Origin of the sequence: Helicobacter pylori NCTC 11637 = CCUG 17874 = ATCC 43504 = JCM 12093, from assembly GCF_900478295.1 — a bacterium.
Lineage (GTDB): Bacteria > Campylobacterota > Campylobacteria > Campylobacterales > Helicobacteraceae > Helicobacter > Helicobacter pylori.
The window spans coordinates 115,343-230,685 of the sequence record NZ_LS483488.1; the positions used below are offsets into that span (position 1 = coordinate 115,343).

Consider the following 115,343-nt stretch of genomic DNA (forward strand, 5'->3'; position numbering starts at 1 on the left):
ATACAAAGACGATGAAGAACAAACCATTCAGAAGTCTTTTGAACAAGATTTAGATGATTTACAAAATGATAAGCTTAACTTGGAGATAAAAGAGTTTATCAACAAACAAGACGATAAAAATTATCAAAATAAAGAACAATTAAACGCAGAAACAAAGGAAAACATTAGGGAAAATTCTAAAAACTCTCATTTGATACCTATAACAAATTTAAAAAATTTTTTACATAACAGAAGAGAAAATTTTAAGGTTACACAACAAGATTTACCTAGTGAAAAACAAAAAAAATACTCTGATAAATTATTCAAAAAAGAGCTTTTAGAATACGCTAAACATAATATGAGCGCCAAAGAATTGCAAGTTTTAGCCATGCTGGTTAATAAAAAACCAAGCGCTATGAAGACAAAGCACAAAGAATTTTTAAATGAAGTTTTAATGACAGCTCTAATCAATAATAAAAATTTAAAAGAAAATGACCCTATAAAACTTGCCCTAACTTACAATATTCAAAATTCAAAAGCTAATCAAACTCCTTATGGCATTTTTAACAATCAAAAAGAAAATCATATTCCCCCACTCAATGAAGAGCAACATAAAATCTTACAAAACGCTATTGCCAATAACGAAGTGGATAAAAGAGTTTTGGGTGTTTAGAAGTTTAACAGCGAAAATCAAAATAATTTAACTCAAAATAATGCTGATGTTAATGAGATGTTTAAAAATACTACTAATGATAATCTAATTAAAGACAATAATATTAAACAAAATAACATTATTGACAATAATAATGTAAAAAATAACAATGATTTGTCTTTTTTAGATGATGAACCTATTGATTTCACTCAGGGTAATCATTCTGTTGATTTTAATAGTAAAAAATCTGTAAAAAATAACACTGAGAAAAAGCCATTAAGTCCTAAACTACAAGCTTTTGAAAATAAATCAAAGCAAGACATACAAAACGCATTAACAAAGTCTAAAGAATTAAAGAATAATCAAAGCTTAGCAAATGATGGCGTATCTATACCTATGGATATGAGTTATTGAAATAAAGGAGCAAAAACAAATGAAAACTTATCCATATAACCATTTTCTATTTTTCTGCTTTATTCTGGGAGCGTTTTTATTAGGTTTGCTTAGTCCAGCTTATGCTTTGAGTGTTATCACCACTAAAGAAATTGACGCTAATTTGCCTAATGGAGCGATAGAAAGCAGGGTGGTGTTAGGCAAGAGGGTGTTTAAAGTAGAAGCTCATGGGTTTTATTTTAGAAACAATGCAACTAACAGCATAGATATAGAAGTCACCAGTCTTTTAAGAGACAATCAATCGTTTCTTTTGACTAGCTCCGCTAAAACCAGTTTAAAAATACCTCCTAACGCCAAGATTAAAAAATCCACTCTTCTTGTTTTAAAAGGCGAGAATGCTGAAGAAGTGGCTAAGATTTTAGGCGTTAGCAAAGAAGAATACCAAAAGCTAGAAAACACCGCTCAAACTAACGCTACCAATGACCCTATGTATGCTAACACGCCTTTTAATAACAACCCTAACAGCCCCAATGATAACGCTATCAATGGCAAAGATGGCGCAAATGGGAGTAATGGCTATGGGATAAATGGCAACGATGGGATAAATGGGAGCAGTGGGAGTAATGGAAATAATTCAAATCATAATGCCGTGGGCAGTGGTATTGATACAGATGGCGTGTTAGGTGTGGATGGAGTGAATGGATCTAACTCTTCAAGCGGTGGCTCTGTAGGGGGTTATGAGAATAATTTCACTAATCATGGCTCTACTAACAATAACACAGGAGGGTATGACAATTTTAATAACAATAGCTCAAGTGGTGGGGGGTTAGGGAATGGGGGGTTTTTCCCTATTCCTTTTGGTAATGGAGACACAAACAATTCCAATAATCCCACTAACACCACTAGCCCAACTAATGGCAGCAGTTCTAATAGCGCCACTAATCCTAACTCGCAAGAAAACAATTACTCCAGCCAGTATTGTAAAGTGCCCAAATTAAGCCCTAACAACACGATGAAACTAGATGTTATCGCTAAAGATGGTTCTTGTATTTCTATGAACGCTTTAAACCACCCAAGCAGAAATCCCAAATATCTTTAGTGTTTGGGATGAATGCTTTAGTTCCGCTAGGAACTATAAAAACCTTAAGTAAAACTAACCTTGATTTTCTATATACGCCTTGATCGTTTCAGGGTTAGCCTCACCGATAGAGCAAGCAAAAAATCCATCAGTCCAAAAAGTTTTTTCTTTCCAAAAGTGTTTTTGCAATAAGGGGATAAATCTTTTATCGCGCCAAACTCTATAAGTAGTGATTTGTTTGATTTTAGCAATAATGGAACTAATAGACATTCTAGGGATATATTGAACCATTAAGTGCAAATGATCTATATCGCTTTCCATCGCAATGATAATGAGATTGCTTTGGGTGGCTATCTCATCTATAACAGACTTAATAAAGTTATTCAAATCCCCTTGCAATAACTTTTTTCTGTATTTACACACTAAAATCAAATGGGCTTTTAGATTATGCTTACTTCTGTTGGTTGGAATATACCCCCTTAATGGATAATGGTTTTTCCTCATTCCTCTATCCTTATTCATTATTTATAAAAACATTGTATAATAATACAAGATAAAGATAAGGAGTTATTTTTGCTTAACGCTATCAAGTTTAGAATTTATCCTAACGCCCAACAAAAAGAATTGATTTCTAAACATTTTGGCTGTTCTAGAGTCGTGTATAACTACTTTTTAGATTACCGGCAAAAGCAATACGCAAAAGGCATTAAAGAAACTTACTTCACCATGCAAAAAGTCTTAACCCAAATCAAGCGGCAAGAAAAATACCATTATCTCAATGAATGCAATTCTCAAAGCTTGCAAATGGCGTTAAGACAGCTGGTGAGCGCTTATGATAATTTCTTCAGTAAAAGAGCGAGATACCCTAAATTCAAATCCAAGAAAAACGCTAAACAATCTTTTGCAATCCCTCAAAACATAGAAATCAAAACAGAAACTCAAACCATCGCTCTCCCTAAATTCAAAGAGGGCATTAAGGCTAAATTACACAGAGACTTGCCTAAAGATAGCGTTATCAAACAGGCTTTTATTTCTTGCATAGCGGATCAATATTTTTGTTCTCTATCCTATGAAACTAAAGAGCCTATCCCTAACCCCACCATTATCAAAAAAGCGGTAGGTTTAGACATGGGCTTAAGAACGCTCATTGTTACAAGCGATAAAATAGAATACCCACACATTCGCTTTTATCAAAAATTAGAAAAGAAACTCACTAAAGCGCAAAGGAGGTTGAGTAAAAAAGTAAAAGGTTCCAACAACAGGAAAAAACAAGCTAAAAAGGTATCCAGATTGCATTTAGCTTGTTCAAACACTAGAGATGACTACTTGCATAAAATCAGTAATGAGATAACCAATCAATACGATTTGATAGGAGTAGAAACTTTGAATATTAAAGCTCTTATGAAAACCTATCATTCTAAAAGCCTTGCTAATGCGAGTTGGGGGAAATTCCTTACTATGTTGGAATACAAAGCCCAAAGAAAAGGCAAAACCCTATTAGGCATAGACAGATTTTTCCCTAGCTCTCAATTATGTTCTTATTGTGGGGTCAATACAGGCAAAAAACATGAAAGAATCACTAAATTCACTTGTCCTCATTGTAAAACCACACACCACAGAGATTATAATGCGAGCGTCAATATCAGAAACTACGCTTTAGGCATGCTAGATGATAGGCATAAAGTAAAGACAGATAAAGCTAGGGTAGGGATTATCCGAAGCGATTACACTCATCACACTAATGAGTGTGTCAAAGCTTGTGGAGCTTCCTCTAACGGGGTTAGTTCTAAATATGGAAACATATTGGATCTAGCTAGTTATGGAGCTATGAAGCAAGAAAAAGCCCAATCGCTTTAGCGGTTGGGTAATTCACATGAGAGAAAAATTCAAAACATTAAGAGATAAATTTAAGGATAAAACCAGCAATTTATTCCATAAGCTTAATAGCATTCAAAAAGATTATTACACTAAAACTCTCCCTAAGGCTTGCAAAGATGTCTTTACGCTAGGTTCTTCTAAAAGTTACCCTATGACCTTAAATTTTAACAAAGGTTTTTGTGTGGGGCTGTATAAAGGTTTAAATTCGCTTAAGCCTACTTATTATGATGCTCCGCTTTCTACTTTAATTATCGCTCCTCCTGGAAGTGGTAAAACCGCAGCTGTGGCTGTTCCTAATCTTTTAAATGTGCCTAGCTCTTGTGTGGTGTTAGATATTAAAGGGGAGCTGTTTGATTTAACGGCTGGTTACAGACAACAAGTTCTAAAAAATAAAATTTTTGTATTTGATCCCTTAGGAAACGATAACACGCTTAAATTCAATCCGTTTGATAAACGCATTGTAGAAAAATTAGATTTTAACAGAAAGCGAAGGCTTGTAGATGAAGTGGGTAATACTATTTTTGCTGAAGATGGGGCAAATAAAGACCCTCATTGGACACAGCAAGCTAAAAATTTATTTGTCTTTTACGCTCTTTATGATTTGTGTGTGCATAACACTAGCACCTTTTTTGAAATTGCAAGCGCTCCTATAAAAAATTATGTCCCCTTAATCAATCCACAAAGCCGATTTTATACTGAATTATATGAATGTCAAAGTAGCGATAATGGTTTTATTAAAGAGAATGGGCGTTATATGGCTAAAGTAGAAAATGGCGTTAAAAAAATGAAACCTAATGTCAATGTGGAATTGCTATGGTATAAACAAGTAGCCGAACAAGTCCATACTGACCCAGAAAATCCTAAAAATTATGATGGATCTGTGAATCATTTAGAAAAAGACGATCAAGGCAATATTATAATGAAAGAGGGTATGTTAGATCCTATTATTAGAAACGAAGCGAACAAATGGGCTAAGGCGAATGATAAAGAGTTTGCGAGCATTAAATCAGTTTATAGCCGTTTTATGCAAGTCTTTACAAGCTATCAAGTTAAAAGCGCTACAGATAGCATGAGTTTTGAATACGAGGATTTAAGGGCTGACAATATTTCACTCTATAGTGAAGTGCCCAACCGCTAAAGACGATTGGGCTTCCTAGGCTGATGTTGCTCGTAGGGAGAGTTTGGTTCTCACTCTGTGTCCCTATAGTAGGGATTTTACAGAGTTTGAGCTCCAACGCATTCCCTACAGGTCTCACACATCATATCTCCAAAGGCGTAACTTTGCACACTTCCTGCGCTAGATACGAATGTATGGGGATATTATACCATGAACTGGTAGCATTCATCCCAACCGCTAAAGACGATTGGGATTTCTGCTAAGGAGTATTAAAATCGCTCAAACAGATATTGAAACACTCGCACCGCTTATCCGTATCCTTTTGGAAAGTATTGCTAAAAATCTTTTATTGAAAGAGAGTAAGAAATTTGAAGAAAGGGTTTATCTGTTTTTAGATGAATTTGTGCGTTTTGGTAAATTGCCTTTTTTATTAGAAATGCCCGCATTGAGCAGGAGCTATGGTGTGGTTTTAATTTTTATCACGCAATCCAACGCTCTTATTGAAAAATATTATGGCAGAGAAGATGCAAGAATTGTTAATAGCACCGTGGCTTACAAAATAATTTTCAAAATGGATGATTTAGAATATGCTAAACAGGTGAGCGAAGAAGTCGGTAAGATGACTAGAAAAACACGAAGCCACTCTACAGAAAAAGGACAACTCATTACCGGAGGGACTTCTAGTATAGGTAAAGAGGCGTGGGACTTATTGAGCGCGCAAGATATTATGAATATTGATAAAGATGAAGTGATCGTTTTAGTAAGCGGTCATAAGGCTAAACCCTTAAAATTAAAAGCGAATTATTATTTCAAAAACAAAGAATTACTCTCTCGTATTAACTGGGAAGTCAAGCCCAATGAAGAAGTGTTTTGATGGATTAAAAAAGTTTGCATGAGTGTTTTTTAATTGCTTTTTAAAAATCGCTTTCTGCAACTTCTTATCCTTGTTGCTAAAAAAGAATGCATCAATTTCTAACACGGATTTGCGTTAGATGATTAGTAAGATTTAAGATAAAGATTAACATTTTTGTAGCGTGGCTTAGCGCAACTTATTTTTAGAAATTAGCATATTCTATTTTAAAGTTAGCGCAACTTAAATTAAAAATTAGCACGGATGGTTGTGTGGATAAATTTTTTTAGCGTTTGATCACTTTTTAAATAGCTCGCTATGAGTGTCTAGACGCAATAAAACAAGTTCGTTTTCTTGTTTTTTGATTTCATAAATCAATAACAAGTTCGGCTTGACATGACACTCTCTCAGCCCTTTAAGATTGCCACTCAAGGCATGGTCGCAATATTTTTGTTGGAGCGGTTTTTGCTCTTTGAGGCAATCAACAATGCTTGTAACATCGCTTTCTGTAATACGCCCAGACAAGATATGTTTATTAAAGTCTTTAAGAAAATCTTTCTTAGTTCTGACTTTAAGCATTATGCCTTTCTCTTTCTTGTTTTGCTATTTGTAAAAAATCATTGAAGTCTCCAAACGAAACATCGTATTCTGGGTCATCTTTTGAGGCGATCGTATTCAACAAACTTGGTGTGGGTTCTTTTTCTTGAGAATGTTTTTGGGCTAAAACTTGTCTGATCATTTGTTCTTGCAATTCACACTCTTGGATTTTTTTTATCGCCTTATTTTTATCCCCTTCTGCCTTAAGCAATTGTTTTTCAATGGAGTTTAAAAAATGTTGCAGTTGCTTTTCATTGTATTGTGAGTAATCTGTAATAATATTTGACATATTGAACTCCTTTTTAATAAAAGATAGTTAGCGTAACTTGTTTTCATTTTAGCATAACTTGTCATAACCTTTAGCACTACTTGCAGTGAATTGAAAGTTTTAAAATAAGTTTTTTTTGATTAAGTTTGATTTAAGAATATCTTAAAAGTGCGTGTTTTAGCCACCTGTAAGGTCAAATTGACTTCAATTTTTACGGAATTGAAGTGTTATCCTGCACTTTAAAAAGGGGGATAATAATGTTAGAATAAGGGCTAAGAAAGTTAAAACAAGCGAAAGTTTTTGGGAGAATAAAATTACAATAAAATGGCGTTAGAAAAAAGTTATAATAAAGACTTTGAAAGCGATGAGCTTTTTGATTATGAGATCATCAAGCCCAAAAAGACGCTTAAGATACAATACACTTATGCTAAACGCTACTATAAAGAAGTAGAAAAGTTTGCTAAAAATTTAACCCAACTGACACAAGAAGAATTCATGCGTTCAAGAGAGCCACAAAAACAAGTGGTCATCAAAAACATAGGCAACATGACACGCCTGCATTCAAAAAGGGCGATGGATTATACCGCTAAACATGGTGAGCTAGTGAGAGATGAATTTTTTAATGAAGTTAATTATAATAATATAGCAGAGCAATGGAATGAGCAATTTGAAAAATTATTAGAAAATAAGAGCCGTGTTAAAAATTGCGCTTTACATCTAGTGTTTAGCATTGATGAAAATTGTAATGAAAAAAATTTAAAAGCTTTGGAATTAAGCGTGTATCAAACACTCACTAACACGCTAGGTTATGATTATCCTTTTATAATGAAACTCCATACACACCAAAACAATCCGCATGCACATGTGATTATCAACAAGACTAACAAAATTACCAATAAGCAATTACGCTTTAATTCTAAAGACAGCTGTAAAGAGTTTTACCACACACTAAGAGAAACATTTAAAGATTATTTATTTGCTAACTCAAAAGGCGAATTGCAATATTCTAACACGCCTAATATTTATAGGGCGATTAAAGACATAGAAACAGAGTTAGATACGCTAGAAAAACAGGCTAGAAACAATAAGAGTTTTAGGCATGAAAACTATTTCTATAAAGTTTTGGGCAGTGCAACTTCTCAAATAGAAAGCTTGAAAAAAAGAGAAAATGCCCTATCTGATCATTTAGATAGTCTAAAAAGTTTATTAGAAAAAACACATTGGGAAAAAGAAAAATTCACGCCCCCAACAAATGAAAAAGAACTTAACCAACAACTTAAAGAAATAAAATGGGTGAATAAAGAATCTTTAACCCCTAAAAACACTTATAAAAAAACTCAAAAATTGGTTGTCTGTAAAAGCCCTTTAATAAAAGATTATCTTTATACCACCAAAAAACTTTTTGCCACACAGAAAAAGATTATAGCTTTAGAGAAAGATTATAAAGATTTAAAAGTCTTAAAGGAAGAATTTAGCAAAGATTTAGAAGCTGATTTATCCCATTCAAAAAAACGCTTTGAGCTTTACACTAGACTAAAGAGCATGAGTAAAGTTTTCACAAGTAAAAACATTGTTAAAAATTTAGAAAAAATTGCTTTAGATTTTAAAAGCGATAGACATAGTATTTCGCAAAGAGCTTTTGAATTTTTTAGGTATATGAATTATCAAAATTTAAGCTTAACTGATAAAGGTAATATGTTTTTAGTGGCTAAGTTCTTTAAAGATAGCGCTTTACTTGTTAATATTGCTAGGTTTGAAATGAAAAAGATAGATGATAGTGTTAAAAATTCTAACCCACAGGACAATTTATTAGACAAACAAGCTTGGCTCAATCTTTTAGAACATTTAAAAAGACTTGAAGAGGAAAATTATTGTTTTGCCAAGAAGCGGAAAGAATTCTTAGAAACTAGAGCTATGGAGCTATCAAAAGATTTGAAATTTTTAACACAGGCTAATGAAAATGATTTGCCTATTTATGAAAGAGGGCAAAGGGATAAAATCATTAAACGCTGTGAAAAATCGCTTAATTTTTTGCAGAAAGAATTACAATGCTTTAAAACCTTATCAAAAAGCGCAAGCATAGCTTTAGAAAACTTGCAAAATAACCATCAAATCACAGCCATTACACAAGACACGCAAGAAAACACAAACGCGCTCAAAAAAATACCACTCAAAGATTTTAACAAAACTACCAATGAACCCACAAACCCTAACAATAACTATGGAATGGATTTTTAGAACCATCCATAAAATTAAATAACTTTACTTAGCGTATTTTTTAACCAATTCTTCTAAAGTGAAACCCAAGTCTTTGTTATCGTCTCTCAATTGCTCTTTTTGGCATTGTGAAAAATTTTGCTCCATTTCTTCTTTAGTGTTAGAAGTGTCTAAAAGGCAAGTTTTTAAGTCTTTTTGGTAATCTTGTATGAATTTATCAAAGCGCTCTTTGTTGTTATAGATTTTGGCTTGCGATTGGGCGCAGCTCTCTTTAAGGCTGATAAACTCTCCTTTCTTATGTTCGTTACGCTCCATGCAAATATCTGTAGCAAAAGCGATCAAGACACCTTTATTCTTTCTCAATAACCCCGCAGATTGCATAGCCAACTTGTTTGCATCAATAAAAGGGCTTTGCTTTTCTAATTTAGGGTTCATATCCAAAGCGATTTCTTTCAAGCTCTTGTTTTCCAAATGCGTTCTTTGGCAATGGGTGGATTTTTTATAAGGGTTTATAAAAACGCCATTCATCAGAGCGGCTTTTTCTAATTTAGCATCAACTTTTTTAATGCAAAAAGAAATAGCTGATTTAACGCTCAATTCCTTAGAGCTAGAATAAGGGTCGCTAAATTTTTCATGCACTTCTTTTTGGCATAGTCTTTCCTTGTTAGCTAAATGGGGCGAATTTTTAACGCATTCTTTGGTGAAGTAAGGGATAATGTATGATTGATATTGTGCGTATTCTTTTTCAAACGCTTCTAATTGCGCGAGATTGATTAGCCTTTTTTGTTGGTCTTTTTGTTTTTCATAAGCGTTAGTTTTATCCATGCATTGTTCTTTTAGTTCTGGGTTATGGAAGTCAGAGCAACTAAAACGACGCTCTTGTTTTTGAATGATGGGCGTTAAAAGAGTGTTTAAGTAGGCATCGTTTCTTTTGAAACACTTATCTTTTAAGCTTTCATTAGTGAAATCATCGCATTGATACTGATCAATCTTTTTAGTGATGATTGGTTCAATAAGTTCTTCTTGAGCCTTTAAACACTGATTTACCCCATCGTATTTTTTAGGGAAAGACCACATTTCTTTTTGGCAATCATATTTTGGGTTATTTTTAGCCTTAGTCAAGTGGTCGTTTAAAATTTGCTTATCTACAAACGCGCACCCACTCACGCCTAATCCCATTAAACATGCCAAACTCAACGCTCTCAACTTTAAAAGTCTTGTTTTCTTCATTTAAGCTCCTCGGTATAAAAACACCATAAAATCACAACTTGCTCGCCTTATCTAAAAGCATTTGCTTCATTTCTTTTTTCTTGTGTTCTAAATAAAAAACAATAGCGTCTTGAACAAACACGCTTTTATTTTCTCTGAACGCTCCAAATTCATTCAAATACTCTTCTACGCTATTCATCACTTTCTCTGAAATATAGAGCGTGTGGGCTTTTTTCCTGTCTTCTTTTTCATGTTTGTTTGTTTCATGCTTGTTGGCATTCTCAAAGCGATTTTCTAAATCGCTCAGCCTGTCTTTTTTAGTGTTTTTAAATTCCATATTTATCCTTTAAAGTAGATTGTTTTTAATATCATAACACAATTAAGCATTATTTAGAATTAAACTATAAATTATACTATTTCATTTTTTGCCCCTTAAATACTCGCTCAATTCATCATAGAATTGAGACCATTCGTTTTTAGCCTTATTGTCATTGTATTCCATCACACCCATACCTTCACTCACTGAACGCTTATAAGCTATCCTTTCGCTTAATAGATTATCCATTAAAAACACGCTTTCATTAGCGTTATTTTGGCTGACAAAATCAATGAGAGCTTTTTTCTCTTTAAGAGTGGGGATAGTAGGGATGCGGTTCATCACAATACAAGCTTTCAAGTTTTCATTCAACGCTTGAATGTCTCTAATCCTTTCTAGCATGTCTAATAGCACCGCTGTGTCTAGTTGGCTTGGCGTGGTGGGTATTAGCACCCAATCGCTCAACAACATAGCCCTTTGGCTTTCTTTAGAATGTTCGCCTTTAGTATCAATAAGGATGTATTCGTATTTGTCCATCATCTGTTTTAAGGTGTCTGTGATATTGCCTGTGCGATTAAAGAGCGTGAAATTGGGCAAACTCGTTTCACTTCTAATATTGTTAAACACTTCCAAACTCTTTTGGCTATCAGTGTCTAATGCGGCAATATCTTTCTTGTCTAGCAATAATTGAACGCACAAGTTCAAGCACAAAGTGGATTTACCGCTCCCTCCTTTTTCATTGGCTATGGTGATTATCATCGCTTATTCCTTTATCATTTTGTTAAATATATTTTAAAGATAAATAGCTTAAAAGTATATAAAATAGAAAAACTTAATACTATGTTATTGTAAATAGTTATGTTATCTATTAGTTCTTTTTGAAATGGTTAGTATAATTTTATTAGTGGTGGTTTTTTAGGGTGTTTTTAAAAAGGGAAAAGTTTAGAGAAAAAGAATATTAAAAGGCATTACGCCAAATTCAATAACATTATTTAAAAACATGTTATTGAAAGTATTAATGGAACTCACATCCCCATGTCATAATCATCATTAGCCACTTTTTTCATTGGTCTATGCGCTTCTTGGTTGGCTTGCTCTTTACTCTCATCCACTAAACTCGCTCTTTTTTCAGCGTTCATTTTCTCTAAGACTTCTTTAGATTTAGGGTTGAACACAGGCTTATAATCTCTGTCTTTGCTCATTTTAGCTAAATCATCTATTAAAGTTTTATGATCCCATTTTAACGCTTGCAAGTATTCTAGTCGTGGGTAAGAAGGTTTTTGCTCCACTAATCTTGTGTATTTAGCGATATTTTCTTGAGTGGTTTCAATGGAGTTTTCTAATTCCTTGATTTTTTCAGGGAGTTTAGTGATAGCGTTATCCAATCTCTTTAAAAACCCATCAAATTTGATCTCAGCGCAGAAATTATAAGAGCTAAACAGTTGGTTAGTATCGTTTTTATAAACCATATTGCTAGGGCTATAGGCAATATTGGGATTGTCTTTAGGGCTTAAACTAAATTCCACTTGATACTTAGTTTTATAAGCGTTCACCACAAAGCCCTTGTATTCTAAAAGCTTACAATCTCTTTCCTCATTGAAAAACAAGTCGTTCAAATTGCTTGCAAATTGCTTTTTAATAGCGTCTAGCTTTTCTTTATTTTGTTCGGCTATTTGCTTGTTTTGTTCTTTGAGTTTTTTGTGCGTTAATTCTTCACTCATAGAGGCATTTTCTTTTAAAGGCTCTACTTCTTTAACTTTGATAAGCTCATAATCCTTACTCTCTTCATTTTTCAAATCATAGAGCTTGATCTCTGTATGAGTGGGGATTATTATGGAGCTTTGAAGCGTTTCTAAATCTTTCAATTCCTGTTTGAGATAATCTAATTTAGAAGAGTTGTTTTTCAAATTCTCTTCATTGAAATAATTTTCTTTATGGAAAGCTTTGTATTTAGCCTCTTCGCTTTTAATCTCCGCTCTTAATTTGACTTCTTCAATAATTAAGGGATTGCCTGTCGCTTCTGCTTTCATCTCACTCGCATTAGAACTCCCCATATTAAAGTCTTCTAATTCATTCAAGCCTAATTTGTGCGCGTTTCTAAATTGCTCTATGCCTTTAGATTTAGTCTCTATGATTTGCCACATACGGCTATCATAAGTTTTTTCAGTGGCGTAGCGATAGATTTTCATTCTAAAATTTTCAGGATCGTTTTGGTGCAAAATATTGCCTTGTCTTATCCCACGCCCTTCCATTTGCAACAATTCATCAGGTCTCCATGGGCAATCTAATTCATGCATAGCGACTAATCTTTCTTGCATATTAGTGCCTACTCCCATTTTAGCGGGACTGCCCAATAATACCCTGACTCCGCCACGATTGAGCTTTTTAAACAAATCCTGCTTTTGCTCTTCGGTTTTAGCGTCATGGATGAAAGCGATTTCATTTTGTGGGATACCCATTTGGACTAAATGCCTCAAAACATCGCTATAAACATCAAACGAACAGCCTTTAGCTATCTCTTCATCTAAATTGACGCTTTTAGCCCCTTTCTCTTTGAGTTCGTTCTCTAATTCTTTCTTGCTAGGAGCGATAAGATTGCCATTTTCATCATAACTAGACAAGCTCTCTAAAAGTTCTTGAGTTTCATCTAGGGGATTTTTGTTTTCGGTTTCGTGAGCGTTATCTAGCGCTTCTAAACTCACTTTTTGGCTATGGGTTTTGGGTGTGGATAGCCCTATGAAACCAAGTTGTGTGCCTTTAGTGGCATGAGTTTCTAAATAATTCTCATAGATATTTTTTGCCATAGCATAGCTTTTAGAAAATTCTTTTTCTACTTTAGCGTTAGGGTCAATCAAGCGGTAATCCAAAGCCACTTTTCTAGCGTCTGTGGTGCAAGAAAGGATATTGTCTTGCCCTTTTTGGCTTTTCTTGCCCTCGCATTTTTGCATCCTATCAATGATAGAGCCTTCATTATATTTGCCATTTTCATCAGCCACGCCAATAAATTGAGCCACTTCTTCGCTTCTTTTCACCACCACATTGATAGGTTTATCCCCATACACTTTAGGCACAAAGTGGGGGTTATGCTTTAAAATATCATCATTAGAGACAATGTCCGCAAAAGCTCTATACATGGCACTTAAGCCTTGCACATCGCTAAATTTAGAAAAGCGATTGACCATTTTATAACTTTGAGCGGAAGTGTCTAATTCAAAATCATTCACCACTTCCCCATAAGTCTTAGCCCAATCATCAAAGAATTCTAACCCTCTTTCTTTTAACACATCAGGGGTTAGGTAGCGTTGCAAGTGATACATTTCACTCAAGGAATTAGCTATAGGCGTGCCGGTTAAAAACATGATTTTCTTATCGTTTTGATGCAAGTAGCGCGTTTTAATAAACAAATCTCTAGTGCGATTAGAGCCTTGTTGGTTACCAAGCCCTGCAATTTTTTCCATAGAAGTTTCAAAGGCTAGATTTTTGAATAAGTGGGCTTCATCCACAATCAAATTGTCAATCCCCATTTGACTAATATCAATATGAGAGCCTTGTTTTTCTAAAATCGCATCGTATTTAGCGCGGATTTTATCCAGTTTGTTTTTAAAGGCTCTTTCATTGGGTTTTTTAGTTTCTCTAGGGTTATTTTTATAAGCCAGTTCTTGCCTTTCAAAGTTTTTTTCGGCATTCACTAGCTCTTCTTCTTTCAATTCTTCTATGATTCCTCTAGGGTTAGACAACAATTCCAAATGGGTGTGCGCGATAATCACAGCGTCATAATTGTTGTTAGCGATTTGATTGAATAAAAGTTCTCTTTCTTTTTCAGTGGTGTCCTTGCTATCAACAACTAACACGTTAGCGTTAGGGTAGGCCTTATAAAATTCATCGCCCCATTGCTTGGTCAAATGGTTAGGCACGGCAATGAGCGTTTTATTCACTAATCCCATGCGTTTTTGTTCCATGCAACTGGCTATAGTGCACAAAGTCTTGCCTGCTCCAACCTGATGGTCTAAACACACCGCCCTGTCTTGGATGGTTCTAAAAATAGCGTTCTTTTGGTGGGGGCGCAAGCTGATATACTGGTTAAAGCCCTCTAGTTCTAATTGCGAGCCATCATAGGTTTTTAAAACAGAGTTATTGAAAGTGTCATTATAGATTTGCTCTAAATGGGTTCTTCTTGTATAATCTTTATAAATCCAGTCTTTAAAAGCTTCTTTCAATTCTTCTGCTTTTTGTCTGGCGAGATTGCTTTGCTCTTCATCAGTGATAAAGATTTCTTTTTTAGGGTCATTAGGATCAACTTGGGCGTATTTAACGCTCAAATCCTTGTTGTTTAAGACTTTATTTAAAAGGCTTTCAAAAGGCGCTTTATAAGAATGCGCTTTGTCTTTATGCCTGATGCCATAAAGCTCGTTTAGTTCATTACTTCTAATAGAAACTTCATAAGCGCCGCTTAGGTGTTCTACTTTGATGTCTTCTTTGAGATTGCCTAGTTGGTAATCTGTCATTTTATCGCCGTATTGCTTTTCATAATGGTTAGCGCTCAATTCTATTAAAAACTCTTCTAAATACTGAGTGGGTATCCAAGGACTGTTGATATTAGCCATGATTTCAGTGGCTTTCAAATCTTTAGGGATAATCAGCTCTAAATCTTTCACATTAGCCTCTAATCTCTCCACGCCTTGATTGATGGCTTCTTTAACTTCTTTGAGTTTTCTTTTCACATTACTTGTGGCGCTAAAGGTTATCTTTTTTTTGAACTTGTTTTTCTTGTCTTTTTTAGAGCTTGTGTTTGAATGAGTTTCATTGGAGCTATTTTCATTCTCTTGTTTATCTTCTTTAGAGCTTTCTTCTAACTCTTCATTAATTGAAGTAGTCATTTCCAATTTCTTTTTTTCAAAGAAAGACTTGACATTAGAAGTGATAGTTTTAAACACTAAAAAATACTCTGTTTTATAGATTTCCTTGCTTTCAAACTGTGTGATAATAGCTTTGGCATAAATATTGTCAATATTTGGACTTTGATTGATAAATTCCTTACGCCTTTTAGCCACAATTCTTAATTGAATGTCTTTACTAATGGTGTTGAGAACATTTTGTCTAGTATCAAAATAGCCCTCTAAGTCTTTTTGCATTAAATTAGAATAGCTTAGTCCTTGTAAGGATATAATGCCTACTAGATTTTCTTGTTTGGTAATAATGAAAGTATCATCATACAAGCCTAAAATATTGCACTCCTGTGCCATAGAATAGGTTTTGGCACAAACCCTGCTAAAAGGTCTATGGCTTTTTCCTTGCAATATTTAAGGGCGCTTTCTAACATTAAGAAGACTTTCTTTTTCTTTTAGGGGTGTTTTTATTGCTTTGATTAGCTAAAACAACTTCTTTATGCAACTCATCTACAATATTTCTAATATTAGTAACAAGAATATAGGCATCTAAATGAGCTTCTTTTTTCATTAACGCATTCACACTTGATTTTAAGCTAGAGATAGCTTGTTCTAAGTTGTAAGAAATGGTTAATGGATTAGGTTTTTCTACTAAGACTTCTTTTTGCATATTTTTTCCTTTTAAGCGTAAAATGAATTAGCTTTGGTTTTAATTTTGGAATGAGCGATTAAAATGTCACTTATATCTTCATCAAAGAACTCCGCTATGCTAAAAATTAAGAGAAAGCACACATAAAGCACAAAAGAGTTCAGTATATCTAGCCAAGGTATCATAATAAAAGGCACAAATCCTGAGAGTAAAAAACTCTTAGCATTGAGCCAAAGAAATTTTTCTTTGGAGCTGATTTCTTTGAGATTAGAAACTGAAATACCAACTAATTGCATGGGGACTTCTTTTAAAAAATACCCATAAACCAGTTAGCTAAGGCTGGGGCTTTAAAAAAGATTGCAGCACCAATTGCAATAGCAAGCACGGTCATTAAAATTTCTTTCCATCTATCTAAGTTTTTCCATATAAAAATAGCAAGTCCTAAAAAAATAACCATTAAAATGCCTTTAGCCGTAGGGCTAGTGAGCTGTTGTTCAATGGAATTAAAAAAGGTAGTCATATCCGCTTGTAATAAAAGAGGTGAAAAACCTAAAAAGGCGATAAGTTTTCTAAAATGCCTTAATTTTTTCATACAATGTTCCTTTCTTTTTTAATCACGCAAAATTTCGCTAACACTTTGTAAGTATTTTGATTGAGCTTAAAATCTAAGTGATAAATAACAAGTTCTTCATCAAACTCTAAATTTTCTTCATTGACAACTTGCGTTAAATGAATGATTTGATTTTTTAAGGCTTGTGTCATTTCATAGGTAATAACCTTTAAAACACCGATTTGTTTGATTTGAGCTAAATTCAAAGGCTCTTTGTCTTTTAGTAGGGCAAACTCACTCTCAAAAGTAAAATGCCCTAAGCTATTTTCTAAATGCTTTTCTAGCAATGAAAAATCTTTATCCCATAAATAACTGCAAGTAAGCTCTGTTTGGCCCTCTAAAGTTTTTGCGATTGTCTCTTGTTCTTTGTTTGAATAAAACTTTTCTAAATGCTCTTTTACATTCAGCAATGTTTCATCAATTTGTATGGACTTCTTGTGTAAGATTAGTTCAATCATTGTTTTCCTTTAGTAAATTTGAAAACTCTTCTCTTGTTAATTCATTCTTAGTTTCAGTTGTTGTTATCCAATAAGCTTGTAGATTTTTTTGTAAAGCTTTTTCAAACAAATCCGCTAAAAACTTTTCTTGTGTTTCGGTATCCATTTGTAAAATCAGTTTGCTGTTTTTCTTATTGAAACAAATATTTAAAGTTGTGCTTGGTGTCATTCTTAAGCACTCTCTTGAAAGTAGTTTGAAACTTTGGGTGAGTTGTTAATAGGTTCGCCTACACATTCTTTGTCTTTTAAAGCCTTTAAGAGATTTTTCTTCACAATGGCTGTTTGATAGAAACAAAGATTAGAAGGAATGTCTTTGTTTGTTAAATCCTTGTAGGATAAAGTGTAAGTGGTATTAAGATTAGAAATAGGCGTGAATTTTAAAACAACATTATTAACTCTTTGCATAAGCTCTTGACTAGGAATATGCATAACACATTCTTTGTTGTTAATTTTTACTTTCTCAATTTCTTTGGCAAACTTTTCTAAGAAACGCATAATCTGTAAGAAAAAAGGCGATGGGATATTGTTCTTTTGATTAGCTCCTACGGAGTTATAGCCCTCTAATTCTCTGTAATCTTTAAGATACACATACAAGTATCTTTGTTTTCCTTTAATGACTTCAATAAAACCTTGCTCTTCTAATATATTGACATTCTTTCTTAGAGTTCTTGCTTGAACTTGCAAAAACATTTTGGCGTAATGTCTATCTAGGGCAATCTTATTAGACTTAGCATTAAATGCGAGCTTGTAGAGTATGTCTAATAATCTTTTAGCTCCTTGTCCGCCTACAAAGCTTATAGAACCTTGCTCATGCATAATGCTAGGATTAAAGAGTTTATAGTCTAAATCTTTTTTAAATTTGAAATAATGCTCATGCGTGTTTTTAGTATAAGCAAGATTTGCCTTATAAAGTGTGTTTAACTCATCTTTATCTAAATTAGGTTTTAATGTCTTTGCCATAGTTTTCAAGTCCCTTTCTATGAGACTTAGAGACAGAAACTAACATTCTAGTAAGAATGAGAGCGTCTAAAGTGTAAAGATAGTGATCCAAACCGCTTAAAATGTTAGCGATAGCGATTTGTTCGTTTAGGGGGGGTAGTGGGATTAGTAAATTTTTAATTACATTTTTTGTTATCGTTTTTGTTGCCGAACCATTAGCAAAAGTTTTTAAAACCCTTTCGTAATTTGCTATTTGCTTAAAAATAAAAAAATTGTTATAGTTTGGTTTTATTCGTAATAAAAATAAATTCATGCCTAAAGAAACAGGTTGATTTAATTTAGGCATAAAATACGCTGTTCCAGCATTGGCAATTTTATTAACTAAAATATCTCCAGCAAAAACTTTTGATTTTGATAAAAACTCATAGGCTTTTTTATTGATATAGATTAAATCATTTTTAAAATCATTATTTTCAAAATTAGTAGTTCGTATCATAATAGCAAAATCTACATGTTTCAATAATGTTACATTATTTTTAAGTAGTTCGTAAGAGCCATTTGCATGATAGTCAGTTAGAAGTTCTAGTATATCCCCAAGTCTCACTCTTTGCCAATTTAAGTGTGTTGTTAATGCGTCCATGCGTTCTTTTGAATGGTCTTAATAAGAATAGTGCGCTCTAATTTTAGGGTGTTATCAAAAGCACTTTTAGGGTTAAAATCCAGCCTTAATAGTAAGATTTCAATGTTTTTAACTAGCGAACTTGTTTTAATTTTAGAAGGGTTGTTGTGGAATAAGTCATTCCTAGCTTTTCGTATCAAGCTGAAAGTCTTTAAAAAATGCTCCCAAGTGCCATAGGTTGGCAAAACATACTCGTTGTATGTTTTGTAATCTGCAAATAAGGGTTTAGAATCGCTCCAATATATTTTAATAATGGTTTCTAAATCGCCAAGAGTGAATAAATTTAAGATTTGAAAGCCATTGTATCCTTTTAAACTCTCTAAATGGTGGGTGTTTTTTAAGCGTTCAATCTTATGGCTAAGCTTTTTAGATAAAAACCAATCGTCAATATCCTTGCTGCTGTGTTTTTGAGCCAAAATAACCGCCATTTTAGAACGCAAAGCCGTTTCAAAAAAATGTATCCATAAAAAAAGCATGTGGTGCGTTTTAGTCCGTTTGTTATAAAAATGCATTAAAAAATCAAAAAGGTTATTGATTTCATTTTCTTTATTAGGGTATTTTTGTAACACGATACCCAATTCCTTACTATCACCTATGAGATAGTCATAGTGTAACACGCTAATAGATTTTTTTAATTGATCTAAACCCTTATTTTTGAAAGCAAGGGGGTTTTTTAGGGCTAGATGCTTTAAAATACGATTAAAAACTTCATTTTCAAGTTCCATTAAATTTCCTGTGCTATAATCTCTTCTAGTTTGGAGGTCTCATAGCGAGGATACGCTAGTCAAAAGGCACTCCAAACTTTTTAATATCAAACGACAATCCCCAAATCCTTCAAATGCTCTAAAACTTTTGATTCGCTCTCTTTGACTTCTTTGTCTAGTTCTAACAAGCTGTTAGAGTAAGTTTGAATGATTCCATTAAGGGCACTAATAAAAGCGTTGATGCGTTTTAAAATTTTGTTTTCTAGGGCATTTTTTAGGCTCTTAAGCCATTTGTCTTTGATGATGAGATCCTTAATTTCGTCTAATTTCAGGTTTTTATACTGGTGGAACGCTTTTAATTCCAGCTTCTCATGGGCTTTATTTTTCATTTTTAGCGCCTTGTTTTTAGCTTCTAGCAATTCTAAAGCGGTTTTTAGGATTTTTTTATCTTCTGAATCGGTGGCGTTTTTTAGCTCTTTTTTCAAAACGCTTTCATTGATTTTCAATTCATAAAAAAGCCCTTCTTCACTAGAATGCTCTTCTATAAATTCTTCAAAATGGGTCTCTTTTTCATTAAGGGCGTTTTCTAATTCTTCTAATTCTTTCGCTTCTTTTTCAAAAAAGCGTTGTTTGATCAGGTTTTTAGGGATCAGATCGCTTTTATAGTGGGTTTTTTGAATGACAAAATCCGGCTCCTCTAAATAATTGGCTTTTTTGTTTTTGTCTTTTAGGGGGGTTAATTCCCTTAATTCTTTAGCGCTCAAAAAATCATTGAATGAAAGAAGAAACCAGTCGTCTTGCAAGACTTCGTTGTAGTAATCTTTAAAGAGCTGATACACGCCGTATTTGTCTAAAATTTCCACTTTTTCAAATTCTTTTAAAACCCTTGAACAAACGCTTTCTATGAGGGTTTTTGGGTTAAAACCTGGCTCTAAATCATTAAAAGTTTCAAATAAATCCAATCGGTCAAAAGCGTCTAAAACAGAAGCGTGGAAGGTTTGGTATTCTAAACTTTGAGTGATTAATTCTTTAATGTTTTCGCATTCTGTTTTTAAAGCGTAATAACCCTCTTTATCGCTCTTTTTAAAAAGCGTGTTTTTAAGCTCTTTAAACACTCTAAAATAAGGGGCGTAGGCTTTTATTTCGTTTTTGGGCAAATAACTGGCCTTGTGGCTGTTGATTAAAGCGAACAAGTCTTTTTCCAATTCTTGCTTGGCGGCAATGTAGCGTGCGATATTCAAGTTATAGTCGTTAGCGCTGATTTCTTCTAGGCTCACCATTTTGGAATAATAAGGGATTTCTTTTAAAGCGTTAAAAGTGTCTATCATTTTTTGGACATCTTGCTCTCTTAAGCGGTTTTTATTGCCGTCTTTTTTAAAATCCTTGCTCGCATCTATCATAAAAACGCCTTTTCTGGCGCGCGCGTTTTCTTTGTCTAAAACAATCACGCATGCAGGAATGGAAGTGCCATAAAAAAGGTTAGGGGCTAGGCCTATCACGCCTTTAATATAGCCTTTTATTAAGAGATTTTTTCTAATTGCACCCTCAGCGTTCCCTCTAAATAGCACCCCATGGGGTAAAATCACTGCCCCTTTGCCTGTGTTTTTTAAGGATTTGATGATATGGAGCAAAAAAGCAAAATCGCCATTTTTTTCAGGGGGCGTGCCGTCTTCAAAACGATTGAAATGATCATTAATGACTTGCTTGCTTTTTGGGTCTATGCTTAGCCCGTCAGTCCAGTTTTTCAAGCTAAAGGGAGGGTTAGCCACAACATAGTCAAAGGTTTTTAGCATGCCATTTTCAGTAGTAAAAAGGGGGTTAGAAAGGGTGCTAGAACCCCCTTTAGCAATATCAGCATCAGCGCTATTGTGTAAGATCATATTCATTTTACAAAGGGCTGTGGTGGAAATGTCTTTTTCTTGACCATAGATAGTTAAGCCTTTTTTGCCGGCCAAGCTAGAAGCTTTTAATAGTAACGAACCGCTCCCGCAAGTGGGATCATAGATGCTTTTATCCTGTCTGGTGTTTTCATCAATGCCAAGCAAAAGGGATAACAAAAGCGAAACTTCGCTAGGGGTGTAAAACTGCCCTTTGGATTTACCGGATTCGCTGGCAAAATGGCGCATTAAATATTCGTATGCATCGCCCAGTAAATCATCGTCTAAAGCCCCATGCGCGCCCAAACTCAAATCCGCAAAGATTTTAACCAGATTAGAAAGGGTGTCCGTCATCGCTTTACCCTCTCCTAGCTTAGTGTTATCGTTAAAATCCACGCTGTCAATCACGCCTTCTAATTCGTTTCGCTCTGCGATCTTGGCGATGATTTTATTGAGCTTGTCGCCTATTTCCTTATCGCCCTCTAAAGCGAGAATGTCTTCATAAAAACACCCTTCTGGCACTTCTATTTCGCTATCAGTATTGTTTTTGGCGTCATTTCTGGCTTTATCGCTGATGTATTTTAAAAAAAGCAAGTTCAAAACATAGTTTTTATACTCGCTCGCATCCATTCCGCCCCTCAAACTATCCGCTCCAGCCCATAAAGAGCTATACAATTCGCTTTTTTTGATCGCCATTTTAACCGCCCTATTTTGTTTTTAGGATTATAATATAAAGCGATAAAAAGCGTTCTTAGGGGGTTTATGATGAAAACAGAAAAAGAAGTTCAAAAGCAAGTCATAGAAACTTTTAAAAGCATGGGCTATGCGTATTTAGGGGATTTAACAAAGAGCGATAATGAAAACATTAATAAAGAAAGCTTGAAAGCATGGTTAATTAAAAATCAAAAAATTGAGCCTGAAAGGTGGCATAAAATTGAGCATAAAATCCATACAGCTTTAAAAAACGATTTATACGAAGCGAATCAAACATTTTACGAGCTTTTGATTTATGGCGTGAAAACTAAAATAAGCCAGAATGAAAACACTCAAACGACTTATTTCATTGATTGGAAAGATGTTTCTAAGAATGAATTTAGCGTGGCTGAAGAAGTGAGCGTTAAAGGGCCAAACACGAAACGGCCGGATGTGGTGCTTTATGTTAATGGGATCGCTTTAGGGGTGCTAGAATTAAAAAATTCCAGCGTGAGCGTAGAAAGCGGTATCCGGCAAAATTTAGACAACCAGAAGAAAGAATTTATTAGAGATTTTTTTAAAACGATCCAATTGGTTATGGCGGGCAATGAAAGTCAAGGGCTAAAATATGGCGTCATAGAAACTGAAGAAAAATACTACCTTTCTTGGAAAGAAGAGGGCGTTTTAAAAAATTTGTTTGAGACGATTGAATGCTTTTTAAAAAAAGAAAGGTTTTTAGAATTTATCCATGATTTTTTGATTTTTGATAAGGGGCAAAAGAAATGCGCCAGGTTCCATCAGTATTTTGCAATTAAAAAAACGCAAGAATTTATCCAAAGAAAAGAAGGGGGGATTATCTGGCACACGCAAGGCAGCGGTAAGAGCTTGACTATGGTGTGGCTTACTAAATGGCTGAGAAGAAATAGAAAACAAGCGAGGATTTTAATCGTTACGGACAGGAGGGAATTAGACGCTCAAATTCAAGGCGTGTTTAGTGGGATAGGCGAGGCTATTTATCGTGCAGACAGCAAGAAGGATTTGTTGAGCGTGCTGTTTGAAAATAAGGAATTTTTGGTTGGATCGCTTGTGCATAAATTTGATGACAACGACTTAGAAGATTTAAAAAAACAACCTGTTTTAAAGGAATGGGTTGTTTTAGTGGATGAATGCCACAGAACCCAAAGCGCTAAATTGCACAAAGCCATGAAAAGCCTGCTCCCTAATGCGATTTTTATAGCCTTTAGCGGCACGCCTTTATTGAAACAAGATAAAAAGACAAGCCAGGAAGTGTTTGGGGATTATATCCATTGCTATAAATTTAATGAAGCCGTTAGCGATAAAGTGGTGTTAGATTTAAATTATGAAGCTAGGAGCGTGGAACAATATGTCAGTAGCCCTGAAAAGCTGGACGAATATTTTGAATTAAAAACCCAAAACTTGAATGAGACGGCTAAAACAGAGCTTAAAAAGAAATGGGTTAATTTGCAAAAAGTTTTTTCCACTAAAGACAGATTGGAACATATTGTGCAAGATATTGTATTGGATATGGCAAAACTCCCACGATTAAGGAATGGAAAGGGGAATGCCATGCTGGTGGCTGAAAGCGTGTATAACGCATGCCGGTATTTTGAACTCTTTTTAGAAACAGAATTAAAGGATAAGGTGGCTGTGATCACAAGCTATGAACCCAATATCGCTGATCTGAAAGATTGTGGGAGCGATGAGAGCGAAGAGAGTTACAAATACCGCACTTATTGCACAATGCTGCAAAACTTTTTTGATGAAAAAGATGAGAAAAAAGCCCTCAATAAAATTAAAGAGTTTGAAGAAAAAGTTAAAGAGCGTTTTATTAATGAGCCTAATAGAATGAAGCTGTTGATCGTGGTGGATAAGCTATTGACCGGTTTTGATGCGCCAAGCCTCACTTATTTATACATGGATAAGAAAATGCAAGATCATGGGCTTTTTCAAGCGGTGTGCAGGGTGAATAGATTGGATAGCGAAGATAAGGATTTTGGCTGTATCATAGACTATAAGGATTTGTTTGATAGCTTGCAAGAAGCGCACAGCGATTACACCAATAAAGCGTTTGAAAACTATGAAAGAGAAGACATTCAAGGGCTTATCTCTGACAAATCCCAAAAGATTAAGAAAAAATTAGAAGAGGTTAGAGATCAGTTAAAATCGCTTTGCGAAGGCGTGAAAGAGCCAAAAGATGAAATGGATTATATCGCTTATTTTTGTGGGAGCGATTTAGAAAAAAACGCTCAAAAAAGGCGGTTGTTTTACCAGCTTGTTGGCGCGTTTTTAAGAATGTTTGTGGAATTGAATAATTTAGAAAAGCCCATTTATTCTAAAGAAGAAATGCAACAAATCAAACAAGAAGCGCAATTTTATAGGCATTTACAAAAAGCGGTTGGCTTGAGTAGTGGGGATAGCGTGGATTTAAAAAGCTATAGCGAAGACATGCGTAGGATCTTAGACGCTTACATTAAAGCCACAGATAGCAAGACGCTAATCAAAATAGAAGATCAAGGGCTGTGCGAAGTTTTAGCCCAAATGAATGTTAATGATTTTAATAAGGCGTTATCTCAAGTATTCAAAAGTGAAAGCTCTATGGCAGAAAGCATCGCTAACAACACTAAAAAACGCATTATAGAAAAAGAAGCGAGCGATCCTAAGTATTACGAAAAATTATCTTCGCTTTTAAACGATTTGATCAACCAGTTTAGAGAAAAGAAATTAACCTATTTAGAATACTTGCAACAAATCCAACATTTAGCCAAACAAGTTATTGATAAAGAAGATAAAAATTACCCTAAAAAGATCAACACTAACGCTTTAAAAACCCTCTATGATAATTTAGATCAAAATGAAGCCTTAGCCCTAGATATAGACGCATGCATAAGGGATAACAAAAAAGATGGTTGGGTGGGGCATAACCAAAAAGAAAAAAACCTTAAAATCGCTTTAAGAAAAATCATAGACGATGAGGGTTTGTTAGAAAATGTCTTTAATTTAGCCAAACACATAGAGGAGTATCACTAATGAACGCTTATTGTTTGACTTTAAATAATACCAACATCGCCATAGAAAAAAAGGATATTAAGCATTTACAAATTAGCGTTTGCCCGCCTGATGGCTCTGTGCATGTGTCTTGCCCCCTAGCTTTAAACGATGAGAGCCTTAGGCTTTCTTTGATTAAAAGACTCCCTTGGATAAAAGAACAGCAACAAAATTTTTTAAACCAAAACAGACAGAGCCAAAGAGGAATGCTAGAGAGAGAAAGCCATTATCTTTTTGGGAAACGCTATTTGTTAAAGATTGAACACACTATAAAAAAACACTTCGTTCTCCAAAGCCCTAAATATTTAATCTTGCATGTCCAGAAAAAAACAAGCTTAGAAAACCGCTTAAAAGTGTTAGAAAACTACTACAGACAAGTTTTAAGAGAAAAAATACAAACCTGCATCAACCAGTATGAAAAGATTTTAAACGAAAGCATACAAAGCTTTAGAATCCAAAAAATGAAACGGATATGGGGGAGTTGCAATATTGCTAAACGCACCCTACTTTTCAATTTGGAATTGGCTAAAGCGCCTAGTGAAGGCATTGAATATGTGGTTGTGCATGAATTATTGCATTTCAAAGTGCACCACCATAACGAATATTTTAGGGATTTGCTGAGTTTGTATTTGCCTGATTGGCAAAGGGCTAAGGCCAGCCTCAAAGAAACTTATTTGGAGCGTTCTTAAATGAATGCTCCACAATATTAGTGAAATTAGTGAAATCGCTAAGCGGCTAATTTTAGCGGCTCATCATCGTGCAACAATCCCCCTCCTTTTTAAAGCCTTTAGAAAGTGTAGTTCAAATACGCTGTAACCGATCTTCCAGGAGCAGGTTGCAAGCCTGCAGGACTAGAGCCAATCCCTGTAAAATAATACTTCATGTTAAAGATATTATTGATTTGCAAACTTCCTGTAACTCTGTGTCTCCCGTTTTCCCAGAAAATTTGGCTCACTTGGATATTCCACACCCAATACCAAGGCAAGAGCCCTTCATGTTGGGTCATACACCAAGCTTCGCATTGATAACCGCTATTGAGAACGCTTTCATAGTTGTTCCCCCCACTATAATATTGCATCCCATAATAGCCTCCTGCTGCGCTGTTGCTAATCCCGCTATAAGCGCGACTATAAAAATAGCTAGAAATACCAATGGTGGTTTTACGCCAATTGTAACGAGCGTCAAAAATGAACTGGAAAGGGCTTACAAAAGGGAAATGCTTGTTATAGCTAGTCCCTTTTAGCACATCCCCGTTCAAGTCGGTTAAAGGGCCATGGCTGGTTACACGAGTGTCAATGTAGTTGAAAGCGGCATGGAATTGAAGCCCTCTAATAGGCCTGTAATACAATTCCAACTCCACGCCTTGAGAATAGCCATTAATGGGGCGCACATTACCTTTCATGGGACCGCTTGTATAGACTGAATACTGCCCGGTGGCAAAATCGCGCGCCCAAATCCTGAAGTAGTCCGCATTAAAGCTGAATTTATCTTTATAGGTGTAGCGCGCTCCTGCTTCCACCGTGTCAAAGTGTTGGGTAAAATACTCCGCTCCTCCATAGCTCAAAACGTCTAATTGAGGCGGGACGAAAGAGCGTTGGTAGTTGAAGTAGGTAAGCACATTGTGATCGCCTTGCACAGGGATAAAGCCAATGTTGGTTGAGGGCATCCAATTGTTCATGTGCTTGATTTTTCTTAAATCCTTCTCAGGGATTTGTGCCCAATTAGCCGCATTTTCGTTGTTGTATTGCACAAAAGCGTAGCGCAAACCAGGCACGATGAAAAAGCGCCCGTCCCAAGCTTCAATGCGATCGCTCAAATAAACTGCTGTGTAATTGTTACGCCAGTTATTCCAGTTTCTATAAACGCCATGCTTGATGTGGGGTTTCCAACCGCTCATCACATTAGCGCCCTCACACAAGAATCCTGCCCCCTCACCGCTCGTTTTGGTGGCGCATTCATTGGTGTTTAAGTATTGGCGTTGTAAAAAAGTGGTGGTCATGAAACGCAAGCCCATGATAAAGGTTTGCTTGACTTTCCCGGTATTGACGATCAGATTCACTTTAGGCTCAAAAGCGTTGTTAATGGAGCGCACAGGGTTTTCTACTTCTGCCCAACCATTGTAGTTAGTGGCATAATAAGGCACAGCCAAGTTATACCCTGCCGGAAGTCCCGCCGCCCTGCATGCCGCTTCGCTAAAACAAGTAACCGTGTTAGCGCTATTGTAGCTAGAGCTCACTTGAAAGTCCCTAGTCATCAACTGCCCATAGTAAGTGAAGCTAAAAGTCCCGCCCACTCTGTCTAAATCCCCAAAGCGGTTTTCATACACAGCCCCAAAGCGTTGTGAGCGCCCGCCTTTTTGGTTTAAGGGGCGCAAATTAGCGAAGCGGTTTATTTTGTAATCTTGCTCGCTGAGTGATCCCGGTTGAGCGATAGCAAAATCGTAGTATTGGTAATAGGCTTTAATCCCATTGTTTTCATTGATGTCATAGATCCCATCTAGCCAATAGTTTGAAATATTAGAGGGGCTATTGTCCCTAAAGCCTTGTCCTCTAACCCAGTTAGCTTGCGCTTGGATACCCACATGCTTATTGATCATCCCTCCGCTCCTCACATAAGTGTTCATAGAGGAGGTTGTTGCCTAAGGACTTGATGAAAGAAGGATCGCCGGTTTTATCAGGGGGAGCGGCAAACCCGGCGTTTCTAGCCTTAGCCCAATAAGTGATCCTTTCAGCCGCTTGGTTTTCCCATTGAGTAGGGATAGGCTTAGTGATGATATTGACAATACCCCCATAAGTGTTAGGCCCATACTGCACGCTACCTCCACCCTTGATCACATCAATGCGATCAATGGCTTGGAAGGTAACGGGGAAAATGTCTAGCTCAATGTGAGCGTAGGGGGCCATATAAACAGGAATACCATTAACTAACATCAGCGTCGCATCGCTATGCCTTGAACCCCCAGCCCCAAAGCCACGGATTTGGATAGTAGGCATAGCCCCTACACCTGTCGCATTCCTAATTTGCAGACCGGGGACATTCTGTAAAGCTTCTTCAATGCTTTGGTTAGCTTGTTGGGTGAGCGCTTTATTAGAGATCACCGTGCGGCTTCCTGTGTATTTTTTCACTTCTTCATCTTGCCAACTCTTAGGCGCGGTAATCCCGCTATAACCCAAATTGACCTGCCCAGAATAATCGGATCTATCCTTTTTACCGGCAGTAGAAACCTTGCCCAAAGTGTAGTCTTTTTCCTTAGCGAACAAAGACTCTTGGCAAATCAAACTGGCAGTTAAAGCCAACAGAACTTTTTTATGCAACACAAACTCCTTATGTTTTGAGAGATTAAAAAATGATTTAAATTTTTCAAGTAAAATCACACTGATAACGAACGCCTATTAAGTAATAAAAACAAAAAAAACTTAATAATACACGGAATTCTATCATAAAAATTCTTAAAATTTTATTAATCCTACGAAAATCTTTTTTTTTTTTTTTGATTTGGCTGATTTTACTCAATCTCTAGTGAAAAATCCCCATTTTTGACACGCAACGAGCTTGCATGCGTTTTCAAAACACACAAGACATTCTTTGACGCTAAAAGCGGTTTAACTTTTCATCTAAACACCGCCCCTTTTTTAACTTTTTATCGTTTTGTTTGAAAGCGATCAGTAACTCCTTGCAAAAGATTGCTTCCTATCTTTAATTTTACAGCTATTGATGATGAGATCCAAGATCTCTAAAACCTGCTTTTCTTCTTCGTTGGTGTGTTTTACGCTCACCGTGGGGTTGTATTCGGTTACCTCAACAGCTTTTAATCTGTCTTTAAAACTTTCTAAAAGCAAGCCCAGTAATTGCTTGAGCTCATCAAAACTCAGCCCGTTATTTTCACGCACGCCGGTAGAAGTGAAAAGCTTGCCATCCATAATGTCTAAATCCAAGCTAAGGTAAATAATACCCACCGCTTTTAATAACTCTTTGGTTTTTTGAACCACTTCTTGCATGTTTTCTCTTATCGCGTCCACGCTAAATAAAGGGATTTCTAATTCCTTAATCACATCTCTTTCGCTTTTTTCTGTGCTTCTTACCCCAAAATACACCAAACATTTAGGATCAATTTCTAACCCTCCCTTTTCTAACCCCAAAGAGCAAAGCTTTTGCCATGCCTTTTCTTCGCTCTCGCTCATGCGATTAACCCCGCTATGGACACGATTTAAAACCATACCCAAAGGCATGCCGTGGATATGCTTTGTATCGCTGTCATAAGCCGTGTGAATATCCGCATGCGCGTCTAAATACAAAATCCCTATTTTTTTGTCCTTATGAACGCTCCTAAAGGCTTGGAAAATCCCAAACATGTTCGCATGCTCTGAGCTTAAAATTAAAGGGAATTCTTTTTTTTCAAACACTTCTTTCATGCAAGGGATCAAATTTTCTTTACAAAAAAGGTAGTAATCTTCAAAATTCTTAGCGTATCTAAACTCCTTATAAAGCACGCACCGCTCTTGAGTGATCGTTTGCATGCCTTTAATCACATCGCCATGCGTTTTACTCAAAGCTTCTCTCAAACGCCTAACCCCCTTATCGGTGCCTCTTTTTGACGCTCCTAATTCCGCTTCTAATCCTACTAAAATCATTTTATAACTCCTTTAAATCCCCACTCATATTTTTATTCTAAACCAAAATTAACAACCAATTACTAATAAGCAAATGGATAATAAATAGAGTAATTTCATTGTGTAAAAGAGTAAAACCATTCAAGTTTTTGACAGAAAAACGCTCAAATATCTTATTGAGCGAATATAATCATAACTGACACTACTATTTAAAGGATTAACATGACTATTGGGCTAGTTAAAGAAAGCATGGATTTGGAATCACGAGTGGCTTTGGTGCCTGATGATGTGGCGCTAATCGTTCAAAAGGGCGTGGAGGTTTTGGTGGAAAATCATGCCGGTGCTAATAGCGGTTATAGCAACGAAGTGTATGAAAGCGTGGGGGCTAAAATCGTGGATTCTAAAACGGCGTGGGGGCAGGATTTGGTGGTCAAATGCAAAGAGCCTTTAGAGCATGAATACCCTTTATTGAAAGAAAAAGCCACGCTGTTTAGTTATTTGGATCTAGCGTATCAAAAAAGCTTGTGTGAAATGTTTATAGATAAAAAAATCACTTCTATTTGCACTGAAACCATTGCTGGGCCTAAAAACGACTACCCTATTTTAGCGCCTATGAGCGTGGTGGCTGGGAGATTGGCTGCGCATTTAGTCCAGCATTATTTACTGGCTTTAGAGCATGTTAAAGGGTTTATGGGTAAGGGGGTCATGCTAGGGGGGTTATCGGGCGCGCAAAGGGCTAAAATCGTTGTGGTTGGGGGCGGTGTGGTTGGCATGGAGAGCGCGAAAGTCTTAAGCCAAATGGGGGCTAAAGTAACGATTTTAGAATTAGACTACGCTAAATTGCAAAACCACCCCTATTATCATTTGTATGATTTAGAAGTTTTAAGCGTGAATGAAGCCAATATCATTCACGCCTTAAACGGAGCAGTAGGGCTAGTGGGAGCGGTGCTGGTTACAGCGAGCCAAACCCCTAAAGTGATCTTAAGAAGGCATTTAAAGTGTATGCAAAAACAAGGGGTAGTGATAGATGTGGCTTGCGATTTAGGGGGGTGCATAGAAACCATACACCAAACAAGCCATTCTAACCCGGTGTATGTGGAAGAGGATTTGTTGCATTATGGCGTGCCGAACATGCCAGGGATTGTCGCTAAAACGAGTTCTACGGCTTACAGCCATGCGAGCGCACCGTATTTGTTGTATTATTTAGAGCATGGCTTGAAAGGTTTTTTAACAGCCAACACTAAAATCGTGGCAAACACCCTTGGAGGCTTGAGCGCTTATAACGGCTATATCACCCAAGAAGGCATCGCTAAAGCTTTCAATCTAGCGTTCAAATCGCCTTCAGAGATTTTAAAGGAGCTTTAAAAATAAGCTGTAAAAAATGGCATGGCGATAAACCATGCATCTTCATGCGTAGAAATATTTCAAAAAAAAAAAAAAACACTTTTTAATGTTATAATCTACCCTAAATCATACAAGGGGTTTTTATGGCAAAAATTGATAGCTATGAGTGGTATCTAAAAAATACTTTAAAAGAAGAATTCTATTACCAAATCCCTATCTACCAACGCCCTTATCAATGGACAGAAGAAAACTGCGAAAAGCTTTTAGACGATTTGTTTGAAGACTATGAAGAGGATAGAGAAAGCGATTATTTTTGCGGCTCATTAGTCTTAATTCTAATCAACGAAGATCCTAAAAAAGCCAAAACCTATGACATTGTAGATGGCCAGCAACGCTTAAGCACTTTCATTCTGCTGGCAAAAGTTTTATCCGCTCTCTATTCTGAGCGTTTAGACCCTGAAAACCAAGAATTTTTACAAGCGAGTTGGAAAGATAGGCATACAGAAAGAAAACGACTGAGTTTTAACACTATAGGGTCTAACGCTGAATATGATTTTCAAGATGCATTAGAACATTTCAACGACTCTCAAGCAAGCAAGAATAAAAATAATAAGAACAATTACCTAAAAAATGCGATCTGTTTAAAAGACTATCTCATGAAAAAAGAGATTAAAAACATTAACGATTTCATTGAGTGGCTGTATTCTAATGTTAAATTTATCACCATTATTTGCCCAAGTATAGACAAGGCGTTAGGGATTTTTAATGTTTTAAACGCTAGGGGTTTGCCTTTGAATGCGACGGATATTTTTAAGGGAGAGCTGTTAAAAGAACTCGCTAAAGAAGAGGATCAAAAAAGCTTGTGTCTCGTTGGAATGCCTTAAGCCAAAAATGTTCAGACAATGATTTAACAATGGAGACATTATTCAGTTGGTATTTAGAGTATCTCGAATCGAAAACTTCTAGAGAAAAAATGAAAAAAAGACTCGTTACTTGGTTTAACGAGCTTAACAAAACCCCATTAGAATACCTTAAGGGCGTAGAAGATTTTTATAATACTTATTGCGAAATATTAGAAATGCAAGATCGACATGCCCATTTGCTCTCGTATAAAGACGATGATTATTTGTATGTTATTTTGTGCACCAGCATATTACACCATTATAGCGATCAAGACATAGAGGCTTTAAAGGAATTGTTAGTCAAGTTTTACTACCAAAATTGGGTTGCAACGCGAGAAGAACCTAAAAAACAAACTAATTGCAACATTATTAAAGCCTTAAAAGAAAAGAAAAGCGTGGAGAGCATCGCTTCTATTGTAAAAGAATATTTAGATTATCATAAGATAACACAAGACTTTAAGAAAAACCTACAAGACAGCAAATTGTATGAACAACACAAAAAGAGTTCAAAAAATTCATGGCTAAGACCCATTCTCATTTTAGTGGAATATTCCATGAGCGATGATCCTAAACCTAAACGCATTGAAAAGAACGATTTTCATGTTGAACACATCTTGCCCCAAAACCCTGATCCTTCAAGCCAATGGGTTAAAGACTTTAGCGAAGAAGAAAGAGGATTATACACGCATTCTTTAGCCAATCTCACGCTTTTAGGAGGCACGAAAAACACTCAAGCTTCAAATTTGGATTTCAAAGATAAAAAGAAAATCTACATGGGGGAAATCAAGTTAAACAAAAAGAAAATTCCTAGGGTGATGACTTGCTATAAGATGACCATAGATGTTGCACAATACACAGAATGGACGCCCAAAAGCTTAGAAAAAAGAAAAGAAGATCTGATTAAAATCATTGAGAGCGTGCTTGAGCTCTAGGGAAGCACCCCTAGAAAGTGAACACATAATTCACATACCATGAATACACGCGCCTAAACCCTATATCCAAATTTTTTGCAGTGATATAGGGGTTTTTCTTTAACATGGGGAATTTCACTCCCGCTTCAATGCTAGAATGTTTTAAGATCCTTAAGCGAGCCCCCACATTGAATAAAAATTGGAAAGAAGTGGCTTTTTTGCTCACCAAAGCTTGCTCCACTAAAATGCCCTCAAAACTCGGTGTCGCCATAAGCCATGAATTGCCGGCTAATTGCACCCCACCAAAAGCCCCCAAACTCATGATACCGTTATTAATGACATTAACCATCACATCCATAGCCCCCCCATAAGTGAGCATGTTTGGCTCAAAGGTTTTGGGATCAGCGAGGCTCGTTAAACGATCGATTTCTTGTTTCCCAAGAATTTGACCCGCCAATTGCGCCACTTCGCTGTTATAATTAGGGTTTTTAAGCCTAATAGAATTGGCATGGGCGTAGTCAAAAAACCCATAAAGGCGCAAGCCAAAGTATTTCCCAAAGAAAAACTGATACCCTAAAAGCGCATCAAAGCCCTTGATCGTAGCGTTAGTGGCTTGTTTTTGAGAATTAATATCCGCATGCATTTGCGCTTGTCCTTGCAAATAACCCGCCCCTATAAACACGCCATTACCATCCATGGCTAATAGCGCGTTCATAGAAACAATCAAAGCTAATAAAGGTTTAGAAAAAAATTTTTTCATGTATGATTCCTTAACATAATGCTTACATTCTTAAAAAGAATACCCAAAAAATAATTAAAAACGATTAAATAATGAAACATTAATAAAAATAAAAACTTTTCATGAATTTTACATAAGATGATAAAAAAGCGGCTAAAACCCCCTTTTTTAAAATTTTGTTTCAAGCTTTAAGCTACAATATACGCATGAAAGATTCACATCAAACTATCGGCGTGTTTGTGCGGCCCACCCATTATCAAAACCCTCTTTTTGAAAAGCTAGAGCAGGCTAAAGAATGGGTTTTAAAGCTTTTAGAAGATGAGGGGTTTGAAAGCTTTATGATTGATAGCCTTGATGGGGCAAAAGATGCGCGATTGATAGAAAAAGCTGATGCGTTTTTATGTTTAGGGGGCGATGGCACGATTTTAGGGGCTTTAAGAATGACGCATTCTTACAATAAGCCATGTTTTGGGGTTAGAATAGGGAATTTAGGGTTTTTGAGCGCGGTTGAATTGAATGGCTTGAAAGATTTCTTACAAGATCTCAAGCAAGATAGAATCAAATTAGAAGAGCATTTGGCTTTAGAGGGCCGTATTGGAAACACCTCTTTTTATGCGATCAATGAAATTGTGATCGCTAAAAAAAAAGCTTTAGGGGTTTTAGACATCAAAGCTTATGCAGGCCATACGCCCTTTAACACCTATAAAGGCGATGGGCTTATCATTGCCACGCCCCTAGGCTCGACCGCTTATAATTTGAGCGCTCATGGGCCGATTGTGCATGCTTTAAGCCAGAGCTATATTTTAACGCCCTTGTGCGATTTTTCTTTAACGCAACGCCCTTTAGTGTTAGGAGCGGAATTTTGCTTGAACTTTTGCGCTCATGAAGACGCTCTTGTGGTCATTGATGGGCAAGCCACCTATGATTTAAAAGCCAACCAACCCCTATACATTCAAAAAAGCCCCACGACCACCAAGCTCTTGCAAAAAAATTCAAGGGATTATTTTAAAGTGCTTAAAGAAAAGCTCTTATGGGGGGAAAGCCCTAGCAAAAAAAGATAAAAAGGGTGAAAAACATGCGAGATTTTAATAACGCTCAAATCACACGCTTAAAAGTGCGTCAAAACGCTGTTTTTGAAAAGCTGGATCTAGAGTTTAAAGACGGCTTGAGCGCGATTAGTGGGGCTAGCGGGGTGGGAAAAAGCGTTCTTATTGCGAGCCTTTTAGGGGCGTTTGGGCTTAAAGAGAGCAACGCTTCAAACATTGAAGTGGAATTGATTGCGCCTTTTTTAGACACGGAAGAATACGGCATTTTTAGAGAAGATGAACATGAGCCCTTAGTCATCAGCGTGATTAAAAAAGAAAAAACGCGCTATTTTTTAAACCAAACAAGCCTGTCTAAAAACACGCTCAAAGCGTTATTAAAAGGTTTGATCAAACGCTTGTCTAACGACAGATTCAGCCAGAATGAACTCAACGATATTTTAATGCTCTCCTTATTAGATGGCTATATTAAAAACGAAAACCAGGCGTTTAGCCCCCTTTTAGGCGTGCTTGAAGAAAAATTCACCCGCTTAGAAAAGCTAGAAAAAGAAAGGCGATTATTAGAGGATAAAAAGCGTTTCCAAAAGGATTTAGAAGAGCGATTGAATTTTGAAAAAATGAAATTAGAGAGGCTGGATTTAAAAGAAGACGAATACGAACGCCTTTTAGAGCAGAAAAAATTGCTCTCTAGTAAGGAAAAATTGAACGATAAGATCGCTCTGGCGTTAGAGGTGCTAGAAAATACCCACAAAATCACGCATGCTTTAGAGAGCGTGGGCCATAGCGCTGAATTTTTAAAAAGCGCTTTATTAGAAGCGAGCGCTCTATTGGAAAAAGAGCAGGCTAAATTAGAAGAGTGCGAGCGTTTGGATATTGAAAAAGTGCTAGAAAGGCTTGGCATGCTAAGCGGGATCATTAAGGATTACGGGAGTATTATGCATGCTAAAGAACGATTGGGGCATGTTAAAAACGAGTTGCATAACCTAAAAGAAATTGACCATTATTGCGAAACTTACCACAAAGAAATAGAGCAATTAAAAACCGAATGCTTGAAATTATGCGGAGAAATAGGCGGCTTTAGAAAAGAATATTTAGCTGGTTTTAACGCTCTTTTAAGCACTAAAGCGAAAGATTTGCTCCTAAAAAGCCCTAGTTTGGTTTTAGAAGAAGCCCCCATGAGCGAAAAAGGTGCTCAAAAACTCGTTTTGAATTTACAAAATTCCCAATTAGAGACTTTAAGCTCTGGAGAATACAGCCGTTTGAGGTTGGCGTTCATGCTTTTAGAAATGGAGTTTTTAAAGGATTTTAAAGGCGTGTTGGTGTTAGACGAAATGGATTCCAACTTGAGCGGCGAAGAGAGTTTAGCGGTCTCTAAAGCCCTTGAAACCTTGAGCAACCATTCGCAAATCTTTGCCATTTCGCACCAAGTCCATATCCCAGCGCTCGCTAAAAACCATATTTTAGTTTTCAAAGAAAACCACAAAAGCCTTGCAAAAACCCTTAATAACGAAGAAAGGGTTTTAGAAATCGCGCGCATGATAGGGGGGAGCGAGAATATAGAGAGCGCGATTTCTTTCGCTAAGGAAAAATTAAAGGCGCAAGAATGAAATTTTTTCTTTTAAAGAAATTCAGTGAATTTTTAAACGCTCAAACGCATTTTAGCCTCAAACGCTTGAGTGCGTCTAGTTTTCTATTAGAAACTTTTTCTAAAGAAAAACACGCCTTTGTTGTGGATTTGAGCGTGCCTTATATCGGTTTGTCCAAAAAACCCCCAGAGAGCGTTTTAAAAAACACTTTAGCGTTAGATTTTTGTTTGAACAAATTCACTAAAAACGCCAAAATTTTACAAGCAAACGTCATTGATAACGATCGGATTTTAGAAATCAAGAGCGCTAAAGATTTGGCTTATAAGAGTGAAAATTTTATTTTGCGTTTAGAAATGATCCCTAAAAAAGCCAACCTCATGATTTTAGATCAAGAAAAATGCGTGATAGAGGCCTTTCGTTTTAATGACAGGGTCGCTAAAAACGATATTTTAGGGGCATTGCCTCCTAATATTTACGAGCATCAAGAAGAGGATTTGGATTTTAAGGGGTTGTTAGACATTTTAGAAAAAGATTTTTTATCCTATCAGCATAACGAATTAGAACACAAAAAAAATCAAATCATCAAGCGATTGAATACCCAAAAAGAACGCTTGAAAGAAAAATTAGAAAAACTAGAAGATCCTAAAAATTTACAGCTGGAAGCGAAAGAATTGCAAACTCAAGCCTCATTGTTGCTCACTTACCAGCATTTAATCCATAAGCATGAAAGCCGCGTGGTTTTAAAGGATTTTGAAGATAAGGAGTGTGCGATTGAAATTGATAAGAGCATGCCCTTAAACGCTTTCATCAATAAAAAATTCACTCTCAGCAAAAAAAAGAAACAAAAATCGCAATTCTTGTATTTAGAGGAAGAGAATTTGAAAGAAAAAATCGCTTTTAAAGAAAGTCAAATCAACTATGTTAAAGGAGCGCAAGAAGAAAGCGTTTTAGAAATGTTTATGCCGGTAAAAAATTCTAAAATCAAACGCCCTATGAATGGGTATGAAGTGCTGTATTATAAGGATTTTAAAATCGGTTTAGGGAAAAACCAAAAAGAGAATATCAAACTCTTACAAGACGCAAGGGCGAATGATTTATGGATGCATGTGCGAGATATTCCTGGATCGCATTTGATCGTTTTTTGCCAAAAGAACACGCCCAAAGATGAGGTCATTATGGAATTAGCCAAAATGTTGATTAAAATGCAAAAAGATGCGTTTAATAGTTACGAAATTGACTACACGCAACGAAAATTTGTCAAAATCATCAAAGGAGCTAATGTCATTTACTCAAAATACCGAACTATTAGTCTAAAGGACACTTAAACACTTAAGGAGGTTAGCATGGGTGTTTCAGCTTTAGGCAATGTAACTTATATCAACCAAAACGCTCCTTTAAATTCTGCTATCCAACAGGGTGCAAGAAGTGATATGCTGGATTTAGCGCAAAGCTTTCAAAGTAAGCTTGAATTAGCCCAAGAAACAAGGGCGTTAGAAAACATGCAAGCTATTAGCGATAAAGACCCTAAAGAAGGCTCTAAAAACCGCTATCAAAACAGCCAAAGGGCTAAGGCGTTTGGCTTGGAAGAAGAAGAAATTGAATTGTGGCATGAAGAGCATTTGTTGGATATTGTGGGGTAGGGTGTCGCGAATAACCCCTATCCTTTCATGAGTTTAAAATAAAATAATCAAGTCCCCGTTTTTTAAACATTAAAAGATTTTAGCTATCAATATCAATCACAATAGAATCTTATATTTTTAACAAAAGGGAATGCGTCATGTTAAGGGGTGTCAAAAAAGCGGTTTTTAGGGTTTTGTGTTTGGGGGCGTTGTGTTTAGGGGGGTTAATGGCAGAGCAAGACTCTAAAGAGCTTATATTTTCAGGTATCACTATTTACACGGATAAAGATTTCACTAGGGCTAAGGAATACTTTGAAAAAGCTTGTAGATTAAACGATGCTGATGGTTGCACGATCTTAAGAGAGGCTTATTCTAAAGTCATCCTAAAAGGAAGTGCAAGAGAAAACATTGAAAAAGCTCTTGAACACACGGCTACTGCTAAAGCTTGCAAATCAAACGATGCTGAAAAATGCAAGGACTTAGCAGAGTTTTATTTTAATGCAAACGATCTTAAAAACGCTTTAGAATATTACTCTAAATCTTGTAAGTTAAATAATGTTGAAGGGTGTATGCTGTCAGCAACTTTTTATAACGATATGATAAAGGGTTTGAAAAAAGATAAAAAAGATCTAGAATATTATTCTAAAGCTTGCGAGTTAAACTATGGCGATGGCTGTGCAATTTTAGGGGATATTTATCATAATGGTGAAGGCGTAACGCAAAATTTTAAAAAAGCTTTCAAATATTACTCTAAAGCTTGCGAGTTGAATAATGGTGAAGGGTGTTCTAAATTAGGAGGGGATTATTTTCTTGGTGAAAGCGTAACGCAAGATCTTAAAAAAGCTTTTGGATATTACTCTAAAGCTTGCGAATTAAACGAAGCTCTAACATGCACGCTTGTAGGAGAGTTTTATCGTGATGGTGAAGGCGTAACAAAGGATCTTAAAAAAGCTTTTGAATATTCTGCTAAAGCTTGTGAATTGAACGATGCTAAAGGGTGTTACGCTCTAGCAGCGTTTTATAATGAGGGTAAGGGCGTAGCAAAGGATGAAAAACAAACGACAGAAAACCTTGAAAAGAGTTGCAAGCTAGGATTAAAAGAAGCATGCGATATTCTCAAAGAACAAAAACAATAAAATCCTAGCCCTATTAAGCCCCATTAAACAGCTTTCGTTTAACTGGTTGCTTTTATGATATTGAACAAACCCTTTGTCCTCTCAAAAAGAGAAAATGGCGGTGGAGTCTCTTGGTATCTGGCCTTTGGGGGTCTTTTGATCAAGGTGTTAGCGCATTTGGAAAAATCAATCAAATCCATTGTGGTTTTGATGTAGCTAGGCAAGTTTAACAAGCATATTTCAAAGAGTTTATAGCTCGCTAAAGCGTCTGCATAGGCTCTGTGGCTGACTTCTATGCCAAACCCTAAAAGCTCTTTTAAAAAGCTCAAAGAATAACGCATGGATAAAATGGCGCGTTTGGATAAATCCAGAGTGCAAAGCTTTAAATTCAATAAGGGGCAATGCAATTTTTCTACAAAATAACGCCCTAAAAAGTTGTAATCAAAATTAGCGTTATGGGCTACAAACACGCTATTGCCTAAAAAAAGCCGCAATTCTTGCAAAGCTTCATGCACGCTTGGGGCGTTTAGGGTGTCTTCATAAGTGATGCCTGTAAGATCAGCGATATAATCAGGAACGCTTTTGACTTTCACAAGGGTTTCAAAACGATTGATAATTTCCCCCCCTTTCACTTGCACGGCCCCGATTTCTAAAATCTCATGTTTTATTGGGCAAGAGCCGGTGGTCTCTAAATCAATAAAGGAAAAAACCTCATCTTTAAGGGGGGTTTTAAGGTTTTTGAGCGTGATTAAATTTTCGCTCGTTTCTACGAAATTAAGCCCGCACGCTTTTAAATACTCCAAATTGATTTCATCATAAATAAGGCGAGAGAGCGATTTTTCTAGCATGCTTAAGCTTAAATCCTGGTGCTTTAAGCGAGCGATTAGGGCTTGAATATCTTTATGCAAGAGGCTGTCTGACATTCTGTAAGCCTTCAATAGCCAGCTTACGATCTTTGGATTTAAAAATATAACTCCCTGAAACCACCACATCCACGCCCGCTTGTTGGAGTTCAAAGATATTTTTATCATTCACGCCCCCATCCACTTCTAAAAGACAGCTAGGGTTGTAGCGTTTGATCAATTCTTTAACTTTCAAACACTTTTCTAGCACCAGATCTAAAAACTTCTGCCCGCCAAAGCCTGGATTCACGCTCATTAAAAGCACTAACCCCACGCTTTCTAGCAAGTATTTAATGCTTTCTTCATGCGTGTGGGGGTTTAGAACAACGCCTGGCGTGATGCCTGAATTTTTAATGAGTTGCAACACCCTGTGGGGGTGCTTTTCATTTTCTGCATGAATGCTGATGATTTGCGGGTTTAAAGGAGCGAATAATCCTACAAAAAAGCTCGCATTTTCTACCATTAAATGCACATCTAAAGGCACTTGGCTCATTTGAGTAACCCTCTCTAAAACCACAGGCCCCATGGTTAAATTAGGCACATAATGCCCATCCATCACATCCACATGCAAAAAATCAGCGTTACTCACGCTCTCTATCTCTTTGGCTAAATGCAAAAAATCAGCGCTCAAAAGGCTCGGAGCTACTTTCAAAATACTTCCCTATTTTCAATGTTTTCAAGTAAAATATTAGCATCTTTAATCAAATCATAAAAGGGTTTTTATGGATTACAAACATTTTAAAGGCAAGCATGCAAACATCGTTATAGAAATCATCAGTCTTTTAGAAAAGGGGGTTAAAAAAGCCCAAGAGATTTTAGAAAAGCCGGACGCTGGGAGTTACACTAAATTAGAAAACAGCAGCGGGGATACGCCTATTAAAGCGGATTTAGCCCTAGACAAATTTTTAGAAGAAAATTTTTTGAGTTTAGAAAATGTCAAAAGCGTTTTTAGCGAAGAAAAAGAAACGCCTGTTACTAAAGAAAACGGCTCTTATTTGATCGCTTATGACCCACTAGACGGGAGTTCAGTGATGGAGGCGAATTTCTTAGTAGGCACGATTATAGGGGTTTATGAAAAGGATTATAAGGCGCAAAATTTAGTTGCAAGCCTTTATGTGGTTTTTGGGCATAAAATAGAATTAATGGTGGCTTTAGAAGAGGTTTATCGTTACGCGTTTTACCAAAACAAGTTCCATTTTATAGAAACTATTGTTTTAGAAAATAAGGGTAAAATCATCGCTAGCGGAGGCAATCAAAAGGATTTTTCTTCGGGCTTAAAAAAGGCTTTAGAAGGGCTTTTTGCAGAAAATTACCGCTTACGATACTCAGGATCTATGGTGGCTGATGTCCATCATGTTTTGGTTAAAAAAGGCGGAATGTTTTCCTACCCGCAAAAGAAATTGCGCAAGCTTTTTGAAGTCTTCCCTTTAGCCTTGATGGTTGAAAAAGCTAAAGGGGAAGCGTTTTATTTTGATAAGGGGGTTAAAAAGCGCCTGCTAGATCAAAGCGTAGAAAATTACCATGAAAAAAGCGAATGCTATTTAGCTAGTCCGCATGAAGCTCAAATCTTAGAAAAACATTTAAAGGGAGAATGATGCCAAATAGCGCTAAAAAATTAGAATATGAAGAGCGTTTTAATGACGCTCTTTTGAAATTAAAAGCATGCCAAGAAGAAAAGCAAGTAGCGAGTTGCTTGAAATGCGAGAAGGTTTTAAAATGCGAAATCCGTAACAGCTATGTGGATGCGGCTTATGAGAGCATGAGTTTGGGCGAAGCGGGCGGGTTTGATTTCAACTGATTATCAAATACGCATGTTAAACCACTCAAAGCTTTGTAGTCGTAACAACCTTATAGGGGCTATTAGTAGCCATAAAATCCTAAAATAAAGGTTGTTTTGAATACACTATTCAAACACCCCACCATAGATCAAAAATCATAAAACCATGCCCTCCCCCTTTTTTTAATTCAATGCACTTCGCTCCAAACTTTTCTTTTCCACGCATAAGCCAAAAACGACAGCACCGCAAAGAAAATCATGATTTTTATCCCTAAGGTATTCCTTTCATGTTTTTTCCTATCGCCTGCTTTTTCCAAATATGCGATGACTTGTTTTTGAGCTTGTTCATTCAATCCCACTCTGGGCATAGCCGTGCCAGGCAAAAGCTTTTGCGGATCGTTGATGAAAATATTCAAGCCATGTTCGCCTTTAGCTCTAATCATCATGGACAAATCAGGCACATGAGAGCCTAAATAATTGGCTAGATCTTTAGGATCGCTAAAGGCCTTATCTTTAGCATAATCCAGGCTATGGCACCTTTGACAGCTTTGCACGAACACTTCCTTATCGCTCAAATTTTTAGGCAAAATAGAAGTGAGATACGCCACAATATCGCTCAAATCTTTATCGCTAAATTGAGAAAACGCCGGCATAGGATAGGGCCTTTCATCGTTAAACTTATGGCTCAATTTCGCCGTTTTCACAGGATCTTTGATGAAGTGGGCTAAGAAATTCGCGTTCAAAACCCCCGCCACATGGCTTAAATCCGGTGGCACGACCCCAAAAGAGTTGCTCGCGCTAAGGCTGTCCATAGGGGCTGGAATGTTTTGGGATTTAATGCCATGGCAAGCGGTGCAATTTTCGGCTACAAGCTGTTTGCCTTTATTAGCGTCGCCATTTTTTAAATCCATCGGCTCTAAATCCTTGAAAGCAAAATCCGCCGGAGCGACTTTAGGGTGCATCACCGAATGCGCATAAGGCTCAACCCCATAATAAATCACGCCTACCACCACAATAAGGATAATGAGAATCTTAAATTCTTTCATCTAACACCCCCTTGTTTCTTGCTCTCGGCGATAGTGATAATGGGCAACACCACAAAGAAAAGGGCTAAAAAAGTGATTGAACCCGCTAAGCCAATGTATTTACCGATCCCAAGCGGAGGCAATTTACCATAGATCGTTAAAACAATCATATCAATGATTAAAAGCCAAAACCACACCATAAACGCAGGCCGTTTGTGCGCAGGAGCGACCACTGGGCTTCTGTCTAAAAAGGGCAGTAAGAAAAAGATCACTTGCGCCACGCCAAAAGCCATTAGCCCTAAATCAGCGCTAAAGAAAAAGCCCCTTAAGACCTCATAGCTCCATAAGAAATACCACTCGGGGTAAATGTGAGGTGGCGTTTTAAGGCTGTTAGCCCTTTCAAAGTTGATAGGATCCATCGCAAAATCATAGTGGTAACACACCAAGTAAAAGAAAAAGACCATGAACGCGCAAACCACAAAAATATCTTTAGACAAGAATACCGGCCAAAAAGGAATGACTTTGGATTCTTTTTTCTTGCCTTCAATGAATTTCTTTTCTTCTGCTTCAAAGTCAATCTCTTCGCCTTCTTGGTTATTGACATGCGGGATGCGTAAAGAATAAAAATGCACCCCAACAAGTAGAATGATCGCAATGGGCAGTAAAAACACATGGAGCATGAAAAAGCGCGTTAAAGTGGAATCCGCCACAACATAATTGCCCCTAATCCACTCCACCACATCAGCCCCAATGAAAGGAATGCCCCCAAATAAATTCGTGATAACCGCTGCAGCCCAATAGCTCATCTGCCCCCAAGGCAGCATATACCCGCTAAAGGCTTCCGCGCTAAAGACCACAAACAAAATCATCCCGCTAATCCAAATCATCTCACGGCCCTTTTTGTAAGAGCCATAATAGATGCCAACAAACATGTGGATATAAATGATGACAAAAATCATGCTCGCTGCCGTGGCATGCATGTGGCGCCAAAGCCAGCCATAAGCCACTTCTTGCATGATGGTGAAATTCACGCTATCAAACGCCATTTTCGCATCAGGCTTGTAATACATGAGCAAGAAAATCCCTGAGATCACAAGCACGCCAAAAAGGGTCAATAAAATCACCCCCATCGCCCATAAGAAATTGATGTTTTTAGGGATCCAATATTCTGTCATTAGCACTTTAACAAGCTTGTTAGTGCCAAGACGCATGTCCAGCCATTCGCCTAAATTCTTCGCTTTTTTTATCTCTGCCATGGAACTCTCCTTACGCTTTAGCCATCATTTTTTTGTATTCAGCCCCGGCTTCACCAAAAGTGATTTTAGTGCCTTCAATTTTAAAAGGCGGGATATCAAAAGGGCGTGGAGGGGGAGTGCCGGCAATATTCACGCCATCAGCAGTGAAACGCCCCCCATGGCATGGGCATAAAAAGCCTTTTTCTTCATCTTGATAAGTGGGGATACACCCTAAATGCGTGCAAATTTGAATGGCTGTGGTAAAAACGCTCTCGCCAATTTTAAAATCGCGCTTTTCATTAAAGCCCTCTTTTTTAGAACGCTTGAGGATATAGACCGGTTTCCCACGCCATTCCACGGTGGAAAACTGCCCTTCTTGCATGTTCGCCACATCTATGGTCGTAAAACCAGCTGAAACAACGCTTGGGAGCGGATCCCAAGTCTTTTTCATCGCTACCAGACTCGCTATCGCCCCTATAGCTGTAACGCTAGCAAGGCTCATTCCTAAAAAATCACGCCTTTGAATATCTGCCATGATTAAAAACTCCTTAATGATAATTACCTTTTAACGACTAAAGGCCTAGCAAATCCCTATTTTACAACAAACTCTCTTAATAATTTTTTTAAAATAACAAATTGAGACTAAAATCAAATGCTTTTTAACGCCGTTTTAAAGAAATTTGAGCGCGCAAATGTTTCAAAAGGGTTTCTAAAATATCGTTATCGTCTTTGCTTGGGGCTTTCAGGCTTTCTTTCTTTTCATCGCTATAAGTGATGGTGATGTTTTGATTGAAATTAGAAAGTTTGATGATGCCAAGCTGGTTGGCTAGAATTTTAAGCGTAATGATTTGCAAAAATTGAGCGCTCAAATCGTCTATTTTACCAAACCTGTCTTCTATTTCTTCATGGATTTGCCCCACCTCATCTGTATTTTCACACAAACTCAAACGGCGGTATAAATCCAACCTCAAACTATCGCTTGCAATGAGTTCAGGGTTTAAAAAAGCGCTCACGCCAAGTTGGATTTCTACGCTCTTTTCAAGCCTTTTCTTCCCCCCACTCAATTCATAAATCGCGTCTTCAAGCATGCGTGTATAGAGCGCATAACCGATATTTTTAATATGCCCGCTCTGATCTTGCCCGAGCAAATTCCCGCCCCCCCTGATTTCTAAATCATGATAAGCGACACTCTCCCCGCTGCCTAAATACGAATTTTTTTCCAAAGCGAGCAAGCGTTTTAGGGCCTGTTCATTCAAACTTTTTTGATCTTCTATGAGGAAATAGCAAAAGCCTTCTTTTTTGCCTCTCCCCACACGCCCTCTTAATTGGTGCAAATCAGCCAGCCCAAAATTTTGCGCATTATCTATAATGATCGTGTTAGCGTTAGGCAAATGAATCCCTGATTCCACAATAGAAGTGCATAATAAAACCTGATAATTTCCCTTAGCAAACTCCAGCATGATTTCTTCGCTCTTATTAGCGTTAATCTGGGAATGCAAAATAGCGATTTTGAGTTTAGGGATTAACTCTTCTAGCTTGGTTTTGACTTTTAAAATGCTAGCGATGTGGTTATGGATGTAAAAAATTTGCCCGTTACGGCGTAATTCTCTATGAATGATCTCTTTTAAGAGTTCGTCATTCTTTTCTTTCAAAAAAGTGCGGCTGGGCTTTCTGTCTGTGGGCGGGGTTTTTAAAGAGCTAATGCCTTTAATTTGAGAGAGCGCCATGTTTAGAGTGCGCGGGATAGGCGTAGCGGACATGCTTAAAAAATGCACGCTTTTGCTCAATTCTTTTAAAGCTTCTTTTTGTTTCACGCCAAATTTATGCTCTTCATCCACCACCACTAAACCCAAGTTTTTGAATTTCGCGCCTAAAATCGCATGCGTGCCTACAAGAACATCAACCAACCCTAATTCTACGGCTTTTAAAAGCTTGTTTTTTTCGCTCGCATACCTGTCCAAACGAGCCACTTTAACGCCAAAATTTTCAAAACGCGCCCTTAAAGTCTCAAAATGCTGGTGGGCTAATAAGGTGGTAGGCACGACTAGAGCGCTTTGAAAGCCGTTCAAAAACGCGCAAAAAATCGCATGCATCGCCACTTCTGTTTTCCCAAAACCCACATCCCCACTCAATAATCTGTCCATCACTCTCTTAGAGCTTAAATCCTTTGAAATTTCAGCGATAGCCTTTTCTTGATCGCTTGTGTATTCAAACCCCGCATGCGATTTAAAGATCTCCAACTCCGCTAAATGCGTGTCCATCTTTTTACCCAGGATCAAATTGCGTTCAGCCGCTAATTCAATGATCTTGCTTGCAATCTCTAAAAGCTTAGTCCTGACTTTAGCTTTTAGTTTGAGAAAGCTCCCTTTCCCTAACCGGTCTTTAGCTGGCACGCTATCGCTTTGTGCCACATAGCGAGCGATTAGATGCAAGTTTTCTACCGGTAATAGCAGTTTGTCTTCGCCCCAATAAGCGATTTCTAAAAAATCCCTCTTGCTCCCTAAAACGCTGTGTTGGACTAATTGAGAAAACACGCCCACCCCATAATCATCATGCACCACCCATTCGCCCGGATTGAGTTCGTTCAAAGCGAGCTTGGATTTTTGGCGTTTTTTCTTCCTTTCAAAAGAATTGAGCGAGATAAAAATCCCATCAGGGGTTTTAAAGTTTAACACAAAGGGGGCGATGACGCATTCAATGCTGCTTCTTTCAAGCGCGCTTATCGCATTGTCTAAAATCGTTTTATTAGGAGCTAGGAGCGTGATTTTATGATTTGAATGCAAAGCGATAAAGCCTTCTAGGGCATGTGCATGGATTTCTAAATCTTCATAGCCTTGCGCGTTTTCTAAAACCTTTAAAGATTTGAAACGCTCACCATCCAATTCGTTTAAGCCCGCTAATTCTTGAATTTCTTCTAAAGCTTTAGGGCTTATAACGCTTTTATAGGCATGCAACAAATCGTTTGCTTTTTCTCCTAAAAACCACAAACCAAAACTGGTTAAATCTTTAGAAAAGCTATTTAAGGGGCTTTGCTCCACTTTTGTTTTCAGATCCTTATAAGATGGTTCGTCTAAACTAAAAAGCGTGGGGGGGATTTCAATTTCTAGCAAATCTTCTTTGAGGCTCATTTGAGTAATGGGGTCAAATTCCTTAATGCTCTCACACTCCGTGTCAAAAAAACTCAAACGATACGCCTTAGAATTGGGCACATAAATATCCACAATATCCCCCCTAAAGCTCGCTTCGCCTTCCACTTCCACTAAGTCTAAAATTTCATAGCCATAATAAAAGAGCTTGTCTTTTAAATCCTTAAGGTTATATTTTTCTAAAAGAGTGATTTTAAAGCTTTCTAAAAGTTCTTTTTTAGGTAAAGGGTGCAATAACGCGCTAATCGGGGCAATGATGATAGTTTCTTGCTTGTTTTCTAAGGCTTGATAAAACTCCCTTAAACCCCCTAAAAGCTGTAAAAATTCTTCAAAAAACGAACGCAAATCATCATTTTTTTTAGCCCTAAACTCCGGGAAAAGAATAGCTTTGGTATTGGGCTTAAAATAGCTTATGACTTCTTTAGCGAGCTCAGACTCTTTAAAATCCTTACAAGCGAGTATTTGATAATCAAAGCCTTTGTTTAAGGCTCTATAAAGACTAGATTGGATCATTCCCTATTTATTTTCAATTTTCTTTTCTTGCTCATTGATTAACAACGCCCCCCCTTGAATGTTCTTAGGGCGAGTTTCCCCAATCAAAATCCCCTTCCTTTCCACCACAAGCTCTTGGCTAGAGATCTTACCATCAAGGCGCCCTAAAGGCATGATTTCTACCACTTCCGCTTCCACCGTGCCAGTGAACTTGCCATTGACCACTAATTTATTAGCAAAAATCTCACCCACTACCGAGCCGGTTTGCCCGATCACCACTGTGCTTTTAGAATGCACCACCCCTTCTAATTCGCCATCTATGTGCAAATGGTAATCCAAGTGAAGCTCACCCTTTATTTTTGTGCCTTGAGCGATGATAGTCGCTGGTCCTGTTTTTGCATTAGCCGATTTATTATTGTTATCAAAGATTGCCATCTGATGCTCCTTTCTTTATTGAAAACTTCTTCAAAATTTTTCATGTTCCATTTGGTGAAACTCATGGGGTTTATGGGTTGATCTAAGAAGCGCACTTCATAATGCAAATGCGGTCCTGTACTCATTCCTGTATTACCACTATACCCAATCAACTGCCCTTTTTTGACAAATTCGCCCGTTTTTACGACGATTTTATTCAAATGGGCGTAGTAGGTTTTAAAACCAAAAGGGTGGAAAACTTTAATCAAATTCCCATACCCCCCATTCCACCCTTTGCTCGCTAACCCCACTACCCCGCTCGCGCTCGCATACACAGGGGTGTTAATAGCGGTGCTTAAATCAAGCCCGGTATGGTTGTGCAACACATGCAAAATAGGGTGGATTCTTTTATTAAAGGCGGCTGAAACGCGCCGATAGGATTCTAGCGGGTAGTCATTAGGGATAAGGCGCATGATAAAGCTTTTTTGAAGCCCGGTAATCCCAGCGACATCCAAACGATTGGAAAAATTGCCCTCTTCTTTTTCTTCAGGCTTATTCACTCCCACCACTTCTTCTAAATCGTTGATGCGTTCCCCTGAAAGTTGCAAATCGTCTAAAAATTCATCCATTTGCAAAGAAAGCTTTTCATTCGTCTCTCTTTTTTTCTCAAATTCCTTAGTGATTAAAGCATGCTGCTTGTCAATGTTTTTAATCTCTTTATTTAAAACCAGTAACGAAATGCCTAAAAACAATAAAGATCCCACAACGCTCAAAAGTGCATACAGGCCAATTTGACGGAATAAGATATGAACATTAATATAACGACTCCCTTTAGAGTCCGTAACCATCACAATCAAACGCCTGTCTAAAAACACCAAAATCCTTACTGGTTTATGAGCGCGTCTTTATCCACATGCTCTTGGAGCTGGACAATGTCTTCTAAAACCCAAAACAAATTCTTCCATTCAATAAATTTATTTTCTTCTAAAGCGCTTTGAAAATGATCCAAATCCCATGCCAGAAATTTTTCTGCGTCTAAAATTTTACCCAAAAACCGCACTTCATAATGCAATTTTTCACCGCCGCTATTACCGCTCTTCCCGCTATAGCCAACCAACTGCCCTTTTTGGATAAAGCTTTTGGGCTGCACATTGACATGATCTAAATGCGTGTAAATGGAGCTAAAACCAAACGCATGTTCAATGCGCACCAAGTTCCCATACCCCACATTAGAATTAGTTTTCACAAAATCCACAATCCCATCAGCGCTCGCATAAACAGGTGTGTTTAATGGCGCGATAAAATCAATCCCGGATTCAACGCCCTTAATTTTTTTAATGGGGTGGTTCCTTTCTTTGGTGGGTTTGATAGCGCTATAAGTTTTTAGGGGCATGCCATTAGGAATGAGCATGAGTGCTAAATGTTTTTGAGCCAGATTCAAATTGTCTAAATCCACTTCATCATAAAGATGCACGCCCCCATTAGCCCCTCTTTTGACTTCAATCAAGGATTCTATCGTGCGAATCTTTTGCCCCACAATAAAAAGCTCTTCTCGCTTGTTTTTAATCTCTTTTGTCAAAGTGTAATTTTTTTGATACAAATCCCTAAAATTCCTTAAAACCGCATTCCTCTCGCTTGTCATCGTGTCCATTTTAGCGATTAAAAATTTTAAAAAACCCACGCCAAGCCCCACGATCAACAAAAAAATAACAACAGAAATGATGAGGTTGCGTTTTAAATTTTTAGAAAATTTGAGCTGTTTAGAGCCTGATTCATCAATGATGGTGATCACAAGCTGGTTTTGCGGCATCAATCTCTCTTCTTTTGATAGCGCCTATAAAAAGCGTTGGCCACTAGAAATGAGCCATACACCAAATAATTTTCATTTTCTTTTAAATCTTCAAACAAAGCGTATTCTAACCCTAAAGTTTCTAAAATCCCTTTAAGCTTTTCTAACTTGATAACCCTTTCTTCATGCAATTCTAAAATCAAAACCTTTTTAATGACAGGCTTTAAAATTTCTAGCACCAAAAAAGCGTCTTTATCTTGATAGCAATTATAAATTAAAATGATTTTAGCGTTAAAAATGCGTTTGATTTCTTCTTTTAAGGCTTTGGCGCTATGGGGGTTATGCCCCACATCTATTAAGATATTAGGGCTTAAAAGCTCGCAACGGCCGATTAAATTTAGGGGCTTTAGGTTTTTTAAAACTTCTTGTTTATTGCATGGCAAAAGCGTTTCAAACGCTTTTAGAGCCACTTCCAAATTCATCGCTAAAAAATGGGCTAAATGGTGGCGTTCAATATAATCCATGACTCCTTTTGAAATTTCATTTTGAACCACAATCAATTGCGCGTGTTTTTCTTTAGCGATTTTTTGAGCCACATTTAAAACCAGTTCTTGTTGGGGAGCGATGATGCTAAGAGGGCCCATCGCCTTTAATTTAGTAGTCGCAATGCTTTCTAAACTATCCCCTAAAAATTCCTTATGATCGTAATCAATGGGGGTGAAAACGCTTAGGGTTTTTTCTAAAGCGTTCGTGCTGTCAAACTCCCCCCCAAGCCCCGCTTCTAAAACCAAATAATCGCAATCTTTAGCGAGCATGACGGCTAGTAAGGTAGCGTATTCAAAATACGAGCAAGCGTTACTGAAAGCGTGCGATTGTAATTGCTGGTGGGCGTTTTCTAAAACGCTTTCTCCAACAACAGAACCATTCACAAAAAAGCGCTCCCTAAATTCAAAAACATGAGGGGAGGTGAAATGCAATACCTTAAAATTTTGATCGGCTAATAAAAGGGTTAAAAACCGCCCTGTGCTGCCCTTACCATTAGTCCCTACCACATGAATGACTTTCGCTTGAAGCTCAAAAAAAGCGTTTTTAAAATCTTTATAAATTTGAATGAAGCGGCTAGGGTCAAACTTATGGTATTCTTTAGGCTTTGTTTCTAAAAACGCCTTTAATCCATTCAATCCATTCAAAGGGCTATTTTTCATTATTGAATTTCCCCTCATAAGCGATTTGAGCCACAAATTTAGTCAAAGTTTGTTCCACAGCCTGATTGATAGCGTAATAGCGGTTCTGGTAGGTGTTAAGGGGGTCTTGCAAATTCACAGCGTAGTTGTAATACCCGCTATTTTGAAAAGTCTTTTGTGCGCCTCTTTTGTTATCGTAGGTGTAATTCACAGACACGGTCGCGCGATAGAAAGTCGTAAAGCCTTCTTTATTTTGCGTGATACTCGTATCGGTTACATTCGTGATTTCTATGATAATGATAGAATCCGCATCCTTTTCACTCGCTAAGCGGCTTTGGAAGCGTTGCACGACTAAACGATTCATCAAATCCTTAAACTCTACAGAGTTTTCAGGGTTAGGCAAATTCACAATGAGTTTCACGTATATGCTATCGCCTAAAGCGTTTTGAGCGTAAGCGGCGATGGGCTTATACCCACAGCCCTTGAACAAAAGCAACAAAATAAAAAAAAGTAAAGCCCTCATGCGATAACAAAATTAACAAGCTTATTAGGCACATAAATTTCTTTTTTAACGCTCGCATTTTCTAAATATTTCTCTAATTCTTTTTTAGCCAAAACAACAATTTCTTCCTTACTAGCGTTAATATTGACTTTCAATTCCGCGCGCCTTTTGCCATTAATGGTAAGCCCTAAAGTCATAGATTCTTCCATCAAAGCGCTTTCATCGATCGCTATAGGCTTAAAATTCTCTCTTTTAAAAAGCCTCTCGCTCAACTCCCATGCCGTGTGTGGGATAATAGGCTCTAAAATTTGCAACAACACAAAATAACCCTCGCATAAAATCCGCTCATTACTTTGCGCACTCAAAGCGTTTAAAGCCTCCATGCAGCTTGCGATCAAAGTGTTAAACGCGTAAGCGCTTTCAGCCTTATTGAAAATTTCATGCGATTTTTTTAACGCTTCATAGACTTTTTTACGCCCTAGTTTTTGCGCTTCATTCAGGCTGACTCCTTTAAATTCAGGCTTAGAAGTAGTGGGGTTAATAGTGCTCGCCTTGTCGTATAAGCGCTTAATGAACCGGTGCGCGCCCTCTAAAGCGCTGTCATTCCATTCTAACTCTTTAGCCGGTGGGGCAGCAAAAAGGATAAAAAGCCTCGCCGCATCGGCCCCGTATTTTTTAAGTATCTCTTTAGGGCTAACGACATTACCTTTAGATTTGCTCATCTTAGCGCCATTTTTTAAAACCATGCCTTGAGTGATAAGCTGTTTAAAAGGCTCATCTAAATGAAGATAGCCCAAATCCCTTAAAGCCTTAGTGAAAAAGCGCGCGTATAACAAGTGCAAAATCGCATGCTCAATGCCGCCAATATAAGTATCCACTGGCATGAAATACTTCAAGTAATTTTGATCAAACGCTTGATTTTCACGCTGATTTTTGGGCGTGGTGTAGCGCAAGAAATACCAACTAGACTGAATGAAAGTGTCCATGGTGTCTGTTTCTCTTAAAGCGTTTTTGTGGCATTTAGGGCATTGAGTAAATTTCCAACTCGCATGCTTTTCTAACGGATTGCCCTCCCCATCAATCACAATGTCTTCAGGTAAAGTTACCGGCAGTTGGGTTTCAGGCACAATCCCGCAATGTTTGCAATGAATCATAGGAATGGGCGCCCCCCAATACCTTTGACGGCTCACTCCCCAATCTTGCAAGCGGTAGTTGATCACCCTTTTACCGAGGTTTTCTTTTTCAAAATAAGCGATGATTTGTTCTCTGGCCACTGAGCTAGAAAGATCGCTCCACTCCCCGCTATTTTTTAAAACCTCTTCTTTGGTGTGGGGCAAATTTTGAAGGCTTTGAGTGATCACTTTAATAGGGATATGATAAAGATTAGCGAATTCAAAATCCCTTTCATCGCAAGCTGGCACGCCCATTAACGCCCCAGAGCCATAATTAGCTAGGGCAAAATTAGCCACCCAAACAGGGATTTTTTGCTTCGTTAAAGGGTGGATAGCATAAATGCCTAAAAACACCCCTTTTTTCTCTAAAGCTCTTTCTCTTTGAGTCGTGTTTAAAATCGCTTTAATGATCTTTGAATCTTCTTGACTCACTCGCTTAATGGCATGCTCTACTAAAGGGTGTTCTGGGGCGATTGCAATGTAAGTAACGCCATAAATAGTATCCGCTCTTGTGGTAAAAACTTCAATTTCTTGAATGTTGTTGCAAGCTTTCAAGCACTCATCAGCGATTTTAAAACCAAATTGCAACCCGCTAGATTTTCCTATCCAGTTTTTTTGCATGATTAGGACTTGAGAAGGCCAATGGTTTTCTAAAATCTCTAAGTCTTTTAGCAATTCTTCAGCGTAATTTGTGATCTTCAAATAATACTGATAGAGTTCTTTTTGAATCACTTCCGTATCGCAACGCCAACACCTCCCATCAATGACTTGCTCATTAGCTAAAACGGTTTTGTCGTTAGGGCACCAATTGAGCATGGCTTTCTTGCGATAAATTAGCCCCTTTTCCCACAAATCAATGAAAAATTGCTGTTCAAATTTCGTGTAATCCGGATCTGAAGTGGCAAATTCCCTATTTTTAGAAAAAGAAAACCCTAAAGCTTCAAATTCTTTTTGCATGGCTTCAATGTTTTCATAAGTCCAAGTTTTAGGGTGGATACCATGCTTAATGGCCGCATTTTCTGCGGGCATCCCAAAAGAATCAAACCCCATAGGGTGTAACACATTGTAATGGTGCAAACGATAATAACGCGCCAAAGCGTCGCCAATGGTGTAATTGCGCACATGCCCCATGTGGATTTCCCCACTAGGATAGGGCAGCATGCTCAAAATGTATTTTTTAGGGAGGTTAAAATCGTCTTTAGGCTCAAAACTCTTATTTTTCCACCAAAATTCTTGCCATTTTTTTTCTATATTAATAAAATCCATCAACTACCCCTTAATCTGTTTCGCTCGTTACAACGCTTTCAATCAACAAAAAAATAAGACTGAAAGCGTTGCTAATCAACGCCCCAATCATGAGCATGTAAGCGGTAACCAAATTATTTAAAATCTGTAAAAACACAAACGCCGGTATGAGGTGCAACACGGTGGCTAAAGAGCTGGCCAACAGCTCTGAAGCGAAACGCTTGATCACCCCAATTTTGAGCGTAACGGAAATAAGGTTTAAAGCTAACGCTACAAACAACACCACCGTGTTAGGCTCATACAAAAACCCTGCAATGGTGGTTAAAGAAATAAGGCTGAACAGCACATGAACGACCCGACCCCAATCCATAGAAACTCCTTAAACTTGACCGCCCTCATACAAACGGCGCATTTTTTCTTTCTCTTGAGCTTTTTTGATTTTTCTAGCCTCATTCTCATAATATTTACCCATATCAAAACCTAACAATAACGCTACTTTAGGGGCGATGAAAATAGAGCTATAAGTCCCTACAATCGTGCCTATTAGCATGGGCAATGAAAAGCCAATAATGATCTTACTCCCAAACACGCACAAAATCAACACCACAAAAAACACGGTTAAAGAAGTTAAAAGCGTGCGCGTGAGCGTGCTGGAAATGGCTTCATCAATGGCTTGAATGGCGTTTTTGGTTTTTTGAGAGAGCATCTCTTCTCTGATCCTGTCAAAAATAATGATCGTATCATTAATGGAATACCCAATCAAAGTGAGCAAAGCCGCAATCACTTCCAGATTCATATCAATCTTAAAAACAATCACTGAGCTTGCCACTAAAATCACATCATGCACAAGCGCAACAACGCTCGCTAAAGCGAAACGCCATTCATAGCGGAAACTCACATAAACCATGATCGCCATTAAGGCTAAAATCAGCGACAAAATGCCCTTTTCTTTCAATTCGCTCCCCACTCTAGGGCCAACAGTGTCAAACTTACGGATTTCAAAATCGCCGCTGGGTTTTAAAATGTTAGCCACGATAGCGTTCAAGTCTTCATTTTCAGCCGTTTCTACAAAAGGGAATTTGATTAAAATTTCTTCTTTAGAGCCAAATTCGCTCACTTGCACGCCCTTGAAGCGAGCTTCTTTTTCAAACAGATCGCGCACTTCTTTAATGGGGGCGTTTTGAGTGTAACGCGCTTGCACCAAACTCCCCCCCGCAAAATCAATCCCTAAAGAAAACCCTTTAAAAAACAAAAGCCCCAACGCCAGAAGCGCTAATATCGCTGAAACAATCACCCCATAATTGGAATAGCGCATGAAGCTTAAGATTCTAGTTTGTTTGAACAATTCCATAAAACCTCCTAAGCTCTTTTATTCACGCCAAACCAAAAATAAAGGCTTTTTGTTTGGGTGAGTTTAGGCAAAAGGGCTTGATAAATCCCTTGCGTGCCTACAATAGCGGTGATAATAGAGGCTAAAATCCCAATGCCTGTGGTGAGAGCAAAGCCTTTAATCGCTCCTGTGCCATAAGCGTATAATAACACTGAAGCGATCAAGGAAGTGATATTGGAATCAAAAATCGCCCGGCTCGCATTGATATAGCCTAAATGGATCGCTTTAGCGATGCCCTCATTCTCTCTTAAGACTTCTCTAATGCGCTCGTTAATAATGATATTAGCATCTACGGCAATCCCCACGGTTAAAACAATGCCCGCCATTCCCGGTAAAGTCAGCGTCGCTCCAAAAATCGCCATGACCGCCACAATCAAAAAAAGATTGACCACTAACGCCAAACAAGCGATCACTCCCGCCATGGAGTAATAAAGCACCATAAAGCCCATCACTAAAATAAAGCCCCCAATGAGGGCGATAATGGAAGTTTTAACGCTGTCTTTCCCTAAACTCGGGCCAATAATTCTTTTTTCTAAAACCTGAATGGGAGCGCTCATCGCCCCACTCCTTAAAGCGATCGCTAAATCGCTCGCTTGAGCCACGCTAAAATTCCCGCTAATTTGCCCGCTCCCCCCACCGATACGCTCTCTAATCACCGGGGCTGAATAAACCTTATTGTCTAAAACGATCGCCATGCGTTTACCCACATTCGCGCCTGAGAAATCCCCAAAAATCTTAGCCCCTTGCGCATCCAGCGTGAAGCTCACCACCGGCTGGTTGTTTTGATCATACACCACTTTCGCATCTGTAAGCATTTCGCCATCTAAAATGGGGATCGCTTTGAGTAAGATTTTACCCCCCATTTCCACATCAGACAACAACACACTGCCTAATTTTTGAGCCTCTAAATCCGTCATTGTCATCGCATCTTTATTGTGCTCTTCATCCACCGCCATCATCTGCAAATGAGCGGATCTTGAAATCAAGTCTTTAGCGCGCCGTTCTTCTTCTAAAGTCTTAATGCCGGGCAATTGCACCGAAATTTCTTCTCTGCCTTGCTGGATGACTACAGGCTCTGCCAAACCAAATTGATCCAAGCGGTTACGAATGATCCCTATCACTTGCAAAATCGTGTTTTTACGCAATTCTTCTTGCTCTAAAGGGGTGAGCTTCACGCTATAAAATTCCGCTTCTTTTTTGATTTCAAACTGGCTATGGCCTTGCAATTCCAATAAAAGCGCGTCTAATTTTTTCGCCTCATCTTCATCTAAAAGCTCAAAACTGATCCCTTCTAAACTGGATTTAATGTCTTTAAGCAAGATATTTTGCTTTTTAGCGTTGTATTCTAAAGCGGACGCCAAGCTTAAATACTTGTTTTTTAAAGCTTCATCGGTTTGCACCCCTAAAAGCATGTTCAACCCCCCCCTTAAATCCAAACCTAAAGTGATTTTAGGGCCTTTAGTTTCTAGTAAAGAAGGCACAGAAAACCCTACCCCTAAAAGAAGCGCGCAAATAAAAACGATTAAACGAGGGTTAAAAAGTTTCATTTAGTTGTTATTTGGCGTTGTTTCAAAGTTTTAGTACCAGATAATTTTGCCGAGATTTCTTCTCTGCCTTGCTGAATGACTATAGGCTCTGCCAAACCAAATTGATCCAATTCGTCTAATTTGAACGCTACATAGTTTTTAGAAAGTTTAGCGGTGGTGTCATCATTGAGCTTCACGCTAAAAAAATTCGCTTCCGCTTTAAGCACCTCAACGATGAACCCTCCTTGAGTAACGATTTTATCGCCCTTAGTCAAGCCCTCTATCATTTCTTTATGCTTTTTTTGCTGCTGGCGTTGCGGGCGAACGATCAAAAAATAAAAAATAAGGAACAACACCACAAAGGGTAAAAGCGTTGTTAGAATGTCTCTAATTTGTCCCATTTAATTTCCTTAAAAGATGTTTTAATCTCAAATTATAGCATTTTTAGCTATTTCTTTAAAGCCACTCTTTTGTCTAGCGCGAATAAATACAAAGCCCCTATGATCCCAGAAATCAAAGATCCGAGTAAAATCGCAATCTTTGCCACTTCCATAGCGTCCTTATGCTCGCTCGTAAAAGCCAGATTAGAAATAAACATAGACATGGTAAAGCCAATCCCTGCTAAAAGCCCAGCCCCTAAAATATGCCACCAGCTGATGCCTTTAGGGCGTGCGGTGATTTTAAGCTTTTCGCTTATAAAAGTGATTAAGAAAATCCCTAAAGGCTTACCCAAACAAAGCCCTAAAATAACCCCTAAAAGCACCTTATCCACTTCTAAATTGATGCTAGAATCAACGCTCACCCCAGCGTTTGCAAACGCAAATAAGGGCATGATGAAATACCCGCTAATGGGGGCTAGAAAATGCTCCAATCTTTCTAAGGGGCTTTGTAAAGCGCTCGCTTTTTCTTCAATAGAATGCAAGATTTCTTGCTGCTCTTTAGTCAAAAGCGCTCCTGAACTCGTCTCTGCGTATCGCTTGCCTAATTCCAAAAGCTCTACATTTTTAGAATCTTTAGGGATCTTCACCGGTATCATAAAAGCTAGAATCACTGCAGCAATCGTCGCATGGATACCGCTTTGATGCACGCAAAACCAAAGCAACACCCCTAAAAGCAAGTAAGGGATAAGTGAACGCATATTCAGGCGGTTTAATACAGCTAAAACAAAAACCACCCCCAAAGCCCCTAAAAGCCATGCGAATTTTAAATTCGTGGTATAAAAGAGCGCAATCACCACAATAGCCCCCAAGTCATCAGCCACCGCTAGAGTGATTAAAAAAACCTTTAAGGCGGTTGGCACCCTCTTGCCTAAAAGCATGATCACGCCTAAAGCGAACGCAATATCCGTCGCCATAGGGATCCCAAAACCATGCTGAGAGGGCGTATCAGCGTTAAGAAAAAAATAAATCAATCCTGGAGCTATCATACCCCCAAGAGCCGCAATCACAGGAAAAGAAGCTTTTTTGAAACTGGATAACTCCCCAAACAACAATTCTCGCTTGATTTCTAAACCTATCATTAAAAAAAATAACGCCATTAAGACATCATCAATCCAGTTGTGCAAACTAAAGCCGATAAAAAAATCCCCTATTTGAAACCCAAAAGGGGTGTGCCATAGCGCAAAATAACTTTCTTTTAAAAACGAATTAGCCACCACCATCGCTAAAACAGCGTTCAAAAAGAGGAAAATCCCTCCAAAAGACTCGCTTTTAATGAAGTTTTTAAGCGTCACACTGAGCGCGTTTTCTGTTTTTTTGAGATTCATAGACAACCTTAAAATTTTTAATTTCAGACCCATAATTTTTCAAGCAGTCTTTTATGAGCGTAAATAATGCCCGCTTGTATCTTAAAATGGGGGGCTTGAGTTTTCAAAAACTCAGCGTAATGAGACACTTGCACTTTATGGCTTTGCTGGTAATTTTGAGAGCTTTTATAATCTAAAACATACAAATTTTGCCCCTTATCCCACAATAAAACATCAATCCTAGACACAACCCCTTGAAATAAAAAAGCCGCTTCGCCCCTTAAGGCATAATTTTTAAAAAGAGCTTGTATCTTGGCATCGTTTTCAAAAAGCTCTAAACTTTCTTCTAACGCTTGGTAATCCAAACCATAAAAACCATGATGGTAGTTTAAATATTCTAAAACGCTTTTTTTAGGAATGTTATAAGCGTATTGGTATTCTAATCCCTTGTGCAAGGCGATACCAAAATTGATCGCTTCCTGGTCGTTATTCTTTTCATAATCGCTAGGCTCTTCTTCTATCTCTTGGACTTGCTCGCCATAGGCATGGGGTTTGATTAAAACGCTTGCGATTAAAGGCTCTTTTTGAGAAGAAATAACCGGCGTAATTTCGCCATCTTCTAAAGGCGCAAGATCCAATTTTTCACGCATTCCTTTGTTTTTGCTTTCTTTTTTACTTTCTTTTTTACTTTCTTTTTTGTCTTTTTTTTGGTCTTTGTCTTTAGCCACGACAATCAGCCCTAACTCAGCCCTAGTGAATGCAACATAATACACATTGGTTTCTTCATGATCTTTAGCCGCTTCTTCTTTGTCTAAAGCCCTAGCGTAATCTTTATCCACCACCTCACGATTTTTCATTCTGTAATAAAGGCGAAGAAGCTCTGCGCCGTTATATTCTTCAAGGAATTGATTGGAGTTATTGGATTTAGGCTTGCCCAAGCGTTCGCACACGATCACATAAGGGAATTGCATGCCTTTAGATTTGTGGATGGTCATGATTTGAGCGCCTTTTAAATTGAAAGAAGCGATCTTTTTAGCCTCTAATTTTTCCAAAAACTCATTCGCGTCTTCGCACCCAACCGCCAACTCCAAGCAGCTTTGTGCAGGCTCTCCATAAAGCTCAAACCATTCCATCACTTTCCATACAAAGCTTGCCACGCTCTCTTTTTTGGGGTTAAAACCAGCTAAAGTGATGGCATCATCATGCAAGTATCCAGCGAGTTTTAAAACGCTGTGCTTGTAAAAGGGCTTGTAAGGTTCTTCAGCTAGAGCGTATTCTAAAGCGTTCTTAATGATCTTAGATTCTACAAATTGAGACAAATTAGCGCTAGATTCCGTGCTTGGGCGAATCTCGCTCAAATTCTGTTGCAAATAATTTTTGATTTCTAAAGCGTCAGCATTAGTGGCGCATAAAATGGTAATGTCTTTAGGCTCAATGCGATGCTCTAAAAGGTTTTTAGCTTCTTGTAAGATCTGATCTAATAGCAACTCTCTATCATCAGCCACTAAAGAGACTTTAACATAGCCCTCTGTAACATGTTTATTGTTGGAAGCTTTAGGGTATTTTTGCTCCAAATAAGCGGTGGAGAAATTTTGATAAGCCTTTTTAAAAATGGTGTTCACATAATTAATGATCAAAGGCGAACTGCGGTGGTTGAATGGTAAATTATCGTGGTAAAAATCCTTAGCAACGCTTTCAAACAAGGAGCTAAAACTCCCCCTAAAGGCATAAATGCTCTGCTTGACATCGCCCACAAAAAACACGCTCCTGTGCCATTTTGCTTGCCCTATCCCGGCTTTAATTTCATCAATAAAAGGGGCTAAAATCTTATAATCGTTCAAACTCGTGTCTTGAAATTCATCAATCAAAATGTGCGCAATCTTGCTGTCCAACCTGAAATAAAAAAACTCTGCCGGCATTTCTTCATAACCATTCAATAAGACATGAACCTTATCTTTAATCGCATCAAAATCTAATGCTTGGATTTTAGAAGTGGCGTTATCATAAAGCTGGATGAATTTAGGGAATTTTTTAAATAATGCGGTTTCTCTGGCTTCATAATAGCGTTTTAGATCGTTTTCAATCTCTTCGCATTCGCTCTCTAAAGTGGGGATTTCATCTTTTAATTTTTTGAAATAGATGTATTCGCTCTTTTTTTCAAGCCAGGTTAAAGAGCTGTTTAAAAATCCCCTAAAACTATCGCATTTAATGGCTTCTTTAGCCCTATCTGACGCTGTTTCTATGCTTTGAATTTGGTTGTTTAAGCTTCTTAGTTTTTCTAAAAAACTCTCTTCATCAAATACAGGCTCTTTTTTATTGGGATCAAATAAATAGAGCTTGTTTTTTAAAAAACGCAACCGCTCTAAAATAGAATCGCTTGTGTAACTATCATAGCTTAAGCATTGGACGATAAAAGCGCTCAATTCCTCAAGCTGTTCGTTATTTAAAGCGCTCAAAAAACCCTCATTAAGCTGTCGCTGGTGCACTTTGGTGTCTTCATTGACTTCAAAATTCGCGCTCAACCCCACAAACCAGCAAAATTTCCTTAAAATGCTTTGAAAAAACGCGTCAATAGTGCTGATTCTCACTTCAGCGTTTAAAAAGCGTTGGTAGATTTTTTGAGCGCTATTTCGCACCAAACTAGGGTCTAAATGGTATTTTTCTTCTAATTCTTTTAGGATATTTTGGGATTTTTCTTTTTCATTTTCAAGGTTTTCTTTTTGCAAAATTTTTAAATAGTCTAAAATGCGCTCTTTCATTTCGGCGGTGGCTTTTTTAGTGAAGGTGAGCGTTAAAATCTCGCTAGGATTAGCCCCCTTAAACAATAGGGCCAAAAACCGCACGCTCAAAGCGAAAGTCTTCCCGCTCCCTGCTGAAGCCTTTAAAGCCATGCATTGTCTTTTTGTATCCATTGAGATCTATCCTAAAATTCTGTTTTGTCTTTATTATAACCTAAAAGCCTTTTTTACTTAAGCTAAAAAACCCTAATCTTTTGCTATAATCATAAGGTTTTGTCGTTTTTCTATCATTTTATAGGAATCAAAGGCAAAGACAGCGTCAAATTCACACATGCTAATCCTTGTATTTAGGTGTTCTTAAGAAATTTTAAGAATCAAATGAGCATGGAGGAAGAGAACCAAAATAACTTTAAGGAGAATATTCTCATGGTAACCATGAAAGATTTATTAGAATGCGGTGTGCATTTTGGACACCAAACAAGGCGTTGGAACCCTAAAACCAAAAAATTCATTTTTGGCGTTAGGAAAAATATCCATATTATTGATTTGCAAAAAACTTTGCGCTATTTTAGATACACCTATAATATCGTGCGCGATGCGAGCGCTCAAGGCAAGAGCATCATGTTTGTAGGCACTAAAAAACAAGCCAACGAGACTTTGAAAGAATTTGCTGAAAGCATTCAAGTCCCTTATGTCAATTACCGCTGGCTTGGTGGCATGCTGACTAATTTTAGCACCATTAGAAAATCGGTGAGAAAATTAGAAATCATTGAAGAAATGGAAAATAGCGGTCAAATTGATCTATTGACTAAAAAAGAAAAGCTCATGATTTTAAGGAAAAAAGAAAAGTTGGATAAATATCTTGGTGGGGTACGCCACATGAAAAAAATCCCTGATATGATTTTTGTGATTGATGTGGCTAAAGAAAAAATCGCTGTCGCTGAAGCAAGAAAACTCCATATCCCTATCGTGGCTCCCTTGGACACTAACTGCGACCCTGATTTGGTGGATTACCCCATTCCTGGAAATGACGATGCGATCCGCTCTATTAGGCTATTTTGTAAAGAAATGAGCGAAGCGATTTTAGAGGGGCGAGAACTCATGCAAGAAGAAATCGTCCATGCGGATGAAAATAGCGAAGAGATAGAGTTTGTGAGCAATGAAGAAAAAGAAGAAATGCTCGCTGAAATCCAAAAAGAAATCACTCAAGGAGCCGAATAATGTCAGGAATTAGCGCTCAATTAGTCAAAAAATTAAGGGACTTAACCGATGCGGGCATGATGGATTGCAAAAAAGCCCTTGTGGAAGTGGCTGGGGATTTGCAAAAGGCCATTGATTTCTTGCGCGAAAAAGGCTTGAGTAAAGCCGCTAAAAAGGCCGATAGGATCGCTGCTGAGGGCGTGGTCGCTTTAGAAGTAGCTCCTGATTTTAAAAGCGCAATGATGGTAGAAATCAATAGCGAAACGGATTTTGTGGCTAAAAATGAGGGCTTTAAGGAATTGGTGAAAAAAACTTTAGAAACGATCAAAGCCCACAATATTCATACCACAGAAGAACTGCTTAAAAGCCCGTTAGACAACAAGCCTTTTGAAGAATATTTGCACTCTCAAATCGCTGTGATTGGTGAAAACATTTTAGTGAGAAAAATCGCTCATTTAAAAGCCCCTAGCTCTCATATCATCAATGGTTATGCGCATTCTAACGCTAGAGTGGGCGTGTTAATCGGTATAAAATACGATAATGAGAAAAACGCTCCAAAAGTGGTGGAACTGGCCCGAAACATCGCTATGCATGCCGCAGCGATGAAGCCTCAAGTGCTAGATTGCAAAGACTTTAGCCTTGATTTTGTCAAAAAAGAAACTTTAGCCTTGATCGCTGAAATTGAAAAAGACAATGAAGAGGCCAAACGCTTGGGCAAACCTTTGAAAAACATCCCCACTTTTGGGAGCCGCATTGAATTGAGCGATGAAGTTTTAGCCCATCAAAAGAAAGCTTTTGAAGACGAATTAAAAGAGCAGGGCAAGCCTGAAAAAATCTGGGATAAAATCGTTCCTGGAAAGATGGAAAGGTTTATCGCTGATAACACCCTTATTGATCAACGCCTGACCCTTTTAGGGCAATTCTATGTCATGGACGATAAAAAAACTATCGCTCAAGTGGTTGCTGATTGTTCCAAAGAGTGGGATGATGATTTAACAATCACTGAGTATATTCGTTTTGAATTGGGCGAAGGCATTGAGAAAAAGGCAGAAAATTTCGCTGAAGAAGTGGCTTTGCAAATGAAGTGAGATTTTAGCAAACAACCTTTAAAGGTTGTTTTCTTTTAATTTTTTAACTTCCTTTATTTAAAATTTTCCATTTTAAAGTACTTGAAATTTTTGTAATTTTCAATCTCTATGCTTTTAATCATTTGAATTTCGCCTTTTAATGAGCCTAGTTGATACTGCCAAGTTTATAGTCGCTCTAATTTTACATTATTTGATTAAATTTTGAACACTCGCCTATTGTAAACTTTGCGTTTAAATTACAATAACAAGTTAATCCGCATTCTTTTTGATTTAAGGGTTAGTTTTGATTGTCTTTCTAGGGATCATGCAAGTCTCATTTTATTTAATTGGGTTCAATCTAACTTAAACAGATTTTTTCTAATCTGTCCTCTAAATTTGGCCTTAATGCCACAGAGCCGGCAACTTAAGACTCCTTTTTGGGGTTTGGGTTGAAAAGAGCCTTTTATTTTATCTTAAAGCGGTTTTTCTCCAACGCATTTTGAATCGCAATAGAGGGCGAGAGGTAATTGTAACGCACTAAAATTTCGGTGATTTCTTTAAAAATAGGGGCTGCAATCTTGCTGGCGTAATATTCTTCCTTGCCGTGCGAGCCTAAGATAACCACGCCGATAGTGAAAACCTGCCTTTCATCTTCAGCGAACCCAAAAAAAGAGCTGTTGTAGGACTGCGCGCTATAACTCCCGTTTTTAGCGACCCTAGCCGTGCCTGTTTTGCCCCCTATGTATAGCCCTTCAAATTGAGCGTTTTTGCCTGTGCCATAACGCACCACTTTGATTAAGGTTTCTTTCATTTTTCTAGCGCTTTTGGGGCTAATGACTTGAAAAGTGGGTTTGGGGCTAGGGATGTAAATATCGCCATTAGGGGCGGTTTCTCGTTGCACTAAATAAGGGGTAGTCAATTTGCCTTCATTAGAAAACACCGCATAAGCCCTTAAAAGCTGCAAAAAAGTCGCGTTCAGCCCATAGCCATAAGAAACGCTCCCCTTTAACACTTCACGCTTGAAAGCGGACAAAGGAGGGATCTTTCCTGTGGCTTCTAGAGATAAATCAATGCCGGTTTTTTGAGAAAATCCATAGCCTAAAAGCCCGTTATAGAAATCCTCTGGGTTGAGGTTTTTGCTGATTTTTATCATGCCCACATTGCTAGATTGGATTAAAACGTCTTCCACAACGGCTTTTTTACTAGGGATAAAGTCGTCTTTAATGGTGTATTTTCCTAATTGGTAATAGCCATGGTTTAAATCAATGCGTTCTTTAGGGTTGATCAAATTCTTATCCAACAGCAAGGAATAAACAATGGGTTTGATCGTGCTGCCTGGCTCAAAAACCTTTTCGGCAACGCTCAAATTCAAGCTTTCATAATCGCTGGTTTTAATCGCATTAGGATTGAAGCGCTTGCTTGAAGCTAGCGATAAAATTTCCCCGCTTTTAGGGTTAATGATACCCACTAGGATTTCTTTAGCCTTGAGTTTGTCTTTAGTTTTATCTAATAGGGTTTCAATTTCTCTTTGGAGCTTTAAAGGAACGCTCAAATACACCTCATAGCCATCAAGCCGTTCAACCTCTGTGTAAGAGTGGTTTTGGATAAAGTTAAAACTCACGTCTCTTTTGCCTGTTCTTATGCCATTTTGTTGGGCTTTAAGCAAGTGATCTTGAGATTTTTCAACGCCTTTTTTACCGGTAGTTAAAGTGAGCTTGTCTTCTTCTTGTTTTTGCACATAGCCAATGATTGGCTCTAGGCTATTTTGATAAGGGTAATGCCTGGAAACGCCGCTCACTTCAATGTTTAGCCCTTGCTTTTGCCACACTTTATCGTGCGTGTCTTTGAAATTTTGAAAAACCCCAAAGGCTAAAAATTTCTTATTCAAGTCTCTAATATTAGCAGCCATATTGGGCGTGAGATCATAGGCTAGAATAATATAACCTTTCGTATTGATGGCGTCTTTTAAGGACTTTTTAGGGATATTGCTATAAATAGAAAGGAAATCAATGAAAAAATCTTCTTTATCCGGGTTTAAAAACCTTGTATCAAAGCCCAGTTTGAAAAGGGTTTGCGAAGCGGCCAGGCTGTAGTTGTCTTGACTATAGATAGTCCCTCTAGTCGCAGTGTCTTGTTTGCTCATCACCAGAGTGGGCATGTTGGCTTGGGCAAAAAAAGCTTTTTTAAAAGCCACCATTAAAAAAATAAAAAAAAGCAATAAAAAGATTAATGCTGTAACAGAACCCTTATCTCTTTGGGTTTCTAAGAATTGCTCTAGGTTGAAGTTAGGATCAATGTTTTTATTATCCATGAACGCTTACTTGAAAATGGCGTAGATTCGGTTTCTCACAACGCATGAAAGCATGAATTTTTGATGGTAAAATCTGTTAAAAGGGGGCGTAGCAACAACAAACCCTCTCTTTAAAAAGGACCAGGCGATCATTTAAAGAGAAGCCACTTAAGAGACTAGATCTGCGTTCTTAAAAGCTCTTTATAAGCGCTGATCGCTTTGTTGCGCACTTCAAGCATGAGTTTCATGCTCGTTTCAGCCTTCCCTATGGCGATAGCCGCTTGGTGCAAGTCTTTGATTTGCCCTGTCGCCATATCCGCTAAGGCTTTATCAGATTGCTCTTGAGTGTTGTTAAGCTCATTGATAGATTGTTTCAAGAGTTTAGAAAACTCCCCACCTTTTTGTTCTTTAAAGGCGTTACCTGATTCTTCTCTTTTAGTCCTGTTGTCCGTGTTAAGCTCAGAGAAAGGACTCAATAAGCTTTTATCATTGTGTATGGCTTGCATAGAACCTCCTTAAGCTCTTTTTTAAAAATTTAACTCTATTAAATATTTTATTCATTTTGTATTCTACTGATCTTTGGCTAATACTACCTAAATTTTCTTATACTACCATAAATTGTTGAAAATCGTTCATGTTTGTAACATACCAATCGCGTTTTGTGCCATGTTTTTAGCGCTTTGAAAGGCTGCAACATTGGCCTGATAAGCTCTAGTCGCTTCCACTAAATCCGCCATTTCAACCACCGCATTCACATTGGGGTAAGCCACATAGCCTTGAGCGTTAGCGTCAGGGTGGCTGGGATCGTATTTCATCAAAGGCTCGCTATCATCGCGCACAATCTTATCCACCACCACGCTTGTGATGGGGATTAAGGGGTTGTCATCGCCTTCATCTAAGGGGTCTTCATAGGGGGTAATTTGATGGTTTTGGGCGATTTTTTGGTTTAAAATCTCATTGAAATCAAAAGCCTTAAACACCGCTTCTTGCCTCCTATAAGGACCTCCTTCGCTCGTGCGCGTGGTGTTAGCGTTAGCGATATTAGAAGAAATCAAATTAGCCCTTAAGCGTTGGGCGGACAAACCATAACCGCTAATATCAAAAGAAGATAAAAACATGCTTTCCCTTAACTATAAATTCTTACTGGAATCAATGGCGTAATTGATCACGCCTCGATACTTTTTTAAGGCAGAACTCAAGGCTAAATACATGGTAGAGTTCTTGCCCATTTCACTCGTTTCTATGTCTAAATCCACGCTGTTGCCATCATTTTTAGCCAAATGCCCGTCTCTAAAAAAAAGGCTTGCCCCATCTTTAGCGCTATTTTCAAAGTCTAAATGCCTAGGGTTAGTGTGGGCTAAAGGCAAAACTTTATTAGATTGGTTTTCAAAAATTTCTGCTTTTTTCTCCGCTAAAACGCTTTCAAAATCCAAATCCTTTGGCCTGTAAAAGGGGGTATCCACATTAGCGATGTTAGAAGCGATCATATCTTGCCTTAAAGCCCTATAATCCAACGCCTTATAAACCAACCCAAACGCTTTAGAAAAATCCATACAAAACCCCTTTTTTAAACCCTTGCAAATTCATAGCATGCAAAAAGCATTCCAAAACCGGCTCGCTTTTTCATTAAAGGATGCGATCAATTCCAAAGCATGCTTAAGCTTGAGCGATAAGCCAATTCAGAGCCATTATAGTGTAAAATACCCCTAAAATACCTTAAGAGAACGCCTATTCAAAAACCAAAATAAGGAAATCCTAATGACTACAGACAGAAACCTGTTTTTTTGCGCTTCGCTATTGATTTTTTTGGGGGTATTGATGAGCTATTCGCTCTCAACTTACACCACAGTGGTGCTGTATCATTATGGGGAATTCCATTTTTTCATACGCCAGCTTGTGAGCGCGATCATAGGGATTGTTATCATGTGGGGGTTGTCTAGGGTTGATCCTAGCAAGTGGTTTAGCCGTTTGGGGTTTTTTCTTCTTTTTGTCCCACCATTACTCATTATTGGCATGTTTTTTTTGCCAGAAAGCCTTTCCAGTAGCGCTGGGGGGGCGAAGCGATGGATTCGTTTGGGGTTTTTCTCTCTAGCGCCTTTGGAGTTTTTAAAGATTGGTTTCACCTTTTTTCTTGCGTGGAGTTTGTCTCGCACCTTTGTGGCAAAAGAAAAGGCTAATGTCAAAGAAGAACTCATCACTTTTGTGCCTTATTCGGTGGTGTTTGTAGCCTTAGCGATTGGGGTAGGGGTTTTGCAAAACGATTTGGGGCAGATCGTTCTTTTGGGGGCGGTTTTAGCGGTGTTGTTGGTTTTTTCTGGGGGGAGCACGCATTTGTTTGGCTTGATTATTTCAGGGGCGTTTGCGATCAGCGTTTTAGCGATTGTTACAAGTGCTCATAGGATTTTGCGCCTAAAATTGTGGTGGTCTAATTTGCAAAACTCGCTTTTCACGCTCTTGCCGGATAGATTAGCGAACGCTCTTAGAATAAGCGACTTGCCCGAATCCTATCAAGTCTTTCATGCGGGCAATGCCATGCATAATGGGGGGTTGTTTGGGCAAGGGCTTGGGCTTGGGCAAATCAAGCTTGGATTTTTGAGCGAAGTGCATACAGACATGGTCTTAGCTGGGATCGCCGAAGAATGGGGATTTTTGGGGCTATGCGTTTGTTTTATTTTGTTTTCTGTTTTGATCGTTTTGATTTTTAGGATCGCTAACCGCTTGAAAGAGCCAAAATACTCGCTATTTTGCGTGGGCGTGGTGCTGCTCATCAGTTTTTCTTTGGTGATCAACGCCTTTGGGGTGGGAGGAATTCTTCCGGTTAAAGGTCTAGCGGTGCCGTTTTTGAGCTATGGAGGGAGTTCGCTTTTAGCGAATTGTATCGCTATAGGGCTTGTTCTAAGCCTAGCGCGATACACAAAGGGCTAAAAATATCAGCCCCTTTTTAAAAATTAATGCCATAAAAAGGGTTCAATTTCTGCATCATTCAAATCAAAAACCACTTTATAGTAGTCTTTAACCATCGCATTAATATCCACGCCCTTAAACGCTTCAGGGTGGGCTTTTAAAGCAATATACAAGCTAATGAGCGGGGCTCTAGGCCCGCCAATATCCATTGTGGGGAGTTTATAAACTTGCTTGTTTTTGATGGCTTTAATGGTAGAAAACTTAGGGTTGTTCAACACGTCTTCAGGGCTAAGCGGGCTTATCCACCAAATAAAGATAATCTCAGGGTTTTCTTTAACGATTTTTTCCACGCTAATGTCAGCGCGCCCAAACTTAACGTATTTCAAGCCAAAATTGTCTATACCCCCTTTTTCTAAAATGTCTGAATCAAGGGCTTGATGGCCGCTAATTTTATTGGCTTTATGGAAAAGTTCCACTCCCTTTTTCTTTTTAACGCCCTTCAAACGCTCTTTGATAAAATCCAAAGTTTCTTGCATTTTAGCCAGTTTTTTAGAAGCGTCAATTTCTAAGGCTTTAGCTTGAGCGTCAATATCTTCCATGACTTCTGCAATGGTTTTTTCTTGGAAAGAAAGGAATAATATACCAAATTTTTTCGCATGCTCTACCGCTTTAGGGTTACCCACAAAGGTTACCACAAGATCAGGGCTAAGCTTTTTTAAAAGCTCCACATTCAACGCCGCCACATGATCACTGCTCATGGATTTAATGCGTTCAGGATCTTTGAGAGTGGCTTTAACAATATCAGATTTAAAAGCGTAATCCGAAATGCCCACGACCCTATCCCAAGTATGGAACATAGCAGGCACTTCTGCAAAGCTACCCAAGTAGATTATTTTAGAAACAGGAAGCTTGATGGCTTGATCCCCAAAATAATCCTTGACTTGGACTTCTTGTGCTGAAGCGTTAGCCACGCCCAATAACGATGAAACAATGAGCACACCTAAAGAATAAGAAATGAAAGCTTTTTTAAAGCGAGCGATTAACATAACAATTCCTTTCGTATGATTTATGAAGCGATTATAACACCATTAAGAAAATACAAGCAGTAAAAATGAAACTATTTTTCATAAAATCTTAAAATATTAAAGAAAATATCTTTTCATTAACTTTTTAAGAATATACTCCACTATGTTTCCGCTGATTGAGTGGAAAGCATAATAAATTAAATCTGTTTTTAGGTTTAATTTTGATCCAACAAAATTTTAAAACACTTAAGGAGTTGTATATGTTAGTTACAAAACTTGCCCCGGACTTTAAAGCGCCTGCCGTTTTAGGAAACAATGAGGTTGATGAACACTTTGAGCTTTCTAAAAATTTGGGTAAGAACGGTGCGATTCTTTTCTTCTGGCCAAAAGATTTTACTTTTGTATGCCCTACAGAAATCATTGCATTTGACAAAAGAGTGAAAGACTTCCAAGAAAAAGGCTTTAATGTGATTGGCGTGTCTATTGACAGCGAACAAGTGCATTTCGCATGGAAAAACACCCCTGTGGAAAAAGGCGGTATCGGTCAAGTAACTTTCCCCATGGTGGCTGATATTACTAAGAGCATTTCTAGAGACTATGATGTGCTGTTTGAAGAAGCGATCGCTTTGAGAGGAGCTTTTTTGATTGACAAAAACATGAAAGTAAGACACGCAGTGATCAATGACTTGCCATTAGGTAGGAATGCAGATGAAATGCTTCGCATGGTAGACGCTCTCTTGCACTTTGAAGAACATGGTGAAGTATGTCCAGCAGGCTGGAGAAAAGGCGATAAAGGCATGAAAGCAACTCACCAAGGCGTTGCAGAGTATCTTAAAGAAAATTCCATTAAGCTTTAATGGTTTAGTTCGCTGTTTGATCAAGAGAAACTTCGTTTTTCTTGGTTGAATCCTTTTCTTTTTATTCTTTGCCAGTTTCTAAAGTTTTCGTATCGTTTTATCTTTTTATCATTTTTGAATTAATTTTTTTTAATAAAGGGTTTTTTATGAATATATTCAAGCGTGTTATTAGTGTAGGGGTAATTGTTTTAGGTTTGTTTAACCTTTTAGACGCCAAACACCACAAAGAAAAAAAAGAAGACCACAAAATCACTCGTGAGCTTAAAGTGGGCGCTAACCCCGTTCCGCATGCACAAATCTTGCAATCAGTCGTGGACGATTTGAAAGAGAAAGGGATCAAATTAGTGATCGTATCTTTTACCGATTATGTGTTGCCTAATTTAGCGCTCAATGACGGCTCTTTAGACGCGAATTACTTCCAGCACCGCCCTTATTTGGATCGGTTTAATTTGGACAGAAAAATGCACCTTGTTGGTTTGGCCAATATCCATGTGGAGCCTTTAAGATTTTATTCTCAAAAAATCACGGACATTAAAAACCTTAAAAAAGGCTCAGTGATTGCTGTGCCAAATGATCCGGCCAATCAAGGCAGGGCGTTGATTTTACTCCATAAACAAGGCCTTATCGCTCTCAAAGATCCAAGCAATCTATACGCTACGGAGTTTGATATTGTCAAAAACCCTTACAACATCAAAATCAAGCCTTTAGAAGCCGCGCTATTGCCTAAAGTTTTAGGGGATGTGGATGGAGCTATTGTAACAGGGAATTATGCCTTGCAAGCAAAACTCACCGGAGCTTTATTTTCAGAAGACAAGGACTCGCCTTATGCCAATCTAATAGCCGCTCGTGAGGATAATGCGCAAGATGAAGCCATAAAAGCGCTGATTGAAGTTTTGCAGAGTGAAAAGACCAGGAAATTTATTTTGGATACCTATAAGGGGGCGATTATCCCGGCTTTTTAAGCCATTTGGATAACATTCATCTTTAAGATGAATGGGAGTGCTTTAGGCGCTAATAAAAAGCTCTTTTCTCATTGAGCATTAAAAACGCTAAAAGTATTTTTAAAATAAAACTATAAAAGAGCTTGCGCTAATCAAGCGACAATTTCTTAAAAAGCGTTATTTCTTAAGGGGGGAAATGGCGCAAAATAACCCCCTATCCCTTTAAGAAAATAATGATAAAATCCAAAACGATGAAGCCAAATAACTAAAACCCCATTTTTTAAAAATATTAAGCAAGACTTTAACCATCATGCGATTAGAATAAAGCCAAAAACACAGCAAGTCTAAATCTCATTAAAGTTACGCTTTTAGAATTTGCTCCAATAAAGACCAGTTTTAAACCACCCGTTAGACTGGGTTATAGAGCGGTGGAATGAGTTGGAAACAAGTTGGCTAATGGTCTTTAGCGTTTAAAAGGTTGCGTTTTTGAAAAGGTTTAAAATTTGATTAAAGATAGCCAAGCTCATAGAGTTTATTGCTCATTTTCACTAACAAGCCCCCCAGTTTTGACCCCCCTTCCCCATGTTCTACTAAAATAGTGATAGCGTATTTGGGTTTTTCATAAGGCAAGAATGCGGTAATCCACGCATGGGATCGATGGAAATATTCCATATCCTTTTCTTTCATGCGATTGACGATGTTTTGAGCGATTTCCACGACTTGCGCGGTGCCGGTTTTACACGCTAAAGTAACCTTAGAACCCCTTGTGGAATGATAAGCGGTGCCGTCTTTATGGTTACACACTTCATACATGCCAACGCGCAAGGCTTGGAGCTTCTTTTTTTGAAAGCTATTTAAGGGATCTTTGAGCGGTTGTTGGTTGTTGATAGCAAAATGAGGCGTTGCCAGTTTGCCCGTAGCAATGAGTCCCGTGTAGGCTAAAACCTGCAAGGGCGTGGCTAAAAAAGAGCCTTGCCCAATAGCGGTAATGAGCGTGTCCCCAACGCGCCAATCTTGATTGAAGCGTTTGAGTTTCCACAAATTATCCGGCACAATCCCCACAAATTCATTCGGCAAATCAACGCCCGTTTTTTCCCCAAAGCCCACTTCCCTTAAGGTTTTAGAGAGTTTTTCTATAGAAATTTCAAGCCCAAATTTATAAAAATACACATCCACAGACTCCCTAATGGCTTTATACAAATTAGAATTGCCATGCCCTGTTTTTTTCCAGTCTCTGAATTTGCGCTTACCCACTTCAATAAAAGGCGGGGTGGGTATGGTGGTGTTTTCTGTGATATTAAGGTTTTCTAAAAAGCTCAAGCCCACGCCCATTTTAACCACAGATCCCGGCGGATACAAGGCGTTAGCGAAGCGGTTTAGTAGGGGGTTATAAATATCATCTTGAAATTTTTGCCATTTGTCTTGACTGATCCCGCCTACAAAGTCGTTCAAATTGTATTCAGGGTAACTTCCTGCAACGAGCAATTCCCCACTTTCTGCATCCATCACTAAAATAGCCCCCCTTTTATTTTCAAAGAGCTTGTCCGCTTCTTTTTGCAAGCGTTTGTCTAAACTCAATTGCAAGTGGTTGTTGGTGCTTGGTGGCACTACTTCTAAGGTGGCTAATTCTTGATTGAACGCGTTGACGCGCATGATTTTATAGCCCACCTTGCCTTGTAAAAGCTTGTTGTATTCTTTTTCAATGCCGGTTTTGCCCACAATCTGGCTGTATTGATTCTCCTCATCGTCTTTCAAATCCTGCAAGCTTGCCACCCCCACATAGCCTAAAACATGCGAAGCTAAAGCGTTATTAGGGTAGTAGCGCTTGTCTAAGGGAAGCGCAAAAATGCCTTGAGTTTGGATGAGTTTGGCATAAAGAGGTTGCATGGTGGCATAAGGAATGAAGCCAACCACTTTAATGAGGTTATGGTTATAGAGCGAGTTTTCTTTTTGGTAATTGTTTAAAAGCACTTCTTTAGAAAAGTTAGGGAAAAATGTTTGGATGATTTCAATTTTTTCTAAAAGCTCTTTTTGTTTCAATCCGCTGGGCAAAAACACGCCAAACACCAATTCATTAGTGGCTAAAAACTCATCATTTCTGTCTGTAATATTGCCCCTTGTAGGGATTAAAAATTCCTTTTTAGTCATGTTTCGTTCAGCCAGTTTTTCATAGTATTCTTGATTTTTAACGCTTAAAATAAATAAATTTAAAACCAATAACCCCCAAAATCCTATAAAAACAAAGAGCAAAAGCTTATAACGAAGATTTTTCATACAAACCCCACAAAGCGCTCTCTATTAAAGCAAAAAGAGCGAGAAAGCCGAGTATTTTCAAACTCAAGGACACCGAAAAAAAGCACGATAAATAAAGGCAATAAACCAAAAAAACATGCAAAGTTTTGAATAAAAAGCCGTCATTAAAAAGCTTTAAAGAGTTTTTATAGACGATTTGATGGTAGATTAAAAACAATAAAGCCAAAACGCCTAAAGTCTTTAAATGCATGCTTTCAAACCAAAACAAACAACCAAACACGCTCAAACTGGGTAAAAAATGATCGTATTTTTTCGCATAAAACAAGAATAAAAACCCAATCATGGGGGGTAAAAAAGGCATCAAATCCCTCAAAAGGCTATAAAAATAAAACCCCAAGATCCCTAAGCATAAGAAAAAAAAGGAATCTTGTTTTAAAGAGAGCATGGTTTTTGCGACTTATGAGGGGTTAGTGAGCAAGTATTTCAAAAGGGTTTGGCGCACGATTTCAAGGGTTGGGTATTTTGAAGAAAGAGCGTTAAAATGGGTGGTATTGATTAAAAAAGGTTTAGGAGCGTTTAAAAAAAGGCGGTGTTGCTCGTTTTTATTCAACTTGTCAAATTTCGTAAAAAGAGAAAGGTAGGCTTGATCGGGCCTTAAAAGGGCTTGAATGTTTTCTTTAGCGTTTTTATCAATTTCTAAATCCAAATGGCGTGCATCCACTAAATGGATAAAAAGTTTGATAGAAACCCTAACGCTCAACAATTCCCATAAAAACCCCTCCCATTCTTTTTTCAAGCTTTTAGAAACTTTAGCGTAGCCAAACCCGGGCAAATCAATCACATTAAAAGTGGTCGTTAAGGCGTTTTCTTTATCTTCCCAAGTGGTGGAAAAAAAATTCGCTAAACGGGTTTTTCCGGGCGTTGCTGAACTTTTGGCGAGATTTTTTCCTAACAAGGTATTAATAAACGAGCTTTTGCCTACATTGCTGCGCCCTAAAATGACCATCTCAGAAGTTAAGCTCGCAGGGCATTGAAAAAGCTGGCTAGAAGAAGTGAGAAAATGAGCGTCTTTAATAACGATCATGGTTTTTCCTTAGTGCCTTTCTTCTTCAATTTAGCCTTACGATTTTCTTCATTAATATCTTCCATATCAAACACGAATTTAGCGGGCCGCTTCGCGCTCCCCAACACATCAGCATAGCCTTTAGCTTTGTTTAAAATGATTTCATCACCGGTGATGACATTGGATTTTCCCACTTCTCTAACCACCGCATTTTGCAATAATTTGTATTCCCCATTCAGTGCGTTATAAATGAGCTTGTCAGCGCTCCCGCTGATTTCACGATTGTCCTCTGTAAAGATGTTAAAATGCGTGTTCCCTGTGGCTTCATAGCGCTCTGGCTTTCGTTTATCGTTTAAAAACACGCTCACTTTATCCGCAAACAACCGGTCTTTACCCTTTTTGATCTGCACATTGCCTTGAATAACGGCGGTTTTTGTTTTGTCGTTCGCTACAAATTGGTTGCCGGTAATCTCTAAAAGCTCTCTTTCTTTTTTCAAACCTTTATTGTCTGTTTTTTGAGCGCTCATCACGCTTAAAATACCAAAACAACACACCAAAAAACACCACCAACGCATTAAAATCCTCCTTTGAAAGTGGGGAGTTTTTTCTTTTCTTTTTGGCTCTGTTTGATTTCATCTAAAAACAAATTGGCTTGAATGCTTTGAGCTTCAATAATAGCTAATGCATGCGAATAGGAAATGTCAAGCCCTTCAACCTTGCTGTCCTTTGAAGTGAGGATGAAACGGCCCTTGCCTTTAAAATTTTGCTCTTTATGGTTGTAAATCCCTGTTTCACTCCAAAAACTAGAATCATCGCTTCTTTTGTAAGTAACCCCATTAGGGAAGAAATACAAATCCTGCTGCCGTTTGGCTTTAGGGGATTCAACGCTTTCAATGGTGTCTTCATCATAACGGCTGATTTTAGAATCAAAAAAGATTTCGTAATCATCGTATTGTAAAGCTTTTTTACCCTCTATGGACAGATCAAGGATTTTATCGTTGATTTGAAACGCTTTAAAATTTTCTAATTCAATTTTAGGGATATTTTCTTTAGAGACCACGCTAGTGGGTTGGGAACGCAAAAAGAAAAACACTAGCCCTATCGTGATGAAAGATAAAACCACAAAAAAGTTTAAAACGCTATTAGAGGTAAAGCTTGAGCGCTTCATCTTGCAAGCCTTCTAATGTTAAAAGATAATCAATCGCTTCCCTAACAGCCCCCTTACCCCCTGAATTTTGCAACACTTTATAGGCCTTATTTTTAAGCAAGGGGTGCGCATCAAAAGGAGCGAAACTCCAAGCGCATGCCTTAAACATGCCTAAATCGTTATAATCATCGCCTACGCATGCGATTTCTTGCGCACTCAATTGCAAGTCTTTTTTGAGCCGCTCCACAACCACGCTTTTATTTTCAACGCCCATAAAAACAAACTGAACGCCCAAACTCTCCATGCGTTTTTTCACCATGATTGAAGTTCTTCCTGTAATGATAGCGATTTTTTTGCCTAATTTTTGCCATAGCGTCATGCCAAGCCCGTCTTTGACATTGAAAGCCTTGAATTCGTGAAAATTTTCATCAAAATACAACGACCCGTCTGTGAGCGTGCCATCCACATCTAAAAGCAATAACTTAATCATTCTCTCGTTAAAACCGCATTCTGGTTATATTTTTTCATAAAATCCCTAGCCTCTTCTTCGCTTTGAAACCCTTGAACTAAAACCTTATACAAATCGTCTTTAAAAGCAACCTTGACGCTGTAATTTGGATTTTCTGCTTGCAATTTATCCGCTAAAGTTTGAGCGCCTATTTGGTTTCTAAAAGCCCCCATTTGCAAAGAAAATTTCCCTCCGCTCACGCTTTTTTCGCTCTCGCCGACTTTAAATTCCTTGTGTAAGATCTTTGAAGAGCTGGCGTTAAAGGATTGTTCGTATTGCGTGGAGATAACCCCACCAAAACCCAAAACAATAAGACGCACGCTAGCGGTGCCTTTTTTAACCATGTCAATATCCCTAGCGGCCGCATTAGACAAATCAATGATGCGATCGCTCACAAAAGGCCCTCTATCGTTGATGCGCACAATGGTGCTTAAGTTATTATCAACATTGATGACTTTCACCACGGTGTTCATGGGTAAAGTCTTGTGCGCAGCGGTGTGGGCATACATGTTATAGATTTCCCCATTACTGGTTTTTTTGGCATGGAAATTGGGGCCATACCAACTCGCAATGCCATCAAATTTTTCGCCTAAATCCACTTTAGTGGGATAATACCACTTGCCCCCCACTTGATAAGGGCGCATGGTGGCTCTTTGGATCGCGCTAGAATCGCGCATGCCGTTATCTAGGGGTTGTTTTGTATTGCTATCTTGCGAATCGGAGTGGTGTTTGAAATGGCGTTCAAAAAAATTGCGTTTATAGGCGGCTTTTTTGGTTGTCGGGTCATAGTCTTTAGCGTTTTCATAAGCGCGCAAGCTTTCATGCTTATAAGACAAATTCTTTATTCCCTCTTTTTTAACCGCACAAGCGCTAATCAAAAAAATGACGCCTAAAAAACAAACTTTTTTTAACGCCAAACCCATTAAAATTCCCTTGTAGCGAGTAATTTTTTGTTGGTGGGGATGATTAAGCGCTGGTGGATAAAAATATTAGAATCTTTGAGGTTATTGGCTAATTGGATACTAGAAATACTGACTTGATAGCGTTTAGCGATAGAAGATAAGGTTTCTTTAGGCAAGACCACATGGGTGATGAAAGGGCTTTTAGGGCTAGCTTGAATGCTTTTATTTTGTTTGAGTTGGCGTTGTTTGAAAAGGGCGAGTTTTTCATAAGGGATATAAATGGTGTAGGTGGGGTCTTTAGAGGGCAGAATGTTATAGCGGAATTGGTGGTTGTAGGATTTTAAGGTTTCCAAACTCAAGTTTAAATTTTTGGCTACTTGGACTAAAGAAGTGTGCCTTTTAAACGGGACGCCCACTAAACTCACTCTCGCCCCACGATTGAGTAGATACTCTTTATCTTTGAGATTGTCTAGGCTGTTGAATTTTAACGCTAGGCTTAGAATGGAGCGGATATACTCTCGCGTCTCTTTAGGGAGGTATTTCTTATCTTCATCTAGCAAAATCTTAATGTCCGAAGTGCCGGCGGCTTTAATAGCGTTTTGAACCTTGCGTAAGCCGTAATTATACGCCATAGCGACCAAATACCATTCCCCGGTTTGTTTGTAGAGCCGTTTCAAATAAGTGATTGCTGCTTGAGTGCTTTTAATGGGGTCTCTTCTTTCGTCAATGTAATGATTGACCTTAAGCCCTAATTCTTTAGCCGTGCTTGGCATGAATTGCCAAATCCCTACCGCTTTTTTCCTACTATAAGCCCTTGATGAAAATTTAGACTCGGCCATGGCTAAAAACAAAAATTCTTGCGGCACGCTCGCTTCTATGAGCATGTTTTTAATGATGGGGATGAACTGGTAATTCACATCAAATCTTTTGACAAGTCTTTTCCATTCTTCTTCATTCATTTTTTTTAAAGCGTTTGGCATTTGGGATAAAAAGCTCGCATTAACCCCAAAGGCCTCTAGCGCTTTGGTGTCAATATTAGATTCAAAAGCCATTTTCGCATGGCTTAAAGAAGTCAGTAAGAACCAATGAGTCATTAAAAAAAACAACCATTTGGTATTAAAATATTTCATTCTTTTTTAAAATCCTGATCATTTGATAAGTTCAATAATGGCTCTAATTATAACCAAACTTGAATAATACTTTTTTAAATACAGCCTTTATTTTCAGGGGAAACTAAAGAGCGTTTGAGCGTTATGCGTGCTTAAAGAAGCGAGCTCTTCAGTTTCTATGTTGATGATTTCGGCAATTTTTTGAGCGATTAAAGGGATATAAGTAGGGCTATTTCTGGTGCCTCTAAAAGGGTGTGGGGTCAAATAAGGCGAATCCGTTTCTAAAAGAAGCCTGTTTTTAGGGATTTTAGGGAGGATCTCTACCAGTCTTTTAGCGTTTTTAAAAGTGCTAACCCCTCCTATCCCGTAGTAAAAACGATCGCTCAATTCCAAAAGCATGCCATCAGCGTTAAAGCAATGCAACACCCCAAAAGCCTTAGGATAGCTTTTTAAAAGATTCAAACTATCAAAACTCGCCTCTCTGATGTGGATAATCAAGGGCTTGTTGTGTTGGATAGAAAATTCAATCTGTTTGGTAAAGATTTCTTTTTGCTTGCTTTTATAATTTTCTCTTTCATTCAATTCAGGCAAGCGGTAGTAATCCAGTCCGCATTCGCCTATCGCCACGCATTTTTGATGCCCAACAAACTTTTCAAACAGGCTTTCATCAAAGCTTTCCACATCATAAGGGTGAGCGCCTATGGCAAAAAACACGCCTTCAAATTTTTCGCTAATTTCTATCGCTCTCTTCAAATCCTTCATGTCCGCTCCCGGAATCACGCATTGAGTAACGCCTTTTTCCAGGCTTTCTTTCAACACTTCTTCTAAATCGTTTTCATAATCCTTGTGATCCAAATGGCAATGCGTATCAATAAACATGCTTTTATCCTAATGGTTTTATTTAATATGTTACAATACTTAAGAATTCTAACATAAGGAAAATAATCATTAACGATGTTCAGTGGCCTAATCCATCAAATAGCTAAAGTGAAAAGTTTCCACAACAATATTTTAAGCGTAGAGAGCGATCTCAATCCCAAGCTTGGCGATAGCATTGCGGTTAATGGGGCATGTTTGACCGCCATAGAAAGTTCAAAAACGCATTTTAGCGTGGAATTGAGCCAAAAAACCCAAAACAGCGTAGCGTTAGAAAATTACAAGGATTTAGTCCATATTGAGCCAGCTCTAAAAGCCGATGCGAGTTTGGATGGGCATTTTGTGCAAGGGCATATTGACGCTATCGGGGTCATTGAAAAAATCATTCACAACGCCAATCAAGTGGATTTTTTCATTAGCGCTTCTAAAGAAACGCTTTTATTGTGCGTTGAGCAAGGCTCTATCGCCATTGATGGGGTGAGTTTGACTTTAAGCAAGGTAGAAGAAAAGGGGTTTTGGCTAACGATTATCCCTTACACTTTAGAAAACACCCTTTTTAAGACTTATAAACTCAAGCGGCGCGTGAATATTGAAACGGACATGTTGGTTCGTAGCGTTGCGTCTATTTTGAAAAAAACAAAAGGGTTTGAAAAAAATTTCTCTTGGAATGATGCGGATTCTTTGACTTTAGGGTATTAGATGAATAAAACCATAAAAGCCGCCGCTCTAGCCTATAACATGGGGCAAGATCATGCCCCAAAAGTGATCGCAAGCGGGGTGGGTGAAGTGGCTAAAAGGATCATTCAAAAAGCTAAGGAATACGATATAGCGCTCTTTTCTAACCCCATGCTGGTGGATTCGCTTTTAAAGGTGGAATTAGATTGTGCGATACCTGAAGAATTGTATGAAAGCGTGGTGCAAGTGTTTTTATGGCTCAATAGCGTGGAAAATAACGCGCAAATGTCCAAGTGAGCAAAATACAAAGTTAAAACGATGGTAGTAGAATTAAAAAACATTGAAAAGATTTATGAAAACGGATTCCATGCTCTAAAAGGCGTGAATTTGGAATTGAAAAAAGGCGATATTTTAGGCGTGATAGGCTATTCAGGGGCGGGGAAATCCACGCTCATCCGCTTGATTAATTGTTTGGAGCGCCCCAGTTCTGGCGAAGTTTTAGTCAATGGGGTCAATCTGTTAAAATTAAAGCCTAAAGAATTGCAAAAAGCGCGCCAAAAAATAGGCATGATTTTCCAGCATTTCAATTTATTGAGTGCTAAAGATGTGTTTGAAAATGTCGCTTTCGCTCTAGAAATCGCCCGATGGGAAAAAACTAAGATCAAATCCAGGGTGCATGAATTGTTGGAATTAGTGGGGCTAGAAGATAAAGTGCATTTTTATCCTAAACAGCTCAGCGGTGGGCAAAAGCAACGAGTGGCGATCGCTAGGAGTTTAGCGAATTGCCCTGATTTGTTGCTTTGCGATGAAGCCACATCCGCCTTGGATTCTAAAACCACGCATTCTATTTTAACGCTTTTAAGCGGCATTCAAAAAAAGCTTGATTTGAGCGTCGTTTTCATCACGCACCAGATTGAAGTGGTTAAAGAATTGTGCAATCAAATGTGCGTGATCAGCAGCGGCGAAATCGTGGAAAGAGGCTCGGTGGAAGAAATTTTTGCCAACCCTAAACATGCCGTTACTAAAGAATTGCTTGGCATCAGAAACGAGCATGCAAATAAGAAATCGCAAGACGTTTATCGCATCGTGTTTTTAGGGGAGCATTTAGACGAGCCGATCATTTCTAATTTGATTAAGCGTTTTAAAATAGACATGAGCATCATTTCAGGCAATATTGAAGAGCTTACGACTAAAGATATAGGGTATTTAGTGGTGCGGTTTTTAGGCAATACTGCAGAGACTCAAAGGGCTTTAGAGTATTTAAACGCTTTAGGCTTACAAGTGGAAAAATTAAAGGATTAAAATGATTTCTCAAATGCTCATTCAAGCCACGCTAGAAACGCTTTATATGGTGTTTGTGGCGAGCTTTTTGGCGGTTGTTTTTGGCTTGCCTTTGGGGGTTTTATTGTTAGTGAGTAAAAAAGGGCATTTGTTAAACAAGCCCCTTTTGCATAAAATCTTAGACACTTCCATCAACATGACTCGCTCTTTCCCTTTTATCATTCTCATTATCTTGCTCTTGCCTTTATCGCGCTTTTTGATTGGCACAAGCATTGGCTCTAGCGCGAGCATCATCCCGCTAGCTATTTCAGCCATTCCTTTTGTCGCAAAGCTTTTTGAAAATTCTTTAATGGAAGTAGAGCATGGCAAGATTGAAACCACTTTAAGTTTGGGAGCGTCTAATTTAGAGGTCATTAAAATGATGCTTTTAGAGAGCTTGCCCTCTTTAGCGAATAACATCACCATCACCTTAATTTCTTTAATAGGCTATTCGGCTATGGCAGGAGCGTTAGGGGCTGGGGGTTTGGGGGATTTAGCCATTAGGATTGGCTATCAAAGTTATAGGGGCGATGTGCTTTTTTATGCGGTGGTTGTGATTATTGTTTTGGTGCAAATCATTCAAAGCGTGGGGGATTATGTGGTGAAACGCTTGAGAAAGAATAAGTATTAGGGATTTGGCTCTCATCAAATACGAATATTCAAAGCCAACTTTAATACGCTTTGGCTTTTTAAATGGGATTGCTAAGCTTTGTTTATGGCGAAACTCAATTTTCTAGGAACGCTTTTAAAAGGTTATCATTCAAACTGAATTAGAGCTTTTTACGATGAATATTCAATTAAGTCATCATGCAAAAATGGGCTTTATTTTGTGCCGTTGATAAATTTATCCATCTGTTTTTCTAAGTCTATGATTTGGGTTATCGTTCCCTCTAAAATTTCAAAATTTTGAGCGTTTTTTGGGGCAACGCATGCAAGCTTGTTGGAAGTTTTTTCTAACGATTGGAGGTTTTTAAGCAAGGTTTTTAAAACTTCTACGCTTTTAAAATCCTTCTCAAAATAACCATCAAATTGCTGTTCTGTTTGAGACAAGTTCTCTAAAAAAGCGCTTTGAAGGCGTATTTGGGTGCGATCATGCCCGGTTTCTACACAAGTTTTATAGGTTTTATCGATCGCAATAAAAGCGTCTTTGGCTTTCACAAAAGCCTTTGAAAGCTCAACGATGATTTCATAATGTTCGCCTTGCGCTCTTAAAAACCCTAAAAAGAGCGAAATGAGCAATAACTTTTTTAGCACTTTATCCCTTTACCATTGATAAGAAAAGCTCACCCCATAGCGGCTACTGCCCTTAAAATCGCTAGAAATTTCAGGGTAGAGCATCCATTGTTTAGGTTTGTAGCGTGAAGTGAATAAATAAGCAAACCCCCATGCAATAAGGCTGCCGATCGTAACTTGTAAGATCGTGTGTTGTCTTGCCACCACTCTGCTAGCGTCAGTGAGTATTGCAAGAGCGATCACAGGAAGAGCCGGCTTCCACCCGTAGCGGTAATACACAAACCCAGCCGCGCTAAACACCCCCCCAGCATGCCCGCTTGGCATGCCTCTCCAAGAATTACAGCACGGGCGTTTAGCAAATTCCACTCTAGCCCCATCTTTATGGGCGTTGCTAAAAGCTCCTTTGATGCCATAAATCACGCCTTGAGTGACTAATGTGCCGACCGCTAATTCCCCTAAACCTCTATAATCGCGCATCGCCAAACTGACCGTGCCTACAAAAATAGGCAAAAACCTGAGCACATCGCCAATCTCTTCTAAAATGTATGCCCCCTCATTGATTGGCTCACTCCTTAAAGGATAGACCCATAAAAGCAGGCTCAAAAAAAGACTTTTGAGCTTTTTCATTAAAACGCTCGCTTTTCTAAGGCGCAAACTTGCCTGTTCAAATAAGCATAGCCTATTAAATAGCATGCGATAAAGACCAGGCTAATGACAATGAGCGCATGAGCGTCCAAGCGGAAAAAGACGCTTATTAAAATAAAAGGCAGGTTGCACAGAATAAGAATAAGCGCGCACAAAGGGTTGGGGTAATTTAAAGAGCGTTGTTGCAAGAATTGGAATAAAAGGGTGTGCAAATGCAAATTATCCGGCATGGTGGCTTTCTGGCGTTTTATTTTGCGTCTAAGGATACTAAAAAGCACTTCTATGACCGGATAAAGCATTAAATTGAGCCCAAAAAACACGCTGATTTTTTGCTCTAAACTCAAATGTAAAAGGGAGATCCCACACACCAAGCCCAAAAAATACGCCCCTCCATCGCCTAAAAAAATCTTTCCTAAAGGGAAATTTAACACCATAAACCCAAGCACCATGTAAGCTAATAGGCACGCCAAACTGCTAGGCTCTATATAATGAATGACTAAAAGCGCAATCGCGCAAATCCCTGATGCCAGCCCGTTAAACCCATCAATAATATTAATAGCGTTACTGATGCCCACTAGCATAAAAATTGCGAATAAAAAAGCGATAAAATAAGGCAAGCTAAAAAGGGGCGAAAAATCGCTCACCACTAAAGGCGTTGATGAGATGATGCAAACAACCCCTACGGCTTGCAAAATAAGGCGTATTTTGGGGCTTAATGAAAGGTTAATGTCTTCTAAAAAACCGCTCAAAAAAACTAACAACAGCCCCAAAAAAACAAAAAACCCCTTAAAAGGCATTTCAAAAGGTTCAAAATAACAAGCCAACGCAAAAGAAAGAAAGATCCCAAGCCCCCCGGCTCGTGGGGTTCTTGCATGATGAAAGCCTTGGATTTTATTAGCGTTATCCACAAAAAGCATGGATTTTTTAGACCACAGAACAATCAAAGAGCAAATAAAGAGACTGGTTAGAAAATATAGCACCCACAACACTTTTTATTGGATTTAATTGACATTTTGTTTGGGTATTATAGCAAAAGATAGCTTGATGATAAAATCTTATACATAGGGAGAGGTTTTATGTTACAATTCCAAAAATCATTATTATAAAATAAAGGATAGCCATGCGTTTTGGATTGAATATTGATCACATTGTTACTTTAAGAGAGATAAGAAAAACTTATGAGCCTGAGATTTTAGAGGCTCTGTTTATCGCTAAAAACACCCATAAAGTGGATTTAATCACCATCCATTTGAGGGAAGACAAACGGCACATTCAAAATGAAGACGTTTTGAGACTGCTTGAAATAAGCCCTTTGCCTATCAACATTGAATGCTCTATTAATGCTGAAATCACTGATTTTTTATGCTCTTTAAAAAATAAGCCGAGTAAGGTTACAATCGTGCCTGAAAACAGAAATGAGGTTACGACAGAGGGGGGGTTGGATTGCTCATTAAAGGGTTTAGAAGAGGTGATTAGAGCGTATCACAATAAGGGCATTGAAGTGTCTTTGTTTATTGATCCTTTAAAAGACGCCTTGCATTTTGCAAGGGAGCATCAAGTCAAGCAAGTGGAGTTCCACACTGGGGTGTATGCGAATTTGCACAACGCTCTGTATTCTAACGCTAACAATCAAATCCATGCCATTAGCGCGCTCAAAGACAAAAGTCCTAAAGAACTGAAAGAAGAATTGCACAACGCCTTTTTGCAATTAAGAAGAATGAGTAAAGAAGCGTTTTTTATGGGTATCACGGCGTGCGCGGGGCATGGGTTGAATTATTCTAACGTGAAAGAATTGTTAAAAATTCCCTCTTTAAGAGAGCTTAATATCGGTCATAGCGTGGTTTCAAAAGCGGTTTTAGTGGGCTTAGAAAAAGCGATTTTAGAAATGGCGCAACTCATTAAGCGATAAAATGGCTAAAAAGAAAATTGCGATCAGTTGCGGGGATATTCAAGGCGTAGGCTTAGAATTGATTTTAAAAAGCCATAAGGAAGTGAGCGCGTTTTGTGAGCCGTTGTATCTCGTTCATAGCGAACTTTTAGAGCGGGCCAATCAATTGCTTCATAACGCTTATGAAACCAAAACGCTTAACACACTCGCTATCCATTCCCCCTTACCCTTATTGAACTCTAGCACGATAGGCAAAGTCAGTGCTCAAAGCGGGGCATATAGTTTTGAGAGTTTTAAAAAGGCTTGCGAGTTAGCGGATGATAAAGAAGTGGATGGCGTTTGCACTTTGCCTATCAACAAACTCGCATGGCAACAAGCCCAAATCCCTTTTGTGGGGCATACCGATTTTTTAAAACAACGCTACAAAGATCATCAAATTATTATGATGCTTGGGTGTTCAAAACTCTTTGTGGGGCTATTTAGCGACCATGTGCCTTTAGGGGCGGTTTCTCAACTCATCCAAGTGGAATCGTTAGTCCGGTTTTTGTTAGCGTTTCAAAAAAGCACTCAAGCTAAAATCGTTCAAGTGTGTGGCTTTAACCCCCATGCGGGCGAAGAGAGCTTGTTTGGGGAAGAAGATGAAAAGATTTTAAAAGCCATTCAAAAGAGCAACCAAACGCTAGGCTTTGAATGCTTTTTAGGGCCACTGCCTGCTGATAGCGCTTTTGCCCCAAATAAGCGCAAAATAACCCCCTTTTATGTGAGCATGAGCCATGATGTGGGGCTAGCCCCTTTAAAAGCGCTCTATTTTGATGAAAGCATCAATGTGAGTTTGAACGCCCCCATTTTACGCACCTCCACCGACCACGGCACAGCGTTTGACATTGCTTATCAAAACAAAGCGAACAACAAAAGCTATTTGAACGCGATCAAATATTTAGCTTAAAGATTTTAAAATCCAAGCCAACAAAGTATAATTCAAGCAAAAACACCACCCAAAGATAAAGATAATGATTTTAAGCATTGAAAGTTCTTGCGATGACAGCTCTTTAGCCCTTACAAGAATAAAGGACGCCAAGCTCATCGCTCATTTTAAAATCTCTCAAGAAAAGCACCACAGCTCTTATGGGGGCGTTGTGCCTGAGCTTGCATCGCGCTTGCATGCTGAGAATTTGCCGCTCTTATTAGAACGCATTAAAATCAGCTTGAATAAGGATTTTTCCAAGCTCAAAGCCATCGCTATCACCAATCAGCCAGGTTTGAGCGTTACTTTAATAGAAGGTTTGATGATGGCGAAAGCCTTGAGTTTGTCTTTGAATTTACCCTTGATTTTAGAAGATCATTTGAGAGGGCATGTGTATTCGCTCTTTATCAATGAAAAACAAACCTGCATGCCTTTAAGCGCGCTCTTAGTCTCTGGGGGGCATTCTTTGATTTTAGAGGCTAGAGATTATGAAGACATTAAAATCGTTGCCACGAGTTTAGACGATAGCTTTGGGGAGAGTTTTGATAAGGTTTCCAAAATGCTTGATTTAGGCTATCCAGGAGGCCCCATAGTGGAAAAATTAGCCCTTGATTACGCGCACCAAAACGAGCCTTTAATGTTCCCTATCCCTTTAAAAAACAGCCCGAATCTGGCTTTTAGTTTTTCAGGTTTAAAAAATGCGGTGCGTTTGGAGGTTGAAAAAAACGCCCCCAATTTGAATGAAGCGATCAAACAAAAGATTGCCTATCATTTTCAAAGCGCGGCGATTGAGCATTTGATCCAACAGACCAAACGCTATTTTAAAATCAAACGCCCTAAAATTTTTGGCATTGTGGGAGGAGCGAGCCAAAATCTTGCTTTAAGAAAAGCGTTTGAAAGCCTATGCGATGAGTTTGATTGCAAGCTTGTTTTAGCCCCTTTAGAATTTTGCAGCGACAATGCCGCCATGATAGGGCGATCCAGTCTAGAAGCTTATCAAAAAAAGCGCTTTGTCCCTTTAGAAAAGGCCAACATTTCGCCAAGAACGCTGTTAAAAAGTTTTGAGTGAATGGGTGCGAAAAGAAAGTGCATAATCAAACGCCCTAAAATTTATCAATCTTTTATCTGTATTTGAGAGATTGAATTTGAATAAAAGTACATTAAAACTAAATTTAACGAGTAAGCAAAAAGCCTTGAAACGCTTGACAAGATACAAGAATAAAGTCCCAAGCGTAACGCTTGTTATTTTGAGCCTATGTTTTATAATAATTTTGTCTTCAGTGTTATTCTCAAATTTTTTATAAGTTTTAAGCTAAAATAAAGCTATTTTATATTATAGTTTCATCATAAAAAATCTTTAAGAGCTATTAAATCCCAAGGATTTGTGGTTTAGTATAGTGGTGTCGCAAGCACTATTAACACCACTGTAATCATGATTAATTTCATGCTTATCTCCTTTTAAATTTTAATTTATGGCGTGTTTCTTAACAAGCATTATTATTCTTCGAACCATTAAGTTAGTTTCAAGTGTATGCAAAAACACAGCCGCATGTTTTATTGTATCATAAAATAATATTTTTCAGTCTAAATCCCATTAGAATAAGGTATTAAGCATAAAATAAAAAATTTCTATAAACTACTGATCTCAAGCTGAATTTTGACATACTTACTTGTGAAAAACATAATATTACAAGACACTGAGAAGAGCAGAGTTAATTCTATTAACAAGGTTTTTATAGCGTTTAAAAATGCTAATGCATTCATTTCAAACGCTAAAAGCGTTTGGGATTTCTTGCTTGAATGGGTTTAAATTTTTTATTAAAAGAGCGTTTTTAGTCAAATTTAATCTTATTTTTGTTAGAATTTTGGGTGATTAAGTTTTGGTTTAAAGGGAAAAAATGCTTCGCTCTCTCTATAGCGCCACTTCAGGGATGCTCGCCCAACAAACGCATATTGACACCACTTCAAACAATATCGCCAATGTCAATACCACCGGGTTTAAAAAATCTCGTGCGGATTTTAACGACTTGTTTTACCAAGCGATGCAATACGCTGGCACCAACACAAGCAACACGACTTTATCGCCAGATGGCATGGAGGTGGGCTTAGGCGTGCGCCCTAGCGCGATCACTAAAATGTTTTCGCAAGGTAGCCCTAAAGAAACGGAAAATAATTTAGATGTCGCCATCACGGGTAAAGGCTTTTTTCAAGTCCAGTTGCCTGATGGCACCACCGCTTATACAAGAAGCGGGAATTTTAAGCTAGACGAACAGGGCAATCTTGTAACGAGCGAGGGCTATCTTCTCATCCCTCAAATCACTTTACCTGAAGACACCACGCAAGTAAACATCGGTGTGGATGGCACGGTGAGCGTGACTCAAGGCTTGCAAACAACTTCTAATGTGATCGGGCAAATCACACTAGCTAATTTTGTCAATCCAGCGGGGCTTCATTCTATGGGGGATAATTTGTTTTCCATCACCAACGCTAGCGGCGATGCGATTGTGGGCAACCCGGATTCTCAAGGATTGGGCAAGTTAAGGCAAGGCTTTTTGGAATTGAGCAATGTGAGATTGGTAGAAGAAATGACGGATTTAATCACCGCTCAAAGGGCTTATGAAGCCAATTCTAAAAGCATTCAAACCGCCGATGCCATGCTCCAGACGGTCAATTCTCTCAAACGCTAAAAGGGGATTTTACTCTCCTTAACGCTCTTTAACCTCTTGCTCCCTTGTTGTTTTTGTGCTTGGGGTGGTTTTGTGTTTTGGAGCGGTTGTTGCCATTCTTTAATTTTTGTGGCTAGGGTTTTTAAGGTTTTCAACACCGCTTTTTGGGTTATTGCTTGGGTCATTGCTTGAATGGTATTTTCCTTTGATGAAAAAAACAGCCAAAACAGCTAGACCAATAAGAATACAAAAAATAATAACTAAATACCACATTTTCTTTTCATTCACTTCTCGTTCCGCTTTCAGTCTCGCTTCTCGTTCCGCTTTCAGTCTCGCTTCTTGTTCCGCTTTCAGTCTCGCTTCTTGTTCCGCTTTCAGTCTCGCTTCTTGTTCCGCTTTCAATTTTTTGCGTAAGGTGGCAACCAAAACGCATGCAGGAACGGTTACCCTATAAGCCGGCCCTGCAAGATTGACGCTCACTAATGCGCCTGTAATGACCCAACCAATAGGCCCAGCTAAAATGCCTAGAGTTTTTTAAGCGCTACTTTACCCACCACAGACGATAAACCATGCCCTAGAGTTTTTTTACCATTGCATCTGCAACAGATATAGCCAACGCATAAGAATGAGAGCCACCCGCTTGAAACAGCGTTAAAACAGATGCGATTAGGACTTGTTTGTTCTCACCAATCACTTCATCAATATTTGTCATGCCCAATTCATTGCAAAGTTCTTTAATCTCTCTCCCACTCATTTTTTCTAAACTATCTTTCAAAAGCTTAGAAAGCATGTTTTGCTCAATCAAAGAGGTTGCAGATTTTTCATTGTAATTAACCTTTAAATGATCGCATGCATCGCACAAAATCTCTTTGTATAAGACCCCTTCATCTCTAAAAAAATTCATGAAACTATCGCCCCCCGTAACACTGCAATTCTTCAGCGATCCTTTCGGGGTATTTAGCGTAATCATGGCCATACCTTTGGTATTCTATTGAACTTGTCAAGTCTTCATTCATTCTTAGCGTGCCATCTTCATCATAAACAATCACATCAAACAAATCTTTCAAATCATTAGAGCTTAATCGCTTTAAAAATTCCAAGTCGCTATTTGTATGCCATGCAATCCCTTTAATTTATTTCTACCGCTCGCTCAAATCCCACCAACCCCCTTTTTAGTGATTAGTGATTACAGCATCATTTTTTAAAATCATGTCTAACGCCCTAAAAAGCTCAAGCACACCCGCTAACTGCACATGAATATTGCGTTACAAATGCTAATGGGCTTTATTGATTTTACAACCAAAGAATGATGATAAGTTAAAATATTTTGATACGCTTATCATTTTGGATACGATAAACCTGATTTGAAAGTAGGAGATTATTGATTTTTTCTTTAGATAGGGCTAATTTTTAATGAAACGCTACTTTGATTTTTGGCACAAGAAACCCCCTCCTTTAACCCTCTAACCCTTACTTTTTATCGTTTTTATGCTCGTGGTTAGCGTTGCATTGATTAGCTTGGTTTTGGCTATTTTTTTGACAACTTTCGTTGTTTTGATTTTTAGCATCACCTTTTTGATTGTGGTTTTGATTACTGCAACTGTTACTCATCTTGTCTCCCTTAAATTAAAATAAAAACTAGATGCGTTTTCGCATCTAGGTTTCCATTCTATACCCTTTTCCCTAAAAAAAAGCTTAAATGGATTCTATTTGCAACGACTTCTTATCTTCACTGGCTTGCTGTGTTTTTAGGCGTAAAGTGGCAACCACAATGCATGCCGGTATGGTTACCCTATAAGCCGGCCCTGCAATATCGATCGCTGTCCATACGCCTGTAATGATCCAGCCAACAGGGCCTGTTAAAAAGCTCAGAGTTCTTGTAAGCACTTGATTGCCCGCAAGCGATAAACCACGCCCTAGAATGGTTTTTGCGACCGCATTCGCAACAATGACAGCTAATTGATAAGATTTAAAACCCCCCATTTTAAACAGCGTTAAAGTCGCCGCACTTAAGGCTTGTCTGTTTAAATTGTCAGTGTTTTTTATGGACAATTCATCGCACATTTCTTTCACTTCTTCATCATCCATTTCCTCTAAACTTCTTTCTAAGATTTTAGAAAGCATGTTTTGTTCAATTAAAGTCGTTTCAGTTTTCTTGTTGTAATTGACCTTTAATTTATCGCACACATCGCACAAAATCTCTTTGTATAAGACCCCTTCGCCTTTAATGAAACTCGCAAAACTATTGCTCCCATAGTATTGCAACTCTTCAGCGATTCTTTCTGCGTATTTAGCGTAATCATCGCCATGCCTTTTGTATTCTATGGAGCTTGTGAGTTTTTCATTGTGTCTTTTTTCGCCGTCTTTACCAAAAACAAGCACCTCAAACAAATCCAATAAATCACTAGATTCCAATTGCTTTAAAAATTCCAAATCTCTATCATATTTGTATGCCATATTATTCCTTTATATTGTTTTATCACTTATTAAAAACAAACGACTTTTCACGCTCCATCGCTGTTTTTCTAAAGTGGTTACTGATTTTAATATCATTTGTCTAAAACTATACTTAATATTCTAAAAGGGCTAAAAGCCCAACGCTCTTAAGATTGTTTTAAGGCATCAATTCTTTAAAACATTAAAGGGGGATTTTTATCCCCATTTTTTCTAACCTTTACTTTTTGCCCTTTTATTTAGGGTTATTAGGGGTTAAGCGATTTGGAGCGGTTGTTATCATTTTTTTTGTAATTCTTATGGCTAGGATTTTTAGCATCAATGCTTGGGTTATTGCTTAATTGGTATCCTCCTTTTATAAAAAAGCAACTAATAAAATAATGGCTAAAAAGAAAATAAATACACAAATAAGAATGCGGGTTGCATCAGCTTCGTTAGAATTTGTTTTAGAGGTTTCACCAATAGATTGTTTCATATCATTAGCTTCATTTGTTTGTTGTGTTTCTAGGTGTAAAGATTTACCGGAATTTGCTTTAACAATTCCATTAACAACATTAATAAGTTGTTCCATGTATTCTTGCTTCTGATCTGAATGCATGACTAAACAGCACCAAACAGTCAGTATTACCCACAAAAAAAATGACTCTAAAATCAAAGAAATACCGAAAACTCCACCTCCTGAAAAAACAAAAGCAAAAATATTATAACCAAAAATGATCCAAAGAATAAAGCTGAATACAGCCGAAAAAATCCTATCTCTCAAGAAAAAAGCTACCCATGGAAAAAATACAGCTAATGTATAAATCACAATTGACTCCTTTAATTTGATTTCTACCGCTCGCTCAAATCCCACCAACCCCCTTTTTTAGTGAAGTGATTAGTGATTAGTGATTAGTAATTAGTAATTACAGCATCATTTTTAAATTTAGGCATAAAACGCCCTCAATTCAAGGGTTTTTGAGCGAGCTTTTTGCTCAAAGAATCCAAGATAGCGTTTAAAAATTTAGGGGTGTTAGGCTCAGCGTAGAGTTTGCCAAGCTCTATGCATTCGTTGATGATGATAGGGTTTTGCGTGGGCGTGAAGCCAATTTCATACGCCCCTAAGCGTAAAATCGCCTTTTCCATGCTCCCTAATCGCTTGAAATCCCAGTCTTTTAAATGCGGTTCAATGAGAGCATCAATTTCATTGATTCTTTCTAACACGCCATTAAAAAGGCTTAAAGCGAAAGCGAGCTGGTTGTTTTTAATCTTTTTTTCTTCTAACATGCTAGAAGCGATTTTTTTAATTTCTTCATTACCGCTCTCAAACGCATACAACAATTCAACCACAGCCCCCCTGGCTTGAGTTCGTGTCGCCATTTTAACCCTTGAGAGTTTGGCACAAGCTCAACAATTCAATGAGGGTGCTCATCGCTTCAAAGCCCTTATTGCCGGCTTTACTGCCCGCTCTTTCAATCGCTTGTTCAATATTGTCTGTGGTCAGCACGCCAAAGCTTACCGGCATGCTGTATTTGAGCATCGCATGGGCAATGCCCTTAGTCGCTTCCGCGCTCACATAGTCAAAATGCGGAGTCCCCCCTCTAATAATCGCTCCTAAAACGCACACGCCATCGTATTTTTCGCTCCCTAACAACCTCTCTAAAATGAAAGGCAATTCATAAGCCCCAGGCACCAGCACGATGTCTAAAAGATTCTCATCGCCCCCATGCCTTTTAAAGCAGTCCATCGCCCCTTCTTTTAATCTGTCTGTGATGATATGATTGAAGCGCGATGTTAAAATAGCGACTCTTTCATTCCCTTGCAATTGCAATTTCCCTTCTATGATTCGCATGAAATTCCTTTAAAATAAATTTTGGATTTTTAACATGTCGGTTACTAAGTGTTCTAGCTCGCTAGGTTTTAGCATGTTCGCCCCATCGCTTAGGGCGTTTTTAGGATCAACATGCGTTTCAGCGAACAACCCATCAATCCCCACCGCCGCCGCCGCTCTGGCTAAAATAGGGGCAAAAGAGCTGTCTCCCGAACTTTTCCCGTTCGCTCCCCCTGGCATTTGCACGCTATGGGTAGCGTCAAAAATCACAGGGGCAAACTCTCGCATGATTTTTAAAGAGCGCATATCCACCACTAAATTCCCATACCCAAAGCTACTCCCCCTTTCACACAGCCACACGCCATTTTTTAACGCTGTTTCATAAGTGGGGCTTTGAATGCTGCTATCCCTTGTTTTAAGGGCTTTTAGAACAGAATATTGCATGTCTTTTGGGTTCATGAATTGCCCTTTTTTGATATTGATAATAGCGTTAGTTTGGCTCACTTTTACAATCAGGTCCGTTTGGCGGCACAAAAACGCCGGGATTTGTAAAATATCCGCTACTTTGGCCGCTGTGCTTGCTTGATAGCTCTCATGCACATCGGTTAAAATTTTATAACCAAATTCCTCTTTGATAATTTGTAACATTTCTAGGCCTTTTTCTAAACCAGGCCCTCTGTAACTCTCTAAACTCGTGCGGTTCGCCTTATCAAAACTCGCTTTAAAATAAAAATCCAATCGCTCGTTGTTGGCTAGGGGTTGCAATTTAATAGCGATACTTCTTAGATTTTCTAAGCTCTCAATGACGCATGGGCCAGCGATTAAAACGGATTTGGGGGTTTTTGTTTTAGAAGTTTTCATGACTTTTCCTTTGTTTAATGGTTTCTTCAATCGGCTCAAAAAAATGGCTTTCAAAATTATAATTATAAATCCTGCCTGTTTCTATGATGTAGTGCCAACCAAAAATTTTTAATTCGTTATTTATCACTCTTTCTTGAATGAAATCATAGCTTAAGAGGTTGTTGAGTTGCAAGAGCACGTTCAAACGCTCTGTAAGCCATGAACGCTTGGCGAAATGGTTGCTGAATTGTGGGTGGTTTTTTAACTCTTCTTTGATAGGCTCTAAAAATTGTATCCAGTCTGCAATGTAAGGGGTTTTAGCTTTGGTGGTTTCATCATTAATTGAATGAATGCTCCCGCAAGCCCCACAATCGCTATGCCCGCAAATGATTAAGTTTTGAACGCCCACATGCACAATAGCGTATTCAATGCTCGCAATAGTAGAAAGGGACTCTTTATGGCTTGTTTTAGGGGGGATCACATTGCCCATGTTGCGGATCACATACAATTCGCCCGGTTTGGTGCCAGTGATTAGATTAGGCACGACTCGTGAATCCACGCAAGAAATGAACAAAGTGTGGGGCTTTTGCTTGGTTTTTAAGCTCTCATAAAGCTCTTTAAGCTCTTCGTATTCATTCTCTTGAAACTCTAACGCTCCTAAAAACGCTTCCACTCTTTAACCCTTAATCTCATTTGATTAAAATTCGTTTGTTTTTAAAACGCTTATCATAGCTAAAAATCTTGCATTTCTTTTTGTTATAATGGCGTTATTTTACACTTTAAAGGGCTTTCATGCAATTATGTGTCGCATTGGATTTAGAAAAAAAAGAGGACAATCTTTCTTTATTGCAAGAATTAAAGGGCTTAGATTTATGGGCTAAGGTGGGGCTTAGATCTTTTATAAGAGACGGGGCTGTTTTTTTAGATGAAATCAGAAAGATTGATGGGAATTTTAAGATTTTTTTGGATTTGAAGCTCTATGATATTCCTTATACCATGGCAAATGCCGCTCTAGAATGCGCGAAATTAGAAATTGACATGCTCACCGTGCATTTGAGCAGCGCTAAAAGCGCGCTAACCATTTTAATGCAACGCTTAAACGCTCTTAAAAAACGCCCTTTAATCATGGGCGTGAGCGCTTTAACCAGCTTTAGCGAAGAGGAATTTTTGATGGTGTATAACGCTCCTTTAAAAACGCAAGCGATCAAATTAAGCGCTATGGGTAAAGAGAGCGGGATTGATGGGGTGGTGTGTTCGGTGTTTGAAAGTTTGGCGATTAAAGAGGCTTTAGGTCAAGGCTTTTTGACTTTAACCCCTGGCATAAGGCTGGATAAAAATGATAAAGAAGATCAAGAAAGGGTGGCGAACGCTAAAGAAGCTAAACAAAATTTAAGCGATTTTATCGTAGTGGGCCGCCCCATTTATCAGGCTAAAGAGCCTAGAGAAGTGGTTTTAGAGCTTTTAAAGGATTGTTAAATGCGCGTGTTAGAAACGATTGCTGCTTTAAGAGAGTATCGTAAAAATTTGAAAGAAAGCGTGGGGTTTGTGCCGACTATGGGGGCTTTACACAAAGGGCATCAAAGCTTGATAGAAAGGAGTTTGAAAGAAAATTCCCACACGATTGTGAGCGTTTTTGTCAACCCCACGCAATTTGGGGCTAACGAAGATTTTAACGCTTACCCGCGCCCTTTAGAAAAGGATTTGGCTTTGTGTGAAGGACTAGGCGTTAATGCGGTGTTTACGCCTAAAATTGGCGAAATGTATCCCTATGAAATAGAGCAACGCCTGAAACTCTATGCTCCTAAATTTTTATCTAGCTCTTTAGAGGGAGCGGTGCGTCATGGGCATTTTGATGGGGTGGTTCAGGTCGTGTTAAAATTGTTCCATCTTATCAATCCCACTAGAGCGTATTTTGGCAAAAAGGACGCCCAACAGCTTTTAATCATTGAGCATTTAGTTAAAGATTTGCTTTTAGACATTGAAATAGTGCCATGCGAGATTGCGCGCGATAGCGATAATTTGGCTTTAAGCTCTAGGAATGTGTATTTGAATGCAACACAAAGAAAACAAGCCCTAGCCATTCCAAAAGCTCTAGAAAACATCAAGCAAGCCATAGATAAGGGCGAAAAAGCGTGCGAAAAGCTTAAAAAACTAGGGCTTGAAATTTTAGAAACCTTGGAAGTGGATTATTTGGAATTTTGCAACCACAAGCTGGAGCCTTTAAAGATCATAGAGCCAACTAACACGCTCATTTTGGTGGCGGCTCGTGTGGGTAAAACCAGGCTTTTAGACAATTTATGGGTGTAGTTTGGAATTTTTGTGGCGACCCTTGAAAGATTTGAACTTCCGTTTCCACCGTGAAAGGGTGGTATCCTTGGCCACTAGATGAAAGGGTCATTTTTAACGATTGACTATTATTTGAAAATAAAGCGTAGGAAATGATTTAAAAAGCACTTGGTGGCGGAGCGGACGGGACTCGAACCCGCGACCCCCTGCGTGACAGGCAGATATTCTAACCAGCTGAACTACCGCTCCCTATCCAAAATCCATAGCCTAAAAATGCATGCTTTAGTCATGGTGGTCGCTATAAGACTCGAACTTATGACATCTACCTTGTAAGGGTAGCGCTCTACCAACTGAGCTAAGCGACCAAAATATTGAGATAAAATCCAACTAAACTAAAAGAGTGGTGACTCCTAGGGGATTTGAACCCCTGTAACCACCGTGAAAGGGTGGTATCCTAACCACTAGATGAAGGAGCCACGATGCTCATGGTGACCCGTGTTGGATTTGAACCAACGGCCCATTCCTTAAAAGGGAATTGCTCTACCAACTGAGCTAACGGGTCTCACAAAAAGATAATGATACAATTTTTTTTAACGCTTGTCAAGAATAATTGAAAAATATTGCGGTTTTCATAGAAACGAAACGCTCTTAAAACGGCATAACAGCTTTTGCTTAAATAAAAACTTGGTTTTATGCTATAAGGATCACAATAGATGCGTTTTGGTTATTGGTTAGTATTGTTTTTGGGGTTTTAAAAAAGCTTTGTTTTTATCAAGATCTAACAAACCTTATTAGGATTTAATGCTTTTTTGTTTAAAAAATTTCATTGTTAAAAAATGGGGTTTTGTTTTATTGTTTTAGATCTTATTTTGTTGTAAAACGCATTTTCTTAAAGTTCTTAAAGTTCTTAAAGTTTTATTTTATTTTCTTAAAGGGATAGGGGTGGATTTTACGCTTGACCCCCAAAAAAAGGTTCAAAAAAAAGGCTTCAAAAGAAACCCCTTAAAAAGGGAGTTCCACAAAGGGTTTAACGCAAGCTTTTAATACGCAAACACATAATTCAAATACACGCTATAGAGTCTGCGGTATTCTAGTTGAGTGCCTAGCAAAGAATAGTAATTCGTGTTGATCGTGGGGATCTTCACGCCTAGTTCCACGCCATGTTGAGCCGCATGATCGCTCGCTTTCTTTTTGTTTTTAGCCAGATTCATTCTCAAGCCCAAGTTGAATAAGAATTGGAAATTCGCCACATTCATTTTAGCGCTATAGAAATTATTGAAGGTCGCTAAATTCACGTATTGAGAATTGAGCCACGAAGTGCCAGCTAAAGCAATCCCCCCAAACACCCCAAAAGAAATCTTATTGTTTTTGGTGGCTTTATCGTTGATAAAGTTATAGAGGACATCTGTTCCTACCCCATAAGTGAACACATCAGAGGCGGAGTTGAAAAAGCTGGATTTGATATAAGCATGGTTATAGTCAAAAAAGCCGTAATACCTAGCCCCCCATTTTCTCTTTTCACCAAAAAATTGTTTATACCCTATTTGCACACCGATCCCATTCATGGCACCATTGTTGGTTTGAGAGCTGATTAATCCAAAGCGTCTGAAAGGGTTATGCCCTAATTCTTGCGTGGCGCTTAATAATTGCGAATAAGCGCTTTGGTTGACTTGATAAACGGCCTGTAAGCCCCCGGGGTTATTAGGGTTAGTGGATTGGCTTATCAAATTTTTAAGGAATGGGGAATTGGGCGTGTTTGAAGCGGTCGTGGTGATGCTGTTATAAGTGCTGTTTAAATCCTTAAGGCTGCCTTTAAAATCAAGTATCGTGCGCGCCAGCAACTCAGATTGCTTGATTTGCTCGGCTTGAGTGCCAAAATGCACAAGGCTGTTGTTTAAAGCCGTTATGGTCTCTTCCACATAGGCGCAACCGGCTCCCCAAGTGTTGTTAGTAACCCCTGCATCAGGTAATGTCCCACCCCCATTGCGGCAAGCTGCCAAGTAATCTTTGGTGAAATGTTGCGGGATAGCGCTAAGATTGGTTTTGATTTGATTGGCTAGTTCAAGCATCTTGGCTTGCGCTTGCGCGTGATTGAGCATGTTTTGAGCGAAAGCCCTATCAGCAGAGGTGTAAGGATTGAAATCTTGCGGCGCGTTTTGATTGTTTTGCGGGTTGTTAAGGCTTTGAGCTTGTGCGACGATTTCTTGGGCGTTTTTGATCATGCTAGTAACGGCGCTAAACTCAGCGCTAAAGATTTGGCACGCATTCCCACTTGTATTGATATTCCATGGACTACCATTACCCGAAGTGTTTTCATTATGAGTAGATCGCACTAAAGGGCATTGCGTGTTAAGGACATTCATGATCGTGCTTGCTTGTTCTAAAAGGTTTTGAGCGGTATTGGTGAATTCAAAGCTTTGCGTTTCTTTGTGGTTCTGATTACTGCTAGTTACGCCATTACTGTTGCCATTTTTGTTACAAAACTGATTCACACCGCCGTTAATATCAGCTGTTTGTTTGCATTCGTAAGTGTATGTTACGGTCACTTCTGTGCCTTTTTGGTCTAATACAGGAAAACCATGTTGAGCCTTTAAAGCTTGTTGGATAGCTTGATAGGCTTTATTGAGTTTTTCAAATTCTTGGATAGACATGGATTTACCAGGACCAGTCGATTCATACCGGTTGCAAGTAATACTCGTTGTGCCGGATCCTGGTTGGTTATTAAAGACCACGCTGCCAGGCCCACTCCCTGTGCCGTTCCCGTTCCCGCACATGATCGCATAGCCGATGACATTCCACAGCCCCACCGCTGCATTGATCGCCAAATACACCGCTTGATACGCGGGGGAATTGGTTTTTTCGCCGGTCAACCCTTGCGTGTTTGCTTTCAAATTATCGATCGCAGCATTGATTTCTGAAGGGCTGCTCGCGTTCGTTACCGCTTTATTGAGGTTGTTGAAATTGGTTAAAAGGTTGCTCAAATTCTCATAAGTGTCTGAAAGTTTTTTCAATTCGCCGGTGTTTTTCACCATTTGAGCGGCTTCGCCGATTTGATAGCCCGCGCTGATAAAAAAGCCGTTGTCTTCAGCGTTTAAAAGCGATGAAGCGAGAGAGAGAGAGAGTAAAAGGGTTTTTTTCATAAATATCCTTTGAAATTAAATTGAGTGATTGAGATTTTATACATTAAGTAAGAATGTATTAAAAGCATTGTAGCATAAAATCGTTTTTTTTTTGTCATTTGGAGAAATTTTAGAATTTTTGCATTTTTTGCGCGTTTGTTTGGGTGGTATTGGAAAGGGTTTTTAGATTTTGTTTTAATGGAGCACTAATGATAAAAGCTTAACAGAGATTTTTTGTTGTGCGTTTTTAAAAGCGAGCGGTTTTGTCAAATGAAAAGCACCCCCCAAAAAAGAGATTTTAGAAAGGGGGGATTTTAGAGAAGGGATTTTAAAAGCAGATGATACTAAAAAGCAAGGGGGCTTACATCATGCCACCCATGCCACCCATTCCGCCCATGCCTCCCATATCAGGCATTGCTGGGGCCGCTTTTTCTTCTTTGATTTCATGCACGGTGGCTTCTGTGGTTAAAAGCAGGCTTGAAACCGAAACCGCATTTTGTAAAGCGATCCTTTCTACTTTTAGGGGGTCAATAATGCCTTCTTTAAACATATCCACATACTTGCCATTGCTAGCGTTAAAACCAAAATGCCCTTCGTGTTTTTCTACTTCATTCACGACCACACCGCCATCATAACCGGCATTGATAGCGATTTGAGCTAATGGGGCTTTAATGGCGCGCATGATGATTTCATAGCCCACTTTTTCATCATCGTGTAAATTCAAATGCACTTTTTGAGCCGCGCGAATGAGGGCCGCACCGCCACCAATCACAATGCCTTCTTCAACCGCCGCTTTAGTCGCGCTCAACGCGTCATCCACCCGGTCTTTTTTCTCTTTCATTTCCACTTCACTCGCAGCGCCCACTTTAATCACAGCCACACCGCCAGAGAGTTTAGCCAATCTTTCTTGCAATTTTTCTTTGTCATAATCGCTTGTCGTGCTTGCAATTTGGGTTTTGATTTGCGCAACTCTGTCTTTAACATCATCGCTATGGCCTTTGCCATCTACGATCGTGGTGTTGTCTTTGTCAATCACAATCCTTCCGGCTTTGCCTAAAAACTCCACTTCAGCGTTTTCTAAAGTCAAGCCCAATTCTTCGCTAATAACTTGACCGCCGGTTAAAATAGCGATGTCTTTGAGCATTTCTTTTCTTCTGTCCCCAAAGCCTGGAGCTTTAACCGCTGCGATATTCAACACGCCTCTTAATTTATTCACCACTAGAGTCGTTAAAGCTTCGCCCTCAATGTCTTCAGCGATGATTAAAAGCGGTTTGCCCTCTTTCATGGTTTTTTCCAATAGCGGGAGGATGTCTTTCATGCTAGAGATTTTTTTGTCCGTTAAAAGGATGTAAGCGTTATCCAATTGAGCGGTCATTTTCTCAGCGTTCGTTACAAAATAAGGGGAGAGGTAGCCTCTATCAAATTGCATGCCCTCTACGACATCTAATTCATCTTCAATGCCCTTAGCCTCTTCAACGGTGATCACGCCGTCTTTGCCCACTTTTTCCATAGCGTCAGCGATGAGTTTCCCGATATTGTGATCGGAGTTTGCAGAAATAGTCGCCACTTGGGTGATTTCTTCTTTACCGCCTACTTTTTTGCTCGCTTTTTTAAGCTCATTAATGATCGCTTCAGCGGCTTTATCCATGCCTCTTTTCACTTCAATAGGGTTAGCCCCAGCCGTGATATTCCTCAAACCTTCTTTAAAAATGCTATAAGCCAGCACGGTCGCTGTGGTCGTGCCATCGCCGGCGGCATCAGCGGTTTTGCTCGCTACTTCTTTAACGAGTTGAGCGCCCATGTTAGCCACCGGGCAACTTAATTCAATCTCTTTAGCCACGCTCACGCCATCTTTGGTGATGCTTGGAGCGCCATAGCTTTTTTGAATCAACACATTCCTGCCTCTTGGCCCCATGGTTACTTTAACAGCGTCATGGAGTTGTCTCACGCCTTCAAATAAAAGGTTTCTCGCACTATCTGAAAATTTGATTTCTTTTGCCATTTTGTATCCTTAATAATAATGTTTTTAGTGTTTTTTGTGATCATGACAGCAAGCTTCATGCTCTTTAGCATGCTTATGATCATGATTACCTGTATGACAGCAAGATCCCGCACCCACAATGCCTAGAATGTCTTCTAGCTCTAGCACCATGTATTCGGTGCCGTCTAAAACGATTTCTGCGCCTTTGTATTTGCCAAAAGCGATCACATCGCCTTCTTTAACGCATTTGCAACCCTCACTGATTTTATGGCTAACGGCTTTGACTACGCCCATTAAAGGCTTTTCTTTAGCGTTATCAGGGATGATGATGCCTGAACTGGTTTTGTTCTCTTCTTCAAGTCTTTCTACTAAGACCCTTTCTCCTAATGGTTGAAACTTCATTTCAGTTCTCCTAAGTTTTGATAAATAAAATAGAAATTTAGCGCTTATTGTTATTAAGCGACATAACTATAGCGCATTTTTAGGGATAAGTCAAGCCATAAAACCAAACATAAGATTATAATTATAAGGATTATTAAGTCTATTTGTATAAAGTTTCATTAGTTTAAAAATATAAGGATTAGAAAAAGGAGCGTTATCAATAAAGATTTTATTTATTGAGTATAATCCCTTTTGAGAAAGTCAAACCAAAAAAGCCCATTTAAAGAAAGCATGAAAAATGATTCTTAAAAGTTCCATTGATCGCCTTTTGCAAACGATAGACATTGTAGAAGTCATTAGCTCCTATGTGGATTTGAGGAAGTCAGGCTCGAATTACATGGCTTGTTGCCCTTTTCATGAAGAAAGGAGCGCGAGTTTTAGCGTCAATCAAGTTAAAGGGTTTTACCATTGCTTTGGGTGTGGGGCGAGTGGGGATAGCATTAAATTTGTGATGGCGTTTGAAAAACTTTCGTTTGTGGAAGCGCTTGAGAAATTAGCCCACCGATTCAATGTGGCTTTAGAGCATGACAAAGGCGTTTATTACGATCATAAAGAAGATTACCACCTTTTAGAAATGGTGAGTTCGTTGTATCAAGAAGAGCTTTTTAACGCCCCGTTTTTTTTGAATTATTTGCAAAAAAGAGGGCTTAGCCTAGAGAGTATAAGAGCGTTTAAATTAGGTTTATGCACGAATAGAATTGATTACGGCATTGAAAATAAAGGCCTGAATAAGGATAAACTCATTGAATTAGGCGTGCTAGGCAAGAGCGATAAAAAGGATAAAACCTATTTGCGCTTTTTGGATCGCATCATGTTCCCTATTTATAGCCCTAGCGCTCAAGTGGTGGGTTTTGGAGGGCGCACCTTAAAAGAAAAAGCGGCCAAGTATATCAATTCGCCCCAAAGTAAGCTTTTTGATAAATCCAGTTTGCTCTATGGCTATCATTTGGCTAAAGAACACATCTATAAACAAAAGCAAGTCATTGTAACAGAGGGGTATTTGGATGTGATTTTATTGCACCAGGCGGGTTTTAAAAACGCCATAGCCACGCTTGGGACAGCTTTAACGCCATCGCATTTGCCCTTGCTTAAAAAAGGCGATCCCGAAATTCTTTTGAGCTATGATGGGGATAAGGCAGGGCGAAACGCAGCCTATAAAGCGAGCTTGATGTTGGCTAAAGAGCAAAGAAAGGGGGGGGTGATTTTGTTTGAAAACAACCTCGATCCTGCGGAGATGATCGCTAATGGCCAGATTGAAACCTTAAAAGACTTGTTATCGCGCCCCATGGCTTTTATTGAGTTTGTTTTAAGGCGCATGGCAAATTCCTATCTTTTAGACGATCCTTTAGAAAAAGATAAGGCCCTTAAAGAAATGTTAGGGTTTTTGAAAAACTTTTCCTTGCTTTTACAAAGCGAATACAAGCCCTTAATCGCTGCACTTTTGCAAGTGCCTTTGCATGTTTTAGGGGTTAGAGAGCGAGTCTCTTTTCAGCCTTTTTACCCCAAAACAGAAAAATCCAATCGCCCTCAAAAGTTTGCGCATGTTCCTAACACGATGAGTTTGGAATTTTTAGAAAAATTAGTGATCCGCTATCTTTTAGAAGACAGAAGCTTGTTGGATTTAGCAGTGGGTTATATCCATAGTGGGGTATTCTTGCATAAAAAACAAGAATTTGACGCCTTGTGTCAAGAAAAATTGGACGACCCTAAATTAGTTGCGTTATTATTAGATGCGAATTTACCCCTAAAAAAAGGGGGTTTTGAAAAGGAATTGCGTTTGTTGATCTTGCGCTATTTTGAGCGGCAACTCAAAGAAATCCCTAAAAGCTCGCTCCCTTTTAGCGAAAAAATGATCTTTTTAAAAAAGGCTCGCCAGGCCATTATGAAATTAAAACAAGGAGAATTAGTCGCCATATGAAACCAATAAAAGCTTTAGCCCTATTTAGTGGGGGGTTGGATAGTTTGTTGTCTATGAAATTACTCATTGATCAAGGCATTGAAGTAACCGCTTTGCACTTTAATATAGGGTTTGGAGGGAATAAAGATAAAAGAGAGTATTTTGAAAACGCCACCGCGCAAATCGGGGCTAAGCTCTTAGTGTGCGATATTAGAGAGCAGTTTTTTAACGATGTGTTGTTCAAGCCCAAATACGGCTATGGGAAATATTTCAACCCTTGCATTGACTGCCATGCCAATATGTTTAGGAACGCTTTTTATAAAATGCTTGAATTGGATGCGGATTTTGTTTTGAGCGGGGAAGTGTTGGGGCAACGCCCTAAATCCCAAAGGAAAGAAGCGCTCAATCAGGTGAGGAAATTAGTCAGAGAAGTGGGCGAAGAGGCGCGTTTTGATAAAGTTTTAGACCGAACGCAAGCAGGCGGTGAAAAACCGCAATTTTTAGATGAATTGCTCTTAAGGCCCATGAGCGCTAAACTCTTAGAGCCTACTTTTATGGAAAAAAAGGGTTTTGTTGATAGAGACAAGCTTTTAGATGTGAGTGGTAGGGGGCGCACTAGGCAATTGCAAATGATCAAAGATTATGGCTTGAAATATTATGAAAAGCCAGGTGGGGGGTGCTTGCTCACAGACATTCAAGTGAGCAATAAGATTAAGAATTTGAAAGAATACAGAGAAATGGTGTTTGAAGACAGCGTGATTGTCAAAAACGGGCGTTATTTTGTCTTACCCCATAACGCTCGCTTGGTGGTGGCAAGGAATGAAGAAGAAAACCATAAATTAGACATTGAGCACCCCTTAATGGATAAGATTGAATTACTAAGCTGTAAAGGCCCTTTGAGTTTAGTGGATAAAAACGCCAGCCAAGAAGATAAAGAATTGGCCGGCCGTATCGCTTTAGGCTATGCTAAGACTTTAAAAAATCAAGCTTACCTCATTCAAATAGGGGATCAAAAGCACGAACTTTACCCTTTGGATAAAGAGAGCGCTAGAGAATATTTGTTCGCTTGAAAGGGGAGTTTTTGAGAATTTTAGGGGTTTTCTTTTTATGCTATAATGAAAAAAGCTCTAATCATTAAGCTATTTGCTAGGAGGTTTGCATGCAAGAGTTTTTAGGTTTTGGTGTGGTGGGGAATTTTGCAGGGCATTTGGAGCAAGCAGGAGAGAGTCATAGTTTTATTAACATGAAAAGCGAAGAAAAGGACGCCCCTAAGGGGTTGTTCCCTTTTTATATCCCGTATGAGAATTGCTATTTGGGGCGTTGTTGCATTGATAATCATAAGATTATTTTGCCTAGTGATCCAGATTTAAGGGTGCAAGCAGAGCCAGAAATCGCTTTAGAATGCGATGTTAAATACGATGAAAAACATTTGGTAACCAAGCTCGTGCCTAATTTTTTCATGGCGTTTAATGACGCTTCTGTGCGCAATTTAGACGCCGCAAAACTCTCCCAAAAAAAGAATTTTTCACCAGCTTCTAAAGGCATAGGGCAGAAATTGCCTATTGATAGGTTTGTTTATGGGGGGGTGTGCAACAATTTCTCTATCGCGTCTTTTTTGAAATACGATAATGTTTGGCACATTTACGGGGAAAACAGCAAATTGCTCAAATACGAGTTTTTTTATCAAAAGCTTTTAGATTGGATCAAAGACCAATTAAACCACCAACAAGATGGCGACTCTTTAGAGGCTCTAAGGCCTTTTTTAGAGCGCCATAATTTCCCCACTAAAATGATTTTTGCGATTGGGGCTACCCCTTATATGCCTTTTGCGCAAGAGCATTTTTTACAAAAAGGCGATGAGGTGGTGATTGTCGCTTACAACCACTTGCAATATAGTTTTGAAAAGATTCAAAGCCTCTTAGAAGAAGACACCCTACAAACCAAAGAACACACTAATCTTTCTTATGTCTATCAAATCGTAGAATAGTAAGGCTTTTTTCTCTTCAGCTTTGCTTTTTTACCCTTTCAAAGATTAAATGCACCCCTTTTGACTCCCATTTAGAGGATTTTTATGGTTTTTTTGAGATAATAAAGCGTTATAAAGTTAATTAAAATTAAACAAAAGGGTTTTGATGTCCGCTCATTTTTTAAAAATCGTTTTTTTAGTAGGCATGTGCGTTTCAAGTTTGTTCGCTGAAGGTTTAGAGGGGTTTTTTAACGCTCTAGAAGCCCAGCTCAAAAGCCCCATCGCTAAGGGGATTTTAATGGTGATTTTCATAGGGATCGCTATTTATGTGTGGAGGAATTTAGACCGGTGGAAAGAGATTTTATTCACGATCCTTGGCGTGGTGTTTGGGATTTTTTTATTCTTTAAGGCCCCGAGTTTAGCGAATTGGTTTATGGGAATTTTTTAATGATTATCCTGTCAGCGAGCGTGAAGAATTTGCGTGAAATTTCGGTTAAAGAAAAATTTTTATGGCTGAACGCTAAATCTTATTTGATTTCTGTTTTTGTGCCTTTTATTTTGCTCCCTTGGATTGATTTATTGAGTGCTTTTTTATTGTATTTAGGGTTTTTAGCGTTCTTTAGCGTGCTGGAATTTTTTGATGAAGATATTGCAGATATTATTGTGGCTAAAAGCAAAATAAAGACTAAAACCAAATGTTATAGAGCGTAGGATGTTAGAAAAGCTTTTGAGCGCTATCAAACAAAAGGTTTCAAACTATTTTTTAGGGGTTTTGCCTAAAAGCTATTCTATGAGCGAAGAAAACAACATTTTAGGCTTGTATGATGAGTATTTTTTACTCACTAAAAACGAAAACTTAGTGGGCATCCTCCGTTTAGAGGGGGTGAGTTACACCCATTTAAGCACAGAGCAATTGCAAGATCTCTTCACCGAGCGCCAAATGGCGTTGGATTCTTTAGAAAAAGTCGTGGCGCGCCTTGTGGTTAAAAGGCGTAAAATTGATCACCAACAAAACATTCAAACTGACTCTAAATACTTGCAAGCGATTTTGAATCAATTTGAAAACAAAGAGGTGTATGAAAATCAGTATTTTTTAGTTTTAGAAAGCGCGCATTCTTTACAGGGCGTTTTAGAGCATAAGAAAAAATCCTTAATGCATGCCAATAGGGAAAATTTTAAGGACATTCTCTCTTATAAAGCGCATTTTTTGCAAGAAACTTTAAAAAGCTTAGAAATCCAGCTCAAAAACTATGCCCCCAAACTCTTAAGCTCCAAAGAGGTTTTGAATTTTTATGCGGAATACATTAACGGGTTTGATCTCCCCTTAAAGCCCCTAGTAGGGGGGTATTTGAGCGATAGTTATATCGCTAGTTCTATCACTTTTGAAAAAGATTATTTCATTCAAGAAAGCTTTAATCAAAAAACCTATAACCGCTTGATTGGCATTAAAGCTTATGAGAGCGAGCGCATCACTTCTATAGCGATCGGAGCGCTTTTATACCAAGAGACGCCACTAGATATTATCTTTTCTATAGAGCCTATGAGCGTCAATAAAACGCTGGGTTTTTTAAAAGAGAGGGCCAAGTTTAGCATGTCCAATCTCGTTAAAAACGAGCTGCTAGAATACCAAGAATTAGTCAAAACCAAACGCCTATCCATGCAAAAATTCGCCCTAAACATTCTTATCAAAGCCCCCAGTTTAGAGGATTTAGACGCTCAAACGAGCTTAGTTTTAGGGCTTTTATTTAAAGAAAATTTAGTGGGCGTTATAGAAACTTTTGGCTTGAAAGGGGGGTATTTTTCCTTTTTCCCTGAACGCATCCACTTAAACCACCGCTTGCGTTTTTTAACCTCTAAAGCCTTAGCGTGTTTAATGGTGTTTGAAAGGCAAAATTTAGGCTTTAAGGCTAATTCATGGGGGAATAGCCCTTTGAGCGTGTTTAAAAATTTGGATTATTCCCCTTTTTTATTCAATTTCCACAACCAAGAAGTGAGCCACAACAACGCTAAAGAAATCGCCAGAGTGAATGGGCATACTTTAATCATAGGGGCTACCGGGAGCGGTAAAAGCACGCTGATTAGCTTTTTAATGATGAGCGCTTTGAAATACCAAAACATGCGCCTTTTAGCCTTTGACAGGATGCAGGGGCTGTATTCTTTCACAAAATTTTTTAAAGGGCATTACCATGACGGCAAATCTTTTAGCATCAACCCCTTTTGTTTAGAACCTAATTTGCAGAATTTAGAATTTTTGCAATCCTTCTTTTTGAGCATGTTTGATCTTGCCCCTTCAAGGGATAAAGAAGCCTTGGAAGATATGAATGCGATTTTTAGCGCGATTAAGAGCCTTTATGAGACCTTATACCCTAAAGCTTTTAGTTTGCTAGACTTTAAAGAAACGCTTAAAAGAACTTCGTCTAACCAATTGGGCTTGAGTTTGGAGCCGTATTTGAATAACCCCCTTTTTAACGCTTTGAATGACGCGTTCAACTCCAACGCTTTTTTAAATGTGATAAACCTAGACACCATCACCCAAAACCCCAAAGACTTAGGGCTTTTAGCCTATTACTTGTTTTATAAAATCTTAGAAGAATCCAGGAAAAACGACAGCGGTTTTTTGGTTTTTTTAGACGAGTTTAAATCCTATGTGGAAAACGATTTGCTGAACACCAAAATTAACGCTTTAATCACGCAAGCCAGAAAAGCTAATGGCGTGGTGGTGTTGGCTTTGCAAGATATTTACCAATTAAGTGGGGTTAAAAACGCTCATAGTTTTTTGAGCAACATGGGGACTCTTATTTTGTATCCGCAAAAAAACGCTAGGGAGTTGAAGCACCATTTCAATGTGCCTTTGAGCGAAACTGAAATTTCTTTTTTAGAAAACACCCCCTTGTATGCCAGGCAGGTTTTAGTCAAAAATCTGGGTAATGGGAATTCTAACATGATTGATGTGAGTTTAGAAAGTTTAGGGCGTTATTTGAAAATCTTTAATTCAGACTCTAGCCATGTGAATAAAGTGAAAGCGTTACAAAAAGACTACCCTACAGAGTGGCGTGAGAAACTTTTGAAGAGCTAGTTTTAAAAAGTTAGTTTTGTTTTGAAAAGTTAATATTATTTTGAAGCACTCCTATTCAGATGGCTAAGGCACACAAGAAATTAGGGGACTCTGCTGTATTCCTACCCTGAAGCGTTACCCTAAAATCCTATTGCATAGGTCTAAATAAGAGCTTAGGGATCATTTTAGCCATAAAAAGCTTATGTTTTCATTAAAAATGTTATGATACGCTCAAATAGTCAAGCAAAAATGCCAATTAAAAGGGTTAGATTGAAAATATTCGTTCTGTTGATGTCGGTAATTTTAGGAATATCATTAACAGGTTGCATAGGCTATCGTATGGACTTAGAACATTTTAACACGCTCTATTATGAAGAAAGCCCTAAACAAGCTTATGAATATTCCAAACAATTCACTAAGAAAAAAAAGAACGCTCTTTTATGGGACTTGCAAAACGGCTTGAGCGCTTTATACGCCAGAGATTACCAGACTTCTTTAGGGGTATTAGATCAAGCCGAGCAACGCTTTGATAAAACCCAAAGCGCTTTCACAAGAGGGGCTGGTTATGTGGGCGCTACCATGATTAATGATAACGTGCGCGCTTATGGGGGGAATATTTATGAGGGCGTTTTAATCAATTATTACAAAGCGATAGACTACATGCTTTTAAACGATAGCGCGAAAGCTAGGGTGCAATTCAACCGCGCGAACGAACGCCAGCGCAGGGCTAAAGAATTTTATTATGAGGAAGTGCAAAAAGCCATTAAAGAGATCGATTCTAGCAAAAAGCACAATATCAATATGGAACGCTCTAGGGTGGAAGTGAGCGAGATTTTAAACAACACTTATTCTAATTTAGACAAATACGAAGCTTATCAGGGCTTGCTTAACCCGGCGGTTTCGTATCTTTCAGGGTTGTTTTACGCTTTAAATGGGGATAAAAATAAGGGGTTAGGCTATCTTAATGAAGCCTATGGGATCAGTCAAAGCCCTTTTGTAGCTCAAGACTTGGTTTTTTTTAAAAACCCTAATAGGAGCCATTTCACTTGGATCATCATTGAAGATGGTAAAGAGCCGCAAAAAAGCGAATTTAAAATTGATGTGCCTATTTTTATGATTGATTCGGTTTATAATGTGAGTATAGCCTTGCCCAAGCTAGAAAAAGGGGAAGCGTTTTATCAAAATTTCACCCTCAAAGATGGAGAAAAAGTAACGCCCTTTGACACTTTAGCCTCAATAGATGCGGTGGTCGCTAGCGAATTCAGGAAGCAATTGCCCTACATTATCACTAGGGCTATTTTATCGGCTACTTTTAAGGTGGGCATGCAAGCGGTGGCGAATTATTATTTAGGGTTTGTTGGGGGGTTAGTAACTTCGTTGTATTCGGGTGTGAGCACCTTTGCAGACACCAGAAACACAAGCATTTTTGCCCATAAAATCTACCTTATGCGTATCAAAAATAAAGCTTTTGAAAATTATGAAGTTCGAGCTGATTCTATTGACGCTTTTTCGTTTTCATTAAAGCCTTGTAAAAGATCGCTTGAAAACCCTAAAGTCATTGACGCTAGGGAATTGCTTTCTGGGTTTGTAACAGCCCCACAAATCTTTTGCTCTAACCGCCATAATATTTTATACATCCGCAGTTTTAAAAACGGGTTTGTTTTGAGTCGTTTAAAATGATTTAAAAAACCCCCAAAGATAGTTTTTAAGTGTCGTTGGCATTAAACACAAACACGATATAATTATAAAACGATACGAAAACCTAAATTAAGGGGAAGTCATGGCTGATAGTTTGGCGGGCATTGATCAAGTTACGAGTTTGCATAAAAATAACGAGTTGCAATTGTTGTGTTTCAGGCTGGGTAAAAACAAGGATTTGTATGCGGTCAATGTCTTTAAGATCCGTGAAGTGGTGAAATACCATGGCAATCTCACTATCATCAGCCACGAAAACAATTCGCTTGTTGAGGGGCTAATCATTATAAGAGAGCTCACCATTCCCTTGATTGATATGAAGAAATGGTTTTATTATGACAGCCAAAACAAAAACAAGGATTTACGCCCTTATAGGATAGAAAAAGAAAAAGGCGAAGACGATATTGTTATGATCTGTGAGTTTTCTCGCTGGACTATAGGGGTTAGGATCTATGAAGCGGATAGGATTTTGAGCAAGAAATGGACTGAAATGGAGCAAAGCGCTGGGCTAGGGGGATCTGCAGGCAATAACAAACTCGTGAGCCGCACGCGCTATTTTGACGGGCGCTTGGTGCAAGTGGTGGATATTGAAAAAATGCTTATAGACGTGTTCCCTTGGATTGAAGATGAAAAACACAACGATTTAGAGACGCTCTCTAAAATCCATTCTAACCAATGCGTTTTGCTCGCTGATGACTCCCCAAGCGTTTTAAAAACCATGCAAATGATTTTAGACAAGCTGGGCGTCAAGCATATAGATTTTATCAATGGCAAAACCTTATTAGAGCATTTGTTCAACCCCACAACCGATGTGAGCAATATTGGCCTGATTATTACCGATTTGGAAATGCCAGAGGCGAGCGGTTTTGAAGTGATCAAGCAGGTTAAAAACAATCCTTTGACTTCAAAAATCCCTATCGTGGTCAATTCTTCTATGAGCGGGAGTTCTAATGAAGACATGGCCAGGAGTTTAAAAGCCGATGATTTCATCTCTAAGTCTAACCCCAAAGACATACAGCGAGTGGTTAAGCAATTTTTGGAATTAGCATGAAAAAATACAGCGCTATCCCCACCCCTTGCTATGTGCTAGAGAGCGAACGCTTAGAAAAAAACGCCAAGATCTTAGAAATCGTGTGCCAACAAAGCGGGGCAAAGGTTTTGCTCGCTTTAAAGGGGTATGCGTTTTGGCGTGAGTTTGGGATTTTGAGACAAAAATTGAACGGGTGTTGCGCGAGCGGTCTTTATGAGGCTAAGCTCGCTTTTGAAGAATTTGGAGGGCGAGAGAGCCATAAAGAAATTTGCGTTTATAGCCCGGCTTTTAAAGAAGCTGAAATGAGCGCGATTTTACCCCTAGCGACAAGCATCATTTTCAACTCTTTTCACCAATACGCCACCTATAAAGACAGGATTTTAGACAAAAACAAGCAATTAGAAAACTTGGGCTTAAGCCCCATTAAAATGGGCTTGAGGATAAACCCACTCTATAGCGAAGTAACCCCAGCGATCTATAACCCATGCTCTAAAGTGAGCCGGTTAGGGATTACGCCTAGCGGATTTGAAAAGGGGGTGAAAGAGCATGGCTTAGAGGGGGTGAGCGGGTTGCATTTCCATACGCATTGCGAGCAAAACGCTGACGCTTTGTGCCGGACTTTAGAGCATGTAGAAAGGCATTTCAAGCCTTATTTAGAAAACATGGCGTGGGTGAATTTTGGTGGGGGGCATCATATCACTAAGAGCGATTATGATGTGAATTTGCTCATCCAAACGATTAAGGATTTTAAAGAGCGTTATCACAATATAGAAGTGATCTTAGAGCCTGGGGAAGCCATAGGGTGGCAATGCGGGTTTTTAATCGCAAGCGTGATAGACATCGTTCAAAACGATCAAGAAATTGCAATATTAGACGCTTCTTTTAGCGCTCACATGCCCGATTGCTTAGAAATGCCTTATCGCCCTAGTATCCTTAAAGTTTCCGTAGAAAATGATGAAGAAATTATTGAAGTTGAAAAGGGCGAAAATCAAGGGGCGTTTTCTTATTTTTTAGGCGGCCCTACTTGTTTAGCGGGGGATTTTATGGGGAGCTTTAGTTTTGATGCGCCTTTAAAAAGGGGCGATAAAATCGTGTTTCAAGACATGCTCCATTATACGATCGTCAAAAACAACTCGTTTAATGGCGTGCCGCTCCCAAGCTTGGCTAAATTGGATCAACAAGGGTTTAAAATCCTTAAAAACTTTTCTTATGAAGATTATAAAAACAGAAACTAAGGCTTTTGATTAAGGCTTTTTGGGGCTTGTAAAAAGGCCTACGCACAACATTCCAACGCCAAGCCCAGCCAACACCGCGCCAATGGTGTGCATGTCTAAATAAATGCGAGCGAGCATGGTTAAGGGGACTAGGGGTAAGAGCCAAAAGTATTTTTTAAAAGAATAACGGCGCATTAAAAACGCCACCGCCAAACCCACCATAGACGAATGCCCGCTTGGCATGTTGAAATTACCCCCATAAGGGCGCTCGCCCAAACGCTGGTGATTGATCGTTACATGGTTTAAGGCTCTTTTGGTGGTGTGCGTGAGAAGGGTTGTAGCGATAGAAGCGTTAGCGACTTGAAAAAGCCCTACCGCATCTCTTTGAATCAAGGGGATCGCCACAGATAAAATCGTAGGGATAAAGCGCGCATAATGCTCGGTGAAATGAAACATTAAAGGCACGCTAGGCTGTTTAGGGACTTTAGGGAAAGGTGCAAAAATGCCTAATAAAATCAAGCCCAAACTGAGCGCTAACAAAGTTTTAGAAAAGCTTTTGGGCAGGCTTTCACAAAATTTTTGTTTAAATAAGAATTTTTTCATGCGTGTTATTTTACTCTTTTTTGTGTTTAAGCAGATCTAAAGAAGGGCGATAAACAGCGCTAGGGTTTTTAAAATCTTCAAACACCCCTAAAACGCTATGGAAAATCACATTTTGATTAATGGGGGTTTGGGTTTGGATAATGGAATGCTTCTCTTTAAAAAGATCGTTAGCATAAACGATAAAGGGGATCTCGTATTGTTCTTTGGGGGCGATGCTTTTAGGAATGCCATGCAAATAGAACGCCTCTTCGCCCAAACTTTCGCCATGATCGCTCAAATAGATCATTAAGGCGGGCTGCTTGGCTTTTTTGAGCATGCTAATGATTTTGTCTAACAGATAGTCGTTGTAAAAAATGGTGTTGTCATAGGCGTTAATCAAGCTTTCTTTGGAGCAAGAAGACAGATCAGCGCTTGAGCAATAGGGCTTAAACACCCTAAAATTTAAAGGCACTTTGTTGTCGTAGTTTGGGCCATGCGAGCCTGCAAGGTGTAAGATGAGCAAGACATTTTCATTAGAGTGTTCTTTTAAAAGGTCAGGCAAATTATAGAGTAAGGATTCATCATAAGGAGCGATCGCTTCACAATTGGGGCATTTTTGAATCAATTCATAGTTTTTAAGATAGCTTGTAACCTTAACGTTCTTTTCGCCGTCATTCGCGCTATACCAAAAGACTTTGATACCGGCTTTAGTCAAGTAAGTCGGCAAATTTTCATAAGCGTTGTTTTTAAAAGAAGAATCTAAAATGCATTCCAAACTCGCTGTCGTGTAAGTGGCGCAAGAAGTGGCGTTGAAAAGAGTGAGTTCATTATCGGCTAATCGTTTGCTTAATCTTGGGGTGGTGGGTTTTTGATAGCCATAAAGGGCGTAATTATGCTTCCTAGCGCTTTCGCCAATGACTAGCACCACAAACGAATGGGAATGATTGGGCGAAAAAAGAGGGAGCGGCTTGATAGTGGGGGCGAAAAATTTAAGAGCGCTCACTCTAAAAGCGTTCACGCTATAAGCGAAGGGCAAAATTAAGCCCCCTATGAATTTCGCATGCTTGTCAAACCACAGCCAATTTTTAGCGTTAGCTAAAGCGCTAGCGATAAAGATAAACACTAACGCCAAGATCGCTAAAAAGGGCGCTTTTTTAGAAGAATTTTTAAGGGGGATTTTATAGATAATATAGCCAGGCAACACCCCAAAAACAACGATAAAAATGAATAACTTAACGCTCAAAAAGCCTAAAAGCTCATGCGTATTGGTGTTTAAGACATTACCCATCATGCTCTTATTTAAAAACACCTTATAAGTGCTAATGAAATAGAAAGCGATGGAATTGAGCCAACTAAAAACAATCGCGCTTAGGCGCATCAAATGAATAGAGATCAAACCTAATCCCAAAAAAAGAGCGCCATTCACGCAAAAAAGCACCACAACCATCATGGCTATAAAACTAACCTGGTTGCTTTCTTTATAGACATAAGCGAACAAAGGGAAATGGTATAAAACGCCAAAAATAAGGCTATAAAGCAAACCGGCTTGCAGACAACTCAGGGGTTTTAAAAACTTCAGATGGAATAATGATGCCAAACACGCCCCTTAAAATCAATCAATCTTAGGATTATATCGTAGGTATGGGGATTTTATGGTTTATTTTAAGACCAGAGAAGCGCTTTTTAAGGGTGGCTTGCATTTAAGGGCTTTAAAGTGCGTTTGTTGTAGGATTTCATCACGCCCCATAGTCGCAATATGGGGCAAATCCAAATAAGGAGCATGCCATGAAGCGTAAAAGTGGCAAACGCTCTTGGAAACTATTATACCTTGAAATTTCTTTTTCTTGGTTTAAGGTAGTGGTTTCAATGAAACGCTAATTTCTAAGAGCGTTCCCTAAGCCTAAAAACTTAGGGGTTTCCTTATGTGAAGCGGGTTTGTCCTTGACTTTGGGGCGTTTTTTGGTTAGTGGAGCGCGCGAACGCTAAAGATGTTTGGGGTTTCTTGCTTGGGTGGTTTAAAATGATCGCTTGAATAACGCTAATTTTTATTTAGATTGTAAAAAACGCCTTTGAGTATTTTTTGTGATTAACGCTTGAAGTCAAAAAACTTTGTTTGGTGGAAAAGATTAAAAAGAG

General features: G+C 38.5%; 100 protein-coding genes, 5 tRNA genes, 1 other RNA gene and 10 pseudogenes (1 of these 116 cut by a window edge). 41 read left to right on the plus strand and 75 right to left on the minus strand.

The annotated features are described in order from the left end of the window. Positions 1–1,045: pseudogene (locus DQL14_RS00495) on the plus strand (hypothetical protein) (it extends 350 nt beyond the left edge of the window). A 19-nt stretch (positions 1,046–1,064) separates the two neighbouring features. After that, positions 1,065–2,105: pseudogene (locus tag DQL14_RS00500) on the plus strand (competence protein); the annotation flags it as partial. Between the two features lie 72 nt (positions 2,106–2,177). On the opposite strand, the gene tnpA reads toward DQL14_RS00500, so the two are convergent. Then, positions 2,178–2,624 carry an IS200/IS605 family transposase gene (gene tnpA, locus DQL14_RS00510; protein ID WP_162296838.1) on the minus strand — a complete coding sequence of 149 codons (447 nt, stop codon included), beginning with the start codon at positions 2,622–2,624 and terminating at the stop codon, positions 2,178–2,180. Between the two features lie 51 nt (positions 2,625–2,675). Here tnpA and DQL14_RS00515 point away from each other — a divergent pair, with 51 nt between their 5' ends. The 3 genes and pseudogenes from DQL14_RS00515 to DQL14_RS00535 all read left to right on the plus strand — a co-directional run. Then, positions 2,676–3,959, plus strand: a complete 1,284-nt coding sequence (locus DQL14_RS00515) for an RNA-guided endonuclease InsQ/TnpB family protein (RefSeq protein ID WP_108169473.1) — start codon at positions 2,676–2,678, stop codon at positions 3,957–3,959. 16 nt (positions 3,960–3,975) lie between these two features. Beyond that, positions 3,976–5,100: pseudogene (locus DQL14_RS00520) on the plus strand (type IV secretory system conjugative DNA transfer family protein); the annotation flags it as partial. A gap of 268 nt (positions 5,101–5,368) precedes the next feature. Beyond that, positions 5,369–5,971 (plus strand): annotated as a pseudogene (locus DQL14_RS00535) (type IV secretory system conjugative DNA transfer family protein); the annotation flags it as partial. 273 nt (positions 5,972–6,244) lie between these two features. Here DQL14_RS00535 and DQL14_RS00540 read toward each other — a convergent pair. Together DQL14_RS00540 and DQL14_RS00545 are read right to left on the minus strand one after the other, a co-directional pair. After that, positions 6,245–6,526 (minus strand): type II toxin-antitoxin system RelE/ParE family toxin, encoded by a 282-nt coding sequence (locus tag DQL14_RS00540; RefSeq protein WP_000921939.1) that lies wholly within the window; start codon positions 6,524–6,526, stop codon positions 6,245–6,247. Next, complete coding sequence (locus DQL14_RS00545) at positions 6,519–6,833, minus strand: hypothetical protein (RefSeq protein WP_108169476.1); 315 nt, start codon at positions 6,831–6,833, stop codon at positions 6,519–6,521. The genes DQL14_RS00540 and DQL14_RS00545 overlap by 8 nt, the downstream gene beginning before the upstream one ends. A 303-nt stretch (positions 6,834–7,136) precedes the next feature. Here DQL14_RS00545 and DQL14_RS00550 point away from each other — a divergent pair, with 303 nt between their 5' ends. Then, positions 7,137–9,050: a relaxase/mobilization nuclease domain-containing protein gene (locus DQL14_RS00550; RefSeq protein ID WP_108169477.1), complete on the plus strand. Its 1,914-nt coding sequence runs from the start codon at positions 7,137–7,139 to the stop codon at positions 9,048–9,050. A gap of 24 nt (positions 9,051–9,074) precedes the next feature. Here the strand turns inward: DQL14_RS00550 and DQL14_RS00555 are convergent, their stop codons facing one another. The 13 genes and pseudogenes from DQL14_RS00555 to DQL14_RS00620 form a co-directional block, all read right to left on the minus strand. Further along, a complete protein-coding gene (locus tag DQL14_RS00555) occupies positions 9,075–10,259 on the minus strand; it encodes a hypothetical protein (RefSeq protein WP_108169478.1) in 1,185 nt (394 codons plus the stop codon). Positions 10,260–10,290: 31 nt separating this feature from the next. Beyond that, positions 10,291–10,575, minus strand: a complete 285-nt coding sequence (locus DQL14_RS00560; protein ID WP_000394639.1) for a hypothetical protein — start codon at positions 10,573–10,575, stop codon at positions 10,291–10,293. 81 nt (positions 10,576–10,656) lie between these two features. Then, complete coding sequence (locus DQL14_RS00565; RefSeq protein WP_108169479.1) at positions 10,657–11,313, minus strand: ParA family protein; 657 nt, start codon at positions 11,311–11,313, stop codon at positions 10,657–10,659. Positions 11,314–11,579: 266 nt separating this feature from the next. Further along, positions 11,580–15,874 (minus strand): annotated as a pseudogene (locus DQL14_RS00570) (SNF2-related protein). Next, positions 15,874–16,110, minus strand: coding sequence for a hypothetical protein (locus tag DQL14_RS00580; protein WP_001168532.1), 237 nt, complete (start codon positions 16,108–16,110; stop codon positions 15,874–15,876). Before DQL14_RS00580 ends, DQL14_RS00570 begins: the two are co-directional and overlap by 1 nt. Before the next feature lie 11 nt (positions 16,111–16,121). Continuing rightward, positions 16,122–16,385 carry a hypothetical protein gene (locus DQL14_RS00585; protein ID WP_001177716.1) on the minus strand — a complete coding sequence of 88 codons (264 nt, stop codon included), beginning with the start codon at positions 16,383–16,385 and terminating at the stop codon, positions 16,122–16,124. Positions 16,386–16,396: 11 nt separating this feature from the next. Beyond that, complete coding sequence (locus tag DQL14_RS00590) at positions 16,397–16,681, minus strand: TrbC/VirB2 family protein (protein ID WP_064432016.1); 285 nt, start codon at positions 16,679–16,681, stop codon at positions 16,397–16,399. Continuing rightward, entirely contained in the window at positions 16,678–17,157 is a 480-nt protein-coding gene (locus DQL14_RS00595) for a hypothetical protein (protein ID WP_108169480.1), read from the minus strand. The genes DQL14_RS00590 and DQL14_RS00595 overlap by 4 nt, the downstream gene beginning before the upstream one ends. After that, positions 17,150–17,365 carry a hypothetical protein gene (locus DQL14_RS00600; protein WP_108169481.1) on the minus strand — a complete coding sequence of 72 codons (216 nt, stop codon included), beginning with the start codon at positions 17,363–17,365 and terminating at the stop codon, positions 17,150–17,152. Before DQL14_RS00600 ends, DQL14_RS00595 begins: the two co-directional genes overlap by 8 nt. A gap of 2 nt (positions 17,366–17,367) precedes the next feature. Then, positions 17,368–18,156, minus strand: a complete 789-nt coding sequence (locus DQL14_RS00605) for an integrase (RefSeq protein WP_172953003.1) — start codon at positions 18,154–18,156, stop codon at positions 17,368–17,370. Then, a complete protein-coding gene (locus DQL14_RS00610) occupies positions 18,134–18,775 on the minus strand; it encodes a restriction endonuclease subunit S (RefSeq protein WP_108169483.1) in 642 nt (213 codons plus the stop codon). The genes DQL14_RS00605 and DQL14_RS00610 overlap by 23 nt, the downstream gene beginning before the upstream one ends. Beyond that, positions 18,763–19,539 carry an Abi family protein gene (locus DQL14_RS00615; RefSeq protein WP_108169484.1) on the minus strand — a complete coding sequence of 259 codons (777 nt, stop codon included), beginning with the start codon at positions 19,537–19,539 and terminating at the stop codon, positions 18,763–18,765. The genes DQL14_RS00610 and DQL14_RS00615 overlap by 13 nt, the downstream gene beginning before the upstream one ends. Positions 19,540–19,625: 86 nt before the next feature. Then, the gene (locus DQL14_RS00620) at positions 19,626–22,091 is read right to left on the minus strand and encodes a type I restriction-modification system subunit M (protein ID WP_108169485.1); all 2,466 of its coding nucleotides are present in this window, start codon (positions 22,089–22,091) and stop codon (positions 19,626–19,628) included. A gap of 69 nt (positions 22,092–22,160) precedes the next feature. Between DQL14_RS00620 and DQL14_RS00625 the strand changes: the two genes are divergently transcribed. Beyond that, positions 22,161–25,136 (plus strand): type I restriction endonuclease subunit R, encoded by a 2,976-nt coding sequence (locus DQL14_RS00625; protein WP_162296902.1) that lies wholly within the window; start codon positions 22,161–22,163, stop codon positions 25,134–25,136. Beyond that, positions 25,136–25,843 (plus strand): YgjP family zinc-dependent metalloprotease, encoded by a 708-nt coding sequence (locus tag DQL14_RS00630; protein ID WP_108169487.1) that lies wholly within the window; start codon positions 25,136–25,138, stop codon positions 25,841–25,843. The genes DQL14_RS00625 and DQL14_RS00630 overlap by 1 nt, the downstream gene beginning before the upstream one ends. A 98-nt stretch (positions 25,844–25,941) precedes the next feature. Here DQL14_RS00630 and DQL14_RS00635 read toward each other — a convergent pair. Further along, positions 25,942–28,468: pseudogene (locus tag DQL14_RS00635) on the minus strand (TonB-dependent receptor family protein). A gap of 348 nt (positions 28,469–28,816) precedes the next feature. Further along, entirely contained in the window at positions 28,817–29,785 is a 969-nt protein-coding gene (rocF, locus tag DQL14_RS00640; protein WP_108169488.1) for an arginase, read from the minus strand. Between the two features lie 201 nt (positions 29,786–29,986). Between rocF and DQL14_RS00645 the strand changes: the two genes are divergently transcribed. Both DQL14_RS00645 and DQL14_RS00650 read left to right on the plus strand, forming a co-directional pair. After that, a complete protein-coding gene (locus DQL14_RS00645; protein ID WP_108169489.1) occupies positions 29,987–31,129 on the plus strand; it encodes an alanine dehydrogenase in 1,143 nt (380 codons plus the stop codon). Positions 31,130–31,251: 122 nt separating this feature from the next. Next, positions 31,252–32,942: pseudogene (locus DQL14_RS00650) on the plus strand (DUF262 domain-containing protein). 10 nt (positions 32,943–32,952) lie between these two features. Here the strand turns inward: DQL14_RS00650 and DQL14_RS00655 are convergent. Then, a complete protein-coding gene (locus DQL14_RS00655) occupies positions 32,953–33,681 on the minus strand; it encodes an outer membrane protein (protein WP_108169490.1) in 729 nt (242 codons plus the stop codon). Between the two features lie 185 nt (positions 33,682–33,866). Here DQL14_RS00655 and DQL14_RS00660 point away from each other — a divergent pair, with 185 nt between their 5' ends. The 5 genes from DQL14_RS00660 to hcpG all read left to right on the plus strand — a co-directional run bounded on the left by DQL14_RS00660 (position 33,867) and on the right by hcpG (position 39,044). Then, positions 33,867–34,721, plus strand: a complete 855-nt coding sequence (locus tag DQL14_RS00660; RefSeq protein WP_108169966.1) for an NAD(+)/NADH kinase — start codon at positions 33,867–33,869, stop codon at positions 34,719–34,721. A 14-nt stretch (positions 34,722–34,735) separates the two neighbouring features. Continuing rightward, positions 34,736–36,310 (plus strand): DNA repair protein RecN, encoded by a 1,575-nt coding sequence (locus DQL14_RS00665; protein WP_108169491.1) that lies wholly within the window; start codon positions 34,736–34,738, stop codon positions 36,308–36,310. After that, positions 36,307–37,614 carry an NFACT family protein gene (locus DQL14_RS00670; RefSeq protein ID WP_108169492.1) on the plus strand — a complete coding sequence of 436 codons (1,308 nt, stop codon included), beginning with the start codon at positions 36,307–36,309 and terminating at the stop codon, positions 37,612–37,614. Before DQL14_RS00665 ends, DQL14_RS00670 begins: the two co-directional genes overlap by 4 nt. A gap of 18 nt (positions 37,615–37,632) precedes the next feature. Continuing rightward, positions 37,633–37,929: a hypothetical protein gene (locus tag DQL14_RS00675; RefSeq protein WP_000539103.1), complete on the plus strand. Its 297-nt coding sequence runs from the start codon at positions 37,633–37,635 to the stop codon at positions 37,927–37,929. Between the two features lie 137 nt (positions 37,930–38,066). After that, the gene (hcpG, locus tag DQL14_RS00680) at positions 38,067–39,044 is read left to right on the plus strand and encodes a Sel1-like repeat protein HcpG (RefSeq protein WP_108169493.1); all 978 of its coding nucleotides are present in this window, start codon (positions 38,067–38,069) and stop codon (positions 39,042–39,044) included. Positions 39,045–39,082: 38 nt separating this feature from the next. Here hcpG and DQL14_RS00685 read toward each other — a convergent pair whose 3' ends face one another. Together DQL14_RS00685 and rpe are read right to left on the minus strand one after the other, a co-directional pair. Next, positions 39,083–39,946, minus strand: coding sequence for a 3'-5' exonuclease (locus DQL14_RS00685; RefSeq protein WP_108169494.1), 864 nt, complete (start codon positions 39,944–39,946; stop codon positions 39,083–39,085). Further along, positions 39,924–40,577, minus strand: coding sequence for a ribulose-phosphate 3-epimerase (rpe, locus tag DQL14_RS00690; protein WP_108169495.1), 654 nt, complete (start codon positions 40,575–40,577; stop codon positions 39,924–39,926). Before rpe ends, DQL14_RS00685 begins: the two co-directional genes overlap by 23 nt. Before the next feature lie 70 nt (positions 40,578–40,647). Here rpe and DQL14_RS00695 point away from each other — a divergent pair, with 70 nt between their 5' ends. Then, positions 40,648–41,520, plus strand: a complete 873-nt coding sequence (locus DQL14_RS00695; protein ID WP_108169496.1) for a class 1 fructose-bisphosphatase — start codon at positions 40,648–40,650, stop codon at positions 41,518–41,520. Continuing rightward, entirely contained in the window at positions 41,520–41,723 is a 204-nt protein-coding gene (locus DQL14_RS00700; protein WP_025276491.1) for a hypothetical protein, read from the plus strand. The genes DQL14_RS00695 and DQL14_RS00700 overlap by 1 nt, the downstream gene beginning before the upstream one ends. A gap of 167 nt (positions 41,724–41,890) precedes the next feature. Here DQL14_RS00700 and DQL14_RS00705 read toward each other — a convergent pair whose 3' ends face one another. The 16 genes from DQL14_RS00705 to DQL14_RS00780 form a co-directional block, all read right to left on the minus strand. After that, positions 41,891–42,748, minus strand: coding sequence for a cytochrome c1 (locus tag DQL14_RS00705; RefSeq protein WP_108169497.1), 858 nt, complete (start codon positions 42,746–42,748; stop codon positions 41,891–41,893). Continuing rightward, the gene (locus DQL14_RS00710; protein WP_108169498.1) at positions 42,745–43,983 is read right to left on the minus strand and encodes a cytochrome b; all 1,239 of its coding nucleotides are present in this window, start codon (positions 43,981–43,983) and stop codon (positions 42,745–42,747) included. The genes DQL14_RS00705 and DQL14_RS00710 overlap by 4 nt, the downstream gene beginning before the upstream one ends. A 10-nt stretch (positions 43,984–43,993) precedes the next feature. Continuing rightward, on the minus strand, positions 43,994–44,497 hold the full coding sequence (gene petA, locus DQL14_RS00715) for a ubiquinol-cytochrome c reductase iron-sulfur subunit (RefSeq protein ID WP_000763638.1): 504 nt from the start codon (positions 44,495–44,497) through the stop codon (positions 43,994–43,996). 124 nt (positions 44,498–44,621) lie between these two features. Further along, complete coding sequence (mfd, locus tag DQL14_RS00720; protein WP_108169499.1) at positions 44,622–47,621, minus strand: transcription-repair coupling factor; 3,000 nt, start codon at positions 47,619–47,621, stop codon at positions 44,622–44,624. A gap of 3 nt (positions 47,622–47,624) precedes the next feature. Then, positions 47,625–48,035 (minus strand): bactofilin family protein, encoded by a 411-nt coding sequence (locus tag DQL14_RS00725; RefSeq protein ID WP_000963936.1) that lies wholly within the window; start codon positions 48,033–48,035, stop codon positions 47,625–47,627. Further along, positions 47,954–48,889 carry a peptidoglycan DD-metalloendopeptidase Csd1 gene (gene csd1, locus DQL14_RS00730; RefSeq protein WP_108169500.1) on the minus strand — a complete coding sequence of 312 codons (936 nt, stop codon included), beginning with the start codon at positions 48,887–48,889 and terminating at the stop codon, positions 47,954–47,956. Before csd1 ends, DQL14_RS00725 begins: the two co-directional genes overlap by 82 nt. 8 nt (positions 48,890–48,897) lie before the next feature. Beyond that, positions 48,898–49,824 (minus strand): M23B family cell shape-determining DD-metalloendopeptidase Csd2, encoded by a 927-nt coding sequence (gene csd2 / locus DQL14_RS00735; RefSeq protein WP_108169501.1) that lies wholly within the window; start codon positions 49,822–49,824, stop codon positions 48,898–48,900. Beyond that, positions 49,824–51,008 (minus strand): bifunctional folylpolyglutamate synthase/dihydrofolate synthase, encoded by a 1,185-nt coding sequence (locus DQL14_RS00740; protein WP_108169502.1) that lies wholly within the window; start codon positions 51,006–51,008, stop codon positions 49,824–49,826. The genes csd2 and DQL14_RS00740 overlap by 1 nt, the downstream gene beginning before the upstream one ends. Continuing rightward, positions 50,998–51,510 (minus strand): LPS assembly lipoprotein LptE, encoded by a 513-nt coding sequence (gene lptE, locus DQL14_RS00745; protein WP_108169503.1) that lies wholly within the window; start codon positions 51,508–51,510, stop codon positions 50,998–51,000. The genes DQL14_RS00740 and lptE overlap by 11 nt, the downstream gene beginning before the upstream one ends. Continuing rightward, positions 51,507–53,927, minus strand: a complete 2,421-nt coding sequence (gene leuS, locus DQL14_RS00750) for a leucine--tRNA ligase (protein WP_108169504.1) — start codon at positions 53,925–53,927, stop codon at positions 51,507–51,509. Before leuS ends, lptE begins: the two co-directional genes overlap by 4 nt. A 10-nt stretch (positions 53,928–53,937) precedes the next feature. Beyond that, the gene (locus DQL14_RS00755) at positions 53,938–54,276 is read right to left on the minus strand and encodes a DUF6394 family protein (protein ID WP_000383778.1); all 339 of its coding nucleotides are present in this window, start codon (positions 54,274–54,276) and stop codon (positions 53,938–53,940) included. A 9-nt stretch (positions 54,277–54,285) separates the two neighbouring features. After that, entirely contained in the window at positions 54,286–55,257 is a 972-nt protein-coding gene (secF, locus tag DQL14_RS00760) for a protein translocase subunit SecF (protein WP_108169505.1), read from the minus strand. 8 nt (positions 55,258–55,265) lie between these two features. Continuing rightward, positions 55,266–56,843, minus strand: a complete 1,578-nt coding sequence (gene secD / locus DQL14_RS00765; RefSeq protein WP_108169506.1) for a protein translocase subunit SecD — start codon at positions 56,841–56,843, stop codon at positions 55,266–55,268. Further along, positions 56,840–57,223, minus strand: coding sequence for a preprotein translocase subunit YajC (yajC, locus tag DQL14_RS00770; protein WP_097552037.1), 384 nt, complete (start codon positions 57,221–57,223; stop codon positions 56,840–56,842). Before yajC ends, secD begins: the two co-directional genes overlap by 4 nt. 47 nt (positions 57,224–57,270) lie before the next feature. Beyond that, positions 57,271–58,587 (minus strand): sodium/proton antiporter NhaA, encoded by a 1,317-nt coding sequence (nhaA, locus tag DQL14_RS00775; RefSeq protein ID WP_108169507.1) that lies wholly within the window; start codon positions 58,585–58,587, stop codon positions 57,271–57,273. A gap of 23 nt (positions 58,588–58,610) precedes the next feature. After that, on the minus strand, positions 58,611–61,478 hold the full coding sequence (locus DQL14_RS00780; RefSeq protein WP_108169508.1) for a RecB-like helicase: 2,868 nt from the start codon (positions 61,476–61,478) through the stop codon (positions 58,611–58,613). Positions 61,479–61,730: 252 nt separating this feature from the next. Between DQL14_RS00780 and rpsB the strand changes: the two genes are divergently transcribed. Then, positions 61,731–62,525 carry a 30S ribosomal protein S2 gene (gene rpsB / locus DQL14_RS00785; RefSeq protein WP_000258276.1) on the plus strand — a complete coding sequence of 265 codons (795 nt, stop codon included), beginning with the start codon at positions 61,731–61,733 and terminating at the stop codon, positions 62,523–62,525. Next, on the plus strand, positions 62,525–63,592 hold the full coding sequence (gene tsf / locus DQL14_RS00790; RefSeq protein ID WP_108169509.1) for a translation elongation factor Ts: 1,068 nt from the start codon (positions 62,525–62,527) through the stop codon (positions 63,590–63,592). The genes rpsB and tsf overlap by 1 nt, the downstream gene beginning before the upstream one ends. Before the next feature lie 56 nt (positions 63,593–63,648). On the opposite strand, the pseudogene DQL14_RS08920 reads toward tsf, so the two are convergent. From DQL14_RS08920 to flgB, 6 genes and pseudogenes are all read right to left on the minus strand, one after another. Continuing rightward, positions 63,649–63,714, minus strand: a pseudogene (locus tag DQL14_RS08920) (AAA family ATPase); the annotation flags it as partial. 320 nt (positions 63,715–64,034) lie between these two features. Then, on the minus strand, positions 64,035–65,882 hold the full coding sequence (locus DQL14_RS00795; protein WP_108169510.1) for a peptidoglycan D,D-transpeptidase FtsI family protein: 1,848 nt from the start codon (positions 65,880–65,882) through the stop codon (positions 64,035–64,037). A 6-nt stretch (positions 65,883–65,888) separates the two neighbouring features. Beyond that, positions 65,889–66,014 carry a transcriptional regulator gene (locus DQL14_RS08475; RefSeq protein ID WP_108169511.1) on the minus strand — a complete coding sequence of 42 codons (126 nt, stop codon included), beginning with the start codon at positions 66,012–66,014 and terminating at the stop codon, positions 65,889–65,891. A 23-nt stretch (positions 66,015–66,037) separates the two neighbouring features. Continuing rightward, complete coding sequence (fliE, locus tag DQL14_RS00805; RefSeq protein WP_001147916.1) at positions 66,038–66,367, minus strand: flagellar hook-basal body complex protein FliE; 330 nt, start codon at positions 66,365–66,367, stop codon at positions 66,038–66,040. A gap of 126 nt (positions 66,368–66,493) precedes the next feature. Next, positions 66,494–66,979: a flagellar basal body rod protein FlgC gene (flgC, locus tag DQL14_RS00810; protein ID WP_000480077.1), complete on the minus strand. Its 486-nt coding sequence runs from the start codon at positions 66,977–66,979 to the stop codon at positions 66,494–66,496. Between the two features lie 12 nt (positions 66,980–66,991). Beyond that, positions 66,992–67,414: a flagellar basal body rod protein FlgB gene (gene flgB / locus DQL14_RS00815; RefSeq protein WP_039089847.1), complete on the minus strand. Its 423-nt coding sequence runs from the start codon at positions 67,412–67,414 to the stop codon at positions 66,992–66,994. Between the two features lie 205 nt (positions 67,415–67,619). On the opposite strand from flgB, the gene DQL14_RS00820 reads away from it, so the two are divergent. After that, a complete protein-coding gene (locus DQL14_RS00820; RefSeq protein ID WP_108169512.1) occupies positions 67,620–68,786 on the plus strand; it encodes an FtsW/RodA/SpoVE family cell cycle protein in 1,167 nt (388 codons plus the stop codon). 23 nt (positions 68,787–68,809) lie between these two features. Here DQL14_RS00820 and DQL14_RS00825 read toward each other — a convergent pair whose 3' ends face one another. After that, the gene (locus DQL14_RS00825; protein ID WP_108169513.1) at positions 68,810–69,811 is read right to left on the minus strand and encodes an ABC transporter substrate-binding protein; all 1,002 of its coding nucleotides are present in this window, start codon (positions 69,809–69,811) and stop codon (positions 68,810–68,812) included. A gap of 239 nt (positions 69,812–70,050) precedes the next feature. Between DQL14_RS00825 and DQL14_RS00830 the strand changes: the two genes are divergently transcribed. Together DQL14_RS00830 and DQL14_RS00835 are read left to right on the plus strand one after the other, a co-directional pair. After that, a complete protein-coding gene (locus DQL14_RS00830; RefSeq protein WP_000961643.1) occupies positions 70,051–70,647 on the plus strand; it encodes a peroxiredoxin in 597 nt (198 codons plus the stop codon). Between the two features lie 146 nt (positions 70,648–70,793). Further along, entirely contained in the window at positions 70,794–71,609 is an 816-nt protein-coding gene (locus DQL14_RS00835) for a MetQ/NlpA family ABC transporter substrate-binding protein (RefSeq protein ID WP_108169967.1), read from the plus strand. A 486-nt stretch (positions 71,610–72,095) separates the two neighbouring features. Here DQL14_RS00835 and mrdA read toward each other — a convergent pair whose 3' ends face one another. The 9 genes from mrdA to DQL14_RS00880 form a co-directional block, all read right to left on the minus strand. Beyond that, positions 72,096–73,862, minus strand: a complete 1,767-nt coding sequence (gene mrdA, locus DQL14_RS00840) for a penicillin-binding protein 2 (protein WP_108169514.1) — start codon at positions 73,860–73,862, stop codon at positions 72,096–72,098. Further along, complete coding sequence (locus DQL14_RS00845; protein ID WP_108169515.1) at positions 73,843–74,286, minus strand: hypothetical protein; 444 nt, start codon at positions 74,284–74,286, stop codon at positions 73,843–73,845. Before DQL14_RS00845 ends, mrdA begins: the two co-directional genes overlap by 20 nt. Before the next feature lie 12 nt (positions 74,287–74,298). Then, on the minus strand, positions 74,299–74,925 hold the full coding sequence (gene yihA / locus DQL14_RS00850; protein WP_108169516.1) for a ribosome biogenesis GTP-binding protein YihA/YsxC: 627 nt from the start codon (positions 74,923–74,925) through the stop codon (positions 74,299–74,301). Continuing rightward, complete coding sequence (gene lptA / locus DQL14_RS00855) at positions 74,922–75,479, minus strand: lipopolysaccharide transport periplasmic protein LptA (protein WP_108169517.1); 558 nt, start codon at positions 75,477–75,479, stop codon at positions 74,922–74,924. Before lptA ends, yihA begins: the two co-directional genes overlap by 4 nt. Further along, a complete protein-coding gene (locus DQL14_RS00860; RefSeq protein ID WP_108169518.1) occupies positions 75,479–76,072 on the minus strand; it encodes a hypothetical protein in 594 nt (197 codons plus the stop codon). Before DQL14_RS00860 ends, lptA begins: the two co-directional genes overlap by 1 nt. Then, positions 76,047–76,541: a KdsC family phosphatase gene (locus DQL14_RS00865; RefSeq protein WP_108169519.1), complete on the minus strand. Its 495-nt coding sequence runs from the start codon at positions 76,539–76,541 to the stop codon at positions 76,047–76,049. Before DQL14_RS00865 ends, DQL14_RS00860 begins: the two co-directional genes overlap by 26 nt. Further along, the gene (locus DQL14_RS00870; RefSeq protein WP_108169520.1) at positions 76,538–77,482 is read right to left on the minus strand and encodes a septal ring lytic transglycosylase RlpA family protein; all 945 of its coding nucleotides are present in this window, start codon (positions 77,480–77,482) and stop codon (positions 76,538–76,540) included. Before DQL14_RS00870 ends, DQL14_RS00865 begins: the two co-directional genes overlap by 4 nt. Continuing rightward, positions 77,482–78,591 carry a lytic transglycosylase domain-containing protein gene (locus DQL14_RS00875; RefSeq protein WP_108169521.1) on the minus strand — a complete coding sequence of 370 codons (1,110 nt, stop codon included), beginning with the start codon at positions 78,589–78,591 and terminating at the stop codon, positions 77,482–77,484. Before DQL14_RS00875 ends, DQL14_RS00870 begins: the two co-directional genes overlap by 1 nt. Before the next feature lie 93 nt (positions 78,592–78,684). After that, complete coding sequence (locus DQL14_RS00880) at positions 78,685–79,449, minus strand: TatD family hydrolase (RefSeq protein ID WP_108169522.1); 765 nt, start codon at positions 79,447–79,449, stop codon at positions 78,685–78,687. 75 nt (positions 79,450–79,524) lie between these two features. Here DQL14_RS00880 and ribE point away from each other — a divergent pair, with 75 nt between their 5' ends. From ribE to DQL14_RS00900, 4 genes are read left to right on the plus strand one after another with little or no spacing between them, the layout of a single operon-like run. Then, positions 79,525–80,145, plus strand: a complete 621-nt coding sequence (gene ribE, locus DQL14_RS00885) for a riboflavin synthase (RefSeq protein ID WP_108169523.1) — start codon at positions 79,525–79,527, stop codon at positions 80,143–80,145. After that, the gene (locus DQL14_RS00890; protein ID WP_001044047.1) at positions 80,146–80,418 is read left to right on the plus strand and encodes a FlhB-like flagellar biosynthesis protein; all 273 of its coding nucleotides are present in this window, start codon (positions 80,146–80,148) and stop codon (positions 80,416–80,418) included. A gap of 21 nt (positions 80,419–80,439) precedes the next feature. After that, a complete protein-coding gene (locus DQL14_RS00895) occupies positions 80,440–81,423 on the plus strand; it encodes a methionine ABC transporter ATP-binding protein (RefSeq protein ID WP_108169524.1) in 984 nt (327 codons plus the stop codon). A 1-nt stretch (position 81,424) separates the two neighbouring features. Beyond that, positions 81,425–82,072, plus strand: coding sequence for an ABC transporter permease subunit (locus tag DQL14_RS00900; RefSeq protein WP_108169525.1), 648 nt, complete (start codon positions 81,425–81,427; stop codon positions 82,070–82,072). 191 nt (positions 82,073–82,263) lie between these two features. On the opposite strand, the gene DQL14_RS00905 is transcribed toward DQL14_RS00900, so the two are convergent. The 3 genes from DQL14_RS00905 to wecA are packed head-to-tail and all read right to left on the minus strand — an operon-like array spanning position 82,264 to position 84,308. Beyond that, entirely contained in the window at positions 82,264–82,695 is a 432-nt protein-coding gene (locus tag DQL14_RS00905; protein WP_108169526.1) for a hypothetical protein, read from the minus strand. Between the two features lie 9 nt (positions 82,696–82,704). Next, positions 82,705–83,301, minus strand: a complete 597-nt coding sequence (lpxF, locus tag DQL14_RS00910; protein WP_162296839.1) for a lipid A 4'-phosphatase — start codon at positions 83,299–83,301, stop codon at positions 82,705–82,707. Beyond that, positions 83,301–84,308 carry an undecaprenylphosphate N-acetylglucosaminyl transferase WecA gene (gene wecA / locus DQL14_RS00915; protein ID WP_108169528.1) on the minus strand — a complete coding sequence of 336 codons (1,008 nt, stop codon included), beginning with the start codon at positions 84,306–84,308 and terminating at the stop codon, positions 83,301–83,303. Before wecA ends, lpxF begins: the two co-directional genes overlap by 1 nt. 131 nt (positions 84,309–84,439) lie before the next feature. Between wecA and pdxJ the strand changes: the two genes are divergently transcribed. The 4 genes from pdxJ (at position 84,440) to flgG (ending at position 88,858) form a co-directional block, all read left to right on the plus strand. Continuing rightward, on the plus strand, positions 84,440–85,228 hold the full coding sequence (gene pdxJ / locus DQL14_RS00920; protein ID WP_108169529.1) for a pyridoxine 5'-phosphate synthase: 789 nt from the start codon (positions 84,440–84,442) through the stop codon (positions 85,226–85,228). A 1-nt stretch (position 85,229) separates the two neighbouring features. Further along, positions 85,230–86,153, plus strand: a complete 924-nt coding sequence (gene pdxA, locus DQL14_RS00925; RefSeq protein WP_108169530.1) for a 4-hydroxythreonine-4-phosphate dehydrogenase — start codon at positions 85,230–85,232, stop codon at positions 86,151–86,153. 64 nt (positions 86,154–86,217) lie between these two features. After that, on the plus strand, positions 86,218–87,240 hold the full coding sequence (tsaD, locus tag DQL14_RS00930) for a tRNA (adenosine(37)-N6)-threonylcarbamoyltransferase complex transferase subunit TsaD (RefSeq protein ID WP_108169531.1): 1,023 nt from the start codon (positions 86,218–86,220) through the stop codon (positions 87,238–87,240). An 829-nt stretch (positions 87,241–88,069) separates the two neighbouring features. After that, positions 88,070–88,858 (plus strand): flagellar basal-body rod protein FlgG, encoded by a 789-nt coding sequence (gene flgG, locus DQL14_RS00935; RefSeq protein WP_000946437.1) that lies wholly within the window; start codon positions 88,070–88,072, stop codon positions 88,856–88,858. A gap of 99 nt (positions 88,859–88,957) precedes the next feature. On the opposite strand, the pseudogene DQL14_RS00945 reads toward flgG, so the two are convergent. The 8 genes and pseudogenes from DQL14_RS00945 to DQL14_RS00980 all read right to left on the minus strand — a co-directional run bounded on the left by DQL14_RS00945 (position 88,958) and on the right by DQL14_RS00980 (position 94,614). Continuing rightward, a pseudogene (locus DQL14_RS00945) lies at positions 88,958–89,937 on the minus strand (YaaW family protein). Positions 89,938–90,307: 370 nt separating this feature from the next. Continuing rightward, entirely contained in the window at positions 90,308–90,448 is a 141-nt protein-coding gene (locus DQL14_RS08480) for a hypothetical protein (RefSeq protein ID WP_000071328.1), read from the minus strand. Between the two features lie 84 nt (positions 90,449–90,532). Continuing rightward, a complete protein-coding gene (locus DQL14_RS00955) occupies positions 90,533–91,294 on the minus strand; it encodes a YaaW family protein (protein WP_000323696.1) in 762 nt (253 codons plus the stop codon). A gap of 245 nt (positions 91,295–91,539) precedes the next feature. Then, positions 91,540–92,099 (minus strand): annotated as a pseudogene (locus DQL14_RS00960) (flagellar biosynthesis protein FlgG). 134 nt (positions 92,100–92,233) lie between these two features. After that, on the minus strand, positions 92,234–92,650 hold the full coding sequence (nusB, locus tag DQL14_RS00965; RefSeq protein ID WP_000235749.1) for a transcription antitermination factor NusB: 417 nt from the start codon (positions 92,648–92,650) through the stop codon (positions 92,234–92,236). A gap of 1 nt (position 92,651) precedes the next feature. Then, positions 92,652–93,122 carry a 6,7-dimethyl-8-ribityllumazine synthase gene (ribH, locus tag DQL14_RS00970; RefSeq protein WP_108169533.1) on the minus strand — a complete coding sequence of 157 codons (471 nt, stop codon included), beginning with the start codon at positions 93,120–93,122 and terminating at the stop codon, positions 92,652–92,654. A 9-nt stretch (positions 93,123–93,131) separates the two neighbouring features. Beyond that, positions 93,132–93,962 carry a 3-deoxy-8-phosphooctulonate synthase gene (gene kdsA, locus DQL14_RS00975; protein ID WP_108169534.1) on the minus strand — a complete coding sequence of 277 codons (831 nt, stop codon included), beginning with the start codon at positions 93,960–93,962 and terminating at the stop codon, positions 93,132–93,134. Then, positions 93,949–94,614 (minus strand): carbonic anhydrase, encoded by a 666-nt coding sequence (locus tag DQL14_RS00980; RefSeq protein WP_108169535.1) that lies wholly within the window; start codon positions 94,612–94,614, stop codon positions 93,949–93,951. Before DQL14_RS00980 ends, kdsA begins: the two co-directional genes overlap by 14 nt. A gap of 119 nt (positions 94,615–94,733) precedes the next feature. Here DQL14_RS00980 and pyrF point away from each other — a divergent pair, with 119 nt between their 5' ends. Together pyrF and panC are read left to right on the plus strand one after the other, a co-directional pair. Continuing rightward, positions 94,734–95,417: an orotidine-5'-phosphate decarboxylase gene (gene pyrF / locus DQL14_RS00985; protein WP_050829490.1), complete on the plus strand. Its 684-nt coding sequence runs from the start codon at positions 94,734–94,736 to the stop codon at positions 95,415–95,417. Further along, positions 95,418–96,248: a pantoate--beta-alanine ligase gene (gene panC / locus DQL14_RS00990; RefSeq protein WP_108169536.1), complete on the plus strand. Its 831-nt coding sequence runs from the start codon at positions 95,418–95,420 to the stop codon at positions 96,246–96,248. Positions 96,249–96,261: 13 nt separating this feature from the next. On the opposite strand, the gene DQL14_RS00995 is transcribed toward panC, so the two are convergent. From DQL14_RS00995 to groES, 8 genes are all read right to left on the minus strand, one after another. Continuing rightward, a tRNA-Glu gene (locus DQL14_RS00995) sits at positions 96,262–96,337 on the minus strand. Between the two features lie 62 nt (positions 96,338–96,399). Further along, a tRNA-Asp gene (locus DQL14_RS01000) sits at positions 96,400–96,476 on the minus strand. Between the two features lie 40 nt (positions 96,477–96,516). After that, positions 96,517–96,592 (minus strand) — tRNA-Val (locus DQL14_RS01005). Positions 96,593–96,628: 36 nt separating this feature from the next. After that, a tRNA-Glu gene (locus tag DQL14_RS01010) sits at positions 96,629–96,703 on the minus strand. Positions 96,704–96,713: 10 nt separating this feature from the next. Next, positions 96,714–96,789, minus strand: a tRNA-Lys gene (locus tag DQL14_RS01015). Between the two features lie 478 nt (positions 96,790–97,267). Continuing rightward, the gene (gene sabA, locus DQL14_RS01020) at positions 97,268–99,367 is read right to left on the minus strand and encodes a Hop family adhesin SabA/HopD (RefSeq protein WP_108169537.1); all 2,100 of its coding nucleotides are present in this window, start codon (positions 99,365–99,367) and stop codon (positions 97,268–97,270) included. Positions 99,368–99,707: 340 nt separating this feature from the next. After that, the gene (gene groL, locus DQL14_RS01025) at positions 99,708–101,348 is read right to left on the minus strand and encodes a chaperonin GroEL (RefSeq protein WP_108169538.1); all 1,641 of its coding nucleotides are present in this window, start codon (positions 101,346–101,348) and stop codon (positions 99,708–99,710) included. 24 nt (positions 101,349–101,372) lie between these two features. Then, the gene (groES, locus tag DQL14_RS01030; protein WP_000671927.1) at positions 101,373–101,729 is read right to left on the minus strand and encodes a co-chaperone GroES; all 357 of its coding nucleotides are present in this window, start codon (positions 101,727–101,729) and stop codon (positions 101,373–101,375) included. A gap of 277 nt (positions 101,730–102,006) precedes the next feature. Here groES and dnaG point away from each other — a divergent pair, with 277 nt between their 5' ends. The 6 genes from dnaG (at position 102,007) to DQL14_RS01065 (ending at position 108,707) form a co-directional block, all read left to right on the plus strand. Beyond that, on the plus strand, positions 102,007–103,686 hold the full coding sequence (dnaG, locus tag DQL14_RS01040) for a DNA primase (RefSeq protein ID WP_108169539.1): 1,680 nt from the start codon (positions 102,007–102,009) through the stop codon (positions 103,684–103,686). Continuing rightward, on the plus strand, positions 103,683–104,735 hold the full coding sequence (locus tag DQL14_RS01045; protein WP_108169540.1) for an MnmA/TRMU family protein: 1,053 nt from the start codon (positions 103,683–103,685) through the stop codon (positions 104,733–104,735). Before dnaG ends, DQL14_RS01045 begins: the two co-directional genes overlap by 4 nt. 89 nt (positions 104,736–104,824) lie before the next feature. After that, on the plus strand, positions 104,825–105,652 hold the full coding sequence (locus DQL14_RS01050; RefSeq protein WP_108169541.1) for a DUF5718 family protein: 828 nt from the start codon (positions 104,825–104,827) through the stop codon (positions 105,650–105,652). A 145-nt stretch (positions 105,653–105,797) separates the two neighbouring features. Beyond that, on the plus strand, positions 105,798–106,079 hold the full coding sequence (locus DQL14_RS01055; protein WP_001272690.1) for a TrbC/VirB2 family protein: 282 nt from the start codon (positions 105,798–105,800) through the stop codon (positions 106,077–106,079). Then, the gene (locus DQL14_RS01060) at positions 106,079–106,342 is read left to right on the plus strand and encodes a competence protein ComB (protein ID WP_108169542.1); all 264 of its coding nucleotides are present in this window, start codon (positions 106,079–106,081) and stop codon (positions 106,340–106,342) included. Before DQL14_RS01055 ends, DQL14_RS01060 begins: the two co-directional genes overlap by 1 nt. A gap of 1 nt (position 106,343) precedes the next feature. After that, on the plus strand, positions 106,344–108,707 hold the full coding sequence (locus DQL14_RS01065; protein ID WP_108169543.1) for a VirB4 family type IV secretion/conjugal transfer ATPase: 2,364 nt from the start codon (positions 106,344–106,346) through the stop codon (positions 108,705–108,707). A gap of 49 nt (positions 108,708–108,756) precedes the next feature. On the opposite strand, the gene ffs is transcribed toward DQL14_RS01065, so the two are convergent. Continuing rightward, an RNA gene (gene ffs, locus DQL14_RS01070) (signal recognition particle sRNA small type) lies at positions 108,757–108,854 on the minus strand. A 171-nt stretch (positions 108,855–109,025) separates the two neighbouring features. Here ffs and DQL14_RS01075 point away from each other — a divergent pair. From DQL14_RS01075 to nspC, 3 genes are all read left to right on the plus strand, one after another. Beyond that, the gene (locus DQL14_RS01075; RefSeq protein WP_162296840.1) at positions 109,026–110,366 is read left to right on the plus strand and encodes a COG3014 family protein; all 1,341 of its coding nucleotides are present in this window, start codon (positions 109,026–109,028) and stop codon (positions 110,364–110,366) included. Positions 110,367–110,466: 100 nt separating this feature from the next. Beyond that, positions 110,467–111,432 carry a chemotaxis protein CheV1 gene (gene cheV1, locus DQL14_RS01080; protein WP_000785454.1) on the plus strand — a complete coding sequence of 322 codons (966 nt, stop codon included), beginning with the start codon at positions 110,467–110,469 and terminating at the stop codon, positions 111,430–111,432. After that, entirely contained in the window at positions 111,429–112,646 is a 1,218-nt protein-coding gene (gene nspC / locus DQL14_RS01085; protein ID WP_108169545.1) for a carboxynorspermidine decarboxylase, read from the plus strand. Before cheV1 ends, nspC begins: the two co-directional genes overlap by 4 nt. A gap of 9 nt (positions 112,647–112,655) precedes the next feature. Here nspC and lpxE read toward each other — a convergent pair whose 3' ends face one another. Both lpxE and eptA read right to left on the minus strand, forming a co-directional pair. Further along, on the minus strand, positions 112,656–113,189 hold the full coding sequence (gene lpxE / locus DQL14_RS01090; RefSeq protein WP_231952923.1) for a lipid A 1-phosphatase LpxE: 534 nt from the start codon (positions 113,187–113,189) through the stop codon (positions 112,656–112,658). A 49-nt stretch (positions 113,190–113,238) separates the two neighbouring features. Further along, positions 113,239–114,804: a phosphoethanolamine--lipid A transferase EptA gene (gene eptA, locus DQL14_RS01095; RefSeq protein ID WP_108169547.1), complete on the minus strand. Its 1,566-nt coding sequence runs from the start codon at positions 114,802–114,804 to the stop codon at positions 113,239–113,241. Positions 114,805–115,343 lie beyond the last annotated feature (539 nt).

Excerpts from the sequence above, each read along its gene's own strand:
- tnpA (WP_162296838.1), bottom strand. The coding sequence starts at position 2,624 with ATGAATAAGGATAGAGGAATGAGGAAAAACCATTATCCATTAAGGGGG.
- DQL14_RS00540 (WP_000921939.1), bottom strand. The coding sequence starts at position 6,526 with ATGCTTAAAGTCAGAACTAAGAAAGATTTTCTTAAAGACTTTAATAAA.
- DQL14_RS00545 (WP_108169476.1), bottom strand. The coding sequence starts at position 6,833 with ATGTCAAATATTATTACAGATTACTCACAATACAATGAAAAGCAACTG.
- DQL14_RS00550 (WP_108169477.1), top strand. The coding sequence starts at position 7,137 with ATGGCGTTAGAAAAAAGTTATAATAAAGACTTTGAAAGCGATGAGCTT.
- DQL14_RS00555 (WP_108169478.1), bottom strand. The coding sequence starts at position 10,259 with ATGAAGAAAACAAGACTTTTAAAGTTGAGAGCGTTGAGTTTGGCATGT.
- DQL14_RS00560 (WP_000394639.1), bottom strand. The coding sequence starts at position 10,575 with ATGGAATTTAAAAACACTAAAAAAGACAGGCTGAGCGATTTAGAAAAT.
- DQL14_RS00565 (WP_108169479.1), bottom strand. The coding sequence starts at position 11,313 with ATGATAATCACCATAGCCAATGAAAAAGGAGGGAGCGGTAAATCCACT.
- DQL14_RS00580 (WP_001168532.1), bottom strand. The coding sequence starts at position 16,110 with ATGCAAAAAGAAGTCTTAGTAGAAAAACCTAATCCATTAACCATTTCT.
- DQL14_RS00585 (WP_001177716.1), bottom strand. The coding sequence starts at position 16,385 with ATGCAATTAGTTGGTATTTCAGTTTCTAATCTCAAAGAAATCAGCTCC.
- DQL14_RS00590 (WP_064432016.1), bottom strand. The coding sequence starts at position 16,681 with ATGAAAAAATTAAGGCATTTTAGAAAACTTATCGCCTTTTTAGGTTTT.
- DQL14_RS00595 (WP_108169480.1), bottom strand. The coding sequence starts at position 17,157 with ATGATTGAACTAATCTTACACAAGAAGTCCATACAAATTGATGAAACA.
- DQL14_RS00600 (WP_108169481.1), bottom strand. The coding sequence starts at position 17,365 with ATGACACCAAGCACAACTTTAAATATTTGTTTCAATAAGAAAAACAGC.
- DQL14_RS00605 (WP_172953003.1), bottom strand. The coding sequence starts at position 18,156 with ATGGCAAAGACATTAAAACCTAATTTAGATAAAGATGAGTTAAACACA.
- DQL14_RS00610 (WP_108169483.1), bottom strand. The coding sequence starts at position 18,775 with ATGGACGCATTAACAACACACTTAAATTGGCAAAGAGTGAGACTTGGG.
- DQL14_RS00615 (WP_108169484.1), bottom strand. The coding sequence starts at position 19,539 with ATGGAACTTGAAAATGAAGTTTTTAATCGTATTTTAAAGCATCTAGCC.
- DQL14_RS00620 (WP_108169485.1), bottom strand. The coding sequence starts at position 22,091 with ATGGCGATCAAAAAAAGCGAATTGTATAGCTCTTTATGGGCTGGAGCG.
- DQL14_RS00625 (WP_162296902.1), top strand. The coding sequence starts at position 22,161 with ATGAAAACAGAAAAAGAAGTTCAAAAGCAAGTCATAGAAACTTTTAAA.
- DQL14_RS00630 (WP_108169487.1), top strand. The coding sequence starts at position 25,136 with ATGAACGCTTATTGTTTGACTTTAAATAATACCAACATCGCCATAGAA.
- rocF (WP_108169488.1), bottom strand. The coding sequence starts at position 29,785 with ATGATTTTAGTAGGATTAGAAGCGGAATTAGGAGCGTCAAAAAGAGGC.
- DQL14_RS00645 (WP_108169489.1), top strand. The coding sequence starts at position 29,987 with ATGACTATTGGGCTAGTTAAAGAAAGCATGGATTTGGAATCACGAGTG.
- DQL14_RS00655 (WP_108169490.1), bottom strand. The coding sequence starts at position 33,681 with ATGAAAAAATTTTTTTCTAAACCTTTATTAGCTTTGATTGTTTCTATG.
- DQL14_RS00660 (WP_108169966.1), top strand. The coding sequence starts at position 33,867 with ATGAAAGATTCACATCAAACTATCGGCGTGTTTGTGCGGCCCACCCAT.
- DQL14_RS00665 (WP_108169491.1), top strand. The coding sequence starts at position 34,736 with ATGCGAGATTTTAATAACGCTCAAATCACACGCTTAAAAGTGCGTCAA.
- DQL14_RS00670 (WP_108169492.1), top strand. The coding sequence starts at position 36,307 with ATGAAATTTTTTCTTTTAAAGAAATTCAGTGAATTTTTAAACGCTCAA.
- DQL14_RS00675 (WP_000539103.1), top strand. The coding sequence starts at position 37,633 with ATGGGTGTTTCAGCTTTAGGCAATGTAACTTATATCAACCAAAACGCT.
- hcpG (WP_108169493.1), top strand. The coding sequence starts at position 38,067 with ATGTTAAGGGGTGTCAAAAAAGCGGTTTTTAGGGTTTTGTGTTTGGGG.
- DQL14_RS00685 (WP_108169494.1), bottom strand. The coding sequence starts at position 39,946 with ATGTCAGACAGCCTCTTGCATAAAGATATTCAAGCCCTAATCGCTCGC.
- DQL14_RS00695 (WP_108169496.1), top strand. The coding sequence starts at position 40,648 with ATGGATTACAAACATTTTAAAGGCAAGCATGCAAACATCGTTATAGAA.
- DQL14_RS00700 (WP_025276491.1), top strand. The coding sequence starts at position 41,520 with ATGCCAAATAGCGCTAAAAAATTAGAATATGAAGAGCGTTTTAATGAC.
- DQL14_RS00705 (WP_108169497.1), bottom strand. The coding sequence starts at position 42,748 with ATGAAAGAATTTAAGATTCTCATTATCCTTATTGTGGTGGTAGGCGTG.
- DQL14_RS00710 (WP_108169498.1), bottom strand. The coding sequence starts at position 43,983 with ATGGCAGAGATAAAAAAAGCGAAGAATTTAGGCGAATGGCTGGACATG.
- petA (WP_000763638.1), bottom strand. The coding sequence starts at position 44,497 with ATGGCAGATATTCAAAGGCGTGATTTTTTAGGAATGAGCCTTGCTAGC.
- mfd (WP_108169499.1), bottom strand. The coding sequence starts at position 47,621 with ATGATCCAATCTAGTCTTTATAGAGCCTTAAACAAAGGCTTTGATTAT.
- DQL14_RS00725 (WP_000963936.1), bottom strand. The coding sequence starts at position 48,035 with ATGGCAATCTTTGATAACAATAATAAATCGGCTAATGCAAAAACAGGA.
- csd2 (WP_108169501.1), bottom strand. The coding sequence starts at position 49,824 with ATGCCGCAAAACCAGCTTGTGATCACCATCATTGATGAATCAGGCTCT.
- DQL14_RS00740 (WP_108169502.1), bottom strand. The coding sequence starts at position 51,008 with ATGAAAAATAGCCCTTTGAATGGATTGAATGGATTAAAGGCGTTTTTA.
- lptE (WP_108169503.1), bottom strand. The coding sequence starts at position 51,510 with ATGAGGGCTTTACTTTTTTTTATTTTGTTGCTTTTGTTCAAGGGCTGT.
- leuS (WP_108169504.1), bottom strand. The coding sequence starts at position 53,927 with ATGGATTTTATTAATATAGAAAAAAAATGGCAAGAATTTTGGTGGAAA.
- DQL14_RS00755 (WP_000383778.1), bottom strand. The coding sequence starts at position 54,276 with ATGGATTGGGGTCGGGTCGTTCATGTGCTGTTCAGCCTTATTTCTTTA.
- secF (WP_108169505.1), bottom strand. The coding sequence starts at position 55,257 with ATGGAATTGTTCAAACAAACTAGAATCTTAAGCTTCATGCGCTATTCC.
- secD (WP_108169506.1), bottom strand. The coding sequence starts at position 56,843 with ATGAAACTTTTTAACCCTCGTTTAATCGTTTTTATTTGCGCGCTTCTT.
- yajC (WP_097552037.1), bottom strand. The coding sequence starts at position 57,223 with ATGGGACAAATTAGAGACATTCTAACAACGCTTTTACCCTTTGTGGTG.
- nhaA (WP_108169507.1), bottom strand. The coding sequence starts at position 58,587 with ATGAATCTCAAAAAAACAGAAAACGCGCTCAGTGTGACGCTTAAAAAC.
- DQL14_RS00780 (WP_108169508.1), bottom strand. The coding sequence starts at position 61,478 with ATGGATACAAAAAGACAATGCATGGCTTTAAAGGCTTCAGCAGGGAGC.
- rpsB (WP_000258276.1), top strand. The coding sequence starts at position 61,731 with ATGGTAACCATGAAAGATTTATTAGAATGCGGTGTGCATTTTGGACAC.
- tsf (WP_108169509.1), top strand. The coding sequence starts at position 62,525 with ATGTCAGGAATTAGCGCTCAATTAGTCAAAAAATTAAGGGACTTAACC.
- DQL14_RS00795 (WP_108169510.1), bottom strand. The coding sequence starts at position 65,882 with ATGGATAATAAAAACATTGATCCTAACTTCAACCTAGAGCAATTCTTA.
- DQL14_RS08475 (WP_108169511.1), bottom strand. The coding sequence starts at position 66,014 with ATGATCGCCTGGTCCTTTTTAAAGAGAGGGTTTGTTGTTGCTACGCCC.
- fliE (WP_001147916.1), bottom strand. The coding sequence starts at position 66,367 with ATGCAAGCCATACACAATGATAAAAGCTTATTGAGTCCTTTCTCTGAG.
- flgC (WP_000480077.1), bottom strand. The coding sequence starts at position 66,979 with ATGTTTTTATCTTCTTTTGATATTAGCGGTTATGGTTTGTCCGCCCAA.
- flgB (WP_039089847.1), bottom strand. The coding sequence starts at position 67,414 with ATGGATTTTTCTAAAGCGTTTGGGTTGGTTTATAAGGCGTTGGATTAT.
- DQL14_RS00820 (WP_108169512.1), top strand. The coding sequence starts at position 67,620 with ATGACTACAGACAGAAACCTGTTTTTTTGCGCTTCGCTATTGATTTTT.
- DQL14_RS00825 (WP_108169513.1), bottom strand. The coding sequence starts at position 69,811 with ATGTTAATCGCTCGCTTTAAAAAAGCTTTCATTTCTTATTCTTTAGGT.
- DQL14_RS00830 (WP_000961643.1), top strand. The coding sequence starts at position 70,051 with ATGTTAGTTACAAAACTTGCCCCGGACTTTAAAGCGCCTGCCGTTTTA.
- DQL14_RS00835 (WP_108169967.1), top strand. The coding sequence starts at position 70,794 with ATGAATATATTCAAGCGTGTTATTAGTGTAGGGGTAATTGTTTTAGGT.
- mrdA (WP_108169514.1), bottom strand. The coding sequence starts at position 73,862 with ATGAAAAATCTTCGTTATAAGCTTTTGCTCTTTGTTTTTATAGGATTT.
- DQL14_RS00845 (WP_108169515.1), bottom strand. The coding sequence starts at position 74,286 with ATGCTCTCTTTAAAACAAGATTCCTTTTTTTTCTTATGCTTAGGGATC.
- yihA (WP_108169516.1), bottom strand. The coding sequence starts at position 74,925 with ATGATCGTTATTAAAGACGCTCATTTTCTCACTTCTTCTAGCCAGCTT.
- lptA (WP_108169517.1), bottom strand. The coding sequence starts at position 75,479 with ATGCGTTGGTGGTGTTTTTTGGTGTGTTGTTTTGGTATTTTAAGCGTG.
- DQL14_RS00860 (WP_108169518.1), bottom strand. The coding sequence starts at position 76,072 with ATGAAGCGCTCAAGCTTTACCTCTAATAGCGTTTTAAACTTTTTTGTG.
- DQL14_RS00865 (WP_108169519.1), bottom strand. The coding sequence starts at position 76,541 with ATGATTAAGTTATTGCTTTTAGATGTGGATGGCACGCTCACAGACGGG.
- DQL14_RS00870 (WP_108169520.1), bottom strand. The coding sequence starts at position 77,482 with ATGGGTTTGGCGTTAAAAAAAGTTTGTTTTTTAGGCGTCATTTTTTTG.
- DQL14_RS00875 (WP_108169521.1), bottom strand. The coding sequence starts at position 78,591 with ATGAAATATTTTAATACCAAATGGTTGTTTTTTTTAATGACTCATTGG.
- DQL14_RS00880 (WP_108169522.1), bottom strand. The coding sequence starts at position 79,449 with ATGTTTATTGATACGCATTGCCATTTGGATCACAAGGATTATGAAAAC.
- ribE (WP_108169523.1), top strand. The coding sequence starts at position 79,525 with ATGTTCAGTGGCCTAATCCATCAAATAGCTAAAGTGAAAAGTTTCCAC.
- DQL14_RS00890 (WP_001044047.1), top strand. The coding sequence starts at position 80,146 with ATGAATAAAACCATAAAAGCCGCCGCTCTAGCCTATAACATGGGGCAA.
- DQL14_RS00895 (WP_108169524.1), top strand. The coding sequence starts at position 80,440 with ATGGTAGTAGAATTAAAAAACATTGAAAAGATTTATGAAAACGGATTC.
- DQL14_RS00900 (WP_108169525.1), top strand. The coding sequence starts at position 81,425 with ATGATTTCTCAAATGCTCATTCAAGCCACGCTAGAAACGCTTTATATG.
- lpxF (WP_162296839.1), bottom strand. The coding sequence starts at position 83,301 with ATGAAAAAGCTCAAAAGTCTTTTTTTGAGCCTGCTTTTATGGGTCTAT.
- pdxJ (WP_108169529.1), top strand. The coding sequence starts at position 84,440 with ATGCGTTTTGGATTGAATATTGATCACATTGTTACTTTAAGAGAGATA.
- pdxA (WP_108169530.1), top strand. The coding sequence starts at position 85,230 with ATGGCTAAAAAGAAAATTGCGATCAGTTGCGGGGATATTCAAGGCGTA.
- tsaD (WP_108169531.1), top strand. The coding sequence starts at position 86,218 with ATGATTTTAAGCATTGAAAGTTCTTGCGATGACAGCTCTTTAGCCCTT.
- flgG (WP_000946437.1), top strand. The coding sequence starts at position 88,070 with ATGCTTCGCTCTCTCTATAGCGCCACTTCAGGGATGCTCGCCCAACAA.
- DQL14_RS08480 (WP_000071328.1), bottom strand. The coding sequence starts at position 90,448 with ATGAGTAACAGTTGCAGTAATCAAAACCACAATCAAAAAGGTGATGCT.
- DQL14_RS00955 (WP_000323696.1), bottom strand. The coding sequence starts at position 91,294 with ATGGCATACAAATATGATAGAGATTTGGAATTTTTAAAGCAATTGGAA.
- nusB (WP_000235749.1), bottom strand. The coding sequence starts at position 92,650 with ATGGCGACACGAACTCAAGCCAGGGGGGCTGTGGTTGAATTGTTGTAT.
- ribH (WP_108169533.1), bottom strand. The coding sequence starts at position 93,122 with ATGCGAATCATAGAAGGGAAATTGCAATTGCAAGGGAATGAAAGAGTC.
- kdsA (WP_108169534.1), bottom strand. The coding sequence starts at position 93,962 with ATGAAAACTTCTAAAACAAAAACCCCCAAATCCGTTTTAATCGCTGGC.
- pyrF (WP_050829490.1), top strand. The coding sequence starts at position 94,734 with ATGCAATTATGTGTCGCATTGGATTTAGAAAAAAAAGAGGACAATCTT.
- panC (WP_108169536.1), top strand. The coding sequence starts at position 95,418 with ATGCGCGTGTTAGAAACGATTGCTGCTTTAAGAGAGTATCGTAAAAAT.
- sabA (WP_108169537.1), bottom strand. The coding sequence starts at position 99,367 with ATGAAAAAAACCCTTTTACTCTCTCTCTCTCTCGCTTCATCGCTTTTA.
- groL (WP_108169538.1), bottom strand. The coding sequence starts at position 101,348 with ATGGCAAAAGAAATCAAATTTTCAGATAGTGCGAGAAACCTTTTATTT.
- groES (WP_000671927.1), bottom strand. The coding sequence starts at position 101,729 with ATGAAGTTTCAACCATTAGGAGAAAGGGTCTTAGTAGAAAGACTTGAA.
- dnaG (WP_108169539.1), top strand. The coding sequence starts at position 102,007 with ATGATTCTTAAAAGTTCCATTGATCGCCTTTTGCAAACGATAGACATT.
- DQL14_RS01045 (WP_108169540.1), top strand. The coding sequence starts at position 103,683 with ATGAAACCAATAAAAGCTTTAGCCCTATTTAGTGGGGGGTTGGATAGT.
- DQL14_RS01050 (WP_108169541.1), top strand. The coding sequence starts at position 104,825 with ATGCAAGAGTTTTTAGGTTTTGGTGTGGTGGGGAATTTTGCAGGGCAT.
- DQL14_RS01055 (WP_001272690.1), top strand. The coding sequence starts at position 105,798 with ATGTCCGCTCATTTTTTAAAAATCGTTTTTTTAGTAGGCATGTGCGTT.
- DQL14_RS01060 (WP_108169542.1), top strand. The coding sequence starts at position 106,079 with ATGATTATCCTGTCAGCGAGCGTGAAGAATTTGCGTGAAATTTCGGTT.
- DQL14_RS01065 (WP_108169543.1), top strand. The coding sequence starts at position 106,344 with ATGTTAGAAAAGCTTTTGAGCGCTATCAAACAAAAGGTTTCAAACTAT.
- DQL14_RS01075 (WP_162296840.1), top strand. The coding sequence starts at position 109,026 with ATGGACTTAGAACATTTTAACACGCTCTATTATGAAGAAAGCCCTAAA.
- cheV1 (WP_000785454.1), top strand. The coding sequence starts at position 110,467 with ATGGCTGATAGTTTGGCGGGCATTGATCAAGTTACGAGTTTGCATAAA.
- nspC (WP_108169545.1), top strand. The coding sequence starts at position 111,429 with ATGAAAAAATACAGCGCTATCCCCACCCCTTGCTATGTGCTAGAGAGC.